The organism is Streptomyces sp. NBC_00005, assembly GCF_045160215.1.
Classification (GTDB): domain Bacteria; phylum Actinomycetota; class Actinomycetes; order Streptomycetales; family Streptomycetaceae; genus Streptomyces.
Window position 1 is genome coordinate 9651083 of record NZ_CP108316.1, and the last position, 113795, is coordinate 9764877.

Sequence of the window (113795 nt, forward strand, 5' to 3'; positions counted from 1 at the left end):
CCGCGGCCACGACAACGCGCTGTGCATGGTGGTCTCCACGGGCGTCGGAGGCGGCCTGGTCCTGAACGGTCAGCTGCACCCCGGCCCCACCGGTAACGCGGGCCACATCGGCCACATCAGCGTGGACCTCGACGGCGACCCGTGCCCGTGCGGTTCGCGCGGCTGCGTGGAGCGCATCGCGAGCGGTCCGAACATCGCCCGCCGCGCCCTGGAGAACGGCTGGCAGCCCGGCCCCGACGGCGACACCTCGGCCGCCGCGGTGGCCGCCGCCGCCCGCACGGGCGACCCGGTGGCCGTGGCCTCCTTCGAGCGCGCCGCCCAGGCCCTGGCCGCCGGCATCGCGGCCACCGCCACGCTCGTCGAGATCGACATCGCGGTGGTCGGCGGGGGAGTGGGCAAGGCGGGCGACGTTCTGTTCACGCCGCTGCGCAAGGCCCTGGGCGACTACGCGACCCTGTCCTTCGTGCAGCGTCTGGAGATCACGCCGGCCCAGATGGGCACGGACGCCGGACTGGTCGGGGCGGCCGCGGCCGCGCTCGCCAAGCGGGCGGACGCGGCCGCGGTCTGACAGCCCTCAGCAGGAACGTTCCCCTGCTGGGCCCTTGGCGGGCTCAGCAGGTCAACTGCGCGTTCGCCCAGTCCGCGTGGTCCGAGTCGATGCCGTCGCCGCCGTCGGTGACGACGAGGCGGACCACCTGGGCGCCGGTCACGTCCGCGGTGAGTGGCTGGGCCGGCATCGCATTGGTGAGGACGCCGGTCGAGGCGACCTTGGTGCCGTCGGCCCAGACCTCGAAGGCGACGGTCCCGTTGGCGCCCTTCTCGTCGTCGACGCCGACGTCCGCGGTGACCGTCTCGCACTCCTTGCCGGTGTAGTACTCGACGGCGCTCTCCGCATGGACACCGAGCCCCTTGGCGTACACCACGCCACCGAGAGTGATCGGATGGCCGTCGCCCGCGGCGCTCTCCCCGTTGCTGGTGTTGCGCTCGACCGGCCCGTAGCCGTTGGCCGCCGACAGCCAGGGAAGGTCACCGAGTCCTGACGTACCCGACGGCGGTGGTGCGACCACGGACATGGTCAGCGGGACCGCGCTGTCCACGCGGACACCGGTCGGCGACCGGTAACTCGCCTTCAAGGTCAGGTCGTAGGACCCCGTCGGCGTGCCCGCCGGTGCCGTGACCGACCACTTGGTGCGCAGGGAGCGGCCTGTCGGTACGACGGCGGAGGTGGTCCGCGAAGTCGCCTTCACCGTCCATCCCTCGGGCCCTGTCAGCTTCGCCGAGACGTGCAGGGCGGGCGTACGGCCCAGATCGGTGACGGTCGAGGTCGGCGTGGCCGGTTTGCCCGCCTCGATCAACGGGCTGCCGTCCAGGCCGAGTTCGACGGCGGGCGGGTGCGTGGCCCACTTGCGGTCGGCGGTGACCCGTACGAGCACCGTTCCGTGTGCCGGGACGGTCGCCGAGATGGTGCCGGCGGTGTTGTAGCTCTTGTGCTGCCACAGGTCGCGCTGGGTGTAGGCGGGTGCGTGGGGCAGGCCCACGGCCTTGGCGGTCGTGGCGATGCGCTGGGCGCTGCCGGACTCGTTGAAGAGGGCCACCGCGCGGCTGCCGTCCTTCATCTCCTTGGCGACGACCCAGCGTCCGCCCTCGGACGAGACGACTGTGCCCTGCTTGCCCAGCGGGTCCTGGTCGACGGCCACGACCTCCTTGTTGTCGAGGATGTCGAAGGTCGCCTGGGAGGCCTTGCGCAGGTCGGAGCCGATGAGGAGCGGGGCGGCCATGATCGACCACATCGAGAAGTGGGAGCGGTACTCGGTGTCGGTCATCCCGCCGTTGCCGACCTCCAGCATGTCGGGGTCGTTCCAGTGCCCGGGGCCGGCGTACGGCGCGAGCGGCAGGTTCTTCTTCAGGATGCCCAGCATCGAGCCCCAGTTGTCGCTGATGTCTCCGGTCGTGCGCCACAAGTGGCCCACGTCGGCCGCCCATTCCCAGGGTTTGTTCTGGCCCCATTCGCAGATGCTGTAGACGATCGGCCGACCGGTCGCTTTGAGGGCGTCGCGCATGGTCGTGTAACGCAACTTGGCGTCCACGCCTTGGTTATTGCAGTTGTCGTACTTGACGTAGTCCACACCCCAGTCCGCGAACTGCTGGGCGTCGCTGTACTCGTGACCGAGCCCGCCCGGGAATCCGGCGCTGTTGCACGTCTTGGTGCCCGCGCTGGTGTAGATGCCGAGCTTGAGACCCTTGGAGTGCACATAGTCGGCGACCGCTTTGATCCCGTTGGGAAAGCGGGCCGGATCCGGTACGAGTTTGCCCTCCGCGTCCCGGGTCGGCAGGGCCCAGCAGTCGTCGAGGTTGACGTACTGGTATCCGGCGTCCTTGAGGCCTTTCTCGACGAAGATGTCCGCGATTCCCTTGACCATGGACTCGTTGAACTCGGCACGGCAGTGCGTGGAGTTCCAGTTGTTGAAGCCCATCGGAGGGGTGAGGGCGAGGCCGTCGGCCAGGGTGGGCGCGGCGGGTTCGGCGGCGGGCGCCGCCACGGCCGGCACGGCGAGTCCCGCCGCGCACAGGAGTCCTGCGGTGAGCGCTCCGACCACTCTTCGGCGGGTTGTGCGGGTGTGAAGGTGACGCATCGTTACGTTCCTCCGAACACGCGAAAGGTGGGATGACGTCATGTCCCCGTCATGGGTGCGCGTTTACGGTAGTTCGTGTCGGACCGTGGTGGAAGAGAAGTGGTAACGGTTGTTCGATATCTCGTCAGAACCCTTGACTGCATGGCCAGACGGAGGTGAGATCCAAGCCTCGCGTTCGGTTGTGTTGGGTGGCGCCTCGAGGAGGGGCACATGGCACAGTCATCGTTCCACCGCTCCGCACTGCCCGGGGATGGGGCAGGACATCGGATGACCCGGCGAAATCTACTGCGCGGTGCGGCCGTTGGAGTCGGCGCGGTCACGCTGCCCGCCCTGCTGTCCGGGTGCGGCGAAGGACCCGGCGGCAACAAGAAGGAAGTCAGCGTCGGCTCCAACGCCTCGGACCCCGTACCGAAGAAGGCGTACGCCGCCGCCTTCCAGGCGTACGAGAAGAAGTCCGGAAAGAAGGTGAAGGTCAACACCAAGGACCACAACGACTTCCAGGAGAACATCAACCGCTATCTGCAGGGCACCCCCGACGACGTCTTCATGTGGTTCGCGGGATACCGCATGCAGTACTTCGCGGAGAAAGGCCTGCTGACCGAGATCAGCGATGTCTGGAACACCTACTCGGGTTTCTCGGACGCCCTGAAGGAACAGTCCACGCACGACGGCAAGCAGTACTTCGTGCCGTACTACTACTATCCGTGGGCGGTCTTCCACCGTAAGAGCCTCTTCCAGCAGAAGGGCTATCAACAGCCCACGAAGTGGGACGACTTCATCGCGCTCGCCAAGCAGATGCAGAAGGACGGCAACCCGGTCGCGTTCTGCGACAAGGACGGCTGGCCCGCGATGGGTACTTTCGATTACATCAATCTGCGCCTGAACGGATACGACTTCCACAAGTCCCTGATGGCGGGCGAGGAGTCGTGGACCGACACCAAGGTGAAGAACGTGTTCGACACCTGGCGCGAACTCATGCCGTACTACCAGAAGGGCGCCCTCGGCCGGACCTGGGAGGAGGCCGGGCAGAGCCTGCAACAGCGCAAGACGGGCATGGCCGTGTTCGGCATGCCGCACCCCGGCACGCAGTTCCCGGCCAAGGAACGCGACGACATCGACTTCTTCGCCTTCCCGGAGATCGACCCGCAGTGGGGCCAGGACGCTGTGGAGGCGCCCATCGACGGATTCCTCGTCGCGAAGAAGTCGAAGAACCTCACCGGTGCGAAAGACCTGCTCAAGTGGCTCGGCAAGCCCGAGGCCGAGGACGTCTACCTCAGATACGACCCCAACAACGTGGCGGTCAACGACGGCGCCGACACCTCCAAGTACAGCGCCCTGCAGAAGAAGTCCGCAACGCTCGTCTCGGGCGCCAAGCAGATCTCGCAGTTCCTGGACCGTGACACCCGGCCCGACTTCGCGTCGACCGTGATGATCCAGTCGATCCAGGACTTCATCGGCAACCCGAAGGACGTCGACGGGCTGTGCAACAGCATCGAGCGGCAGAAGAAGACCATCTTCTCGCAGCCCGTCGGCTGATCACTGTCGGCTGATCACTGGGGGAATTGTTCCGTGGCGCTCACCTTCCCGCGACGCGCCGGACGACGGCGGCTGAGGCGGTTCACCCGCCGAGACGTCGCCGTCCTCGGCGTGCTGCTCGGCATACCGATCCTGCTCGACATCGCCGTCGTCTGGGGCCCGACGCTCGCGTCGATCGGCCTGTCCTTCACCGCCTGGGACGGCATCGGCGACATCCACTGGGTAGGCCTGGACAACTACAAGAACCTCGTCGACAACTACCCGCCGTTCTGGCCGGCCGTCCGCCACAACGTCATGTGGCTGTTGTTCCTCGGCCTGATCGCCACGCCCTTCGGCCTCTTCCTGGCCGTCCTCATCGACCGGGGCGTCCGCTTCAGCCGCTTCTACCAGTCCGTCCTCTACATGCCGGTCGTGCTCTCGCTCGCCATCGTCGGCTTCATCTCCCAGCTGATCCTCGGCACCGACCAGGGCGTGGTCAACACGATCCTCAACAACCCAGAGGACCCCATCGACTGGCTCGGCGACGCCCACCTCAACATCTGGATGATGATGATCGCGGCGAGCTGGCGGCACGTCGGCTACGTGATGATCCTTTACCTGGCCGGACTCAAGTCCGTCGATCCCCAGCTCAAGGAAGCGGCGGCGATCGACGGGGCCAACGAACGCCAGACCTTCTTCCGCGTGGTCTTCCCGACCATGCGCCCGGTGAACGTCATCGTCGGCGTCATCACCGTCATCGAGGCCCTGCGCGCCTTCGACATCGTCTACGCCGTCAACAAGGGCCGCAACGGCCTCGAACTCCTCTCCGTCCTCATCACCGACAACATCATCGGCGAGGCCAGCCGCATCGGCTTCGGCTCGGCGATCGCGGTCGTTCTGCTCGTGGTGTCCCTCGGATTCATCGTGACGTTCCTGGCTCAAGAGCTGCGAGGTGCGCGCGACCGATGACGGCAGACATCCACACCACCGCTCCCGTGCGCCGCCCGGCGACCACACCCGCCCATCCCCCGAAGTCCCGCGCACGGCGCGGCCGTTGGGGCGTGCACATCTTCCTGACGGCGGTCTCCCTGGCATTCATCGCGCCACTGCTGCTCGCCGTCTACGCCAGTCTGCGGCCGTACGAGGAAACCGCGCAGCACGGCTACCTCTCCTGGCCGAAGCACCTGTCCTTCGACTACTACCGCCGGGCCTACACCGAGTCCGGCATGGGCAAGTACTTCACCAACACCCTGCTGATCGCAGTACCGGCCGTCATCGTCACGCTCTTCCTGGCGGCGTTCGTCGCCTTCGCGGTCTCACGGTTGAAGCTGCGCGGCGGCATCGTGCTGCTGATGTTCTTCACGGCGGGCAACCTGCTCCCGCAGCAGGTGATCGTGACGCCCCTGTACGTCCTGTTCAACAAGATCCCGCTGCCCTGGTGGATGTCCGACTCGCTGACGATGTACGACTCCTACTGGGCCGTGATCATCGTCAACATCGGCTTCCAGACGGGCTTCTGCGTCTTCGTCCTGTCCAACTTCATGCGCACCCTGCCGCAGGAGATCCTGGAGGCGGCGATCGTCGACGGCGCGGGCGTGTGGACCCAGTTCTGGCGCATCACCCTGCCCCTGTGCCGCCCCGCCCTGGCGGCCCTGGCCACCCTTGAATTCACCTGGATCTACAACGACTTCCTCTGGGCCCTGATCTTCATCTCGAACCCCGACAAACTGCCGATCACGTCGTCGCTGAACAACCTCCGCGGGCAGTTCTTCACCGATTACAACCTGCTCGCCGCGGGGTCGGTACTGGTCGCACTCCCGACGATCCTCGTGTTCCTCCTGCTGCAGCGTCATTTCATCGCCGGGTTGACGCTGGGGTCGACGAAGGGCTGATGACGTATTTCCGCGCCCCGCCAGTCGGCCGGTTCCCAAGGCTCACAGGCGCCACGCCGGCCCGTCGGCGGCGCAGTACGGTCTGCGGGCGGACCAGGACCTCGACGACAAGCCGGCCGAACTCACCGAGCAGTACTCGACCATGCTGGGCGGCGGCTGTGCGATACAACCGGCCGCGGAGACCGTCGCGGAGAAGAAGGCGCTGATCCGCAACATCGCTCGGGCAGCGGTGTTCCTGCGGGCCCAGGACCTGGCGGACCGCCGAAGCGACCCGGACAAGGTACGCCTCTCACCTTTGGACGATCCCGGCCCGAGCGGGCCGTCCTTCGGGCTGTAACCGTCGCCGACACCGTGACCGACCTCCCGTTCCCGCAGTTGAGCGGGGCATGAAGAAGCGCAGCATGCTCGCCATCGCCTCCCTCGCCACCGGATTCGTCGTCGCGGCCGTCTCGCCGTCCCATGCCCTCGGGGGTGACCCGACCGTCACGCCGTCGTCCGCCCCGGGGAAGGATGCGGCTCCCAAGTCGTCCCACTCCATGGGGCACGGTCCGGCGGCTCTCGAAGCCAACGTCGAGGGAGCGCTCGGCGCCCTCGACCCGACCATCGCGAAGGAGTACCGCATGGCCATGAACAACGCTCCCCATGGGAAGAACGGCGTGGTCGGCTGACGAGCCGGACCGCCTGGGCGTGACGCCGGTGACCCCTGTTGGCGGGGTCACCGGCGTCCGGAGTTTCTGCGCCCTCAACGAGGGCTGGTTTTGGTGGCAGGGTTGAGCGGGCAAGCCACAGGGGGCCAACAGAAGAGGGGGAACCGTGATCGTCTGGATCAACGGTGCGTTCGGTGCGGGGAAGACCACCACCGCACGGGAACTGATCGACCTGATCCCGAACAGCACGCTCTTCGACCCCGAGGTCATCGGCGGAGCGCTCACGCACCTGCTGCCGCCCAAGCACCTCGCCGAGGTCGGCGACTTCCAGGACCTGCCGATCTGGCGGCGACTCGTGATCGACACGGCGGCCGCGATGCTCGCCGAGCTCGGCGGGACCCTCGTGGTCCCCATGACCCTGCTGCGCCAGGAGTACCGCGACGAGATCTTCGGCGGCCTCGCAGCGCGCCGGATCTCGGTCCGGCATGTCCTCCTCGCTCCGGCGGAAACGATCCTGCGGGAGCGAATAGCCGGACGGGAGGTGCCGCCGGACCTGCCGGACGGCGAGATGCGGGTACGTCAGTGGTCGCGCGACCACATCGAGCCGTACCGGGCCGCCCTCGCCTCCTGGCTCACCGCTGACGCCTATCCCGTCGACACCAGTGCGCTGACGGCCTACCAGGCTGCGGTCCGTATCGCCGAGGCGGTCGGCACGGGGGAGGGTGTGGTATGTGACATAGTACAAACCCCCGAGCCCACCTCGGAGACCCTCGCAGCGGGTGTCCTCCTCTTCGACGAACAGGACCGCGTCCTCCTCGTCGACCCCACCTACAAGGCCGGCTGGGAGTTCCCCGGCGGCGTCGTCGAACCCGGCGAGGCCCCCGCCCGCGCCGGAATGCGCGAGGTCGCCGAGGAGACCGGCATCCAGCTCGCCGACGTACCGCACCTCCTGGTCGTCGACTGGGAGGCACCCGCACCTCCCGGCTACGGCGGTCTGCGCCTTCTCTTCGACGGAGGCCATCTCGACTCCACTGAAGCGGCACGGGTCCTGCTGCCCGGCCCCGAACTGCGCGGCTGGCGGTTCGCCAGCGAGCAGGAGGCCGCCGATCTGCTGCCGCCGGTCCGCTACGAGCGGCTGCGGTGGGCGTTGCGGGCGCGCGAGCGCGGGGCGGCGCTGTACCTGGAAGCCGGCATCCCGGTCGGCTGATCCTGCGGCGCGCCCTCGCGCGCACTGTGCCGCCGGGCGGCCTGCCCCTACGCGGGGAGCGCGGAGCTGTTGAAGGCCAACCGCAGATCCTCGTACGGGTAAGGGGTCCGCCTGCTGTCCTGTCGCAGTCGGCTGAAGAAGCCGTTCAGGACGGCGGTGAGAGGTGCGTCGCGGGTGATGATCGCCGCGGCGTTCTTGGGGATGCCGTCGGGGTTCGCCCCGATCGCGCAGCCCCGTACGAAGGCCTCCCGCTCCTGCCTGTCGTACCCGTACAGAGCGGTGACGAGCCAGTTCACCAGGTGGGCCCGGGTGTAGACGAGGTCGTAGTCGCGGTGCCGGTCGAAGAAGGCGTGCTCCTGCCGGGCGAGCCGGAAGCGAGGGGTGAACGCGAGGCCGTAGTCGGCGAGGTAGAAGTCGTCGCCGTCGGTGAGGACGTTCTGGAAGTGGGCGTCGAAGTGCAGGAGTTGGCGGTCGTGGAGAAAGGTGGTCAGTGTCCCCAGCCACTCGTCCACCCGCGTGCAGGTCCGATCCGCGTCGTCGGTGCGCACCTGCGTGTCGAACCAGTCGTGGAGGGTGTGCGGAAAGTACTCCAGGAACAGCGTCAGGCTCGCGGTCGCCGTCCGCAGGGCCTCGATGCGCTCGCGTACCTGCGAGGCGCCGCCCCAGTAGGCAACTGTCCTTTCCACGTCGGCCAGTTCCTCGGGAAGGGGCTGCACGGCATCCGGGATGACCCGCCAGTGATGCATCAGCGGAAAGCCCGGGAAACGGTCGGCCAGCACCCAGTTCGTCGTCATCGTGTGCACGGCCAGCTCGCGCCAGGCGCCGAAGGTCGGACTGCTGCCGGTGCCGTAGTGGCAGATGGAGGGGAGTTCGAAGAAGTTCGCCGTGGATCTGGTGTTCTCGGGCAGCAGCTCGATGTCCGACAGCGGCACCCGTTTCACGAAGACCTGATGGCCGTCCACCTCGACCAGCGTCGAACGTCCCCCGATGCCGGTCCCGGCGGGCGTCCCCGTCGCCACGAGGTCCGCCAGTTCGCGGTCGCTGAGCAGGGCCAGCGAGGTGGCGAGGTCGGAGTGTGCGGCACGGCGCGCGGCGGAGGACATGACCTCCATGGTCAGGGTGACACCGGGTACCTGTCTGCCGATCGGCGAAGTACCGAGCCGGCCCGGCCGATCACAGGATTGCCGTGACCGAAGCAGGCCATGTACGAGTCGAGCGCCGCGAGCCGGCGGAACGAGGCGAGCAGTTGCGCCCGGTCCAGATTGAACACGCCCGGCATCACGCTGCCGTCCACCGGTGACGCCGCCACCGTGTCACCCGTGAACAGCACGCCGTGGTGCGGGAGATGGAGGGCGATGCTGCCCGGCGTGTGGCCGGGGGTGTGGATCACCTGCGCTCCGTCTCCGAAGTCGAGGACGTCGCCTTCCGAGACGTCGGTGACCTGCGGAGGACGTACGAAGTCGCCCTCGGGGAGGTGCCGGACGGCCTCGGCGTGGAGGGGAAGCTCCCAGTCCTCGAACACCGGGGACGGGCCCGGGACTTCGCCCCGGACGGCGGGGGCGTCCAGGGGGTGGGCCAGTACCTCGGCACCGGTCAGCGCGGCGAGCTCACCCGCCCCGCCCGCATGGTCCTCGTGGAAGTGGGTGAGCACGATGCGCCGGACATTCCCGAGCGACTTCGCCACGGCCGAGACGGGCGCGCCAGAGCCTCCGGGGCCCGCGTCGATCAGCGTCAACTCGTCGTCGTCGCACCAGAGATAGGCCTGGCCGACCGGGAAGCGGAGGAGGTGGAGGCGGGGGAGGAGTTCGACGACGTCCATGGGACGACCGTAGAAGGGCCCCCGTCCGAGGACGAGGGCCCTCTGCTTACGGCAGAGCGGGCCGGGGTGTGGGTCAGCTCGCCGCGTAGTTGCGCAGGAACAGGGCCTCCGTCACGGAGAGGCGCTCGAGTTCGTCGGGGGAGACGCTCTCGTTCACGGCGTGGATCTGGGCCTCCGGCTCGCTGAGGCCGATCAGGAGGATCTCCGCGCGCGGGTAGAGGGCGGCGAGGGTGTTGCACAGCGGGATGGAGCCGCCCTGGCCGGCGTACTGCATCTCCTGACCGGGGTAGGCGACCGCCATCGCCTCGGCCATCGCCGCGTACGCCGGGCTGGTGGTGTCGGCGCTGAACGCCTGGCCCTGGCCGACCTGCTCGGTGCGCACCCGGGCACCCCAGGGCGTGTGCGCCTCCAGGTGGGCCTGCAGCAGCTTGGTCGCCTCGACGGCGTGGACGCCCGGCGGCACCCGCAGGCTGACCAGGGCGCGGGCACCCGCCTGCACGGATGGCGTGGCGCCGACGACGGGCGGGCAGTCGATGCCGAGGACCGTGACGGCCGGGCGCGCCCAGATGCGGTCGGCGACCGAACCGGAGCCGATCAGCTGCACGCCCTCCAGCACCTTGGCGTCCTGGCGGAACTGCTCCTCGTCGTACTGCAGGCCCTCCCACCGGGTCTCGGGTGTCAGCCCGTCGACGGTCGTCGAGCCGTCCTCGGCTCGCAGCGAGTCCAGTACGCGGATCAGCGCGCCCAGCGCGTCGGGGGCGGCGCCGCCGAACTGGCCGGAGTGGAGGTTGCCCTGGAGGGTGTCGATCTGTACGCGGACGAGGGTCATGCCGCGCAGGGTGGAGGTGACCGTCGGGAGGCCGACCCGGAAGTTGCCCGCGTCGCCGATGACGATGGTGTCGGCGGTGAGCAGGTCCGGGTGCTCCTCGGCGTACCGCTCGAGACCTCCCGTGCCCATCTCCTCCGAGCCCTCGGCGACGACCTTGATGTGCACGGGCACGCCGCCGTTCGCCTTGAGGGCGCGCAGCGCGAGCAGGTGCATGATCACGCCGCCCTTGCAGTCGGCGGCCCCGCGCCCGAACCAGCGGCCGTCGCGCTCGGTCAGCTCGAAGGGCGGGGTGGTCCAGGCGGCCTCGTCGAGCGGGGGCTGCACGTCGTAGTGGGCGTAGAGCAGGACGGTCTTGGCGCCCTGGGGTCCGGGCAGGTAGCCGTACACCGACTGTGTGCCGTCGGGGGTGTCGAGGAGGGCCACGTCCTGGAAACCCTCGGCGCGCAGGGCGTCGGCGACCCAGTTCGCGGCGCCCTCGCTCTCGCTCTTCGGGAACTGGTCGAAGTCCGCCACCGACTTGAAGGCCACCAGTTCGGCGAGCTCCGCCTTCGCCCTCGGCATCAGCGAGGCGACGGTCTCGGCGACCGGATTCGACGACATGGGCACGCTCCTTGTGGGTGCGACGTTGTACGTATGAGTGCTGCAGATCCTCCCACAGCGGTCTGTGGCGACACCCGCCGTAGGATGCGGGAGACAGGTGCGGCAGCGGCTTGATCGGGAGCAGTAGACCATCGTGAGCAGCGAGAACTCTTCGGCGGACGACGTGCAGCGGGTGTGGGACGTCGTCGTGGTGGGAGCAGGACCGGCGGGGGCCTCGGCCGCCTATGCGGCGGCCGTCGCGGGACGCAGCGTGCTGATCCTGGAGAAGGCGGAACTGCCGCGCTACAAGACGTGCGGTGGCGGGATCATCGGCCCCTCGCGAGACTCCCTGCCGCCCGGCTTCGAACTGCCGCTGCGGGACCGGGTGCACGCGGTGACGTTCTCGAACAACGGCCGCTTCAACCGCACCCGGCGCTCCAAGCAGATGCTGTTCGGGCTGATCAACCGGCCCGAGTTCGACCAGCAGCTCGTCGAGCACGCGCAGAAGGCGGGCGCCGAACTGCGTACGGGTGTCACCGTGCAGCGCGTCGAGCAGCACGGTTCGGCGGTGCCGGACCGGCGCACGGTCGCCGTGTTCCTGCAGGGCGGCGAGACGCTGCTCGCCCGGGCGGTGGTCGGCGCGGACGGCAGCGCCAGCCGCATAGGAGCACACGTCGGGGTGAAGCTCGACCAGGTGGACCTCGGCCTTGAGGCGGAGATCCCGGTGCCGGAGACCGTCGCCGAGGACTGGCGGGGACGGGTGCTCATCGACTGGGGCCCGATGCCCGGCAGTTACGGCTGGGTGTTCCCCAAGGGCGACACGCTCACGGTCGGCGTGATCTCGGCACGCGGCGAAGGCGCGGCCACCAAGCGGTACTTGGAGGACTTCGTCGCCCGCCTGGGCCTCGCCGGCTTCGAACCGAGCATCTCCTCCGGGCACTTGACCCGCTGCCGGGCCGGCGACTCGCCGCTCTCGCGCGGGCGGGTCCTGGTGTGCGGGGACGCGGCGGGCCTGCTGGAGCCGTGGACCCGCGAGGGCATCTCGTTCGCGCTGCGTTCGGGGCGGCTGGCGGGGGAGTGGGCGGTGCGGATCGCCGAGGCGCACGACGCCGTGGACGCCCGGCGCCAGGCCCTGAACTACGCGTTCGCGATCAAGGCGGGGCTCGGCGTCGAGATGAGCGTCGGCAAGGCTCTGCTGACGGTGTTCGAGCGCCGTCCCGGTCTGTTCCACGCGGCGCTGACCGGCTTCCGGCCCGCGTGGAACGCGTTCAGGGACATCACGCGGGGCTCGACGTCCCTCGGTGAGATCGTGCGCACCCACCCGATGGCCCAGCGCGCGCTGACCGTGCTCGACCGGCGTCCGGTCGGGGGCGGGTCTCCCATGGACCGCGAGTCCGCGGAGGGCGGCGAGGTCAGCTCGTGACGCTGATCCGGAAGACCGGGTGGTCGGGGGCGATGCGGCGCAGCTCGGACTCGGAGGAGTCGGGGCCGACGCCGTTGAAGAAGACCCCGACCTCCGCCTTCCAGCGCTTGAGGTAGGCCCGCAGCAGCGGGACCTTGTCGTCGTCGGTGACCTCGGTCGCGGTGAACACGTCCACCTTCTTGCCGAGGTGCAGTTCGCCGCCGCCCGCCGCGCGCATGTTGTGCGTCCACTGGACGTGACCGCGCGGGGCGACCAGGTACTGCTGTCCGTCCACGGTCAGCAGGTTCACGGGGGTGGTCCGCCACTCGCCGCTCTTGCGGCCGCGGACCGCCAGGACCCGGGAGCCCCAGACGCTGATGCCGCGGCGGGTCATCCACGCCACCGTGCGGTTGAAGACGTTGACGGTGAACCAGCCGGGCTTCTGAACGTGCGTGGACATGATGATCCCCATCGATTGAAAGAGCGCCGCTCCCTTGTGTGAGCACTGCTCTCGCTTGATGAACAGTCTGCAGGGGATCGGTGATCCAATGCAAGAGCGGTGCTCTCTTTTTTGTTCACCGCTCTTCTTTGTGTGCACCGCTCTCGATTCATGCGAGACTGCTCCCCATGAGTACCGCACGAGGCGCCCGCGAACGAGCCAGGATCGAGGTCACGGCGGCCATCAAGGACGAGGCCCGCAGACAGCTCGCCGCCGAAGGCGCGGCCAAGCTCTCGCTGCGGGCCGTGGCGCGCGAGCTGGGCATGGTCTCCTCCGCGCTCTACCGCTACTTCCCGAGCCGCGACGACCTGCTGACCTCCCTCATCATCGACGCGTACGACTCCGTGGGCGAGGCGGCCGAGGCAGCGCACGCCGCCGCGGCCGACGCCGGCCCCGTGCAGCTCTGGACCAACGTGTGCGAGGCCGTACGAGAGTGGGCGCTCGCGCACCCCCACGAGTACGCGCTGATCTACGGATCGCCGGTCCCCGGCTACAAGGCCCCCGACACCACCGTCCGGGCCGCCTCCCGTATCGGCCTCGTCCTGATCGGCATCGTCCGCGACGCCCGCCTGGGTCCGGGCCTGACCCTGCCCGCGCTCCCCGCCGAACTGCGCCCCGAGGCCGAGCGCATGGCGGCCGACTTCGCCTCCGACCTCCCGCCCGACGTCGCACCGGCCCTCGTCGCGGCCTGGGCCCAGCTGTTCGGGCTGATCGGGTTCGAGCTGTTCGGCCAGTTCAACCGGGTTGTGGAGGACCGGGCGACGTTCTTCCGGAATGCGGCGGGGCAACTCGCCCGTGGGGTCGGGCTGACGTAAGTCCCGGCAGGGCGGCGTACTTCCCGGGGAGTACGCCTGATCACCACGCCCGGCGGACGCCCTGCCCGCCCGGTGGCGTCTAGCGTGGCGGACATGGATGAGCAGCGTGTGCGCGGGGGCGGGCCGCCGCAGTGGTGGCGGCAGGGGCCGCCGTGGATGAACCGCTGGGCCGAGGGTCGTCAGGGGACCCGGTGGCCGTGGCGTTCCACCGCGCTGCTCACCTTCGTCGTGCTCGTCGGCTCCAACTACGCGGCGCACCAACAGGCGGGCGACCGGGCCGCCTTGGATCCCTTCGCGCGCGTGCTGCTGTTCGTGGGTTCGGCCCTGCTGCTGTGGCGGCAGCGGTATCCGGCGTTCGTCGTGTTCGGTACGGCGGCGGCAGCGATGCTCTACCTGGGCGCCGGCTATCCGTACGGACCGGTCTTCTTCACCGTCGCGGTGGCCTGCTTCAGTGCCGTGGTCAGGGGGCATCGGCGGGCCGCCTGGGGCGCGGTGGCCATGCTGTGGGCCGGGCACGTGCTGGTGGCCCACTGGCTGTACCGCTGGCTGCCGCCGTCCGGGGACCCGGAGGCGTCCTGGGGCCAGGAGATCGTGGTCGCCACCTGGGTGGTGGCGATCATCGCGCTCGCGGAGCTCGCCCGGACCCGGCGCGAGCAGTGGTCCCGCGACCGCGCCGAGCGCGCGCAGGCGGCGCGGCGGCGGGCCGACGAGGAGCGGCTGCGGATCGCCCGCGAGCTGCACGACGTCCTCGCGCACAGCATCTCGGTGATCAATGTCCAGGCGGGCGTCGGCCTCGCCCTCCTCGACACCGACCCCGAGCAGGCACGCACCGCGCTGACCACCATCAAGGCCGCCAGCAAGGAGGCGCTCGGCGAGGTCCGCCAGGTCCTCGACACGCTCCGCACACCGGGAGACGCGCCGCGCGCCCCGGCCCCCGGCCTCGACCGGCTGCCCGAACTGGTGGAGCAGGCGGCGAGCGCCGGCCTGACGGTGGACGTCGAGGGTGAGCCGCCGACCCTCGCGCCCGGCACCGACCTCGCCGCCTTCCGCATCGTGCAGGAGGCCCTCACCAACGTCGTACGACACTCGGGCTCGCGCCACGCGCGCGTGCACCTCGACCACGACCCTCAAGCGCTACGGCTGCGTATCGACGACGACGGGCCCGCGACCGGCGCCGACGCGGGCGGCAGCGGCAACGGTCTGGCCGGAATGCGGGAGCGGGCCGCCGCGCTGGGTGGCACGATCGAGGCGGGCCCGCGCACGGACGGCGGCTTCCGGGTGCTCGCCGTACTGCCGTTGAAGGTCAAGGCCAAGGAGGACGACCGGTGATCCGCGTACTGCTCGCCGACGACCAGTCACTGGTGCGGGCCGGCTTCAAGGCGCTGCTCGACGCTCAGCCGGACATCGAGGTGGCCGGCGAGGCCGCCGACGGCGAGGAGGCGCTGCGCAAGGTGCGCGAACTGCGCCCCGACATCGTCCTGATGGACATCCGCATGCCGTCGCTGGACGGCCTCGCGGCGACCCGCCGGATCACCGACGACGAGGCCCTGCACGGCGTCAAGGTGGTCATGCTCACCACCTTCGAACTCGACGAGTACGTCTTCGAGGCGATCCGCTCCGGCGCCTCCGGGTTTCTGGTCAAGGACACCGAACCGGAGGAACTCCTGCGCGCCGTAAGGGCGGTGGTCGAGGGTGACGCACTGCTCTCGCCCGGGGTGACCCGCCGCCTGATCGCCGAGTTCGCGGCCCGCTCCAAGGAACCCGCGGCCGAAGGCACTCTCGCCGAACTCACCGAGCGGGAACGGGAGGTGATGGCCCTGGTCGGCATCGGCCTGTCCAACGAGGAGATCGCCCGCCGCCTGGTCGTCAGCCCCCTCACCGCGAAGACCCACGTCAGCCGCACGATGGTCAAGCTGGGCGCCCGGGACAGGGCCCAACTGGTCGTCCTGGCCTACGAGTCGGGGCTCGTGCGGCCGGGCTGGCTGGGCTGAGCCGCCCGCCGGAAACGGACCAGCACGCTGACGACCCGGGCGAGGAACAGCACGGGTGCGAGGACGAGGCCCGTACGCAGCAGCACGGTCTCGACACCGCGCGGCAGGTCGAAGACCAGCGCCGGACCGGCGACCGCCCCGAAGACGACCGCCGCCGCGAACGCCGCGCTGAACAGCGCGTATCCGATCTCGACGGTGATCGCGTCCCGCGCGGCCTGATCGCGCCGTCCCCCGTGCTCAGTCATACGGGGAGTTTCACAGCCGTGCGCCCGGCGGAGCAAGCAGGCTCCGCCGGGCGCACTGAGGGGAGGCGTCCCCCTAGTCGCGTACGGGTACGCGCTCCGCCTCCGCCTCCAGGGAGGTGGACTTGGCGACCACCACGGACGGCTGGGTACGACGAGTGCGCAGTCCCGTCAGCGTGATCAGCAACCCTGCGACCGCGATGCCCGTCACCACCACCAGACCGGGCCGGTAGCTGTCCAACACGGCCTGCGGGGTGGCGTGTTCGGGTGCGCCGGCGGTCACCACCGCCGTCACGACGGCCAGGAAGATCGCGCCGCCCACCTGCACCGAGGTGTTGAGCAGTCCGGAGACCATGCCCTGCTCGTGGTCCTCGACCCCGTTGGTGGCCTGGATGTTGAGCGAGGGGAAGACCAGCGCGCAGGCCGCGCCGATCAGCAGCATCGACGGCAGGATGACGGCGGCGTACGTGGGATCGAGGTTCACGCGCAGGAACAGCGCGTACCCGACGACCATCAGCGCGAAGCCCGCCGCGATCAGCCGCTGGGTGCCGAACCGGTCGACGATCGAGCCGACCTTCGTCGAGGACACCGCCACCAGCGCGCCGGCCGGCAGGAAGGCGAGCGCCGTGTGCAGCGCCGACCAGCCCAGCAGGGACTGCATGTACAGCGTGACCAGGAACTGGAAGCCGACGTAGGACCCGAAGAAGGCCATCGCGCCGAGCTGGGCGCGGATCTGGCTGCCGGAGCGCAGCACGCCGAGCCGGATCAGCGGGCCCGCCGAGCGCCGCTCGACGCGGACGAACACGGTCAGCAGGATGGCGACGGCGAGGAAGGACAGCAGGGTGCGGGCCGACGTCCAGCCCACTTCCGGCGCCTGTACGACGGTGAAGACGAGCAGCAGCATCGACGCGGTGCCGAGGACGGCGCCGGGTATGTCGTAGCCGTTGTGGTCCTTCTCGCGCTCGCTGCGCGGCAGCAGCTTGAGGCCCGCCACCAGGGCGATCAGGGCGATGGGCGCGGGCAGCAGCATGGTCAGGCGCCAACTGGCCTCGGTGAGCAGGCCGGAGAGCACCAGGCCCATCGAGAAGCCGGTGGCCGCGCAGGTGGTGTAGATGGACAGGGCGCGGTTGCGCAGCGGGCCCTCGGCGAAGGTCGTGGTGATGATGGACAGGCCGGCGGGCGCGGTGAAGGCCGCGCTCAGGCCCTTGATGAAGCGGCTGGCGATCAGCAGCGGACCCGAGTCGACGAGCCCGCCGAGCAGTGAGGCGAGCGCGAACACACCCAGGGCGATCAGGAAGACCTGGCGCCTGCCGAGCAGGTCGGCGGTGCGTCCGCCGAGCAGGAGCAGACCGCCGTAGCCCAGGATGTAGCCGCTGACGATCCATTGCAGGGTCGAGGTGGACAGGCCGAGGTCGGTGCCGATGGACGGCAGGGCGACGCCGACCATCGACACGTCGAGCGCGTCCAGGAACATCGCGGCGCAGAGCACCAGCAGGGTGCCCCACAGCCGGGGAGTCCAGCGGACCGCGGCGGACGGGGCCGCGGGGGTGGTGAGCGGAGAGGTCATGCCGGAGACACTACATGCGCATGCATCGAATGCAAACGCATTTAATTCCGATGCAATAAATTCACTTCTCTGCTACGGTGCGGCCATGGCGGCGAAGAAGGCCGAGCAGGCGCTCGTGGACCAGTGGCGGGACATCCTCGCGCTGCATGCCCGCACCCAGTGCGAACTGGACCGCGCGTTGCACCAACACGGCCTGTGCGCCAGCGACTTCGAGGTCCTGGAGGTGCTCGCCGGGAGCTCCGCGGGGGACGGTTCCTGCGCCTACCGAGTGCAGGAGGTCTCGGAGCGGGTCCACCTCAGCCAGAGCGCGCTGTCGCGGCTGATCGCCCGGCTGGAGAAGGACGACCTCGTCGAGCGGACCATGTGCCCGGAGGACCGGCGAGGCGTCCGCGTGGCCCTCACGGCGAAGGGGCGCGGACTGCACCGCGATGTGCTGCCGTTGCAACGGGCGGTGCTGACGCGGATGCTGACCGCTGACCTCAGCTCCAGGTAACGGCGGACTTGTCGCGCCACAGCGCGGCGACACCGGCATCACCCGTCACGGCGGGCAGCGGCAGCCGGTTCCACAGCGCCAGGTACAACTGCCCGGCGGCTGCGGCCACTTCGCAGTCGGCGTCACCCGCATCGTCCCGGACGGCCGCGGGAGGCTCCTGGGAAAGGCGTACGGTCCACACCGCGCCGTCGACGTCCGTCGCCCTTACCCGCAGCACCCGCGGCTGCTCGCTGCGCACCTTGCTCCTGCCGCGGGCGTGGAAGCCGCGCAGCAGTTCGTCGATGCCGTCGACCGCGAAGGCAGGGGCGATCCCGGTGGGCGTGCCACCCCTCGCCGACTCCGCGTCGACCCGGTGCACGGTGGTCTCGTGCGCCTGCCGCCGGGCCCAGAACGCGAGCGGCGAGGGCGCGGGCAGGAAGTGCCAGCACTCCACGTCGGGCGGGGCGGCGGCGAGCGTGTCGACGAGATGCCGGTGCCCTGCGCGGAACCAGGTCACCAGTTCGGCGCCGTCGAGGTCGGGCAGCCCGCCGTCGCGTTGGTAGGAGGTCTGCTGCTCGGCGACGAAGGCGGCTGCCCAGCGGTGCACCATCCCCGTGTGCCGCAGCAGGTCCCGCACCTGCCAGTCCGGACAGGTCGGCACCTTGGCCCCAATGCCGGCCTCCTCGGCCGCCGAGGCGAGCAGCAGGCCCTCCCGGTCCAGGACTTCCAAGAACTCGGCTGTCTCCATGGGGTGAGTGTGCCGGATCGAGTTCGGTCCAAGGGAAGAGCACGACGCGAACTACCGGGGTGGCCCACGCCGATCCGCGCCGGACACGGGGACGGCCCTGCCGCAGCGGGGTCACCTCTGCGTCGTCCACGGGGTCACAGTCACGCGCAGGGTGAAGGCGCCGCGTGCCGCGCCCGCCACGTCCGGTGCCTTCGCCAGCGCGGTGATCTCGGCCCTGCCGCCCCGGGTGCCCGCGCACCGCAGCGAGGCGTGGGCCGTCCCGTCGGCGTCGAGCCGCCATCCGGAAGGCAGGACGAGGGCCGGCGCGGAACTGTGCACGGCCGTCCACCGCCTGTCGTCCGTGCGGGGCCGCAGGACGAGGGACACCACAGTCCCCGGCCGCACGCACAGCCGCTGCTCGACCGCGTCACCGGGGACGACATTGACTTCCGCATGCCCGGCGGCACAGCTGCCCGCCGAAGCCGAGGGCGTCGTAACCGACTTGCTGGGGTTTCCCCGGGTCGGGCTCGCGGACGCGTGGGTCGGTGCAGCGGACGACGGCCGCGCCGAGCCGCTCCCGGACACCTCTCCCGCGGCTCCGCCGCCCGTCGACGTGCCGCACGCCGCCAGGACGACCGTCCCGGCGATCAGCCACGCTCCGGCCCACCACCGCATGCCAGCACCTCCCGGCCCGCTCGTAACGACCGATACCAGCATGCCGCCCCGGTGCCGGTATGTGGCCACTGGGTTCGCGGTCCTGTGCCTGGCCTCGGGGACAACGAGCGACGAGAACTGTTCGCCGAGGTCACCTGGAGCGCAGTGCACGGCATTGCTGTCCTGGCCGACAGCGGCCGCATCCCCGCGGCCGGCCAGGAGCAACGGCTCGACGTCCTCGTCACGCAGGTCGCCGGCACCTCAGCGAGCTGACCACGCGGCGAGGGGCACTTGAGGGGTCGCAGCGAGGGGCACTTGAAGGGCCATGGATCTGAGCGGAGCCACTAGCTCAGTGCGCTGCCCTGCTTCCACGTGGCCCAGTCGACGTTCCAGTCGCCGTAGCCGTTGTTGGTCGCCACGGTGTCGACGGAGTGGAGGACGGTGACCGGGTCGCCGAGGTGGACCTGGTCGTAGAACCACTCGGCGTCGCTCGTGCTCATGCCGATGCAGCCGTGACTGCCGTTGACCACGCCGAACTTGCCCTCGTTCCAGGGCGCGGCATGCACATACGTTCCGGACGGCGTGAGCTGGACGTCCCACTTGACCTTGCCCAGGTCGTACGCCTCCTGACCGAAGATACGGACGCTCGAGGAGTTCATGCGGATGGTCGGCACCTTGCTCAGGACGACCATCGTGCCGTTCCAGGTCTCGAAGCCCTCCTTGCCGCTGGAGACCTTCAGGGTCCGCAGCGCCTTCCCGTTCCTCGCCACGACCATCGTCTTCTTCCTGACGTCCATCGTGCTCGTGACGGCGTCCCCGATACGGAAGTTCACGACGCGCTGCTGGGTGCCGTAGGCCCCGCCGCCCGCGTTCACGCCCGCCAGATCCATGCGCAGCGTGACGTCGGTGCCCGGCTTCCAGTACCTCTCGGGGCGGTAGTCGACACGGTCCTTGCCGTTGCGGTCCTTCATCCAGTTCCAGGCGCCCTCGACCGCGGGGGAGGCGGTGACCCGGAGCTTCCGTTCGATCGCTGCCCTGTCCTGGATCGGCTTGTTGAAGGTGATCGAGACCGGCATCGCGACGCCGACCTTCGTGCCCTTGTCGGGGTAGTACTCGCCGACGACGGCGTTCTTCGGCGCCTCGGTGGTGAAGGAAGCGGTCCTGTCGAGGGCTGGTCCGGCGGACGCCTTGCCGTTCGCCCTCACCGTGTAGGTGGCGCCCGGGGCCAGCGGTGTGGTCGAGGTCCACATGGACCTGTCCTTGGACCAGTTGCCGGAGACCTTGCCCGGGCCGGGGGAAGTGACCTCGACGGACGTCAGGGATCCGCCTCGGGCGCGCACCGTCACCTTCCGGCTGACCGGCACCTTCCCGCTGTCGGCGCCGGGCTGCACGACTATCGCGGGCGGACCGCCCTTGTTGCCGTCATCGGCTCCGCCGTCACCCTTGCCACCGGCGCTGCACGCCGCGAGAAGGACGGCCGCGGCCGACGCGAGCGCGAGCGGACGTCCCGCCCGGCGGCCCAACTGTGCTGTCGGGCGCTGGCGTTGTCGCATGAGACTTTCCCCTTTCCCAGGGGCCGAGTGGCTTCGCGGGAGGTAGTGGGGCGTAACCGTCGTGTGCCCGGTACTCCCGGTTCTCCCGGTTCCCGTTTCGTGGTCAGGTCTACGAGTTGGCGGCGCTCGCCGACTTCGCTCCTTCCCGGGTACCCCAGGAAGGCCGCCGACCCGCCCGGGCAGCGGCCATCGGCACGCGGCATCCTCATCCCGCGCCGACGGCGCTGTGCGCAGGCGCGACCTCGCCATCCGGCCGACCAGCCCTTTGGGCGACGCATATGGTCGGCGCCGGTTGGGATCGGTTGCGATTGCTGCTACGCCCGCCCCGCTGCACGACGTGTCCGTCTGCGACGTTGGGATGGTGCTCCGTTGGGGAGTGGGATCAGCGTTCTGCCGTACGACGAGTGACGAATCCGATGACGGCTGCCGTGGCGGCGAGAACGGCCACGCTGGTGAGGGCTGCGGGAAGGGAGAACCAGTCCGCCATGAAGCCGATCGCGGGCGGGCCCAGGAGCATGCCGCCGTAGCCGAGCGTGGATGCGATCGCGACTCCGTCGGAGCCGGCCAACGCGCCGGCGCGCTCAACAGCGACCGGGAAGAGGTTGGCGAGCCCCAGCCCGGTGATGACAAAGCCAAGGAGTGCTGCCCACAGGCTGGGAGCAAGCGCGCCGAGAAGCATGCCCACGGCCGCGGTGGTGCCGCCGTATACGAGGGTGCGGGTGCGGCCCAGGCGCTCGAGCAGCCGGGTGCCGGTGAGCCGGCCGATGGTCATGGCGAGCGCGAAGCAGGAGTAGCCGACGGCCGCTGCGCCCGGTGTGGCGTCGAGGTCCTGTTCCAGGTGCAGGGCGCTCCAGTCGGCCAGGGCTCCTTCGCCGTATGCCGTGCACAGGGCGATCAGACCGAAGGTGATGACGAGACCGCGGGTGCGGGAGTTCAGGCGGCGTGGCCGGGTCCCCTCCTTCGGCGAGCTCGCGGGTGAGTTCTCGGGCGGGCCCGGGGGCCGGAGGCGGAGCAGGGTACGGCCCGTCAGAGCGGTGACGACCAGGCCGATGACCGTGAGGCCGAGCAGGTGCCGCGTGGGGGACAGCGCCCCGGCGACGAGCCCGCCGAGTCCGGCGCCGATCATGCCGCCGAGACTGAACGCGGCGTGGAAGCTGGGCATGATCGGCCGCTGCAGGGCTCGTACGAGGTCGACTGCCGCGCTGTTGAACGCGACGTTGATCCCTCCGTATGCGCTGCCGAAGAGGAGGAGGACGGCGCCGAGCGTCAGCGCGGAGTGGGTGAGTGGGGGGAGGGCGACGCTGAGGGAGAGCAGGACCGCGCAGACGACGGTGACCTGGTGGTTGCCGTATCGGCGGCAGAGGCGGCCGGTGAGGATCATGGTGATGACGGCGCCGGCGGAGACGCCGAGCAGGGCGAGGCCGAGGGCGGAGGCCGAGGCGCCGGTCTGCTGCTTGATGGCGGGGATGCGGACGACCCAGCCCGCGAAGATGAAGCCGTCGAGGGCGAAGAAGACGGTGAGGGCGGTGCGCAGCCGGGTGAGGTCGGTGGTGGTACCCGGCACGACGTTGTGCGTTCGGGGTTTGTTTATTTGCGGCACAAAATCAGGCTAGGTGGGGTGCCGTGATGAGGCAAGGCCGTTGTCTCGTCTCGGGTCTCGGTCGGTGAGCGCCTTACGGACCCGAGGGCGGGAAGTTGCGGATGGCTTGCAGGTTCGATCCGTGACAAGGGGCTATGGCCCATTGCCCGTCGAGCCGCCGTCGAACCGCGTCTAACCGTGCTGTCGGCGCACCATCTCGGTGATCCAGACGGGGGCGAACGGAGACGTGCAGCCCGGGGAAGTCGGGTAGTCCTTGAGCACTTCCAGGCGCTCACCGATGCCGATGGCACGGGTGCGGTACTCCGCGTGGTCGATCCCGATCTGAGCCAGGCAGTGGTTCATCGCCCACTGCAGGCGATCCGGGGCGTCTTTCATCTCCGCCTCGATGACGTCGAGCAGTCCTGCGAGGTCGAGGCTGTCGGGCTTCCTCGTCACGCGTTCGGTGGTCAGCGCCCAGCCGGCACTCGCGACCACCGGATCCGGATCGGCGAACCAGGCCAGGCGCAGTTCTTCGGAGTGCGGGTTCTTTTTCACGACGTAGTTCACGAGCCAGTCGTGCACCTTGGGCCTGAGTGCCTCACGCAACATGACGTCCAACTCGTCACGCTCGAACGCCTTCGGGCGGCAGATCAGGATCGCCAGCAGTCTCGCCGCGGTGTCATCCGTCTCCCAGAGCCCGCGCGCGAGTTCCTGCTGCGTCTTGAGTCGCTTCGCGAGGGCGCGCAGTTTGCTGAGGTTCACACCGTGATCGTCACCGTGTCTCTCGTTCACCGCGCGTGCTTTCGGGTCCTCGAGCGCGGCCAGCTCGGCCATCACCTCGGCGACCGTCGTCGCTGCCTGCGTCGTCTCGGCCACCTCGGCCTCCTGTCCGTAGCCTCCTTGTCAGTCACGTACGAGATTCACCCTACGACGGAGGTCGGGACTCCTGTGGTGCACACCGGTTCCACGGGACGTCGAGCGTGACAGGATGGGCAGTGCGATACGGGCGTTACGCCCGACCCCTGAACTCTGTGAGGAAATGGCCAGGCAGCGGCAGGAAGGGGACGGAGTTGTCGGAGCGATCAGGAAACCTCGCCGGCGATCCGTTCGATGGTCGGCATCCAACCAGCCACGAGCGGATGACGGGACTGCCCTGGGATGCGTCGTACCACGACGGCCCCGCGCCTTGGGACATTGGCCGGCCGCAGCCGGCAATAGCGCGTTTGGCATCCGAAGGCGGATTCGCCGGATCGGTGCTCGATGCGGGATGCGGGACCGGCGAGAACACTCTTCACGTCGCCTCGCTGGGATGGTCGGTTCTGGGCGTTGACGTGGCTGAGACGGCACTGACGATCGCCCGCGAGAAGGCCGATCGGCGTGGAGTCGAGGTTGAGTTCGCTGCGGCTGACGCGCTCCGGCTGGACCGCTTGGGGCGCAGTTTCGAGACGGTGTTGGACTGCGGACTGTTCCACACCTTCGACGATGACGAACGACCGGAATACGTGGCGAGTCTGGCGTCGGTGACCAAGCACGATGGAACCCTTTATGTGTTGTGCTTCAGTGACGATGGTCCCGACACCGGCCCGCACCCCGTCAGTCGGGAAAAGCTGAAAGCGGCGTTCGACCCCGGCAGTGGATGGAATGTCGCAGCCATCGAACCGGACCGGATTCAGACCAGATTCCACGACGACGGCGCACCGGCCTGGTTCGCGACCATCAAACGGATCTAGAAATCTGTGACGGTGCGGTTTACGTCGAGTCGTGACGGCCGTCGTGGACCGCGCCGTGCCGGGAGGGCCGTGATTGTGCCGTGGACGACCCGGTTCATCGCGTCGGTGAGCGGCGCCCGATTTGCCCAGCCCGCGCCCCCGCCCCCTCGGCCCGGTCATCAGCGTTGTACGCGTCCACGGGCCGCGAGGACGGCCAGACCGAACAGGACGGGTTCACATAGCCGGCTGCCCATTTCGATCCACACGCCCTGCTGCGTCAGGTCCTGGCCACTGCTGCGGAACACGACCGAGTTGACCACCACACGTCCGGCCCGCTCCATGCGCGCCGTGCTGAAGCGGTGCAGGCTCTTGGGTGGCTTCTTCGCCGCGGTGTCGGGTGTCAGCACGACTTCCCCGCCTCCGGCAGGGATCCGGCCCGTCATGCGCGGCGTCGGAGGCGCTCCGGGCAGTCCGTAGAGCAGCAGGAGCAACACGGTCACGGCCATGGCGCACAGCAGGGCGGCGACTGCCCTTGAAGCGCGCAGCCCGTAGCCGGACAGCAGCCAGTAGGCGTGCAGGAGGGCGCGCTCGCCGCGTGGGGTGGCCTTGTTGTGCCGGCGCATCTCCATCTCGCCGTAGTAGAAGTCGGCCGCGCCGGGCTCGTTCTTGGTGTCTTCCAGTGCCTTGCGCAACTGGCGGTAGACGATGGCGACATCGTCGGCGGTGGGGCTCTGCGCGGGGTCGGGATGACCGAGTCCGGTGAGCCAACCGTCGGTGTCCGCATCGGTGCGGTTCTCGCCGGGCAGCGCTCGCCAGTACTGCTCCTCGACGACCACCCGCCGAGGGCTCCACCAGCAGATCGAGAACCACGTACTGCCGTGCCGCAGGCCGAGTGGGGGAGTGCCGTACCCGCACCGCCCTGACAGGCTGATCTGGTCCAGGTGGTACGCGCCCGAGAACTCGCACCGCGAGAGGTCGACGTCGGTCAGGACCAGGTGCGCCGCATTGACGCCGGACAGGCGTAACAGGTGGACGGCCACACTGCCTTCGTCCCGGGGCATCTCCTGCTCCAGCGGACGGGTGCCCGCCATGAAGGGCATCGGCTCGTACGACAGGGTGATCGGCTCGGCGAGTACCGCGTCCCGTAACGACACGGCGGCGTAGCGCAGGTGGAACGCCGCGGTGGAGTCGCACCGCACACGGTTCATGTCCACCCGTTGCGCCGCGATGCCGATGCGCAGGGGAGCCTTGAAGACGGCTCCACGCATCCACAGTTCGTCCGTGCACACCACAGGCCCTCTCCACTCGTGCTCGAATATCGCCTGTGCGAACACCGCCCGGCCCTGGAACCGCGCCCCGTAGAAGCCGGCCGACTTCGCGAAGTGCGCGTCCGAGAAATCGGCGCTGGTGTCGGACGGCCGCAGGAACCGGGCCTCGGTGAAGTGCACGCTGCCCTGAAACCCCGCGGAGGTGAAGGCGGCCGCTCCTTCGAACCAGGCGTGCGCGAACCGGGCCGTGGACGCGCACGACACGCCGTCGAAGAACGCACCCGACCCGAACCGCACGGCCACGAAGCGGGCCTCCCCGTGGAAGCGCACCTCACGGAAGTAGGCGCCTCCGGTGAACCGTGCGGCCTCGAACCCCGCGTAGTCGGCGAACTCGGCACCGGTGAAGAGCGCTTCGCCCTCGAAGAACGCGCCTTCGAAATACGCAGGTCCGGCAAACCGCACTCCCGAGCAGCGCATCCCGTTGGGAAAGTGAGCCGTGTCGAACCGCGCCTGGCCGAACCGCGTGCCCACCGCGGCCGTCAGCGCCTGCCACAACGCTGCGGTGAAACGCACTCCGCGAAAGTCCACATCCGCGCCCGGAGCCAAGGTGGCCAAGAAGTCCCGTTGCTCCGACTCCTCCAGGTGGCGCAGGCAGCCCCGACGCCCAGGGACAGCGACGGCGGTACACCCCGCATGGCCGCACTGCGACCGGACTTGACTCATTGTCCAGCCGTACAGCGGAGGTTGGGCTTCGGCAAGGGCAGGTCACGAAGGATCCGGTGCCGTCCGCTTCGAAGGGCGCTTGGTCGACGAGGTCATGGCCGCCACGTCCCCTGCTGCAGAAGCCCCCCACCGTCCTCGCCGCTCAGGAAACGTCGGCCACCGAGAAGATTCCCGGGCCGCTGACCCCGTACAGCACTTCGCCCACCAGCAGCGGTGGCTGCGCGCTCGGCGACAGTTCCTCGAAGGAGCGGCCCTCCGTGTCGAAGGCCGGGGTGGTGCGTCCGATCTCCTTGCCCGTGCGCGGGTCGAGGGCGAGGATGCTGGTGTCCGGCATGTTGACGTACAACCGGCCGTCATGGATGGCGGGTTCGCTGAAGATGCGCAGGTCGCGCGAGCTGGTCCACAGCGGTTTGCCGCGTTTGAGGTCGAGCGCGAGCAGGGTCTCGTTGCCGTAGTCGAAGATGTACATGGTGTCGCCGTGCACGAGCGGCGGTGCCTCCGGCTCGACGCTCCAGGGGAAGTCGATACGGCGGGTCTTCCCGCTGTCGAGGTCCTGGATGAAGAAGGCGGCGGAGACTCCGGTGTCGTTCTCCCAGCGTGCGTAGTACGCCGTGCCGTCGTGGACCGTGGCGAGCCACAGATCGCCCTTGGGCGCCTTGACCGAGTCCAACGTTCGTCCCGTGCGTGCGTCGAGGCGGGCGATCCCGCCGGAGCCGCCGCGCAGGTCCGCGTAGAGCGTCCCCTCGGGTCCCGCGTGGAACGGGCTGGGTGAGGTGGACGTCAGCTCGCGCCGCCACAACTCCTCACCTGTGCGCGGCTCGTAGGCCGCATAGCGCGCGGTGTCGGAGGGCCCGAGCGGGTCCAGCCGAACGAGCAGAACACCGCTCAGATACGTGAACTCCCCGAGCGGGCCGTCCAGATGCCACAGCCGCTTCCCGGTGCTGCCGTCGAAGGCGTCCAGCCCCTCGGAGCGATCGGCGCTGTTGACGTACACCACACCGTCGTGGACGAGGGGTGCGCGCAGCGAGAAGCTGCTGACCTGCTTCTTGCTCATGGCCTTCGTCCACTCCACGCGGCCCGTCGCGGGGTTCAGCCGCATCAGCGCGATCTGCGGGGAGGAGCAGAAGAAGCCGAGGGCGTCCGGTGCGCACGACGGGGCCATGGCCATCGGATCGTCCTTGTCCGGTTCCAGCGCGTTGTGCCACGGCTTCCAGCCCGGCGGCAGCGAACTGTGGGACGTCGCGCGTGCGTTCGTGCTGTCGGCCGCGTCGACCGTGCTTGCCGGATCGTCACTCATCATGACTGCCGTCGCCGCGCCCGCCAGGCAAAGGAGGGTGGTGGTGGCCACGAGGGCGGCCCAGCGCCGCTTCCTGCGCTGCTTGCCTTCGGTCGGCCCGGTCGTTCCGGTTGGCAAGGTCGTTTGGGTCGGCTGCGTCGTCGTAACCGACACCGGGCTCCGCGGGATCCGGGACGACTCCGCAACGGGCTCCTGGTCGGGCGTTTCCTCCGGTAGCGCGGCCAGCGCGTCCAGTACCTCGCCCGAGGTCGGGCGGTCCGCCGGCTCCTTCGCCAGGCAGGCCGCCACCAACGGGCGTAGCGGATCCGGCAGTTCACCGAGTTCGGGCTCGCTGTGCACGGTGTTGTACGCGGCGAGGTATGCGTTCTCCGCCTCGAAGGGGCTGCGCCCGGTGGCCGCGTACACGAGCACCGCGCCCAGGGAGAAGACGTCCACGGCGGGGCCGACCTCGCGCGGGCGGTTGAACTGCTCCGGTGCCATGAAGGGCGGCGAGCCCATCACCATGCCGGTCTGGGTCCGGACATCGCTGCTGGCCGCGCGCGAGATGCCGAAGTCGATGACCCGTACGGCTCCGTCGTCGCCCTCGCCCTCCAGCAGCAGCACATTGCTGGGCTTGAGATCCCGGTGCACGACCTCCGCACGGTGGATCTCCCGCAGTGCCTCGGCGAGTTCGGTGCCGAGGCGGCGAAGTGCGGGCCAGTCCAACGGACCGGTCTCCGCGACCCGCTCCGCGAGGGTGCGTCCGGGAACGAACGCCGTGGCCATCCACGGCCGTTCGGCGTCCGGGTCGGCGTCCACGACCGGCGCGGTGAACGCGCCGCTGACCCGGCGTGCGGCCGCGATCTCCTGCCGGAACCTGGCCCGGAACTCGGCGTTGTCCGCGTAGCGCGTATGGACGACCTTGACGGCGACGGTCCGCCCCGACGGCGATCTGCCGAGGTAGACGACGCCCATGCCGCCGGTGCCGATCCGCGATTCGATCCGGTAGCCGCCGACAGACCGCGGGTCCCCCTCGCCCAAAGTCACCGCATCTCCTCCGCCGGCCCTGGTCCGGGACCCTTCTGGCATGGACCGTTCACTCTAGCGGCCCTGTCCGGCTCCACTCCCTGGAACGGACGGCATTGGGGTGGCAGAGGTCCGAGTGGGTCGGTGGGGGCCCGACCCCGGTCGTCGCAGGGAAACTGTGTGGTCCGGTGTCGGGCGCTGTGTGCGGGCGCTGGGTGCAGGCGTTGCGTCAGGTGCGATCGGACACTGTCCGGCCCTTGTCGGGCACACCGGGGCCCGCGGGGCGGATCTCGCCCGATCCCCGTGCGATGAGCCGGGTCGGCACCGTGACCGTATGGGCCGGTGTCCGGTCGCCGTCCAGGCGTCGGAAGAGGATCTCGGCCGCCGTCCTGCCCATGGTCTCGATCTCCTGGGCGATGACGGAGATTCCCGGCCGGAGCATGTCCGCCATGGGGAAGTCGTCGAAGCCGACATGGGCCACGCTCTCGTGCAGGCCGAGCGTCCGCAGTGCCCGGCTGGCTCCGATGGTGACCAGGTTCTGGCTGGTGAAGAGCGCGGTCGGCGGATCCGGGAGCGACAGCACCTGCTCGGTGGTCTCCAGGACCGTCTCCAGCGTGCCCCCTTCCTGCCGCACGATCTCGGCGTCGTACTCGATGTGCGCGACCTCAAGGGCGTGCCGGTATCCGGCCAGGCGCTGTGCGGCGGTGGGGATGGTCTCGCGGTCCCCGATGTAGGCGATACGGCGGTGGCCGGCATCGAGGAGATGACTGACCGCGTTGATCGCGCCCTGCCGGTTGTCCGAGATGACGGCGTCTGCCTCCAGCAGACTCGGCTCGCGGTCGAGGAACACCAGGCAGGTGCCCGCGCGCTGCTCCCTCATGAGGTAGCTGTGGTCACGGCCGGCGGGCACGATGATCAGCCCGTCCACGCGTCGGTCGATGAGCGCCGAGGCCAGTTCCCGCTCTCGGACGGGGTCCTCGTCCAGGCTGCCGATCAGCACCAGCACGCCGCGCTCGCGCGCCACGTTCTCGACCGTGCGGGTCAGGGCCGCCGAGAAGGGGTTCGCCGCGTCCTCGACGAGCATCCCGATCGTGGCGGTACGGCCGTCCCCGCGGCGCAGGCTACTGGCCGTCAGGTTCGGCCGGTAGCCCAGTTGGTCGGCGGCCTCGCGCACCCGGGTGGCGATGGCGGGGTCGACGGTACTGACCCCGTTGACGACTCGGGAGACCGTCTTGATGGCGACTCCGGCCAGTGCGGCCACTTCCCGCATGGTGGGGCGGCTCTTGCGCGCAGGTGGGGGTGGCTCGTCCTGAGTCATCGTTGTCTCCATGGTGATCCACGTTACCAAGTCGTTGCCCGTGTATGTCTACCAGTGGCTTGACGCACTGTCCCACGGCGCCCAATATCTCGTCGAGTCAACGTTGTCTCGGCGTCGATGAACGATGGTCTTGGGAAAGGCATTTACGTGGACAGTGCAATCAGCCAGCCATCCGGCCGCAGGAGTCGCCGCACCCGGGCCGCCGCGATCAGCCTCACCGCATGCCTCGCAGCCACCCTCGTGGCTTGCGGTTCCTCGAACGGAGACTCGTCCTCGGCGTCCGGCGACAGCGGGAAGTCCGTCGGTGTCTCCTTGATCCTCAAGACGCTGACCAACCCGTACTTCGTCAGCATGGAGAAGGACGCCAAGACCCAGGCCGCCAAGGACAAGGTGAAGCTCACCGTGGCGGCGGGTACCAAGGACGGAGACACCCAGACCCAGATCACCGCGATCGACAACGCGATATCGCGCGGCGACAAGGGCATCCTGATCACCACCAACGGCGACGCGGTGAACGCCGCGCTGAACCGCGCCAAGCAGGCCGGCCTCTTCGTGATCGCCCTGGACACGGCGCTGAACCCGGCCAGTACCGCGGACATCACGTACGCCACGGACAACACCGCCGCGGGCAAGCTCGACGGCCAGTACGCGGCAGCGGCGTTGAAGGGCAAGCCGGCGGTCATCGCCATGCTCGACCTGTTCAACGACCAGGTCGTCTCGGTGGACATCAACCGCGACCACGGCTTCCTGCAGGGCATGGGCATCGACCCGGGCAGCACCACGGAGAACGGCAAGGAAGCCAAGACGGGCAAGTACTCCGGCGGTACGTACACCGTCGCCTGCCACCAGCCCACCCAGGGTGCCGTCGACGGCGGACGTACGGCGATGGAGAACTGCCTCTCGGCCAACCCGAACATCAACGTGGTCTACGCGATCAACGAACCCGCCGCGGAGGGCGCCTACAACGCGCTCAAGGCCGCGGGCAAGGAGAAGCAGGCGATGATCTTCGCGATCGACGGCAGCTGCTCCGGACTGAAGAACGTCACCAGTGGCATGTTCACCGCGGACGCGGTGCAGTACCCGGGCAAGATGGCCGCCCTCGGCGTCAGTTCGATCGCGAAGCTGGCCCGCGGCGGCGACAAGCCGACCGTGACCAAGGGCAAGTCGTTCTTCGACACCGGCACGGGGCTGGTCGCCACGAAGGCGGTCTCCGGTGTCACCATCCAGTCGCCGACCGATGCCGCGAAGGCCTGCTGGGGCAGCTGAACCAGCAGGCGCCGTGCCCGCAACCGGGTGCGCCGTCGGGTGGCCGTGACGGTCGCCCGTCCGTCGGTGCACCCGGTGCGGCACGGCGAGAGCCGGCCGCACGCCTGAGCAACACCTCGGGCCGACAGGACAGTTACGGAAGGACCCCCCTGTGACCACCCAAGTGGGCAGCGAAGCCACACCGGCAGCGGCGGCGGAGTTGCTCAACCGACCCGCCACCGTGAGCCAGCGCATTCATTCGGTGCTGCACCGCCAGCCGGCTCTCAGCCCGGCCATCGTCCTGGTGCTCGCATCCCTGGTGTTCGCGCTGTTCAACGACCGCTTCTACCAGCCGCAGAACCTCTCGCTCGTCGCCCAGCAGGCCGCGGTCGTCGGATCGCTCGCCGTCGGACAGACGCTCATCATCCTGACCGCCGGCATCGACCTGTCCATCGGCGCGGTCATGGTGCTGTCCTCCCTGATGATGTCGAAGCTCGTCGCCGACCAAGGGCTGCCGGGAGGACTCGCGCTGCTGGTCGGGGCGGTCGTCGCGGTCGCGGCACAGGCCGTCAACGGGCTTCTGGTGACGCGCATCAAACTGCCCCCGTTCATCGTCACGCTGGGCACCCTCAGCATTTTCACCGCCGTCACCCTCATCTACGCCAAGGGCCAGACCATCACCCTGGCGCCGGGGACCTTCCTGCTGTGGAGCGCGAACACGGTCTCCCTCGGCTCCCTGAACCTGACCACCGGCGTCCTGCTGATGATCGCGCTGTACGTGGTGATCGGGTTCGCGCTGCGCTACACCGCGTGGGGCCGGCACCTGTACGCCGTGGGCGACGACATCGAGGCGGCGCGCCTGTCCGGTATCCGGGTCAACCGGGTACTGCTGAGCGCCTACATGGTGGCGGGTGTGACCATCGCGGTGGCCGCCTGGATCCTGGTCGGCCGTGTCGGCGGCGGTGACCCCAACAGCGGTCTGAACGCCAACCTGCAGTCGATCACCGCCGTCGTCATCGGCGGCACGAGCCTGTTCGGCGGACGGGGTGTGGTGCTCGGCTCCCTGATCGGTGCGCTGATCGTCCAGGTCTTCGTCAACGGCCTCGCCCTCGCCGGGTTCGACCCGAACTACCAAGTCCTCGCAGTCGGCGTCCTGGTGATCGCGGCTGTCTCCGTCGACCAGTGGATCCGGAGTGTGAAGGCGTGAGCACAGTGACCGCACCGGTACTCGAGGCCAAGGGCCTGACCAAACTCTTCGGCAGGGTCGTGGGCCTCAGCAATGTCGACCTCACCCTCCACCCCGGCGAGGTCCTGGCCGTCATAGGCGACAACGGCGCCGGCAAGTCCACCCTCATCAAGTGCCTCTCCGGAGCCCTGACTCCCGACGAGGGCGGCATCTACGTCAACGGTTCCGAGGTCCACTTCAAGCGACCGCAGGACGCCCGTGAAGCAGGCATCGAGACGGTCTACCAGAATCTGGCCGTATCCCCGGCCCTGGACATCGCCAGCAACCTGTTCCTCGCCCGGGAGATCCGGCGCAAGGGTTTCCTCGGTTCCGTACTGCGGATGCTCGACACGGGCGAGATGAAGCGCCAGGCCTCCGAGCACATCAAGCGGCTGGGCATCACCACCCTGCAGAACATCAATCAGGCGGTGGAGACGCTGTCCGGCGGACAGCGGCAGTCCGTCGCCGTGGCCAGGGCAGCCGCCTTCGGTGGCAGTGTCGTCATCCTCGACGAGCCGACCGCCGCCCTCGGGGTCCGCGAGACCGGCCAGGTCCTCAAACTGGTCCGCGACCTGCGCGACCAGGGCCTGGGCGTCATCCTGATCAGTCACAACATGCCCAATGTCTTCGAGGTCGCCGACCGGATCCACATCCAGCGGCTCGGCAGCGGCGTGGGTGTCATCACGCCGAAGTCGCACTCGATGGAGGACGCGGTCGCGATCATGACCGGAGCCAAGCAGCTCACCGCGAAGACCGACTGAGGCATGACCCGATACCGGATCGGCGAGGGGCGACTGGGCGCCGAGCGCACCGTCGTCGTCACCTCGCCCGACGAGGCGACGCGCGTCGTCCTGGCGCTCCGCGGTGCGACGCTGCTGAGCTGGCGGACGCTCCTGGGGGGCCGGTCGACGGAACTGACCGACGGCTACCGCGACGAGGCCGAACTGCTGTCCCAGGAGGGGGTGCGCAACGGCCTGTTGGCGCCGTTCCCCAACCGCGTGGCCGACGGCCGCTACCGCTTCCTGGGCCGGGAGCACGACCTGCTGCCGGGCCGGCACGGGAGCCGTACGGTCTACCACGGGTTCGTCCGCGAGGCGCCCTTCGAACTCGTCGACACCACGACGGGACCCGGATCCGCCCGCCTGCGGCTGCGCACCACCCGGATCAGGCCGGGCGCGTATCCCGGCTATCCGTTCTCGATCGACGTCGAGGTCACCTACCTCATCAGCGCCAACGAGATCGACATCGAGATCCGGGCGACGAACCTGGGCACCGGGCCCGCCCCCTACGCCGCGGGCTGGCATCCCTACTTCAGCCTCTCGAAGCCGATCGACGACCTGGTCCTGCGGATCCCGGCGGACACGGTCGTCCGCACCGACGACGACCTGATCCCGCTGGCGGGGGAGAGCGGCTTCCTGCCTCTCGACCAGTGCCCGGAGATGGACTTCCGCAAGCCCAGACGCGTGGGTGGGGCGGTCATCGACGCCTGCTTCACCGGACTGGAAACCGGCCCCGACGGCCGGGCCGAGACCGTACTGAGCGACCCCGCGACCGGAGCCGAACTCCGGGTGTGGCAGCTCGGCGGCTTCCTGCACCTCTTCACCGGCGACACCCTGAACAGAAACCGAAGGGATTCCATCGCGCTCGAACCCGTCGAGGCGATCACCAACGCCTTCAACCGCGCCGAGTTCGCCGAGGCCCTGCGCATCGAGCCCGGCCGAGAGCGCCGGTTCCGGTTCGGTGTCAGCTACGGATGCCAGGTGGACGACGGGTAGGTCCGTCCCGTCGGGCGGGCAGGGGTGACGCGTCAAGCCCGTCCGTGGGCCTCCTGCGAGCGTCGTGACAGCGCGTCGATGACCACCGCGGCGAACAGCACCCCGCCCGTGATGACGAACTGGATGGCCGTGGGGGTGTCCGTGATCGCCATGCCCGAGGCGATCGACTGGATGACCAGCATGCCGAGCACCGCGGACCAGGTCGTACCCCGCCCTCCGAACAGGCTGGTGCCGCCGATGACGGCTGCCGCGATGGCGTTGAGCAGCAGGACGCCCGATCCCGAACTCTGGCTCACCGAGGTGATGCGCGAGGCCAGGAACAGGCCGCCGACCGCGGCCATCGTCCCCGACACCGCGAGTACCGCGGTCTGTATGCCGGTCACGTTGAGGCTGGCGCGACGCGCCGCCTCGACGCCGCCGCCCAGGGCGTAGACCTGCCGGCCGTAGTGCGTGTGGCGCAGAACGATGTCGAGGCCGGCCACCACCACGAGGAAGATCAGGAGGGCGAGCGGCAGTCCCTGGAAGCGGTTGAGCAGATAGGCCGTGGTGAACGCGATCACCGCGAGTCCCCCTGTGCGCACCGCGATGTCCCGCAGCGAGCGGTGCGGCATGCCGGCGGCCCTGCGGCGGCGCCGGTCCAGGTACAAGATCAGGAAGACCGTGCCCGCGCAGAGCGCCGCCAGGCCGTAGGCGACACCGTCGTTGGTGAAGTAGTAGCTGGTCAGCTTGGCGACGAGGCCGTTCTCGTCGAGGTTGACCGTGCCGCTCGTGCCGAGGATGTAGAGCATGAGGCCGTTCCAGGTGAGCAGCCCCGCGAGGGTGACGACGAAGGCCGGTACCCGCGTCTTGGCGCAGGAGAAGCCCTGAACGGCTCCCGCCACCATGCCGGCGAGCACCGCGATAATGAGGGCGAGCCATTCGGGCACGCCATGGTTCACGTTCAGAACGGCGAAAATGGCCGCGGCGAAGCCGCTGATCGAGCCGACCGACAGGTCGAGCTCGCCGATCAACAGCACGAACACGATGCCGACCGCGATCAGCCCCGTGCCCACGATGTCCACGCTCAGGTTGGACAGGTTCCGCGGGGAGAGGAAGTTGTCGTTGAGGGACTGGAAGATGATCCAGACCGTTGCGAGCACGAGGACCACGGGGAACGAGCCCAGTTCACCGGCGCGGAACTTGCGCTGTAGAGCCGCGCCCCAGCTCTTCAGGGCGGAGGAGACGGCGTTCCCGCGGTGTGTCCGCTGGGCCTCGGCGACGGGTGCGTCGTCTTCGGCCCGTGTGTTGTCCGCTGTGCGGCGCATCCCCCTCACCACCCCGCGTCGTGGGCGGTCGTCCGGCGCGGCACGTTCTCCGTGGCGCCGGTGATGGAGGAGATGATCTGCTCCTGGGACGCGGTGTTCACGTTGAAGAAGCCGTTGTTGCGACCGAGCCGCAGCACGGCGGCCCGGTCCGCGAGAGCCTTGACGTCTCCCATGTTGTGGCTGATGAGCAGTACCCCCATTCCGCGGTCGCGCAGCGCGTCGACGAGGTCCAGGACCTCGGTGGTCTGCTCGAAACCCAGCGCCGCGGTCGGTTCGTCCAGGAGAAGGACCCGTGGGTCGCCGAGCAGGGAACGCGCGATGGCGACCGTCTGCCGCTGACCGCTGGACAGGGAGGCGACGGGGGCGCGCAGATCGGGAATGCTCCTGGTCAGGCGCTTCAACATGCCGATCGTGCGGCTCTCCATCTCCATCTCGTCGAGGAACCCGAACCGGCGGATCTCCCGGCCGAGGAACAGATTGCCGACGACATCGAGGTTCCCGCACAGCGAGAGATCCTGGTAGACGCTGGCGATGCCGAGGTCCCGGGCGTCGTGCGGGCGCCTGATGTGAACCGTCCGGCCGTCCCACTCGATGACGCCCCTGTCCGCGGGGGCGACGCCGGAGATCACTTTGACGAGGGTGGACTTGCCGGCCCCGTTGTCGCCGAGGAGAGCGACCACCTGGCCCGCGTGGATCTCCAACTCGACGTCCTTGAGGACCTCGACGGCGCCGTAGCGCTTGCACACACCGCGCAGCGCCAGCAAGGGGGGAGCCGGCACGGCAACCATCTCCTTCCCGGGGCCGGGGCTCGGTCGAAGCCGGTTCGTCAGGTCAGTCCGGCCCTGCTGCAGGCGGCCTCGAGTCGGGGGATGCAGATCTCCCGCGTCGTGTAGAAGCCGTCCTTCACCAAGGTGTCCTTGATGTTGGCGACGGTCACGGACACGGGGGTGAGCAGGACCGCGGGAACCGTCTTCCCGCTGCTGGTTCTCACCTTGTCCTTGGCGATCTCCTGGAGGCTGGTCCGATTGGCGGCGGCCACGGCCATGGCGGCGCCGGCGGAGGCCTCCGGGCCGAAGGGCTTGTAGACGGTCATGTACTGATCGCCGGCGACGATGCGGTGCACGGCTCCGAGTTCGGCGTCCTGCCCGGTGACGGGGGGCAGCGGGTCGACCTTATTGGCCTTGAGGGCGGAGATGCTGCCGGCCGCGAGGCCGTCGTTGGCGGCGTAGACCCCTTGGATGTTGCCGACACCGAGGGCGGCGAGGGCGCCGGACATGTTCATGTTCGCGTTCTCCGGCCGCCACTGAATCGTGTCGTACTCCTTGCCGATCTTCACTCTCCCGGAGAGCACGGACAGCGCGCCCTCCTTGAAGGACACCGCGTTGGGGTCGGTGGGATCGCCGTTCATCATGACGATCTGGCGGCTGGCCCCGTTGTCGCCCATGGCCTTCAGCAGTGCCCTGCCCTGGAGTTTGCCGACCTCCACGCCGTCGAAGGAGACGTAACCCGAGATCGGGCCCTGGGAGAGCCGGTCGTAGGCGATCACCGGGATGTTCGCCTCGGTCGCACTCGTGACCGAGGGACCGAGCGTTCTGGCGTCCACCGCCACCAGCACGATGGCGTCGACGCCCTTGGTGATCATGGAGTCCATCTGTTCCTGCTGGAGCGCGACATCGTTCTTGGCGTTGGCGTGCTGGATCGTGCAGTCCGCGCACAGCTCCATGATCTTCTTCTCGAGCAGGGGCCTGTCCTCCGTCTCCCATCGAGCTGTGGTGGAGTCCGGCAGCAGCAGAGCGATCTGCGGCCCGTTGCCTCCCTCGGAGTCGTTCGCGGTGCCCGAATCGCAGGACGACAGGGCAAAGGCCGTCGAGAGCGCGGTCAGGGCGACGGCCGCACCCCGTATGCAGGCCTTCATGTCAGCGACCTCCCTCCGGGATGGGGATGGAGATCCGGAAGAGCACCGGTCCCTGCACGCGCCCGCGGCTCCCGCGGTTTCGGGGCGGCAGCGTCCGCCCGGCGAGGTGGGCCCTCGGCCCGACCAGGCCGGAACCGGAGGCTCCCTCATGGACCATGGCGACACCCGGCCTCCTCACGCCACGCGTACGGAGATCCGCCTCGGATGTGCCGCGCGGGAGTGGCAAGACGACCTGTCGTCAGTGTGGCACCGGCCACGTCGATCTGCGAACGCGGCGGCGGTCGTCCATGGGATGTGCGCCGTAGGCCGTTCGACCCGATTGCGGGCCTGTCGACGACGGCCTTCGCGCGGTACGGTGCGGTTCGCCCGCATATGCGATTCTGGTGGGGGAGTGCCCGATCTCAGCCGCATCTGCGGCATGGACGGGAGGTAGGTTGCGGACATGCCTCATGACGGCCGTGCCCGGGCCGGAGTCTCTCAGCTGCGGGCATCAGAGGCCGACGCCGCGGACGCCGGTGCACTGCCTCCGGTGCCGCAGGCGGCCGCGAGCGAGCCCGCTCTGGCCTTCGCCGGAGCGGCCATGGCAGCCGTCTACGTGCCCGGCGTCGACGAGGAACTTCGGCTGGCGGAGACCGCCCGATGGGCCACGTCCGAAAACCGGCCGCCCGAGCGTCTGGCGCTGTCCGGAGGCTCACCCGCGGCACGCGCATTCCGCACCGACCGGCCACTGTGGCTGAATCCGGCAGTAGAACAGGCCTCCCGCCCCGACGAGTTCGAGGGCGAGCCGACACCGCCGCAAGCCGAGGCGTCGATCGGTGCCCTGCCCCTCGGGACGGAGGGCAGGCGCCTGGGCTGCCTCGTCGTCGTGGGGACCTCCGCGGACGGCTTCGGGACCGAGCAACGCCGCTTCCTGGAGCGGTACGCCGACGCCGTCACCGGCCTACTCCTGGCCGATGCCGACCGGTCCGCACCGGAGCCGCTGCTCGGTCCCGCGCTGCGGAGTCTGCGGGTCGGTTCGTTCGTCCTGGTGCCGGACACCGGCCTGGTCGAGGCGGACGCGACCCTGCTCGAGCTCGTCGGCATCACGCCGTCCGACTTCGACGGCAAGGCGGACACCCTGCTCGCCCATGCCCTGCCCGAGGACATGCACGCGGTGGTGTCGGTCCTGGAGCCGGCCACCCAGACGTTCGGCCGGCGGGAGTTGGAGTTCCGGGTCCGCGGCCCCACGGGGGAGATGCGCTGGCTGAGCCTGAGCTGCCGGGTCGTGGCGAGCACCGACGACCGGCCGGAACAGGTCCTCGGCGTGATGACGGCGACCTCGGTCCTGCGCCGGAGCCCCGACGACGTCTCCAGGATCCAGTGGCTGACCGCCGCGCTCGACGATGCGACGACGGTCAGTGACGTCAGCCGCGTGGTGGTCACCGCGCTGCGCGAGCCGCTGGGCGCCGACCGGGTGGCGCTCGCCGAACTGCAGGGCGACCGCCTCATGGTCACCGTGCTCGACCCGCCACAGCCCACCGCCTGGCCGGAGACATGGCGTGCCGAGTGGCGCACGGAGTGGCCCGACGCACCGGTCAGTTCCCTGCCCACCCTTCAACTCGCCCTGCGCGACGGACGTCTGGATCTGTGGCCCGCAGGCACGGCCCTCGAACCCGGACTCGCCGGCATCGGCACCGGAGGCCTGGCGGTCCTGCCGCTCCCGGCCAGGGGACGGGTCGCCGGCCTGTGCCTGGTCGGCTGGGACCGGCCGCACGAGTTCGTCCCCGACGAACGCTCCCTGCTGACCGCCACCGCGGCGATCGTCGGACAGGCCCTCAAGCGTGCGCACGAACACGACGCCGAGCAGGAACTCGCCACGATGCTGCAACGCAGCCTGCTGCCCAGACGCCTGCCCAAGCTGCCCGGAGGCACGGCCGTGGCCCGGTACCTGCCCGCGCGGCGGGGCCTGCAGGTGGGCGGCGACTGGTACGACGTCATCGCCCTGTCCGAGGAGCGGGTGGCGCTGGTGATCGGTGACGTGCAGGGGCACAGCGCGGGAGCGGCGACCATCATGGGCCAGATGCGTACGGCGGTCAGGGCGTACGCAGTGGAGGGTCACCCGCCCGACGTGGTCATCTCGCACGCCAACCGCCTCCTCGTCGGCATGGAGACCGATCTCTTCGCCACCTGCTGCTATGCCGAACTGGACATCGAGCAGGGCCACATCCTCTTTGTCCGGGCCGGGCATCTCGCACCGCTGGTGCGCCATCCCGACGGCAGCACGGAGGAGATAGAGGTCGAGGGCGGACTCCCCTTGGGCATCCTCGCGGAGGCGGAGTTCCCCATGACCTCCGTCGAACTCACCCCCGGCACGGTCCTCGCCCTGGTCACCGACGGCCTCGTCGAGGCCTCCGGCCTGCCCCTCGACGAGGGCATGCACCGGACGCGCACGACGCTCGCCGCGGCCGATCCGGCGGATCTGGGTCGCATGGCCGACCAACTGCTCGGCGACGTCGGCCGCCGCGAGGACGACGTGGCGCTGCTGCTGATGCGCTACGACGGACTGCGGACCCGGCCGATACGGGCCGGCTGGGTGGTGTGGCGGTTGCCCGACGCCGTCATGCACGCCCGCCGCTTCACCGCGCGCACGCTGCGTCGGTGGAAGGCCGAGGAAGTCGCCGACGCGGTGCTGCTGGTCGTGTCGGAACTGGTCACCAACGCCCTGGTGCACACGCAGGGTCCGGTCCGCCTCGATCTCATGCTCCGAGGCGGCCGGGTGCGCGTCTGCGTGAGCGACTCCTCGCCCCGTGCGCCCGCCAAGCCGGTGATCGTGGACTGGGAGTCGACAGGCGGCCGGGGCCTGGTCCTGGTCGAAGCGATGTCGGAGTCGTTCGGCTCGGTGCCGGTGGCCGGCGGTAAGCAGGTGTACAGCGAGATCGTCGTGCCGCAGCGAGAGCCGACGCCTGCCGACCCGGGGCCCCCGACGACAGAGGGGAGCGCGCGATGAGGCCCCGTGTGTGGCAAGTTCTCGCGGCCCTCGTCGCGGGGCTCATGACGATGTCCCAGGCAGCCTGCGGAGGAGGCGAGGAGGCGGACGCGGAAGGCTTCCCCGTCGGCCTGCTGCTCCCCAGCCGCTCGGTCCCCCGCTGGGAGCACTCCGACAGACCGCTGATCGAGAAGCGGCTGAAGGACCTGTGTCCCCGCTGCACCGTGGAGTACGCCAACGCCGAGAACGACGCGGACAGACAGCGGCAACAGGTCACCACCATGATCACCAAAGGGGTCAAGGTCCTGATCCTCGACGCCGCCGACACGAGGGCCCTGCGTTCCTCGATCCGTGAGGCCCACCAGGCGGGTGTGCCGGTCGTGGCATACGACCGGCTCGCCGAAGGTCCGATCTCGGGCTTCGTCAGCTTCGACGGCGAGCAGGTCGGCAGACTCCAGGGCGAGGCGCTCGTGAAGGCCATGGGCGAGCGGGCGAAGAGCAAGCAGGTCGTCATGCTGAACGGCGACCCGACCAGCCCCAACGCGGCGTGGTACCGCAAGGGCGCGCTGTCCGCCATGGCGGGCAAGGTGAAGATCGGCAGGTCGTACGACACCCTGGGCTGGAGCGCGGGGAACGCCCACGCCCACATGTCCGCCGCCATCGCGGCCCTGGGTCCGGCCCGGATCGGCGGGGTCCTGGCGGCCAACGACGAGATGGCCGCGGGTGCCATCGCCGCTCTCAAGAGCGCCGGCGTCACGAAACTGCCCCCGATCACCGGTCAGGACGCCGAACTCGACGCCGTACGGCGCATCATCGACGGCGAGCAGTACATGACGGTGTACAAACCGTTCGGGAAGGAGGCCGCCGCGGCCGCTGCCATGGCAGTCGCGCTGGGCCGTGGTGAAGATGCGGACACGGTCGCCACGACGACGACCGACAGTCCCACCACCAGGGGCATCCCGTCCGTGCTGCTCACCCCGAGCACAGTGACGGCCCGCACCATCGAGCAGACCCTCGTCAAGGACGACTTGTACACCGTCGACGAGATCTGCACCCGGAACCTGCGGCCCGCCTGCCAGAAGGCGGGACTTACGCAGTAGAAGGACCCGGTCTCCGGTACGTCGTCATGGCGGTCACGGTGTCCACTTGATGTTCGGGTTCACCTGGCCGGTCCAGTTGAAGGTGGCCATGTTGTCCCAGCCGTCGCCGCTGTTGTTGATGTCTGCGGGATCCCAGCCGTTGCCGGGCACCGCGTACCAGGTGGGCTCCCAGTAGAAGACACCGATCGCGCCGGCGCTTCGGGCGGTGTTCTGCACGGCGGTGAAGTTGTCCGCCTGGCCCTGCCAGGTGAGCGGGTAGCCCGAGCAGCCGGAGGTGACCGAGTTGCCGGTGCTGTCCGCGTTCCCCGAGGTGAACGGGTACGCCGTTTCGGCGATGACCACGTCCTTGCCGTACCGGGACTTCACGTCGGACACCACGCTGCCCATGTTGGCCAGCGTGCCGTGCCACATGCAGTAGTACGACAGCCCGGTGATGTCCCAGTTGACGCCCTTGGCCTTGATGCCGTCGTAGAACCAGCGGGCGTGCGCGTCGCTGTCCGCGTCCGCGGTGTGAATGATCACCTCGGTGCCGCTGTTGCACGCCTTGGTCGCGTTGTAGCCGGACTTGAGGAGCAGGCTGAGGTTGGTGAAGTCGTTGTTGATCACCTTGCCGTCGTCCCACAGCATGCCGACGTTGATCTCGTTGCCGATCTGCACGCTGTCCGGAGTCGTGCCCTGGGCCTTGAGGCTGTTGCAGACGTCGTACGTGTAGTTGTAGACGTCCGTCTGCAGCCGGCTGATGCCGTGGCCGGCCCAGGCCGCGGGCTTGTACTGCTTGCCCGGGTCCGCCCAGGTGTCCGAGTAGTGGAAGTCGACCAGCAGCTTGAGGCCCTTCGCCTTGACCGTCTTCGCATAGGCCAGGACCTTGGCCTTGTTGTTGTAGCCACTTGCCGGGTTGTTCCAGATCCGCAGGCGGACGTAGTTCACGCCGGCGCCCTTGAGGATGTCGAGGGGGTCCTTGGCGGTGCCGTTCGCGTCGTAGTACTTGGCGCCCAGGTCGAGAGCGCGCTGTGCTGTCGAGACGTCGGCGCCGAGCATGCTGAGCGAGGTGGCCGCGGAGGCGGTCGTCGGTGTGGTGAGCATGGCCGCCGGCAGCGCGGCGGCCGCCACGAGCAGGGCGACCCTCGTCGTGCGGCTGGAGCCGTGCACGGTCATCCCGACCTCCCTTGGGCTGACAAGACGCATCTGCTGAGAACGTGCACAGTAGAGGAGCTCTTTGTCATGGGCAATACAAGTTGCATCGCAGCAGGAGAGAACCCACGAGAGTGGGAGCGTGCACACCTCGCTTGCGTAGCACGCGGACCGTGCAGGAGCGGGTGGCGGAGATGCCGGAGGGGCCAGACATGGCCCGACCTTCGCGCGGCGAGCTGTGGGAAAGGTGTGCGTGAGCTGAGGGCTGCCCATGTGGGAGGGCCGGGAGGGAGCGTCCGTATGAGGCGCCCTCTGAGGCGTCCCATGAGGTGTCTTCTGAGGCGTCCTTTTGGGGTGTCCCTCGGGGCGTTCTACGGGGCTGTGCTCGCCCGACCCCGCCCGGGATCCACATGGATCTTGGGGCCGGGCCCGGCGCCGGACGGGCGTTCGCCGGCGAGTACGGGGCCGACCTCGTCGAGGCTCACGATTGCGGCGACAAGCGGCCGAGGGTCGACCGTTCCGTCGGCGTACGCGCGGATCGTGGCGTCGAGGCCGGGGGAGCCGGACAGGATGCCCACCGCGGTCACGTCCTTCAGGGCGAGCGTGCGGGTGTCGACGCGGCTGGGTTCGCCGGCCAGTCCGATGTACACGAGGCGGCCGGCCGGTTCGACCAACTCCAGTGCCCTGTGGGGCAGATGGGCGGCGTTCGAGGCGTCGACGACCGCGTCGAACGGCAGGTCCGGCAGGGCCTCCTCCGACCAGACGTGTGCGAAGCCCAGATCGCGGGCGAAGGCGAGGGAGGTGTCGGTGCGGCCCATCAGATGGACCTCCGCACCGGCGGCGCGGAGGAACATGGCGACCAGCATCCCGATCGTCCCCGGCCCCAGGACCAGAGCGCGGTCCCCGCGTCGCGGAGCGGCGGCCTGTGCGGCGCGCAGTGCGTTGCCGCCCGGCTCCACGAGGGCGCCGAGAGTGGCGTCCACGGAATCGGGCAGGGTGTGCAACGAGGAGGCGGGCACGGCGAGTTGCTCGGCCAGGGCGCCGGCCTGGGCCCCGCGTATGCCGACCTCCCGCCGCTTCTCGCACACATGCTGGTGTCCCCTGAGACAGCGGCGGCAGCTGCCGCAGCCGAGCATCGTGTCGCCCATGACGCGGCGACCGAGCAGGCCGGGTCCGACACCCTCGCCGACCGCCGACACACGGCCGGACCACTCGTGACCCGGCCGCATCGGATAGGCGGAGTGCCCCTGGTGGAGATAGGCCATCTCGCCGGTGAAGAACTCCACGTCGGTGCCGCACACGCCGACCCGCTCGACGTCGACGACGACCTCGCCGGGGCCGGCCACCGGCGCCGGGACGTCCTGGACCGCGTACGCGCCGGGCGCGGTCAGGACGAACGCGCGCATGGAGGGACGATTCACCGGGGCCCGAGCACCTGCTGGCGCTGCGTGCCGAGCCGCCCGATGCCCAGCTCCATCACGTCACTCGGCTGGAGATACACGGGCGGGGTGAGGCCCATGCCGACGCCGGGCGGGGTGCCCGTGTTGATCAGGTCGCCGGGCTCCAGGACCAGGAACTGGCTGAGGTGGTGCACGATGAAGTACGGGTCGAAGATCATCGTCTTGGTGCTGCCGGTCTGCCGCCGGACCCCGTTGACGTCCAGCCACATGTCCAGCGCGAGGACGTCGTCGATCTCGTCGGTGGTGGCGAGCCATGGACCCGCGGGGTTGAAGGTCTCGGCGGACTTGCCCTTGGCCCACTGCCCGCCGCGTTCCAACTGGAAGGCGCGTTCGCTGACATCGTTGACGACCACGTATCCGGCGATGGCGTCACGTGCCTGAGCCGCCGAGTCCAGGTAGCTGGTGCGCCGGCCGATCACGATGCCGAGCTCCACCTCCCAGTCGGTCTTGGTGGAGCCCCGCGGGATGCGCACGTCGTCGTTCGGGCCGACCAGGGTGTTGGGCGACTTGGTGAAGAGGATCGGCTCGTCGGGCACGGCCATGCCGCTCTCGGCCGCGTGGTCACGGTAGTTGAGCCCGATGCACAGGATCTGGTGCGGCCGCGCGATGGGCGCGCCGACGCGCTCCCCGGCGAAGCGCGACACCCGGCCCGCCTCCGCCCGCTCGGTCACGACAGGGCGTACGCGGTCGATGCCGCCCGACCCGAAGAACGCCTCGTCGAAGTCCGTGACGACGTCGGACAGATCGACGTAGGTCTCCTCGTCGATGCGGGCGACGGGCTTCTCGGCGCCGGGGGCACCGATGCGCATGAGGTACACGAGGTCTGTCTCCAGGGTTCGGTCGGCGGGGGAGTGGAGTCGAAAAGGCGGAGGAAGGTCGGTGTGTCAGAGGAAAGTCGGTGTGTCGGAGAGGAGTTGGTGTGTCAGACGGGAGTGCCCAGAGGGCCGAGCAGAGCGCGGATCTCGTCGACGGCGTCGACCAGGGCACTCACGGGCGTCCGGTACGTCAGCGCGCTGACGCTCACGGCGCCGGAAGGTGTCGTCGGGGAGGTCAAGTACACGGGCAGAGCAAGGCAGTTGACCCCGTTCTCGTTCTCCTGGTCGTCGACGCCGTAGCCTCGTTCGCGGGTGGCTCCGAGCTCGCGGTGCAGGTCGGCGGCGGAGCACAGGGTCCCTGGCGTACGACGTTCCAGAGGCGAGTCGCCGATCCAGGCCTCGACCTCTTCCAGGGAGCCCAACTGCCTTGTGAGCAGCAGCTTTCCGACGGCGGTGGTGTGGGCGGGGTTGCGCCCGCCGATCGCCGACGTCAGCCGGACGGCACCAGTGGGCGGATCGACCTTGGCGCGGTAGACGACCTCATGTCCGTCGAGAACCGCGTAGTGCGCGGTCTCGCCGAACCGGTGCGCCAGTGCCTCGAGCACCGGGCGGACCCGGACGTGATCGGGCCGGGCCTCGTGGTGGGCGAAGGCCATGCGCAGGAACTCGTCCCCGAGCACATAGCGGCCACGCACGTCCTGGTCGGCCAGACCGGCGCGGCGCAGGGCACCCAGCGCCCGGTGCACGGTCGGCTTGGGACTGCCGATCGCACGGGTCAGCTCCTCCAGCCCCACCCCGTCGGGATGGCGCGCGAGCTCCTTGAGCACCGCGAGCACCCGGTCGGAGCCCACAAGTCGGCTGCCGTCGGCGTCTGTTGGGCCGTCCGTCCCGAGGGCTGTCGATCCGTCGTACGTCTGCGTATGCTCCATGGCGTTCCAGACTGTAGACCGCTGTACCGATTACCGGAAGGGACTCCATGGGTCGGCTCCGCAGCGCGCAGTGGTACGAGGGTCAGGACCGCAACGCCTACATCCACCGGGCGTGGATGCGGCGGGGCGTGCCGGACGACGCCTTCACCGGCCGGCCGCAGATCGCCATCGCCAACACCGCATCGGACCTGACCCCTTGCAACGCGCATCTCGACGAGGTCGCGGCCTCGGTCCGCAACGGCGTGTACGAGGCGGGCGGCATCCCGCTCGACCTGCCCGTGGTGTCGCTGGGCGAGACACAGGTGCGGCCCACCGCCATGCTCTGGCGCAACATGGCCGCGATGGCGACGGAGGAGATGCTGCGGGCCAATCCCCTCGACGGCGTTGTCCTGTTGGGCGGCTGTGACAAGACCATCCCGTCCCTTCTCATGGCCGCCGCCTCGGTGGATCTGCCCGCCGTCGTCGTGCCCGGCGGCCCGATGCTCACCGGGACCTTCCGCGGCACACCGCTGGGCTGCGGCACTGACGTGTGGCGGCTGTCGGAGGAGGTCCGGGCCGGCACCCTCTCCCAGGAGCAGTTCACCCGCTCCGAGTCGGCGATGATCCGCAGCCGCGGGCACTGCAACACCATGGGCACGGCCTCGACGATGGCCCTGGTCGCCGAGGCCCTGGGCACGGTCGTGCCCGGTACGGCCGGAACTCCCGCCCCCGACAGCCGACTTCTGGAGGCCGCGCAGCGCACCGGACGGCTGGCCGTGGACATGGTCGCCGCCGACCGACGACCGGCGACGTTCCTCACCAAGGCCTCCTTCCACAACGCGATCGTCGCGCTGGCCGCCGTCGGCGGCTCCACCAACGCGGTCGTCCACCTCCTGGCCATCGCGGGCAGACTGGGCATCGACCTGTCGCTCGACGACTTCGACCGCATCGGCTCCCGCGTGCCCGTCCTGGTCGACCTGCAGCCGGCCGGCCGCTTCCTCATGGAGGACTTCCACCGCGCCGGCGGCCTGCTCGCCGTCCTGCGCGAGGTACGCGACCTGCTCGACCCCGACGCGCTGACGGTCACCGGCAGCCCCCTGGTCGACTCGCTCGACGAGGCCGAGATCTGGGACGGCGAGGTCATTCGAACCCGCGCCGAACCGCTGGTCGCCGAGGGCGGCATCGCCGTCCTGCGAGGCAATCTGGCCCCCGACGGCGCGCTGATCAAACCGGCCGCCGCCTCCCCGCACCTCCTGCGCCACCGCGGCCGGGCCGTCGTCTTCGACTCGATCGAGGACTTCCACGCCCGCGTCGACGACCCCGAACTCGATGTCGACGCCGAGTCCGTCCTCGTCCTGCGCGGCTGCGGCCCCAAGGGCTACCCGGGCATGCCCGAGGTGTCCAACATGCCGCTCCCGAAGAAGCTGCTCGAACAGGGCGTGCGCGACATGGTCCGCGTCTGCGACGGCCGGATGAGCGGCACCGCGTACGGCACCGTCGTCCTGCACGTGGCCCCGGAGGCCGCGGCCGGCGGCCCCCTCGCGCTGGTGCGGACCGGCGACTTCATCACCCTCGACGTCGAGGCCCGCCGCATCGACGTCGACGTACCCGCCGACGAACTCGCCCGCAGAACCCCCGACAAGGCCACCGTCACCGGCTTCGCCAGCCCCCGCCGCGGCTGGGAACGCCTCTACGTCGACCACGTCCTCCAGGCCGACACGGGCGCCGACCTGGACTTCCTCGTCGGCTCCAGCGGTTCCGAGGTGAGCCGGGAGTCCCACTGACGGCGGCGGGCCCGTGCGGTGACCTGGAATACCTGCAGATCGGACCCGGCGGCGGAGCCGAGATGTGATGGCCGACGTCACCGGTGCGAACCTGGTGGTCGACGCGGGCTGGACCGTCATGGACGGCCGCTTCGACCCCGGCCGCTGACCGGTCAGGAAGGCGTGGAACAGGCCCACTTCGGGGCCCCAGGGTTCACCGCGTACTGCATACCGTCCGCGGTGCCGGGGCCCCGGCGTGCTGTTCCTTCCAGGCATCCTGGACATTCTGGATGTTCTTGAGGAGCTCCGGAATGTCGGGGTCCTGCTTGGCGGAGACCTTCGCGATGGTCAGGAGGGCGGCCTCGTAGAAGGCGTCCCGCACCGACGGCGGCATGACGTCCGAGGCGTCCAGGCAAAGGGGGACCGCACCCGTGAGCCGTCTGGCGATCTCGCGTTCGACCGTGCCGTGCTGGGACTGGACCTGGCGATTCGCCGAGAAGACGTCCGCGGTGTCGGCCCATGTCTGCTGGCCCGCCTTGGACGCCAGTCGTTCGATCAGTTCACGGGCCTGCGGGCGGTTGCTGAACAGCGCCGCGAAGTCGCCGGTCACCTCGTGGGCCCGGACCCGCTCCGGGCCTGCGGGCAGCAGCGGAGCGGAGTCCATCAGGCCCGTGTGTTGCGTGTCCTTCTTGCCGTAGAAGGAACGGGCGAAGGAGCCCTGGTGCTCCAGGGTGCATCCGCCCCAGCCGGTGAACAGCAGCCCGTGGCCTTCAGGGGCGCCGCGGTGGTCGGTGAGGAGAGCGTGCTCGGCCGCGCCCCTGTCCTTCTTGAGCAGATCGGCCCATGCCTGCCAGGCATCGCGCACCGGATCACTCGTCCACCACTTCGTCTTGCCCTTGGCCAGCGCCCACTTCTCGTAGATGCCCGGGCCCTCCCGCTGCAGCACCAGGTCCTCGATCCAGTCGCTGCCGGGCCAGCCGGAGGCGCCGTCGTCACCCATGCCCATGCACCAACTCTTCATCGACGCAGGTGAGTCGGCGGGCCTGTGGCCCTGGCGGTACCAGACGATGCTCTTCAGGTCCGCCTTGACCGGGACCCCGTAGAGGTGTCCGCCGATCGTGCCTGCCGAGTTCCACGGCGATCCGTACTGCCGAGGGTCGTAGAGACCCTTCAGCGACTGGAGGCGGTTCTGGTCCGCGTATTCGGCGAGTTCGCCGATACCCGGCATGATCACGATGTCCGGGGGCTCCCCCGACTGCACCTTGGAGAGCAGCACCTCGCGCTGGGCCGCGGTGCCCTGGTAGCGGAAGGGGATGCCGAAGCCTCGTAGCACGTCTGTGAACTGCTGTTCCTGGGTGGAGGTCCACGTCCCGAGAATGGTCACCGGCTCCTCGTCGTCCCGCTGCGCCCAGACCACCACCATGCTGCCGACAGTGATCAGCAGCATCACGACGAGAAGGACCAGTACCTTGAACCGCCGGGTCACCGTCGCCTCCAGTAGTCACTGTCCAGCCGCAGAACGAGCCCCATCGCGGGCAGGACCACGATCAACAGGCCGCCGATCAAGCTGCCTTGGTACACCCTGTCGGTCCAGGCGTCGTCGGCCAGTTTCCGCCGGACCTCCTCGGACCTCTCTGTGACCGTCCCCTGCGCGCTAGCCAGCTTCTCAGCCGCCGCCAGCACTGCCGCGCGCCCCGGGGGATGGTCGCAACAGGACTGCTGGGACACATCGGTGATGTACCGCAGGTGCCCGACCGCGCTGTCGAGGTCGTCCCTGGTGGAGGACGCCGTCAGCAGCGGGACGATCGAGAGCACCACGGTGATGACGAACGCCGCGATCAGGAACGGGTTCCAGTCGCGGCCGCAGCGGTCGCGCAGCACGAACAAGGCCGAGAACAGGGTCAACGCAAAGGCCGCCAGGGCGAGTTCGGCGAGCCACCAGCCGGTGCGCTGCACCCATCCCAGGCCGGCGGTGGCTTCGGCGTGCCTCATCTGGACCTGCTGCAGTGCGTTCAGACGGGGCGCGAGTCCTACGCCCGTGCGGGTGAGCAGGGAACTCGCCTCGTCGAGTTTCTGCTCCCGCATGAGGGCCTGGTCACGGTACTTGGACGTGCCGAGGCTGAGCGAGTTGCCGTAGGTGGCGAGCAGACCGTTGACGGTGCCGAGGTCCTGGTCCGTGCGGTCCGCGATCCGGGACAGGCCCTGGTCGGCGGCGGAGAGTTGGGCGCGGTAGGTCTCGCCCGAGCCTGCGACGTCGACGAGGTTCAGTTCCACCAGGACCTGGACCTCCCAGTCGGCCCGCAGGGCTGCGAGCCGGGCGGCGGCGAGCCCCTGCACGGCCGGCGCCTCCCGGGACGCCAGTGCATCGGCGTCGCGCTGGGTCTGACGGTAGGAGACGAGCAGGGCGGTCACCGCCACGACCCCGCACATCAGCAGGACCAGCAGGTGCACCTCCAGCAGCCGGCGCGTCCGGTAACGGCTCAGGCGCTTGCGCCAGAAAGCGGCGGGGGAGTAGCTGCGCCACGCGGCCGCGCGTCCGGTCGTCACAGCAGCTTCTCCCCGCAGGCGATGCAGTAGCGGGCCTCGCTCCCGGCCGGGGCGTCGCAGCGACCGCAGCGCGGGCCAGGCCGTCGGCCGACGGCCTCGGTCAGGGGTCCGCCGGGACGGGACCCGGCGCGCAGGATCATCGGGCCGAGGGTGCCGGCGTCGACGGCGGTGCGCAGCCGGACCCGACCCGCGGGCGCGTCCTCGATGTCGGCGACCGCGAGGATCTCGTCCAGCACCCAGTCCGTGCCGAACTCCGACGCCAGGCGTGCGGCCCGCCCCAAGTTGTCCTCGGCGGTGTCCCGTTGGTGTTCTCGCAGAGCGACGAGTCCCCGGCGCAGGGCATTGCGCATCACGGTGGTGGCGTTCAGGTCGCGCACGCTGTCGGCGCCCGCCGAGGCGTGCGGTGGGGGCTGCTCGGGGCGGTGCCAGCGGGCGGTGACGGGCGCATGGACATCGCCGATGGAGACCATGGCGAACTGCAGCTCGGTCTCCAGCGGGTCGGCGTCGGCGTCGACGACGAGGGTCAGCAGGTAGTCGCGTCTGCCCTGTTCCCATTGGAACGTCGGGAAGGTCCAGCGGAGCGGTCGGCCGGGCTGGGGCAGCCCGCCCAGGCGGCGCGGCCGGGGCGCCTTCTCGTTGAGCGAGACCTGGCGCACCGAGGGCCGTACGGTCACCTCGATCGGCAGCCGGGGAGTCTCCACCCGGCGCAGGCGCTGGATGGCGGCCGTGATCTTCTGACCGAGGCCGTCGTCCACGAACTCGGCGGTGCCGTGCAGCCGTTCGGCGAGGGTCAGCAGCGGATCGGGCGTCCAGTCCGCGCCCACGGCGAACACATCGCAGGTGAACTGCCCTGCGCAGGCGTCCAGTTCCTCCTCGAGACGGGTCTCGCCCGGAGCGCTGCTGCCATCGGTGATCAGCACCAGATGGCGTACGGACAGCGGGCGGCCGTCGAGGAGGGCGCGCGACCTCGCGGCCCAACTGGCGTACCCCGCCGGACGCGGACCGTCCCGGTGCAGCGGAAGCGAGCCCGCGGCGAAGACGGCCCGGCGCTTCTCGGGGTGGTCGGCGACGGCCCACTCGTCATCGCCCCGCGGATAGCAGCGCACCGGCTCGGGGCCGCTGCCCAGCACGGTGAAGGAGATGCCGTCGGGCAGGGCGCGCAATGCGCTCTGCAGGGCGCCGCGGACGGCCTTCCGATGGGGCTCGGCGACGTCCAGCGCGATGATCACGGCGAGTTCGACCGCGGGCAGGTCGGTGGGAGCGCCGTCGGCGGACACGTCGACCCGCAGATGCGCCTCGATCTTCGCGCTGCGGTGCGGGCGCAGATCGCCGTCGAGGTCGACCTCCAGTTGGATGCCCGGCTGCGGCGGCCGGGTGCGGCTGCTCATGTCGTACGTCACCGCTCCTTCCCCTTCGTCGCCGTTCGGGCCGCGAGGGGCGCCGTCCGGTCGGTCGTTGCCGTGCGGTCAGATCACGGTCTGAGGTCGTACCGCGTGCAGGAGGTCCACGAGGTGCTCGTGGGCGGCGGCCGACTCCCGGTGGCGCGCGGCCAGTTGTCGATAGAGCGACTCCATCTCCTTGCGCAGCTCACGCTCCTGCGCGCTCAGGCGTCGCAGGCTGCGGGCGTCGAGCCGGCCGGCCCCCTCTCCCGGAAGGCCGTGCCGGTCGCTGCTGCGGCTGTGCAGCGCGTCCAGTTTCCATTCGTGCAGTTCGGTGCGCAGGCGCAGCGCCTCGTCGTCGGACAGGCCCGGCTCGCCGGCGCCCAGTGAACGGCGCTCGATACCGGGCAGTTCGGCCAGCGCGTCGTCGACCTCGGTGGGCGCGGGCAGCGGATCACCCTCTCCGGGCAGCCGGGCCGCGCGGATGCGCAGGGAGGCGATCCGGGCGACGGTGTGGTCCAGGGTGCCGGGGCGGACCCGGCCGAGGACGTCGAGGGCCGCCCGGCGGTCACCCTCCGCCAGCGCGAGCCGCGCCAGGCCGAGAGCGGCGCCGCCGTGCGCGGGGTTGCGGGCGAACACGGCCTCGTACAGTTCCTTGGCGGTGGGCCCGGCCGCGTCGTCGCCGAGCCGCTCCCCGCAGTAGGCGAGGGCCAGTTTGGGCGCGTACTCGCCGGGCAGTTCGAGATGGACCCTGGTGAAGTGGGTCTTGGCCTCGGCGACTTGGCGCGGGTCGGCGTCGAGGCCGGCGATGCGCAGCGCGACCAGGGCGCGGTGCCACTCGAGCCGCCACCGGCGCACGGCGGACGGTCCGGGGATGGAGTCGGCGGTGTCGAGCTCCTCCTGGGCCCGCCCCAGGTCCTCCCAGGTGTTCCGGCCCAGCAGGACACGCACGTTGTGCAGGCAGATCTCCACCGAGCGCGGCTTCTCGTCCTCCTGGCCGAGGAGTTGCCCCGGGTCGTAGCCGCTGCTCACCTCGAACCGCGCGGTCTGCGGATCGCCCGGATAGCGCCTCGGCAACGGCAGACAGCGGGCGATCTCGGTGGGAGTGGGGGCGCCGAGGTCGAGGGCGGGGGCCAGCGGTGGTGCGTACCGGTCGCGGCGGGGGCGCTCCAGCCAGTGCTCGATGCCCGGTACCGTGCCGAGCCGCGCGCCGAGCAGCTGCGGGGACGGCCGGAAGTAGTCGGAGGGCTCGGGCGGGTCGCTCTTGCCGCGCAGGGCACGGATCTCCCGTAATGCGCCCCGGAGTTGGCCCGCCATCTCCCGGGCGTCGGCGAAGCGCAGGCCCGGGTCGGTCCGGACGGCGCGCTCCACGACCTTCCAGAAGGAGGCGGTGCCGAGGCCGGGCACCTGGTCCACGGCCCATCGGGCCAGCTCCCGCAGGGTGACGCCCACCGTGTGCAGGTCGTGGGCGACGGTGGGCACCGGCGAGGACCCGGTCTCGGGTGCCATGTAGTCGATCGTGACATGGGCGGGCGGCTGGTTCTGGCCCTGTTCGCGCATGCCGCCGAGATCGATGACCTTGACGCCGTCCCCGTGGTGCACGACGTTCGAGGGCTTCATGTCCCCGTACACGAAGACCCGTTCGCTGCCCGCGTGCAGATGGACGAAGGCTTCGAGGATCTGGCAGCCGTACGCGGCGACGTGCTCGATGTCGAGGACCGACTCGGCCCGCCGGGTCTCCTCGACGACCTTCTCGAGGGTGCCGTCGCCGACGTCGTCCATGACGATGTAGCCGCCGGTGACCTGACCGGTGTCGTCGCGCCGGGCGACGAAGTCACGGATCTGGACGATGCGGGGGTGGCGGATCGCGACGAGGTTGCGGCGCTCGAGGTCGGAGAGCCGGGCGCCGTCGTGCTCGTAGCGGTTGAGCAGTCCCTTCACGGCGACGACGTCACCGAGATGGGTGTCCTCGGCGAGGTAGACCCAGCCCTGACCGCCGTGCGCGATGGCTCCCATGATCCGGTACTGGTCGCGCAGCACGTTGCCCTCGGCGAGTTCGGGCCGGTACGAGTAGGGCTCGCCGCAGGCCGGGCAGTGCCCCTCGACCGGCACCGGGCCCTCGGTGTAGGGCGGGGCGAAAGTGATGCCGCATTCGGCGGCGGAGCAGCCCATGCGGATGCGCAGCGGGGCCTCGGGACGGACGAGGCGTTCCTGTGCGGGGCGCGGCGCGCGCTCGGGCAGCGCGAGGAGCTCGTGGGGGCCGAGGTCCCGTGGGCTCGCGGGCAGTCCGGGCAGTTCGGGGCCGTTCTCCGCGCGGCCGCACTCGGCGCAGTAGCCGGTGGGTAACACCGTGCCGCCGCAGGGGGCTCCGGTGAAGCGCCGGTGCGGGCAGGTCGTCATCCTCTCGGTGTCCTCCTCACCGGCTCGGGCCGGGCGGAGCACCTCATACCCGGCCTCCGGTGCTCCGCAGGTCGGCGCGCAGGGTCCTGATCAGCCTGCGCAGCCGGGTGAGTTGATGTTGCGGGTCCGCCAGGTCGTCGATCAGGCGGCGTTCGCCCCGGCGCCGGTCGGCCGTCTCCGTCATGGTGTCGAGGGAGGCGCTGTCGACGACGCCCAGGCGGACCGCGCGGCTGAACTCCGCGCGCTGCAGCCGGTCGAGCAGCGCGTCCGCGTGGCCGAAAAGCGCGGGCCGCAGGAGTTGGTCGCGGGCCACGGTCCAGCCGGTGCCGCCCTCGTGGCGGAAGACGAGCAGCAGCCGGAAGCCCAACACCCGCAACCGGGTGAGGAGTTGGATCAGGGGGCCAGAATCGGGTTCCTCGTCGAGACCGTCGACGAGGACCGTGGCCTGACGGCCGGGCGTGAGGGAGGCCGGGCGCGCGGGCCGGGGCTTGGTACCGAGCAGCCAGTCCCAGTTCGCCAGGTACTCGCCGGACGAGAACGTGGTGAGGCTCAGGGCATGGTCGGCGAGGCCCGGCCTGCTGGAGTCGCCGCCGGGGTAGAGGAGGTCGGCGCGGTGCAGCAGATGGCGCAGCGAGCGGTCCTTGCCGCTGCCCGGGGGCACCACGGTGATCTTCACCGGGTCCTCGTCCGGGTCCTCGAACCACTGGGTCAACCGCTGCTCGAAGGTGCGGTCCCATGCGGACGGGCTGCTCAACTCCTGGATGATCGGCGAGAGTTCGGCGATGCGGTCGACGGGGATCAGATACGAGAACGCGAGCCGGTTGTCCTCGGGCAGCAGCTGCTCGCCCAGGTCGCCGCGCCAGCTGACGACGAGGCCGACCACGCGGGCGGGGCTTCCTTCCTGCGGCCGGGTGCACACGGCGGCGCCGCTGAAGCCCCGGCGCACCACTTCCGCCTTGGTCACGGCGTCCAGCTGCACCCACTCGCCGCTGGATCCGCCGATGCGGCCCCACAGGCTCATGCCGTCGTCGAAGCCCTCCGCGTAGCCGGTCGCGTACACCTCCATGCCACCCCACAGCGTGGATTCCAGTGGGGCGGGGCGGGCTTGCGGGCGCGGGCTGTCGAGGCGCAGCACGGCGATGTCCTGGTAGTTCTCGTCCTCCGGCAGCCAGCCGCCGGGCAGGACGCGGGCGCTCACCGGTTCGATCTCGCTGTTCTCGGCGAACTCCAGCCACATGACGGCATTTTGATCAGGCATCACGTGCGCGCAGGTCAGCGCGGTGTGCTGGTCGACGAGCACACCGGCGCCACAGATGTGGCCGTGCGCGTCCTCGTACCGCAGCCTGAGTCTCCAGTCCGCACGCAGTTCCCCCATCTGTCTCAGACTACGCGCGGAGCATGGTGCGTCCCTAGACTTGTGACCAGCTTGGATCGGTCAATCTACGGAATTCGGCGGTGTGTTGACATGGGGGATACGGAACCGGTCGGTCTCGCGGAGGCCATCGGCACGGTTCGTGCGGAGTTGGCGCGGGCCCAGGCCGAAGGCGCGGAGAGCGACTGGCGGTTCAGTGTGGAGCAGGTCAGCCTGGAGTTCTCGGTGCAGTTCCACCGGGCCGGCGAGGGCGGTGCGGGTCTGCGCCTGGGCGTGGTCGAGGCGCGTCTCGGCGGCTCGGTGAGCCACGACTCCACCCACCGCATCCAGGTCGACCTCAAGCCGCTTCCCCGCCCCGACGGCCGCCACCACGAGGTGAGCCGCGAAGACCCGGCCGCCCAGCGCCGACCGGGCCCGCACGGCGGCAACCTGTCCCGCGGCTAGGCCGTCTTCGGCAGGAGTCCGAACGCACCTGCTGTGTCGCCCGTCGTCGGTCGTGGGCGACAATGCCCGCACGATGACGAGGGGGGCGGCGTGGATCGGGACATCATGAGGTCGTACGGGAGAGGACTCGCCGCGTTCCTGGCACGCGCCGTGCTGGGGACGGCAGCTCTCTCGATCGTCACCTCGATGTATCTCATCGCCCTGCCGCACGGCTGGGACACCGCGACCTCCTGGGACGACATTTGGCTGCGCACTTCATGGATTGCACGTGTCGTCGTCCCTGCTGCCGTCTGCACACACTTCGTGGCCTACCTCTCCGACCGCGCCCGGAACCGAAGGCGTGCTGCCGGGCCACCTCCGCTCCGGCCCCAGTGGCGGCCTCGAGCGAGCGGCGACGACCGATCCCGAACCGCCAAGCGTGGAGGGCAGCACCGTTGACCCTGCCGACCAGCACGGACACCACGGCGGAGTTGCAGCTCCTGCGTCCGGACCATGCCTCTGCGCTCCTCGCCTTCGAGCGGGAGAACCGGGCCTACTTCGCCGTGACAATCCCTGACCGCGGCGACGACTACTTCGCCAGGTTCGACGAGCAACTCCATGCCCGGCTCGCCGAGCAGGAGGCGGGTACGTGCTTCTTCCATGTGCTGGTCGGTGCTGACGGCGAGGTGCTGGGGCGCGTCAACCTGGTGGACCTCGCGGACGGCGGCGCCGACCTCGGGTACCGGATCGCGGAGCGCGCCGCGGGCCGGGGACTGGCCACCTGGGCCGTGCGGGAGCTGTTCGGCCGTGCCGTCGACGGGTACGGGCTGACCTTCCTGAAAGCCGCGACCACCCTCGACAACGCGGCGTCGCGGGCCGTTCTGGCCCGCACGGGGTTCACCGTCGTCGGCACGACGAAACTCTCCGGCCGCCCGGGCCTGACGTACCGTCGCGAACTCTTGCCGCCGGGGTGACAGGCGCCCCTCAACGGCAGAGCGCCGAGTCGTGCCCGCGCCGAACGCGGGCCCGGCGTCACGGTCGTAGACGATCACCTCGGAGAGCGTCGTGCTGTCCGTGCCCCCGTCGTCGTCGGCCACGGTGATCACCGGACGGTGGATGCCCGCCCTGGCGTAGGCGTGTTCGGCGCGGCACCCGTCGCCGGAGCCGGTGATCCTGCCGGTCGTCGGGTGAGTGCCGTCCTTCCAGTCGGAACAGGCGTCAGCTGAGAGCGACTTCGCCCGTGTGGACGGCACGCATGGCGCGCTCGACGGTCTCCTCGTTCTCGCCGACCGGAGCCACGTAGTCGACGACGTCGCGTGCGGCGTCCTCCCCGAGCGTGCGGCTGATCACCCACGCGCCGAGATACTGCGACGCCAGGCAGCCGCCCGCGGTGGCGATGTTCCCCTCGGCGTGGAACGGCACGTCCAGCACGGTGACGCCGGCGGCTTCGACGAAGGGGCGGCTCTTCCTGTCCGTGCAGGCGGGCATGCCCTTCAGCAGGCCGAGCCGGGCGAGCACCAGCGCGCCGGAGCACTGCGCACCGATCAGCTGTCGCGCGGGGTCGAGCGGCAGCCGGGAGATCAGCCGGTCGTCGGCGACCACGTCCCGCGTCTTCACCCCGCTGCCGATCAGCACGACGTCGGCCTCGGTCACGAACTCCATCGGTCGCTGCCCGGCCACCTCGACGCCGTTCATGGACGTGACCACCGGCGTCGGCGTCGTGATGAAGGCCTCCAGGCCGTCCCTTCGACACCGGTTGATCAGCGCGGAGGCGATGAAGCTGTCGAGCTCGTTGAATCCGTCAAAGGTGACGACGGCCACCTGCATGGCATCTCCTCCAGGTAGGACGGGAGACGCAGTGTCGCAGGCGCGCTGTGCCCGGGTCGCGGGCCAATGGGGGATCGGTGGCTCGGGTATCGGTGCCGTGGCCGCACCCGGACCGGTCAAGGAGACGTCAGCCGGTAGCGGAGTGTGCCGCCCCTGGTCAGGAAGGTGTCGGGCAGGAACGGGGTGCGGACCGGGTGTCCGTCGAGTTGCATGGACTGCACGCGCGGGTTCGTCGCCGACGCGTCCGGGGCGAGGACCGTGAGATCGACGCCATTGCCGCGGTGCACGGTGGCGGATGGGAAGAGGGGGCTTGCCAGGGCGAGTTGGGGGCTCCCCGGAACCTGTGGATACATGCCGAGGAAGGCCCAGACGGCCCAGGACGACATGGCGCCCAGGTCGTCGTTGCCGACGAGACCGTCGGGGCGGTCGGCGAACAGGGTGGTGAGTGCGCGCCTCACGGTGTCCTGGGTGCGGTCGGGGCGGCCCGCGTAGTCGTAGGTCCAGGGGGTGTTGAAGGACGGTTCGTTGCCGAGATAGGCGTACGGCTGCTCGGCGCCCGCGTTGAGCTGGGTGAAGAAGGTGTCCAGACGGGACGTGACCGCGGCGTCGCCGCCCATGGCGGTGAACAGGGCGGGCATGTCGTGCGGGACCATCCAGGTGTACTGCGCCGCGTTGCCCTCGACGTAGTCGGTGCGCTGGGTGGGGGTGAAGGCCGGCCAGGTCCCGTCGGCGGCGCGGGGCTGGAGATAGCCGCTGGCCGGGTTGAACAGGTTGCGCCAGTTGCCGGAGGCGCGGGTGAGCGCCGCCTGGGCGTCCGTGTCGCCGAGGCGTCCGGCCAGATGGGCGAGCGCGGCGTCGGCGACGGCGTACTCCAGCGTGGTGGCCGCACTGCCCCAGACGCCCTTGGCCCCGGCCGGGATGTAGCCCAGGGTGTCGTACTGCTTGTGTCCCGGGCGCTGCCTCTCGTCCTCCCGGCCCGCCACGGCCGTGCGCAGCAGCGCCTCCGCGTCGAAGTCCGTGCCGCCGAAGGCGTGGATCGCGGCGGCCATGGCCGGCAGCGGGTCGCCGACCATGACGCGGGTGCCGCCGTTCGCCAGCGTCCATCGATCGAAGTACCCGGCCTGGCGGCCCTGGTCGAGGATCGACTGGGCGACGTCGGACGCCTCGCGCGGCGCGACCAGGGCGAGCAGCTGGACCTGGGAACGGTAGACGTCCCAGCCGGAGTAGTTCGCGTACTGCACGTGCCCGGGCCGGGTGCGGTGGACCAGGCCGTCCATCCCGCGGTAGCGGCCGTCGGCGTCGCTGAAGGCGCTGGGGTGCAGCAGCGAGTGGTAGAGCGCGGTGTAGAACACCCGGCGCTGGGCCTCGGTGCCTCCGCGGACGGCGATCCTGCCGAGCCACTCGTTCCAGCGGTTACGGGCGGCACGCTGCAGGAGGTCGTACGAGCGGCCCCCCTGCTCCACGTCGGCATTGCGTCGGGCGGCGTCGACGTCGACGAAGGACACGCCCACCCGCGCGGTCACCGTACGGGTTCCGGGTGCGAAGGAGACGTACGCGCCGGAGGTCTTTCCGTCCAGGGGCTCGGTGTGGGCGAAGGGGTGGTCGAAGACGGCGTGGAAGTAGAGCCGGTAGCGGTTCGTGGAGCGGCAGAAGCCGCCGCTGTCGGTGTAGCCGGACAGGGTGCGCGACCCGATGGTGATGTTCCCGGTGGCCTTGTTGAACGCCCGTCCCGCGTCCACCGTCAGCGCGGCAGGCTTCGCGTCGTTTGACGGATAGGTGAAGCGGGCGACGCCCGAGCGCCGGGTGACGGAGATCTGCGTACGGATGCCGTTGTCGAACTTGACGCCGTAACTGCCCGGCGACGCTTCCTCGTTGGCGTGGGAGAAGGTGGCGTGGCGAAGGGCGGGTTCCGGGTCGGGGCGGCCGGTGAGTGGCATGAACGGCACGTTGCCGTAGTCGTCGCAGCCCGCGCCGGAGATGTGGGTGAGGCTGAAGCCCTGGATCCGGTTGTCCTCGTACGCGTACCCGCCGTGCTGGTGCGTGACCGTGTCGGGGCTCCACTGGATCCCGCCCAAGGCCGCCGAGGCACCGGGGAAGGTGTTCCCCGCCCCTCCGCCATGGCCGAAGTCGGTGCCGCCCGGAGCCGTGCCCACGAACGGATTGACGTAGCCGGCGGGATCGGCCGCGGCAGGTGAGGGCTCGGCGGTGGAGGGTGTGGAGGGCGCCGCCTGGACCGGCGAGGCCAGCAGGACGGCCGAGGCAAGGGCAGCCGCGACGGGGTGCAGGCGCACGAAGCTCTCCTCGAGACGGTGGACGTCGCGGTGGCGTACGGCGACGGACTGCCCACCTTCCCGACCGGACCGCGTGCCGGAGCGGAGCCTTGCCGTGGGACAGGCCACGGATCAGGCTCACGGCGCAACGCAGGGGAACGAAGGAGCAGAGTTCAGTGACGCCGGGCGAGGGTGGCGCCGGGGCTGATCACCATGCCGAAGCCATCCCGCTCACACCTCCCGGTGGTCGATGCCGAGCAGGCTCGCCGCGGCCCGGAAGTCGGCGGTGTGGTGGCCGACCGCGAGGGACCAGTGGTGGCCGACGCCCGTGGCGCTCCACGCGTCGACCCATTCGCCGGGGTCACGGCCGAAGTCGACACGGCTGGTGGTGTTGCCGATCTCCAGCAGGGGACCGGGGACGACGGTGCCCTCGGAGGTGATGAAGGCGAGGCTGCCATCGGCGTCCTGGCCGAGTCCGAGGAGGGTGACCGGGCCGTGCCGCACGTCGAGCTCCACGCTGACGCCCCAGCCGCGCTTGCCGTGGTAGACGCCCAGCCCGCGCAGCAGCGGTCCGCGGGCGCCGACGGCGAGGTGGGCGGGCCCGTCGTGGCCCATCTCCACGACGCCGTCCTCGAAGTTCAGGGCCTGGATCTCGGTGAAGGAACCCCCGGCGCCGACGCTCTGCGAGGCCAACTGGGCGACGCTGGTGCGCAGTTCGTACTCGCCGGCCGCGGGTACGCCCCGCGCGGTGAGCAGGGAGGCACCCAGGATCATGCCGGCGCCGAGCCGCTCGTGCAGTTCGCCGTCGAGACCGCGGTGGTAGTAGGCGAGCGTGTCGAGACCGAAGTCCTCGACGAGCCGGTCGAGCGCGACGGACACGGTCGCTCCCCACGCGAAGTCCTCGTCCACCACGCTGTCGTCGAGGGTGAAGACCTTGCGGGCCAGCGCCATCCGGTCGCGGGTCTCCGCCTCCGTCACCCTCTCCACCCGGTGCCGCAGGTCGTCGAACTCCAGCACCTCGACGTGCGAGCCGAACGTCGTGGGCAGCAGGGTCGGATCCGTCGACACGTCCAGCATGCCCGGATAGAGGTGACCCATCAGGCCGTGCCGGGCGTGCCTCAGCGCGGCGCGGACGTGTGCGGCGCGGATCCACTGCCCGATGCGCTCCCAGGCGGACTCCTGGCGCAGCCAGCCCGAGACCGACCGGAAGGGGATGCCGGCCCGCCGGAAGACATTGCCGACCTCGGGCACGGAGCACTGCGCGCAGTAGGCCAGCCAGGCACCCGTGTCGAAGCCGGCGTGGTCCATCCGCTCCGACGGCTGGAGGTCGACGACCAGCACGGGGGTGTGCGAGCGCCGGGCGATCGGCAGCACCATCGACGAGGTCAGATACGTCGTCAGGAACAGCACGATCAGATCGCAGTCCGTGCGGCGCAGCTGCTCGGCCGCGGCAGCGCCCTCCTCGGCGTCGGAGACGAAACCGACGTCGGTCACCTCGGCATCCATGTCCTGCAGGCGTTCGGTGACGTACGCGGCCGACTCCTTCAACTGGGGCAGGAGACCCGGGAATTGGGGCCAGTACGTGCCGAGCCCGCCGGCGACCAGGCCGATGCGAGTACGGCGGCGGCGCACCGGAGGGAGCAACTCCCGCAGGGACATGGAGTGTTCGGCAGCTGTCATGACTGTGGGTGCTCCTTCGGAGGTCCGCTTCGGATTCACGCCCGGGCCACTCCCAGATCCGCCGGGGCGGCAGCGGCACCGGGGGAACGCCGGATGAGGACACGGATGACGTACACGCCCGCGACCGCCGACGCCGCCATGCAGAACGTGATCGACCAGAGCAGGACGGACGCGCTGTACTCCATCAGGGCGGGCGTGACGAAGGCGACGCCCGCGAAGACTCCGCGCGACAGGGCGTAGGTGAGGCCCTGGGTGGTGCCGCGGGTGTCCGGAGGCAGCGTGAGCTGTGACCACACCTTGTAACTGGCCTCTCCCGCAAAGGGGTTGGAGATCTGGTAGAGCACGAAGAAGACGAGCATGCCGACGAGGGCGCCGGCCGTGAGGGAGGCGATGCAGAAGGCGACGATCTGCACGACCGTGAACACGTAGAACAACCGGTCGCGCCAGGGGGTGTCGGCGATCCGGACGAAGACGAAGGTCAGCACCAGCGCGATCGGGAGGAAGGCCAGGTTGATCCCGGTGGCCAGGCTCTGCGAGGCGCCGCTGACCGTGACCAGCAGATAGGTGCCGAACTGGCCGAAGGTGTTGGCGCCGATGCCCCAGGTGACGTAGTAGACGAAGGTCGCGGCCATCGGCAGCAGCGCGGCACGGTTCCACACGTTCTTCAGCTCGGTGCCGCGGGGGGCGGCCAGCGCGGCCGCCTCCTCGGTCACCTCGGTGTCCGACGGCTCGTCGGCCAGGTTGAGTCGGGAGCGGAGCTGCCAGGTGACCAGCGACGCGAGGGCCAGATGGCCGGTGATGAGCCGCGCCCCGGTCATGCCCGTGTCCGACAGCAGGTAGCCGAGGAAGATGACGACGACGATGCCCGCCACCCACATGACCTGGGTGAAGGACACCAGACGTGCCCGGCCTTCCGGAGGCGCGGCGTCCGAGACCACGGCCAGGGACGTCGGCAGATCGGCACCGGCCGCAAGGCCCGCCACCAGCACGCCGACGAAGAGCACGATGTCGTTCGGCGCCAGCGTGATGACGACCGCGCCCAGCGCGAAGCAGAAGATGTCCCAGTTGTAGACACGGCGGCGCCCGAACATGTCGGCCAGCCGCCCGCCGACGAGGGAGCCGACGGCGATGCAGCCGGTGACGATCGCGCTGATCGCACCCGCCATCCACACGCCCATGTCGTAACTGTCCCGGTAGATGGCCAGGTTGACGGCGATGCTGACGATGAGTGCGGCGTCGAGGTAGGAGGCCATGCCCGACAGGGCCGCGACCTTCCAGAGGTGTTGGGGGATGGGCTGTTCGGCGTGCTCGGGAGCGGTGCGGGTTCGGACCATGATGCGACTCCGTCGTCTGGGGAATGGCCGAGCGGAGGAGGACGTCGCGGCTTGGGGCCGGGTCGCAGTGAATATAGGTTTCAAAAAACGTTCCAACAACCCCTCTTGCGCAGATCCGGCGGAAACGGCAGCCGATCGGAAGAGCGCTCCACGTCTGGCGCGTGCGCAGCAGCTCGCCTACCGTGAAACTGGTGTAAAACGTTTTCCAGATCCGTGAAGGTGTCCGAGCCGCACTCGGAAGGACCGCAGTCGTGATCTCCCCCGCGCTGCACCAACTGTTCGACGACCCGCCCCGGGACTTCGGCCCCACCCCGCTGTGGTGGTGGTCGGGCGCGAGGGTCACCCGCGAGCGCCTCGCCTGGCAGATGCGCAGGTTCGCCGACGGCGGCATCCACAATCTCGTGGTGATCAACCTGGCGCCGGCCGGACCGAGTTTCGGCGCCCGCGCCGACGAACCGGCGTGGTTCGGCGAGGAGTGGTGGGCACGCTTCACCGAGGCCTGCGAGATCGCCCGGGAGCTGGGCACACGCCTGTGGTTCTACGACCAGATCGGGTTCTCCGGCGCCAACGTCCAGGGCGGCGTGACCCGTTGGCATCCCGAGGCGGCAGGCCTCGCCCTGCGCTCGCGAAGGGCGAACATCTCCAACGGTGCCGTCTCCCTGGGGAGTTCGGAAGTCCTGGTGGGCGCGTACTCCGCGAAGGGCCGGCGCCTGCCCGTCACCGGCACCGTCTCCGGCACCGCGCGGATCGCGGCCGCCGAGGGCAGCGAGGTGGAGCTCGTCACCGCCGTCCCCACGGCGTTCGACTACCTGGACCCGCAGGCCGTCGGCCTGTTGATGGACGCAGTCCACCACGAGTTCGACCGCCGGGTCCCCGAGTACCTGGGCAACGTCATCGCCGGAAGCTTCCAGGACGAACTGCCCGGCACCAACTCCTGGAGCCGCGGCTTCCCCGAGGAGTTCCTCGCCCGCCGCGGCTACGACCTGCTCGACCACCTACCGGCCCTGTTCAGCGACACCACGGAGAGCACGGAGACGACGGAGGCCAGTGACGGCGCCGTCACCACTGACGGCACTGACACCGCTCAGGCGGCGAAGATCCGCGCCGACTACTACGCGGTCCGCGCCGAACTCACCGAAGAGGCCCTGTTCAAACCCCTCGCCGCCTGGCACGACGAACGCGGCATGCTCCTGGGCTGCGACCAGAGCCACCCCGCGCGCTCCGGCTTCCCGGCCCAGTCCACACAGATCTACACGGACTACTTCCGCACGCATCGCTGGTTCGGCGCCGCCGGCAGCGACCACCACGGTGACTCCAAGGTCCACTCCTCCATGGCCCACCTCTACGGCCACGAGCGCGTCTGGATCGAGGCGTTCCACTCCTCCGGCTGGGGCGGCACCCTCGAGGACACCTACGACTGGCTCCTGCCGTTCCTGCGCAGCGGCGCCAACCTGTACAACCCGCACGCCAGTTACTTCGGCACCGCGGGCGGCTGGTTCGAATGGGCGCCGCCGTCCACCGACTGGCGCCAGCCCTACTGGCAGCAGTACCCGGCCTTCGCCCGGGCCGTCGCCCGGATCTGCTCCCTCATGTCCTGGGGCACCTACAGCGCCGACGTCGCGGTCCTGCACCCCACCGCCACCATGCAGGCCCTCATCCCGCTGGACGCGCCCGTCAAGCACTTCGGCGACGGCCGTCTCGGCGCCGCCTACGCCGACGTCGACGAGACCCAGCGGCACTACCTGGACCTGTGCGGCACCAACAACTGGCTGCGCCCCCGGATCGGTGCCCTGGACCGGCACCGCGTCTCCTTCGACGTCATCGACGACGCCTCGGTGCAGCGCGCCACGGCCACCGAAGGCGCCCTGCGGATCGGGGAGTTGACGTACACCGCGGTTCTGCTGCCCTCGGCGAGCGTCCTGGAGGAGGGCACGGCGCGCAGGCTGACCGAACTGCTCGACGCCGGGGGCAGGGTAGTGGTCGTGGGCCGCCCGCCGAGGGCCGCGGCCGGCCTCGCCGGTGACGACTCCGTCGTAGCGACGCTGGATGCTCATCCGAGGCTGGAGCGGGTGCGTGACGCCGAGGCAGGCGGGGCGGCCGTGGCCGACGCCGCCGGGTACGCGACGGGTGACGTACCGCTGCTCGTCAGGCGGAAGGGCGACGAAGCGGTCGCCCTGGTGACCGGGGCCTTTCCCGATGCGCGTACGCATCCGCCCAGGGGCAACCATGCCATCGACCCCGCGCGCTACGCCCCCACCACGTCCGTCACCGTGCATGCCCCGGTCGCCGAGGCCGAGGTCTGGAACCCGGCGACGGGCGCCCGACACCCCGCGTGCGTCACCGTTTCCGACGGTGTCTCGACCCTCGACGTGCCGCTGGCAGGCGCCCCCGCTGCCCTCGTCGTATGGCGCGAAGGCACCCCGACGCCTCCGACGCCCGCACCACCGCTCGAACCGGCTCGGACCATCGACGTGTCGACCGGTTGGGAGGGCCGCCTGGTTCCGACCATGGACAACACCTGGGGCGACCTTGCGCTGCCCGCGGGTTCGTCGGTCGACGAGCCGCAGATCTGGACCATGCGGTGGACCGAGTCCGATGCCCCCGACGCGCGTGGGGAGCAGACGCGGGCGACATACGGCAACCGGGCACGCGTCCTGCCTCCCGTGCCCGCCCAGAAGGCCCCCGCCCCGCTGGACCGCGCGTCCGTCGCACGGGTCCTGGCCGGAGGGCTGCCCCTTGTGCCGTGGGACGAGAGCTGGCCCGTGACGCTGTTCTCGTCGAGCCGCGGGATCCCGGATCCGGACGGGTTGTTGGGCAACAAGGGGCTGGTGGCCGAGGAGTTCGTACGTGTCCCCGTGCCGGGCGGCGGAACCGTCGCCCGCGTCCGCGCGATCGTCGAGACCGACCACCGCGGACCGGCCGATCTGCACGTCGGCGCGGCGGCCACCAAGCGCGTGTGGTGGAACGGCGAGAGGCTGGCCACGGGCAGCGGATATCTCGCCTCCGCCCGGCTGGAGGTGGCGCAGGACCGCAACGTCCTGGAGTACGAACTGTCCGACGCCCAGGACCGCCCGGCACAGATTTCGGCCAACGCCCATGCCCCGCTGGGCAGTTACTTCTGCCTGTCGCGCCCGGACGGGTTCGCGCCGCGCCCCCGGTTCATGTGTCTGCCCGAAGGTGTACGGCCGGACGGCGGCGTCACCTATCGCGGGCACCTGCGTGTTCCTGACGGCGAAGCGCGGGCGGTGCTGGTGGTGGGTGCCGCGGCCGGGGTCACCGTGCTGCTCGACGGCGCCGTGGTGGCGCGGCAGGAGAAGGTCGAGTACTACGAGTCCGACTGGGGCGCGGTGCCGATGTTCTTCCGCCACGAACCGACCCTCGGGGCGGGCGATCACGTGCTCGACGTCGTGGCCGACAGCGTCCGCGCACGGGACGCGGTGTTCGTGGACTTCGTGGCCTGCGCGGGATCCGAGGTGACCGCGCTGGTCAGCGGAGTCGGCTGGGATGTCGGCACGGGGGAGTGGCGCGGCCGTACCGTCGAACACGAGGGCAGGTGGGGCGAGTTGCAGCACTGCCACGCCGCCGTACGTCCGCACCCGTTGCCGGACACCGCGTGGCTCACCGGTGAACCGGCACTGGGTACCGCCGTACTGCCGCTGCGCTCCACCGACGACGTCCGCGAGAGCGCACAGCGCTTCCGCTTCACCGTGCCGTCGGGCACCGTGTCGCTCGACCTGCCGCTGGAGCTGCCCGCGCGGGTGAGGATCGGGAAGGGGCCCCAACGACCGCTTGACGGACAGAAACTGACGCTGGATCACCCACTCCAACAACCCACCGAGATTGAGGTCGTCACAGTCCCCACGACCGTGTTGCGGGGTGGCTCCGCCTGGCGCGGGCCGGTGCGCGTCCGTACCGTTGCGGCGCCGCTGTCGCTGGGGGACTGGCGGTCGGTGGGGCTGGGCAGTTGGAGCGGCGGTGTGACGTACTCGCGTGAGGTGGAGGTGCCCGCCGGGCCGGATCCGGTGCTCGACCTGGGGCGGGTGCGGGGGAGCGTCGCGGTTCTCATGGACGGTGAACCCGTCGGCGAGGCGTTCTGCGCTCCGTACCGCTTCGAACTGCGCGGGGCCGCCGGGCGCACCGTGCGGATCGACGTGACCGTCCACAACACACTGGCCCCGTACCTCGCCGAAGCCACGCCGACCGCCTGGGCCTTCCCCTCCCAGCTCGCCTCCGGGCTGCTGGGACCGGTGGAGCTCCGTATCCAGGACTCAGGCGCCGGAAAATGACAGGGTCGAGTCCCGCACGATCAGTCCGGGCGCGAACACCCTTGTCTCATGGGCGTGTTCGGCGCGCGCCTCCACCTCGTCGAGCAGCATCTCCACGGCCGCCCTGCCGAGATCCTCGACCGGCTGGCGGACCGTGGTCAGGGTCGTCCCGACGAAGCTCGCGATGTCGAGATCGCCGTAACCGACCACCTGCACGTCCTCGGGAACCTTCACACCCCGTTCGGCCAGTCCACGGCAGAGCCCGGCGGCGAGGAAGTCGTTCGTGCAGAACACCCCGTCGGGCAGGTCGTCGAGCCCACGCGCGATCTCCGTGCCGTACGCCACCGTCATCTCCTCGGCGACCACCTGCCCCAGGCGCGCCTCACGCCGGCTGCGCACGGCCTGCCGGGCGCCCTGGTACCGGTCGGCGCACTGCCGTATGGCGCGTTCCCCGTTCACGACGAGGATGTCGCGCGCTCCGCAGGCCAGTAGATGCTGCACGGCGATACGGCCGCCGGCGATGTCGTCGACGGAGACGGAACAGCCGTCCTGGGCCGGCATCGCACGGTCCGCCAGCACCAGCGGGATGCCGCGTTCGCGCAGTCGTGTGAGGCGGGTGGGGTCGGCGCTGAGCGGGACGACCACGGCGCCGACGGCCCGCTGTTCGACGAGCATGGTGAAGTAGCCCTGCTCGCGCGCCGGTTCGTCGGCGCTGTGGCAGAGCGCGAGGGAATAGCCGTGGTCGTAGGCCGCGTCGGCGGCACCTCGTGCGATGCGCGAGTAGAACGAGTTGGTCACGTCGGGCAGGACCAGGCCGATCGAGGACGAGTGTCCCGTCCGCAGTCCGGCGGCTCCGGGATGGGGAACGTAGTCGAGCGCCGCGACCGCGTCGCGGACCCGCTCGGCGGTACGGGCGTTGACGCGCTCGGGGCGGTTCAGCACGTTCGACACCGTCGACACCGAGACTCCGGCGGCTGCTGCGACGTCCTGGATGCGGGCGGGGCGAACCGGCATGGCGTCCACCCCCTCGCTGTGGCAGCCGTGCGACCAGGCACGACGCGGTCCTCATGGGCGCCGTCAGTCTACCCCGGCCGCGGCTAAAACGTTTTTAGTGCTCGCGGGGCGGCCAACTCAGCGAGCGAGCAGTTTCCTGAGTTCCTCGGTGACCTGCTCGGGGGCTTCCTCCGCCATGAAGTGACCGACTTCGACGGTGCGGTGAGCCAGATCCGGTGCCCAGGCCGACCACAGGGCGCGGGCGTCGAAGCCGAGCGCCGCGCCCCAGTCCTGCTGGAGCACGGTCACCGGCATGGCCAGCAGGTTGCCCGCGTCCCGGTCGGCCTGGTCGTGCTCGACGTCGATGCCCGCGGAGGCCCGGTAGTCGGCCACGATCGAAGGCACCGCTTCCCGGCACGCGGTCAGGTAAGCGGCGCGAACGGGCGCGGGAATGGCCTCGGGGTCAAGGGCCCAGAGGTCGAGGAAGTGACCGAAGAAGGCGTCCGCATCGGCGGCGATCATCCGTTCCGGCAGGCCCGGAGGCTGTGCCATCAGGTAGAGGTGGAAACCCACGGCGGCGGTGGTGCCACGCATCACCTGCCACATGTCCAGCGTCGGGAGCACGTCCAGACTGGCCAGGTGGGTGACGGCGGCAGGGTGGTCGAGCCCGGCGCGGAAGGCGACCAGGGCACCGCGGTCGTGCCCGGCCAGCGCGAACCGTTCGTGGCCGAGCGCGCGGGCCAGGGCGACGGTGTCGGCGGCCATGGTGCGTTTGGCGTACGTGGCCCCGTCGGTGTCGGAGGGCTTGTCGCTGGCGCCGTAGCCGCGCAGGTCGGGGCAGATCACGGTGTGGTCGGCCGCCAGGTCGGCGGCGACGTGCCGCCACATCAGGTGGGTCTGCGGGAAGCCGTGCAGGAGCACGATCGGGCTGCCCGAGCCGCCGACGGCGGTGTTGAGGGCGACGCCGTCGGCGACCTGGACGCGCTGGAGGTCGAAGCCCGGAATGGTCGGTGTCACGGTGTGCTGCTTTCGTGAGTGCGGAGGAAGGACGCCTGCCGATGGGCGGACACGAGTGCAGTGCCGGTGGGCGGACACGACCGAGCCTCCCGCGCGCGAATCAGCATCCGATCAGCACGTACTGTGGCGGGCGGGGCAGGCGCGGGAGGTGAGGATGGAACCGATCACCTTCGGTGTGCTCGGGCCGGTGGTGGCCTGGGACGGCGCCGGCGGCGTTCTCGCGCTGAAGGGCCCACGGCACCGGGCGGTGCTGGCCCGGCTCATCACGGCGCGCCGGCGGGTGGTTCCGGTCGCCCGCCTGGTGGAGGACCTGTGGGACGAGCCCGGTCCGGGCGCGGTGGGGGCCGTGCAGACCTTCGTCGCCGCACTGCGCCGGGTCCTGGAACCGGACCGCCCGGCCCGCGCACCGGCCCGGTTGCTGGTGACGGAGGGCCCCGGGTACGCGCTGCGGGCAGCACCGGAGACCGTGGACGCCTGGCGGTTCGAGGCGTCCGTCGTGGCCGCCGCGAAACTGCCGCCCGCGCAGGCGCTGCAACAGCTCGCGGGAGCACAGGAGTTGTGGCGCGGCCCCGCCTACGCCGAGTTCGCCGACCAGGACTGGGCCCGTGGCGAGCGTTCGCGCCTGGTCGAGCTGCGGCTGCGGGCGGTGGAGCAACGGGCCCAGGCCCAGCTGGACTTGGGCTCGGCGGCCGAGGCCGTACCCGACCTCGATGCCCACGTGACGGACCACCCCTGGCGCGAGAACGGCTGGCGGCTGCTGGCCCTCGCGCTGTACCGCACGGGCCGCCAGGCGGATGCGCTCGCCGTGCTGCGCCGGGCCCGGGCCATGCTGGCCGAGCAGTTGGGCGTGGACCCCGGTCCCGAACTGCGCCGTCTGGAGACGGACATCCTCACGCACGACCCACGCCTCGGCCTCCCGGCCGAACCGTCCAGCGCGGCGGCCCGGCTCTGGACCCAGGTGGCCACGGACTTCGACCGTACGGTCGCTGCGGGCGCCCGGGCCCGGCTGGAGTCGACGATCGCGCTGGTCCGCAATCTCGCGGTGACCGGAGGCGGCGGGCTGCGCGCGGCCCAGGAGCACCGGCTCGCGGCCATCACCGCGGCCGAGGAGTTCGGTGATCCGGACCTGACCGCCCGGGTGATCGGTGCCTACGACGTCCCCGCGATCTGGACCCGCAGCGACCACCCCGAGCAGGCACGGCAGATCGTCGAGGCCGCCGAGCGCACCCTGGCGGCGCTGCCGGACGACGACGCCCACGAAGCGGAACGCTGCCGGCTGCTGGCCACGGTCGCCCTGGAGATGCGCGGCACCCGTTCCCCGCGCGGTCCGCGAGCCGCACGCGAGGCGGAGGAGCTCGCCCGTCGGATGGACGATCCCACGCTGCTGGCGTTCGCCCTCAACGGGGCGTTCATGCAGTCCTGCACCCGGGCAGGTCTCGCGGCGCGGCGGGACGCGATCGGCGCGCAGCTGGTCGAACTGGCCGCACGGCACGGCCTGGAGAACTTCGAGGTGCTCGGCCACCTGATCCGGATGCAGGCGCGCGGCGCGCTCGGCGACTTCCCGGCGGCGGACGGGCACGCCGCCGCGGCGGATCGTCTGGCCGAGCGCCACGAACGGCCGCTGGTGAGCGTCTTCACCCAGTGGTACGGCGCGCTGCGGCTGACCGCCGCCGGACGGACGCCACAGGCGAAGGCCGCCTACGACGCCGCCGCGGCACGGCTGCCGGGCGCGGGCATGCCCGGCTTCGAGAACGGTCTGCGGCCCCTCACCGGGCTGTGCCTGCGCCTGGCCGACGGCACGACATCCGCAGGTCAGGCCGCCGAGCACATCGACCAGGACGCGGACTGGGGCCCGTACCGGACTTGGATCGAGCCCTACGTCCACCTGCGCACCGGCGCCCGCACCGACGCCCTCGATGCACTGCACGCGCTCCCGGAACCACCCGCGGACCTCCTCTACGAGGCGCTGTGCTGCCTGCAGGCCGCGGTCGCACTGGAACTCGGCGACCGCACGGTACTGGCGCGACTGCACACCCGTCTGTCGCCGGCCGCGGGTGAACTCGCGGGCGCGGGCAGCGGGTTGATCAGCCTCGGCCCGGTGGACCGCTGGCTCACCGCCATCGGCGAAGCCCTCGCCTGACGGACGCCGTCACGACTGCCGTGCGTGGCCGTGGACACGGATCACGAGCATCCGTACGCCTTCCGTGCTCGTCCACGGCCCGTGCTCCATCCCCGGATGCCGGTAGGCGTACATCCCTGCCGTGAACGTCTCGCCGAGGCGCAGGTCGGTGAGGGAGCCTTCGAGGACGTACACCTCCTCGAAGTAGTCGTGCCGGACCGAGCCCTGCCCGCTGGTGTCCGTCCCCGGTTCGTACCGCTGCAGCACCGTCGCGTCCCCGGTCTCCGGGTCCACGGCCAGCACCTGCTCCCACACGCCGTCGGAGGCCCCGGGCGGTCGCTGCCAGGGCGCTTCGGGGTGGTGGAACTCGGACTGCGGTCTGCTCATCGGCACATGCCCCTTCATGGTGTTGACCGGGTTCAGCCACGATAGTCACCGAGTTCAGCACGGACGCCGCGCTCTTCACCCTCTGTCGTTGCGTCGACCACGTTCTGTGAGTGACAGGTCGATGTGTGTGCGGGATCCCGTCAAGGTGGGACTCTGGGACGAGAGGTATCCGCCGAGGGCACTCGGGAGGGCCCGATGGGACGTGACGTACCCGCCCTGGTGTTCACGCGGGAGGACCGCCGGCAGTACCGGGACAAGATGCACACCTGCCTCGACGTGCTGGAGCAGATGCTGCGCGAGTCGGGTTTCGAGAGCGAGCGCCCCCAGGTCGGGCTGGAGATCGAGCTCAACCTGGTGGACGGCGACGGCCTGCCCGTGATGCGGAGCACCGAGGTTCTCCAGGCGATCGCCGACCCCGCCTGGGCGAGCGAGCTCGGCCGCTTCAACCTGGAGATCAACATTCCGCCCCGGCAGCTGACGACCGGCGGCCCCGGCTCCTGGGAGCGGGAGATCCGCGACGCGCTCAACCACGCCGAGGAACGCGCCTCGGCCGTCGGCGCGCACCTGATCATGATCGGGATTCTGCCGACCCTGGGGGAGTCGGACGTCGGCGAAAACGCCCTGTCCGGCGATCCGCGCTACCAGTTGCTCAACGAGCAGATCTTCGCGGCACGCGGCGAGGACCTGCGGATCCGGGTGGACGGCGTGGAGCGCCTGTCGATGTACGCCGACGCCATCACCCCGGAGGCCGCCTGCACCAGCACCCAGTTCCATCTGCAGGTCGCCCCCAAGGAGTTCGCGGACTACTGGAACGCGGCCCAGGCCGTCGCGGGCGTACAGATCGCCCTGGCGGCCAACTCGCCCTTCCTCTTCGGCAAGGAGCTGTGGCGCGAGACCCGTATCCCCCTCTTCGAGCAGGCCACCGACACCCGTCCCCAGGAGATCAAGGCCCAGGGAGTACGGCCTCGCGTGTGGTTCGGGGAGCGGTGGATCACCAGCGTCTTCGACCTCTTCGAGGAGAACGTGCGCTACTTCCCGGCGCTCCTGCCGCTGTGCGACGAGGAGGACCCGCAGGAGGCACTCGACGGCGGCGGCGTCCCGCAACTCGGTGAACTCACGCTGCACAACGGCACGATCTACCGATGGAACCGCCCCGTCTACGCCGTCACCGACAGCGGCCCGCACCTGCGCATCGAGAACCGGGTCCTGCCCGCGGGCCCCACCGTGGCCGACATCATCGCCAACGGCGCCTTCTACTACGGCCTGACGCGCGCCCTCGTCGACGAGGACCGGCCGGTGTGGACGCGGATGTCCTTCGCGGTCGCCGAGGAGAACCTGCACGCCGCGGCCCGCGACGGCATCGACGCCCGCCTGTACTGGCCCGGCAGTGGTGAAGTGCCCGTCACGGAACTGGTGTTGCGGCGCCTGCTGCCCCTGGCCCACCGGGGCCTCGAACTGGCCGGCATGGACGCGGCATGGCGCGAACCCCTGCTCGGCGTCATCGAGCAGCGCTGCGTCACCGCCCGCAACGGCGCCCTGTGGCAGGCGGAGATGGTGCACCACCTGGAGAAGGCCGGCACCTCCGACCGCCACGAGGCGCTGCGGCAGATGACCACCACGTACATGGACTACATGCATCTGAACGCGCCCGCACACACGTGGCCCGTGGACTGACCGGCGACCGAGCACCCGACTGACCAGTGGCCGAGCGGCCACGACGGCGTCATGCCGTGCCCGAGGCGGGATGTAACCCGGATCACAGGGGCGAAGTGCATCGCAGTGAGGTGCCCACCGTCTTTCCCTAGGTGTAGGGGGCTGGTCGGAACGGGGACGGTGCGTGTGGAGCAGAGTCGAGCCGAGGGGTTCGACGGGTTCGTGGCAGCCCGCTGGTCGGCGCTGTTCCACCTCGCCCGTCTGCTCGTGGGAGGCGATCGGCACCGGGCCGAGGACCTGCTCCAGGAAGCCCTGGTCAAGCTCTGGTTCGTCTGGCCCAAGATCGCGGAGGAGGCCCCCGAGGCATACGTACGCAAGGTGTTGGCGCGGGCGGCGGCACGCTCGGCGCGGCGGCGCTGGTGGGGTGAGCGCCCGGTCGAGCAGCTGCCGGACCTGGCGGAGGTGGGCGATGTGTCCGCCACCGTGGCGGAGCGCTCCCGGCTGGAGTCCGCACTGGCCCAGTTGCCGCCCCGGCAGCGGGCCGCGGTGGTGCTGCGCTACTACCAGGACCTGTCCGAGAAACAGGTCGCGGAGGTACTGGGGTGCCCGGTGGGCACCGCGCGATCCCACGCCTCGCGCGGCATCGCGCGACTGCGTCGCATCCTGTCCGACGTCATCGAGCCGGTGGGGTGAAGGGGAACCGATGGATCACTTCGAGCAGGAGCTGGCGCGGATGATGCGCGACTCCCAGGAGCACACCCCCTTCGAGGCCGGGCACCAGGCACGTCTGCGGTCCGGAGTGCGGGCCCGCCGCCGTGCCCGCGCGGTACAGAAGGCCGCCGGGTCCGTCCTGGCCGTCGCCGGACTCGGCATCGGCTTCTTCATGCTGCCGCACGACCCGGGCGAGAACAGGCCGCAGGCTCCCCTTCCGCGGCCCGCGACGATCCCGGCGTCCCCCAGTCCGACTCCGACCCGCACGCCGGACGCGTCCCCGAGCGGCACCTCGACCGTGAGCCCCACCGGGACCACGGGGGAGCCGTCCGCTCCCACCACGGCGCCTGCCACGACCGGGAGTTCGGCCACGGTGTCCTCGGACCCGACCGCGACCAGGACCCAGGCGCCACCCTCCGACACCGGGACGCCGACCGCACCGGCGACACCGTCGAGCACGCCTTCCACGGCGGAGGCGTCGGTGTCGGGCGCCTCGGTGGACTCCGGATAGCGGGGGGCCACGCCCTCTCCCCGCCCCCTCATCCACAAGCCCTGATCGCAGCACTGCCGCGAGTGACTTCGGCATGCCCTGCGACGGAACTCGAACCTGGACAGATCGTGACAAATTTGATGGACCAACTGCCGCTCCGTACGCCCGTGTCGGCGCACCAACGGGAGCCCGTCCTGGACGTGGTCGTGCCGGTGTTCAACGAGCAGAGAGACCTGGAGCGGAGCGTACGGCGGCTGCACGCGCATCTGCGCGAGACCTTCCCGTACCCGTTCCGGATCACCGTCGCGGACAACGCCAGTACCGACGCCACCCCGCGGATCGCGGCCCGGCTGGCCGCCGAACTGCCCGAGGCGGAGTGGCTGCGGCTGGCCGAGAAGGGGCGGGGCCGGGCGCTGCACACCGCGTGGTCGGGTTCGCGGGCGCCGGTGCTCGCGTATCTGGACGTGGACCTGTCGACCGACCTGACCGCGCTGCTGCCGCTGGTCGCCCCGCTGATCTCCGGGCACTCCGACATCGCCATCGGCACCCGCCTGGCCCGCGGCTCCCGGGTGGTGCGCGGCCCCAAGAGGGAGGTCATCTCCCGTTGCTACAACGCCCTGTTGCGCTCCACCCTCGCGGTGGGCTTCACCGACGCGCAGTGCGGATTCAAGGCCGTGCGGCGCGATGTCGCCGAACGGCTGCTGCCCCTGGTGAAGGACCCCGAGTGGTTCTTCGACACCGAGTTGCTGGTGATCGCGGAGCGCGCCGGACTGCGCATCCACGAGGTGCCGGTCGACTGGGTCGACGACCCCGACAGCCGGGTCGAGATCCTGGCCACCGCGCTGGCCGACCTGCGCGGCATCGCCAGGATCGGCCGGGACCTGGCCCGCGGCACGCTCCCGACGGCGGGACTGCGCCGAAGCACCTGCGAGCCGCCGAGCGGCCTGACCGGCCAGTTGCTGCGCTTCGGCGCGGTGGGAGCCGTCAGCACCCTCGGATACGTACTGCTGTATGCGCTGTTGCGCCCCGCAGCGGGCCCGCAGGCCGCCAACGCGCTGGCGCTGCTGCTCTGCGCTCTCGCCAACACGGCCGCGAACCGGCGGCTCACCTTCGGGCTGCGCGGCCGCGGCGGGGCACTGCGCCACCAGGCCAAGGGCCTGCTGGTCTTCGTGGTCGGCCTGGCCCTCACCAGCGGATCACTCGCCGCGCTGCACCACCTGGCGCCCGGCGCGGCCCGCGCCACGGAGGTCGGGGTGCTCGTCGCCGCCAACCTGGCCGCGACCCTCCTTCGCTTCCTGCTCCTACGGGCCTGGGTGTTCCCCACCCGCCGCCGCGGGACGGGATCCACGGCCGTATGAACCGGACCATGACCCCGATCGACCGCCCCGACGTCGGCTCCTTCGTGCGCGCAGAGGTGGTCCGCGGCGCCAACCTGCGCCGTGCGGCCCGGCATTACGTCCCCGTACTGGCCATGTACGGCGCCCTGAAGCTCATCGGCTTCTCCGTCTTCATGTACCTGCTGGACTCCGCCGGGGACTTCCGGAAGAAGGACCCGCGCTTCGGCGGCGGCGCCCACGCCTGGGACGTACTGGCCAGCTGGGACGGCTGGTGGTACCAGCAGATCGCCGCCCACGGGTACGACCCCGCGCTCGTCCGGGTCCCCGGCGCCACCGGACTGATCACCCTGGAAGGCAACTCGGCCGCGTTCTTCCCGCTCTACCCGGCGATGATGCGACTCGTCTCCAACGGCACGGGCCTCGGTCTCTACGGCTCCGGCCTGCTGGTCTCGGTCCTCGCCTCGTTCGTCGCCGCACTGGGCATCTACGCCGTCACCGCCCGGTTCGGCGGTCGGCGCGCCGGGCTGGCCGCGGCCGGACTGTGGGCCGTCTGGCCCGGATCCGGCACCGAGTGGTCGGGGTACTCGGAGTCCCTCTACATCGCCCTCGCCGTCTGGACCTGCCACGCCGTCATGAGCGACCGCTGGCTCACCGCAGGCGTTCTCACCTTCGCCGCGGGCCTGGGCCGACCCACCGCCGTAGCGCTCATCGCCGCCCTCACGGTCGCCGCGCTGCGAGCGCTCCACCACCGCCAGGAAGACGTCGCACGTCCCATCGCCGCGATACTGATCGCGCCGCTCGGACTCTTCGGCTACCTGCTCTGGGTCGGCGACCGGATGGGCGACCTCGGCGGCTACTTCAAGCTGCAGAAGGGCGCCTGGGCCCACACCTTCGACTTCGGCAAGCAGACGCTCGACGTCTTCACCTCCCTCGCCGTGGGCCGCTCCGACTACCTCTTCCCGTGCCCCGTCGAGGACTTGATCGGTGCGATGACCGTCCTGCTGGGTCTGCTCCTGATCCCTCTCCTGATCCGACTGCGCCCGCCGGCCGTCCTGACCGTCTACACGGTCCTCACCTTCGCCCTGGTCCTGGGCAGCCAGCAGATCTTCGGCAACGTCTCCCGCTACCTGCTCCCCGCCTTCCCCCTGTTCATCCCCCTCGCCGTCCGACTGCGCACCCTCGGCCTGCCGTTGCTGTGCGCACTGCTGGGCATCACGGCGGTGGCGTCGGGCTCGTACGCGGGGTACGTGCTCTTCGAACTGGGGGTGCCTTAGAGGCGGAGGGTGCCTCGCAGAGAGAGCCGGATGGCCACCTCTGCCTGGGAGTTCACCAGGTCGCCCGCTCGTCGAGGACGTCGGCCGCCCACGCGGTCGCGACTGGCATGAACCGGTGCTCGGCCGCGTGCGCCGCCATGCGGGCGTTCCGCGCCCGGGCCTCGGCCCCGTCCGGCAGGTGGAAGTCCTCGCCCGCGCGCGCCGAACGGGCCTGCATGTTCGTGGCGGTCGCCAGGCGCCTGCGCACGTACCGGTCGAGGGCGTCCGGCACTTGGGCCGGCGTCGCACCCGCGAGGCAGTCGCCGAGCACCGCCGCGTCCAGAATCGCCTGCGCCGCGCCCTGGGCCTGGAACGGCACCATCGCGTGGGCACTGTCGCCCAGCAGCGTCACCCGTCCGACGTTCCACCGGGCGAGCGGGGCACGCGTGTAGATGCCCCAGCGGAACACCTGCCCCGTGCGTTCCAGGGCGCCGCGCACCCGGGGGTCCCAGCCGTCGAACGTGCGCAGTTGCTCGCCCGGCTCCGCCTCGGCGGTCCACGACTCCGTCGCCGTGTCCGTCCCGAACACGGCGACGATGTTGAGCAGTTCGCGACGGCGCACCCAGTAGTGGACGAAGTGCCGCCCCGGCCCGAGCCAGACCCCGGTGTCCGGCAGGTCGAGATCGGCCACGTCGTCGGCCGTGAGCAGGGCCCGGTAGGCGGCGGTCCTCGAGAAGACCGCCTCGTCCGCACCGAAGAGCCACTGGCGGGCCGCGGACCGGATCCCGTCGGCGGCCACGACCAGATCCGCGGCGAGACGCTCACCGCTCGCCGTGGTCACATAGGCGGCCCCGTCGTCCTGGTCGATTCCCACGGCAGGGGTGTCCAGACGCACCGACTCGGGTGGCACCGCAGCGGCCAGTGCCTGTTGCAGATCGGCGCGGTGGACCTGCAAATACGGCGCCCCGAACTCGTCCTCGACCTCATGTCCCAGCGCGTAACGGCAGATCTCGGCCCCGTCGGACCAGGTACGGAAACTCACGTGGGAGGGACGGGCGGCCTGTGCGGCGACGGCGCCGAGCAGGTCCAGTCGACGCAGTACGCGCGTGGCGTTGGGCGCGAGCTGGATCCCGGCACCGGCCTCGGTGAACCGCGGCGTCTGCTCGACGAGCGTGACCTCATGGCCGGCGCGGTTCAGGTTCAGCGTCGCGGCGAGTCCCCCGATGCCCGCCCCCACGACGATCGCTCTCATGGCACGACCTCACTTCGGCAGACCTCGGACAGAGTACGAACGGAACTCCACCGCTGTACAAGCTGTTTCCGGCCAGGAGAGGAGCGCGCCGCCGCTGCTCCTTCGGGCCGAGCGGGCCGGGGGCGCGCGGTCCACCGGTGCGGGCGCCGCCCGTGGCGTGCCCATGCTTCAACTACCCGTGTGCAACGGCAATTTGACCGTGACTTCGTACTCGGTCGTGAGGTAATGTTCAAGCAAAGAAGCGTTCGCGGTCGCCAAGTGGATCGCGACAGAGCACAGTTCGAAGGAGGCAAGGTTGTTCGATCTCCGGACAGAGGCAGAGATGAGGCTGCACTCCGAGAAGACGGCCAGGGAACTCGCCCTGAAGAAGCAGCGTGACGAGGCCGACAAGGGGCGCACGACCACCGAAGCGACCGTCGTCACCACAGACGAAAAGACGCCGGAGGAGTAACGCCCTTCGTGGTACGTTCGGCCCGCCGCGTACCGCTGCGAATTCGAGGAGGTGAGACCGATCAACGCTGTGACAGGTTGGGGCTCCCTCCTCTCTTGCGTGGGCTAGGGAGCGCCCGCAAAAGGCATCCCGAAAGGCTTGAAACGCCATGCGCTTCGCCTCCCAGACGTCGTCGGACGGCGTCACCGAACAACCCTTCACTCTCGGCGAGATCCCCGGCGTGCTGTGGACGCCGGAAGACGCCCGTGGCACTCGCCCCCTGATCCTGATGGGACACGGCGGCGGGCAGCACAAGAAGGCCCCCGGCATCGTCGGCCGTGCACACCACTTCGTCGCCGAAGGCGGCTTCGCGGTCGCCGCGATCGATGCGCCCCACCACGGTGAGCGGCCCAAGGGCGAGGAGTTCGACCGGATCGCGACCGAGATGCGGGCAGGTATGGCCGCCGGCGGGAATCCGGCCGAGCTGGTCGCCACCATGCACGCCTTCCTGGCCGGACAGGCCGTGTCCGAATGGCAGGCGGTTCTGACCGCGGTCCAACAACTCGACCACGTCGGCAGCGGTCCGGTGGGCTATTGGGGTGCGTCGATGGGCTGCGGGCTCGGTGTCCCGTTCATCGCCGAAGAACCCCGAGTCCGCGCCGCGGTGCTGGGCCTGCTCGGCGCGGCCACGCTGACCGGCGTCGCCGCGCGGATCACCGTGCCGGTGCGGTTTCTGGTCCAGTGGGACGACCAGATGGTGCCGCGGGCCCAGAGCCTGGCGTTGTTCGACGCCATCGGCTCGGCCGAGAAGACACTGCACGCCAACCCCGGCAAGCACGGAGATCTGCCGCGCTTCGAGACGGACAGCGCACTGCGGTTCTTCGCCCGGCATCTGAGCTGACAGAGGTCCGTCATCCTCGACGCGCCGACCGGAATCCGTTCCCGGCCGGCGCGTTCGGCCCATCCGGCACAAGAGCAGACCCCACTCACCGGGGTCGCGTTTCGGGCGATGCGGCTCCCCGGAGGAGTAGCGGCATCGGGGCAGGGGAAACACTCGCCTCGCCGCGTCCGGGGGCCACTACGACCACGGAACGGCTCGGCGCGCCAAAGGCATGGCGGCGGGGGGAGTGGACGGATGGAGCTGGAGCTGCGGCATCTACGCGTCCTGTGCGCGATCGACGATGCGGGAAGCGTGGGCCGGGCCGCCTCGGACCTGGGCTACTCGCAACCCGCCATGAGCACCCAACTCCGGCGGATCGAGCGGCACTTCGGAGAGCCGCTCTTCGAGCGGGGGGCCACGGGGGTGAGGCCGACACGGTACGGCACCGAGGTCGTCGCCCAGGCACGCGACGTCCTGGCCCGGGCCGCCGCGATCGGGCACCGTCCGGCCGCCGAGGTCGCGAGCAGCCGTAGGACCCTGCGCGTGGCGGCGACCAATTCCCCGGTGCTGTCCGGCATGGTTTCGCGGGTCCGGGCCCGGCTGCCGGACGTCTCCCTCGCCGTGAGCAGCGTGTACGCCTCCTCGCGGATCGTCGAACTCCTCGAGGACGGCGCGGTGGACGCGGCCGTCGCCGCGGACTACCCCGGGATGGAACTGAAGCATTCGGACGCGGTGACGCACCGCGGGATCGTCACCGAGCCCACGTTCGTGGCGCTGCCCACCCGCCATCACCTCCGGCACCGCGCTCAGGTCTCGCTCGCCGAACTGGCCGAGGACGCCTGGTTCCTGACACCGGACGACGGAGCGGGCTGGCCGGGCGTCTTCTACACGGCTTGCGCGGCGGCCGGGTTCTCGCCGGTCGCCGTACACGAATTCCTGGGCGACCAGCTGCAGTTGCAGGGCATGATCGCCGACGGCCTCGGAGTGTCCGTCGTACAGGCGACACTGCGACCGATCCCCGATGTGGTGATCAAACCGTTGATCGGTACACCGTTGTGGTGCCGTTATGTGCTGGCCTGGCGCCCTGACGCGGTCGCCGGGGAGGTGACGGAGACGCTGTTCCACTCCGCCGCCTCCGCGTATCGCGAACTCGCCGGACAGTCTCCGCACTTGAGGGCGTGGGCGGCGCGGACTTGGCGGGTGAGCGGGGCGTAGGTGGGTGCCGGATGTTATGGCTTGGCGTTGGACAGTGCTATGTCACATTCCATTGTCGGCGCGGGCCGGCGTTGAGACGGTGCCTCACACGCCTCAACACCCCTATCGAGGCGCATCCACCCGTGAAGGAGCCCAGAGATGCGCTACCGCTTCACGCTGCCCAGACGCGTGGCCGGCGCCCTCGCCGTCTGCGTCACCCTCGCCGGCCTGCTGTCGACGCCGGCGCTCGCGGCACCCCCGGCCAGGCACGGCACCACCCCCCTGACCGTGTCCCGGAAAGCGACGCCACCCCCACCCCCGACCGGCTCGACGGTCATCGCCACCGACCACCCAGCCGTACAGCACCGCCCGCTCACCACGGCCCAGTTGCTCCCCTTGAAGCCGACGCCCTCCCGCGCCCGGCCGAACGCGGACACAGGACGGAAGGTCACACCGAAGTCCACACCGAAGTCCATGCAGAACTCCGCACCGCGAACCGCCTCGTGCGGCCCGGCCGACTTCACCGGCAAGACCGGTTCCATCCTCGTCGCCTTCGTCGAAGCCTCGACCTCGGACTGCATCAACACCCTGTTCGCCGTGACGGGCACCGACGCCCGCGACATCTTCCGCCAGGCCCAGATGGTCACCGTGGCGAAGGCCTTCGCGCGAGAGGCGCAACGCTACCGAGGCGACAACTCGTCCGGGGTGTGGCAGCTCGTCCTGTTCCTGCGGGCCGGCTACTACGTGCAGTTCAACCACCCGGCCGACGTCGGCCCCTACGGCGCGCCCCTGGCCCGGGCCACCACACGCGGCCTCGACGCCTTCTTCGCCAACCGGCACTCCCGGGACGTCACCGCGGCGAACGGCGACGTGCTCGGCGAAGCCGTCATCCTCACCGACAGCGCCGACCAGCAGGCCCGCTACCTGACGGTCTATCAGCGGATACTCGGCGGCTACGACAGCTCCTACGACGCCGTCGACAGCATGGTCGCGGCCGTCAACGACGTCTACACCCCGCTCTGGCGCGGCAATTGGAACCCGGACTACGTCAACGCGGTCGCCGCCACCCCGGGCGTCGTCCGGACCCTTCACGCGTTCGCGCTCACGCACCGGGACCTGCTCGGGACCGACCGCGCCTACCTGGACTCCAACGCCGGGATGAACCTGGCCCGCTACGTCGAACACACCTCGCTGCGTGCCACGGTCCGGCCCCTGACCAAGGACCTGCTGAACGCATCGAAGATCACCGGTCCCACGGCCGGACTGTGGGTCGCGGTGGCGACGCAGGCCGACTACTACGACGGCCCCAACTGCTCGTACTACGACGTCTGCGACCTGCCCGGCCGGCTGACCGCCGCGGCCCTGCCGATCACCCACACCTGCGATACGACCCACACGATCCGGGCCCAGGCGCTCACCTCCGCCGACCTCGACGCCGTATGCGCCAGCCTGCGGGCCCAGGACCCGTACTTCGACAACCTCGTCAAGGACGACGGCCCCATACCGGGGCAGTACCTGTCGACCGTCCAACTCGTCGTCTTCGCCGGCCGCGCGGACTACCAGACCTATGCCGGGGCGATCTTCGGGGTCAGTACGGACAACGGCGGTATCACCATGACGGGAGACCCGTCCGACCCCGCGAACCAACCACTCTCGATCATGTACCAGAAGGACTCCGACGACGGCTTCCCGGCCCGGATCTGGAACCTCAACCACGAGTACACGCACTTCCTCGATGCCCGCTACGACATGAAGGGCGACTTCACCCAGCAGACGTCGGTGCCGGACATCTGGTGGATCGAGGGCCTGGCCGAATACGTCTCCTACGGTTACCGCGGCATCACCGACGAGCAGGCGGCCGGGGAGGCGGGCAAGCACACGTATCGACTGAGCACGCTGTTCCAGAGCACCTACGCCAACAGCGACGTGACCCGCACCTACCCCTGGGGCTATCTCGCGGTCCGCTACATGTTCGAGAAGCACCCGGCGGACATCCAGCGCATGCTCGCCCGCTTCCGTGTCGGCGACTACACGGGCGGATACGCCGTCTACAACTCCGACATCGCCACCCGCTACGACGCCGATTTCGACCAGTGGCTCACGGCGTGCGCGGCAGGCGCCTGCTCCACACCCGGCCGCGCCGGAGCAAGCACGTCGTGAACCACCGCTCCCTCCGGAGGCGACGCCCGGAAGGTGACCTCGCGACAAGGTGACATGGCGACATGGCGCATTGGCGAGGCCAAGATCCCAAATTGCTACCAAATGCGCATATATGCTGACATTAAGTAGTCATCAAGGGCTTCGAGCCCAGGTGAGAAAGGGTCAATCATGCGCAAGTTCCAGCGCGCTGCCGTCGTCGCCGCAGCAGTTGCGGGTCTGTCCGTTCTCGGTGTCGGTGTCGGCTTCGCCGACGACTCCGACACTCCGCGGCAGGGCACTGAAATGACGTTCCCGGTGTACTCGTTCCCGGCGGACAGCACCAAGAAGGACGCGTCGGAGGAGGCTCCCAAGTACGTCGTGCCGCAGTTCGATCTGAACCAGTTCCTCCCTTCGTTCGCCACCGCCAAGTAACGAAGCTCGCGGTCCGCTGGTCAATACCTCCAGCGCCAAACGCAGCCCGGACGCGCAGAAGACCCATCAGGGTGCGCGCCCGGGCTGCGGCACGTCGAATGCAGGACCTCGCTCAAGGTGAACCGAACTCAAGCCGCCTCACTCCCATTCATGGGGCGAGATCGGCGAATGCCGGAACGGATATTTCCCCGTTCCGGCATTCCGGCTTTCCCGGGCGGCGGTCGACCAGGGTCCGCAGGATTTCCGGCGACATGAAAGCCGCGGCGACATGAAAGCCGCGGCGACATGAAAGCCGCGGCGCCCCGGCGTGTGGCCGGGGCGCCGCGGTGAGGTTTTGTCTTGTCTACCTGCTTACTTGCCCACGGCGTTGTTGCAGCCCATGTCCGAGCCCAGACCCGTGTCCTGCGCGCCTGGGTTGCCCTCGCCGTTCAGCGCACCGCCCAGGACACCGTCGAGCAGTCCGACCTGGCCGAGGACGTCGAGGTTCAGGTCGTGCGACCTGCAGGTGGTGCTCTGCGTGACGCTGAACTGACTGCCGTCTCCGCCCGAACCGCGGCCACCCTGACCCCAGTCGGCGTGGGCAGCGCCGGCGCCGGCCAGTCCGACGGTCCCGAGGACGGCGACCAGGACGGCAGCGTTGCGAAGCTTGTGCATGTCATCTCCGGTGGAGTGAAGTGGATGCGACCTGAGACAGATCGACTTCGTTCAGTTGTGGAGGTTAGTGACGAATATCCCCAAAACGCCCCGCGGCGCGCCGAATTCCGGGAACCCTCATTGCCGTGGTCGAAAGCCCGGTTTGCGTTTTGGTGATTACCCGACTGCAGTCGAATTGGCGGGGTGGTCGGCGTCGTCTCAGGGAAGTCACCCGGGACGCCAGGTCCTGCGGCGCCCTGGCCCGGTCTCGCGTCGCCGCTCACGTTGCCCGCCCCGCGCACCTGGCGCACGCTGTTCCTATGGGTGTGCAAGACGGCCCAACGCTGATCACGTCCGTCCAGCGGGCCTTCCGGCTGCTGGAGGCGGTGAGCGCGTACGAGAACGGCGCGCCGGCGAAGCAGCTGGCGCGGGAGACGGGCCTGCCCCTGGCGACGGCGTATCACCTGCTGCGGACGCTGGTCCACGACGGATACGTGCGGAAGCTGGGCGACGGCAGGTTCATCCTGGGGGACAAGCTGCAGACGCTGCAGTCCACGGGCCGCGGGCAGGCGCTCCTCAGTCGTGTCCGTCCCACGCTCGCCGCGCTGCGCGACGAGCTCGTGACCGCCACCTACCTCACCTTCTACGAGGACGGCGAGATCCGGGTCGCCGAGATCGTCGACAGTCCCCGGGCGCCCCGCGTCGACCTCTGGGTGGGATTCGAGGACGCGGGACACGCCACCGCGCTGGGCAAGTCCGTACTGCGGGAAATGGACGAGGAGGCCCGCAAGGACTACCTCTCCCGGCACCACCTCGTCGACCTCACGCCACGGACGATCACCAGTCGGCCCGAACTGCTCCGGCGACTGGACTCCTCGCCCGTGGCCCCGGCCGTCACGGACCTGGAGGAGTACTCGCTCGGTACGGTCTGTGTCGCCGTGCCCGTCTATTGCGGGGACGTGCTCGGCTCGCTCGGCGTCTCGCTGCCGGTGGAGCGGCTGTCCCGGCTGCCGGAGATCCGGTCCCGGCTGCTTCCGACCGCCAGCCGCGTGACCAGGGGCCTGTCGCTCACTATCTGAAAATCCTCTCCTTGTGGCGCCCGCGTTGAACCCGTTTCATGGATGAAACAGACATTTCGGGAGTCTGTCCCGTACACAGGTGAGGACTGCAGGCGAAATATGAGTCAGGCCCGAGACCATGGTGGCGACCGCTCGCCGATATGGGCGTTGAGGAACCGAGTGGCCGGTCCCGGGCCTTCGGCCCGCAGGCGCGCCGCCGCGCGGCTGGCCGTCGGGGCACCCGTTCTGCCCGTACTGATCGTCTCCGTCATCGTGCTCGCCGACCTCGTCGGCGGAGCGGGGATGGTCTGGCTGCCGATGCTCGCGGCCGGGCCCGCCCTGGCCGCCACCACGAACGCGCCTCGAGGTGTCCTGTGCGTCGGTCTCCTCGCCACGGTGCTGGGCGCCACGCTCGGTGTCGCGGACGGTGTTCCGGGCCGCGAACTGGCGGCCGTCCTGTCCGCCCTCGTGGCCGTCGCCCTGGCGAGCGGCCTGGCCAGCGCGCTGCGCGGGCGGCGCGAACGAGTTCTCGCGGCCGTCCGCTCGGTCGCGGAGACCGCCCAGCATGCGCTGCTCAAGCCCGTTCCGGCGACCGTCGGCCCGTTCCAGGTGGCCGTCCGCTACAGCGCCGCGGCGGCCGAGGCCCGTATCGGCGGAGATCTCTACGCGCTGATACCCACCCCGTACGGAGTGCGGCTGATCGTCGGCGACGTGCGCGGCAAGGGTCTGCCGGCCGTGGGAACCGCAGCGCTGGTGCTCGGAATCTTCCGCGAGGCCGCCTATGACGAGCCCGATCTTCTCGCCGTCGTCGACAGGATCGAGCGGAGCCTGGCGCGCAATCTCGGCAGCGACGACTTCGTCACCGCCGTGGTCGCCGGTTATCCGAGGGCAGGGCAGCTGGAGGTGGTGAACTGCGGACACGCGCCACCGCTGCTGGTCCGCGCGTCCGGGGGCGTCGAGGAGGTGGAGCCCGTGCACCCGGCCCCGCCCCTCGGGTTGCGCGCCCTCACGAATCACGCCCCCGGCCTCCACGTTCTGCCCTTCGCCGACGGCGATCAGCTGCTGCTCTACACCGACGGGGTCACCGAGGCCCGCGACGGCGGCCGCGAGTTCTATCCGCTCGACGAGGGGCTGGAGCGCCACGTGTCCGACGACCCGGCCCGCACCCTCGATGCCCTCCACGACGAACTGCTGGCCCATGTGGGCGGTCGGCTGCACGACGACGCGGCGCTGCTCCTGATCCGGAAACCGGCCCTTTCCGAGCGGGCCTCCGAGGCTGCGCCCGGCGGTAGAGATCTGGCTGCCGAAGCCGTGTGACTCCTGTTGTGGATGTTGCAGACTGGCCCCCATGAAGCGCATGAGCATGACATGCAGGAGGAAGGTCGCGGCCGGGCTGTCGGCCGCCGCGGCCGTGCTGCTCGCGACACCGCCCGCCGCCTCGGCCGCCCCGGTCCCGCACGGACCGTTCGTACGGGAGAACTTCGACCGCCTGCCTCTGGGACCGGTCACCGCGGGCCGCGGCTGGACCACCGACGCCTCTGACGGTTCGCTGACCGTCGAGCCCAGCGCCACCGGCCACGGTCGCGAACTGCGGCTGCGTACCGAAGGCAACGGCCGTGCCTTCCTCGTGCTGTCCGACCTCGCACCCGCAGGCAACAGTTTCTGGGCCCGTCTGCGGCTGCGCGTGGACCAGTTCCCCACGGCTCCCGACTGGGCGCACTGGACCGTCGCGGAGGCTTCCGGCTCCAATGTCCCCACGCTGGTACGGCCGTTGGGCGGCCAGTACGTCCCGACCTCGGGTGCCGACTTCTGGGGGGTCGGCTCCGATCTAGGGCCCACGGGGGACTGGACCGACTGGAAGACCTCGGCTCCCGCCACGGCCGGGACGTGGCAGTGCGTCGAGTTCCACCTCGACGCGACCGACAACCGCGTCACCGTCTATCTGGACGGAGTGGAGCAGCCCGAGCTGACGGTCTCCACCAACCAACACGGCGGCACGGCCGACGACTTCCTCTTCCCGCGCTTCGACAAGCTCAAGCTGGGCTGGCAGTTGTACCAGTCCGCCCCGACTCCCTCGGCGTACGACGTCCGCATGGACGATGTGGCGCTGAGCAGCCATCGCGTGGGCGGTTGCGTTGACCAAGTCCCGTGAGCACGCGGCGAGTTGACGGCCGTGCGCCGGTTCACCCTGTTGACGGCCTCACCGCGATGAGGCCTGCCCCTTCCACTGCTCGGCGGCCGTGAGCGGAACCGGGACGGGCGGCGGCGTCGAGGTCGTCAGCTCGATCCGTCGCCCCTCGGCCGACGAGCGGAGCAGGGCGGTCATCGTCTCCAGCACGTGCAGGGCGAGTTCGCCGCTCGCGCGAGGCTCCCGCCGACCGTCCGCGGCGATGAAGTCGAGCAGGCCGATGCCGCGCGCGCCGTCGACGTATCCCGCCGACGGCCCCAGCGTGAGCCACTGCGTGTCGCCGAGTGCGAAGAGCCGCACCTCGCCGTCGAAGTTGTTCGGATCCGGAACGGAGAGCGTCCCCGTCTCGCCGTGGACCTCGATCGGCGCGGCCGTGGTGGCCACGCCGTCGAAGCTCGTCGTGATCGTCGTCAGGGCCCCGCTCACGTGCTCGAGTACACCGGAGACATGGCTGTCCACCTCGACCGGAATCCGCTCGCCCGCGCGCGGGCCGGAACCGATGACGCGCTCAGCACGCAGCCGGCCGGCCGCCCCGATCACGGCACGCACCGGACCCAACAGGTGGACCAGGGACGCGAGATAGTACGGCCCCATGTCGAGCAGCGGCCCGCCGCCGGCGGTGTAGTAGAAGTCGGGGTTCGGATGCCAGCGTTCGTGTCCCGGGGTGACCATGACGGCCGAGGCGGACAGGGGGCGTCCGATGGTCCCCGCTTCCACGGCCGCCCGCGCCGTCTGTATTCCGGTGCCCAGGACGGTGTCCGGCGCGCAACCCACACCGGCTCCCGCCTTCGCGGCGGCCTCCATGACGGCGTGGGCATCGACGAGGGTGGCTGCGAGGGGCTTCTCGCCGTAGACGTTCTTTCCCCGGCCGATGGCGCCGAGGGCGATCTCGGCGTGGGCCGCGGGGACGGTGAGGTTCAGCACAGTGTCGACGTCCGGGCTGCTCAGCAACTCCTCGACGGTCAGGGCCTGGACGCCGGGCAGCTCGGCGGCGACCGCGGCCGACCGTGCGGCGTCGAGGTCGGCGACCGCGGTGACGCGTAGGGCTGGATGACCGAGAAGTGTGTCCAGGTACGCGCGCGAGATGACTCCCAGACCTACGACGCCGACGCGGTGCGCGTCGCCCACAGCATGCCCCTCTCGATGACGGTGCGGACGTGCGGGTTCTCCAGCACGTCGAGGCTGTGCCCCGGTGTCGTCACCACGATCCGTCCGGTGCCCCACTGCCGGGTCCAGATCGCCGGTGAGGTGACCGGCCGGTGCCAGGGCTGCCACGGGCGGGCGGGATGCGCGGTGGTGGCGAGGACGTCGATCAGGTCGTCGTGGAGCACCCAGTACTGCTCGGTGCACAGCTCGAAGTCCTCGATGCCCGCGGTGACGGGGTGCTCGCGGCCGAGCTCGGTGATGTTGACGGCGTGCGGCAGGAAGTTGTCCTCCGCCTCCCCGCGGCGCTCGCACGGCTCCTTGCCCGGGTGGGTGGCGAACTGGCCGCCCACCAGCTGGAGATAGTCGGAGGAGGCGCGGAACGAGTCGCAGATACCGCCGTGCCAGCCGGTGAAGCCGGTGCCGGCCTCGACCGCCGTGCGCAGTCCCGACAGCTGCTCGGCGGTGATCTCCGACATCGAGACGCACTGCACCACCAGGTCGGTCCCGGCCATCTCGGCGGCATCGGCGTACACGTCGGTCGACTCCTCGATCCGGACGGTGTATCCGCTGCTCTCGAGAAACGGCAGGAACAACTCCGTGGCCTGGACCGGCCGGTGTCCCTCCCATCCGCCGCGAACGATCAGGGCCCTCTTCCGCGTCATCCTGTTCCTCACCCCGTAGAACTCAGCCATCACTATGCGCCTGTCGCCCGCGTTCGGGAAAGGGCGGCCGGAACGGCGAAAGTTTCGCGGCGGGACGCCGGAGCTGCGGGACCTTGCCCGGCGCCGCCAGGCCCGGAATTCGGCCTTGTCGCCGTGCGGCCGGGTCTGGCACGATCGCTGCTTCTGTCACTCGGGCAACGGGTGGCGGCCCTCAAGGAGGTCCGGTGCACAGACGGTGGCTGTTCCTGTCGGTGGCCGCGGCGCTCACCGTCGTCTCCCTGATCGTGGTGCTCCTCACCGACCACAAGGCCGATGCCGGGCGCGCCGCCGCCACACCCGCCGTCGGCGCCCGGGCGAACGTTCCGTCGGCGAAGGGATCTCCGAGCGCCTCCCGTAGTGCCGCCGACACATCGGCGAAGCCCTCGGGCAAGGCGACCCCGTCGACGTCGTCTCCCGCCAAGGGCACCGCGTCGGCGAAGCCGTCGGCCACGGCCACCAAGCAACAGGCGTCCGGCGCCGTGCTGTTGGCGGGACGCATACGACCCGGCGTCACCTACCGAGGCGTGGCCACCTTCTACGACGCGGACGGCGGCGGGGCCTGCCTGTACGACCCCAGCGATGACGTGATGACCGGGGCGATGAACCACACCGACTACGAGACGGCCAAGGCGTGCGGGGCGTACGTGAGCGTCCGCGCGGCGAACGGGACGTCCATCACGGTCCGCATCACCAACGAGTGCCCGGGGGACTGCGCACCCGGTCAGATCGACCTCAGCGCGCAGGCGTTCGCCAAACTCGCCGCCCCCTCGGCCGGCCGGATCCCGATCACGTGGAAGCTGGCGAGCCCCAGCGCCTCCGGCACGATCTCGATCCGGTACAAGACGGGATCCACCCAGTACTGGTGCGGTATCCAGGCGATCGGTCACCGCAATCCGCTGGCCCGGCTCGAGGTCCGCACCGGCAGCGGCTGGCGTCAACTGCCGCGTACCGACTACAACTACTTCCTCTCCGAGGACGGCAGCGGATGCGGTGGCGCGATCAGGATCACCGACATCTACGGAGAACGACTCACCGTGAACGGGATCGCGATCCGGCCGAACGTCGCGCAGCCGACCCGGGTGCAGTTCGCCAGGCACTGATCCGGCCGGTCGCGGGCCCGGACGGTCAGGGGGCGCCTGCTGCCGACGACGCGCGGGCGCCGACCGTCCAACAGGCCGCGGTGAAGCGGACGTCCGTGCCCTGCACGAACGTGTCGAACGCGGCGCGGACCGCGTCGACGACCCGCGCGCGGGTCTTCTCGTCCGCCTTGCCCAGGACCTGACTCAGCGGACCAAGTCGGGTGAAATAACGGACCAGTTCACCCTCGGGAAGGGCACAGGCCACGTCGATCGGCTGGATGTCGATCCCGGTCCAGCCGCTCTCGGCCAGGATGTCGCGGATCCTGTCCGGGTCCGCGAAGGCGAACTGCCCCGGCCCGTCCGTGGGGCGGGCGGGGAGGTCCGGCAGCAGCGGTGCCGCGGCGCGTTCGGCCGTCGTCATGTACGGGTTCTCCGCAGGGCCGCGCCAGGTGATGAACCGGAGTTGGGCCCCGTCCTTCGCGGCACGCCGGAGATTCGCGAACGCCCGGACGGAGTCGCTGAAGAACATGACGCCGAAGCGCGAAACGATGGCGTCGAAGGTGGCCGGCTCGAACGCGTGATCCTGGGCGTCGGCCCGGACGAAGGACGCCCGCGCGCCCTCCTGCTCGGCGCGCGCCCGGGCGGCGTTGAGCACCGGTTCGGAGATGTCGACGCCGACCGAGCGGCCCGCCGGACCGAGCCGCCGTGCGACGGCAAGCGTGACGGCGCCGGTGCCGCAGCCGACGTCGAGCACATGGCCCGCGTCCTCGGCTGACACGGCATCCACGAGCAGGTCCTCGAAGGGCTTGAACATCGCATCCAGCACCGGTTGCAACTCGACCCAGGCGTTGCCGCCGGGCCCGTTCCACCGGGCCGCCTGTTCGTCATCCGTCCTGCGCGTGACGTCCATGATCGCCTCCTCTGCTTGCCTTCATCCGGCCGAGGTGACACCGTGCCACTTCAAGTCGACTTGAGGTAAAGAGGATGACAGACCTGGACATCGCCGAGGTGGCACAGCGCGCCGGGGTTCCCGCCTCGACCCTGCGGTTCTACGAGGAGAAGGGGCTGATCGCCTCGAGCGGCAGACGGGGCCTGCGCCGTCAGTACGACCCCGGCGTACTGGAGCGCCTGGCGTTGATCGCGCTCGGGCGCACCGCCGGTTTCTCGCTCGACGAGATCGCGCGCATGTTCGCGCCCGACGGGCAGCCGCGCATCGACCGGCAGATGCTCGCGGCCAGGGCGGAGGAGCTGGACCGGACGATCCGCGAACTCGGCGTCCTGCGTGACTCCCTGCGGCACGCCGCCGCCTGCCCGGCGCCGAGCCATATGGAGTGCTCCACCTTCCGTCGCCTCCTCGAGGCAGCCGCGTCCGGCGCTGTCGGAGTGCCACGAAAGCGGGCTCCGCGACCATCGTGAAACCCCTCGCGGAGTCCGGCCGAAGGGGCTTCGCCGGTCGGTGCCCGGCGAAGCCCGCTCGTCCACGGTGGTGAGGGGTCAGGCGGTGTGCAGCGTCAGCCCGTACCGGTTGAGGATCTCGTTGATCGGCTGGTACCAGGTCTCGCCACCGGAGCTGCAGTTGCCCCAGCCTCCGGAGGTGACGCCCTGGGCCTGGTCGCCGCTGATGAAGGAGCCGCCGGAGTCACCGGGTTCGGCGCACACGCTCGTCTTCGTCATCTGATGGACGGCCCCCTGGCTGTAGTTGACCGTCTCGTCCTTGGCCAGGACGGTGCCGCAGTGCCAGTGCGAGGTGGAGCCGGAGCGGCAGATGGACGCACCGACGGGGGCTTCGGCCGAGCCGCGGACGAGCTGGTCGGAGACCGTGCCCCAGCCGAGTACCACCGGCACGGTCCACCAGCCGCTGCCGACGTTCACCCAGGCGTAGTCGTTGTCCGGGAACGACGACCCCTGGAAGTTGCCGACGTACGAGCCGTCCCAGCCGTACACCGCGCCGGTGTGCTGGTCGCAGTGCCCGGCGGTGACGAACCCGCCGTACACCGAAAAGCCTATGGAGCAGCGGACGTTGCCGGTGTAGTAGGGGTCGCCGCCCACGGTGCCGGCCGCGAAGGTCTGTGGTGCGTCGGCGGTCTGCTCGACCGTGACCGGGCCGGCCTGGCGGGCTTGCGCCAGGAAGGTCTGGACATCGTTGTCATTCCGGTGCGCGGTGACGACGTTCACGACGACCTTGTTGGCCTTGGTGTCGACGTACCAACTGCCGACGCCGGTGGGCGCGGACAGCGCGTCGATGCGCTTCTTCGCCGCGTCGAGCTGCCGTGCGCTGTGCCGCACGAGGCGTACGGTCGCACCGGTCGCCCGTACGGCTTCGGTGTTCGCGTCACGGGTGACGGCGACGGTCAGCTTGCCGCTTGCGGCGTCGAACCAGGAGCCGCCGTACGACGATCCGGCGGCGTGCTTGGCCTTCCGTTCCACGGTCGTGGCCGTCTTCTCGGCTGCCAGGCGCGCCTCGGCCTGGCTCTTCGTCAGGCCCAGGTCGTGCCGCATCGCGGACAGGAGTGGGGCGGAGGCGGGTGCTTCGGTGGAGCGTACGGGGGAGTCCGAGGCGGAGGCCGGCAGGGTGCTCGCGGTGGCCCAGGTGCCCAGGAGGAGGAGTGCGGACAGGCCCGTACGCATGGCTGTTGTGCGTCTCAAGACAGTAGCCCTTCGTTGTTCCAGCAAGGTGGGGTGGAACAGCAGAACTTTGAGAGCGCTCTCATGCATGCGCGGCAGAGCATAGTCGGGGATCATGAACAGGTCCATGCCAATCCCGCGCGGCTTCTGACGGCGATGGACGGGCCGTCGTCCGCGACCGCCGATCACCCGGAGCCGGTTGGCCAGTGCTGGATCGGTCGCTGCTGCCAGGAACGCAGCGCGCAACGGGACGCCGGCCCGGGACTTCACCGCGTGATGGCCGAGCCCACCGCGGATGGTCTCGGCTATCAGGGCGGACTCGTCGAAAGCATCGAAGTCGGTGAAGTCCACCCGGCCCGTCCACGCAACTCGCGCGCTCGCATCATCGGCTATGCGCCGGAGGTTCAGCGTGACGGCCAGCCCGTGCCCAAGCAGGCACTCCAGCTCATGATCGAGCAGCTTCCCAGGAGCCGCATCCAGCAGCAGAACTCGCATTCGCCCACGAATCCCTTTCCCCGAATGCGAACCTTATGTGATCCAGAAGTCGTCGGTGAAACACCCCGGTGCTACCCCTCCGACCCCGCGCCTACTGGCGAAGGCTCCAAGAGCGGCTGCTGTGTGGTGAGCATGGAGACAGGCCGAACTCGGTCTTCGTGCTCACGCCGTGATGCGCGTCTTCGTACAACTTGCAGCGACCGCGTCGGCGAAGCTCCGAGCGAGCGGGGAGAGGGCGTCCCAGCGGCGTACGGCCCAGCCGACCGACAGCGGCGGCAGCGCCGGAATGGGGATGAGACGCAGGGGGCTGCCGTCACCAGGTGTGGGGAGACCCGATATGGCGGGGACGACGGCGTGACCCAGGCCGAGTTCGGCAAGGAGCAGGGCTGTGTCCCAGTCGGCGACGCTGGTGTCCGAACCGGTCAGGATCCCCAGTTCGGCGAAGACGGTGTCCAAATGGGCGCCGGAGGTGGAGTTCGGCGGCAGCCGGATGAGGCGGATGCCCCTGAGGTCGGGGGCGTCGATGCGCGTCCGGGCCGCGAGCGGATCGTCGGACCGCATGGCGAGCACCCAGGGCAGATCGGTGACGGGGCGCTGCTCGATGCCGCGCACTGGGCCGCCGACGGTGATCCAGGCAAGGTCGAGGTTGCCGGCCAGGAGAGCGTCGAAGCATCCGCGGCTGGAGGTCTCGGTCTGGAACTCCAGACTCACCTTCGGGTAGCGCCGGCGGAAGGAGACGATCGCTTCGGCCATGAAGTGCCGGACGGTCGTTCCGCCGGTCGTGATCCGCACGGAACCGCTTTCGCCGTTCACGAGGTCTCCCAGGCGGCGCAGCGCAAGATCGAGCCCGGCGATCCCGTCGGCGGCGGCATCGCACAGGATGCGCCCCGCCGTTGTGGGAACAACCCCGCGCGGCTGGCGTTCCAACAGGCTCATGCCCGTTTCCCGCTCCAGGCGCTTGACGTGCTGGCTCACTGCGGACTGGGTACAGGACAGGTCCCGGGACACGGCGCTGAGGCTTCCTGCCCGACACACGGCTACGAACACGCGCAGGTCATCCAGGGTCATGGCACCCAAGCTATACCTGGGGTGAGCGGAGTAATCCCCAGGATTGACTGGGGTGTTGGGGTGTCAGAAGATCGTTGCAGGGCCCAGGCGGCAACCCGTCCGGTGCCTTCGTACGCATCCGGACCGGCGAAGGCGCTGTACGGGTGCCGACCAACCCGTTACCGAAGGGATACGGACACCGTGCCTGCTCTCCCTGCCACGACTGACCGGGCTGTCACCCTGCTGCGTGAGTTCGGTGCAGAAAGCATCGCCCACCCCGGCGGCACTCTCCTTACCCACCTCCAGCGCGTACAGGCGCGGCTGGCGACGTGGAAGGCCCGCCCGGCTCTCCAACTCGCCGGTCTGTGTCACGCGTTCTACAGCACGGACGGCTTCCCCACAGCACTGCTGCCACTGGACCGTCGCAATGACCTTGCAGCGGTGATTGGAGCCGAGGCCGAGGCCATCGTGTACCTGTACGCCTCATGCGACCGGAAGGCAACGTACCCGGCTCTCAACCAGGCCGATGCTGCCTTTCACGACAGGTTCACCGGCCGTTCCCACGTTCCAGGGTCACAGTTGCGCCAGGACTTCACCGAACTGTCGGCGGCCAACGAACTCGATCTCGCCATCGTCGATTTCGCCTTCCGCGACAAGTGGGGCCCTCAGCTGCTCGCCCTGTTCAGCAGACTCCAGTATTTGCTGAGTGCTGACGCCTGGCTTGAGTGCCGCACGACGCTTGCTACTCCTGCCTCCCAGCCGACGAACCAACACGCCAGTTCTGGCTTGTCAGCGTGGAAAGCTGACCAGCGCTGAGATGGTGGACAACCGGCCGCTGTGGTGTCAGGAACCCTCGCTGCCGCCCCCAGCTGCTGGAAGAGGCTCGCTCAAGTCATCATTCGGGGACATGGTCCTGTTGACCCATCGCGGTGACGAGGGTGGAGGAGATGTGGGCCAGGGTGGGGTCTGCAGCGATGAAGAACGTTTCGACTCCGGCCAGTTCGTGGTTCATGCGGGCCATCGGCATTTCGTAGTCCAGGTCGGCAACGCCGCGGACTCCGCGGATGACGACGTCGATTCCGGCTTGGCGGCAGTAGTCGACCAGCAGGCCGCCGGTGTGGGAGTCGACCGTGACGTTGCTCAAGTCAGTTGCTGCCGCGCGGAGCCGGTCCAGCCGTTCCGTGATGGGGAAGCGGCCGGTCTTGTTCGAATTGAACATCACGCACACGACGACCTCGTCGAACAGGAGGGCAGCGCGCCGGAGTACGTCCTGGTGCCCTTGAGTGACCGGGTCGAAGGATCCTGGGAAGAGGGCTCGCATGATCGGAAAGAGTAACAAGCGGCCGCCCCCGGTAGTGAAGTGCCAGGGCAGGCAAACCACCAAGATCAAGCGTGACAGGGAGAACGTCTAGGGGGACGGGACAACCGCAACGTCACACGTAGATCACGGCCACGTGGGACACGCTCTTACTGGTGGGGGGTCCCTGGCCGTAGTTGGTAGGGCAGGGCGCGGACTACTGCATGCTGCTCTGCGAGGTACCAATGCGCCTCGCTGGTCTCGATGCTGTCCCAGCCTCCGCCCGGCGCGCACTTGGCCGCATACAGGGCGGCCAACGACCGCCCAAACGCCTTCGGGACCGGCAGCGCGCCGAAGGCGTAGCTACGCACCCGGCCCTGTGCGTCCCGGTGCCGTACGACCAGGCCGTTCTCCTCAAGGACCGCCGGACGCTGATGCGGAAGTTCGGGCAAAGCGGCCGCGCGGCCGCGGCGGCTCATTGGGCCACCAGCTTCTCGTCCAGGTCCTGGATGCCCTCGCTCTCCCGGGCCAGCCGCGTGAACAGCCCCGCGAGCTCCTGCTCCGACACCGGTCCGCCAGCGGGCGCGAAGTCGGCCAGCAGCGACCGCAGTTGAAGATCCGCGACCGGGGCGAGGTAGATCGCCTTCGTGGTCTCCAGTTGGGCATGACCGAGCAGCTCCTGCACCATCCGCCACGGATCGCCCTAAAGCAGACGGAAGTCCCGGCCGCTCCTCCGGCGCCAGCCCCATACGCCGGTCCATGACGTGGTTGAGGACCACGAGCATCAACAACGCGAAGCTGTGCCTGCACATGTGCGGCGTGCAGAACGGCCGGTTGCTCATCACCGATGACAGCACCACCTCGCACCGCTCGTTCGCGGCCCGGAACACGTTCTCCACGAGGCCGGGTGGAACGGCAGACCGGACTCGTTCAGCCACAGCCACAGCGGCTCCGGACCGGCCGGACTCTCGGCGAAGAAGCTCAGCCGCTCCTCCACCGTCGCCTCGGTCAGTGGGGTCTGCCCGACCACGCCGTCCCAGTGCAGTACACGCCGGTGTCGACCGGTCTCGTGGGTCACCAGCCGAGTCGGCAGATCGTCGTAGCGGCCCAAGGCCTGCGCGCGTCGAACCACCCGGGCGCCGCACAGAGCCCGTGGCTGGCCTTCACCACCGAGCACGACGACGTCGACGCGCACTCCACGCTCGTCTTCGCCCACGCACCCGAGAACCTCGACGAGCGGACCGCGATCCACGAGTCGCACTGGTTCGTGCGCTCCGAACCGATCCCCACGGTCGCGTTCTCCTGGGCGTTCTTCGAGGAGTTCGAGCTGCCGCCCGGCGAGTCCTTCGCCTACCGCTACCGCCTCGTCGCCGACGGCGCCTGGGACCGCGACCGCGTCGGCACGTACGTGGAGGGTCTGCCCTGGTGAACGACCGGTCCGCGGACTGAGCCCTACGCTGTGTGCAGCTGAGCCGGGATGGAGTTGCGGGGTGCCGGGCGGGTGATGCCGGACAGGTCGCGGACCGTCATGCTGTTGCGGTCGGCGACCGAGCGGCCGAGGGCGTGGTGCGGCCACAGGCCGGCCGCCACGCGCCGGCTGCGCTCGCCCCACTCGCGGGCCGCGAGACCGCCGGCCTTGTAGTGGTTCACGGCGAACCCGCCCGAGTGGATCCGGACCAGGCAGAAGCCGCCCGGATACTCCTTGACCGCGCTGACCTCCTGCATCGTGACGTGCGGGGCCTGCGGCAGCACGGTGCGCTTGTTGCGGTGGGTGTGGCCGGCGTGATGGAGGAAGACGCCGGGTGAACTTGCGTAGGCGTCGAGGATGGAGCGGGCCTGGCGACGGCCGAGGCGCTGCCCGGCGCTCACCGGGAACACGGAGTCCCGCACCGCCAGCGGATGATGCCCGAACACCACGGTCGGCTGGTCCTTGTTCTCCCTCAACCGGCTCCGGAACCACGACAGTTGCTCGGCGCCGAGGCCACCCGAGTCGGCGCCGTTGCCGTCCTTCTCGTACGTGTCGAGCCCGACGATCCGCAGCCCGCCGAGGTCGCGCGCGAAGTACGAGGGTCCCTCGCCGTCGAGGAACCCGTCGCGGAAGGAGTCCCCGCAACCGCCGTCACAGGAGCGGCAGTTGCCGTGTCCGGGCCGGTCGTGGTTGCCGCGTACGACGAAGTAGTCCTGCCCGTGACTGCCGAAACCGTCCAGGATCCGCCTGGCCTCGGCCAGGTCGTGCGCCCCGCCGCCTGCCGAGATGTCCCCGGCGGCCAGCAGCACGTCCGCCCCGCGCCGCCGGGCCTCGGCGACCACGGCCCGGCTCATGATCTCCGGATACGGTGCGTGGCCCTGCGCCTGCCGCACCCCGCGCAGCAGCGGGACGCCGGTCACCAGACCGGCGGTGGTCTCACCCAGGTGCAGGTCGTTGCAGAGCGCGATCGACAGCAGGTGCCGCCCCGGCGGAGGCTGCGGCGTCGTGAAGGAGTACGGGCCTCCGCCCGATCCGAGGCCGTGCAGATTGGTGCCGACGGCGTTGCCGCGGACGAGATGCAGTGGCGTCGGTGTCGCGGCCACACCCCGTGCCCGGGCCTGGTAGTAGTACGTCTGCCCGGGCTCCAGGTCGGTGAGCTCCACGTAGTGGTGCGCCACCGGCCCGTCCTCCGCCGCGACGCGGTTGAGGCGGCCGGGATGGGTGCCGTAGACGACCTCGCCCTCGGTGACCGCGGGGAGCATGTGGCCTGTTCCGTCGTTGGTGCCGGGCAGGCCGGTGTACCAGGTGATGACGGCGCGGTCCTCGGCCAGGGTGACGAGTTCCAGATGGACGGCCGCCACGCCGTCCCGGTGACGGTGCCCGCTCCTGCCCGCCGGGCCGCGGAGGGCGTCGGCGGCGGCCCGCAGCAGGGCGGGGGTGAGGAGAGCGCCGGATCGCAGGACTTGGCAGGGATCCGGCAGGGCCGACAGGGCCGAGAGGGGAGCGGTCAGGCAGCAGCGCATGCCCAAGTGTGCCCGCATGCGGTGAACGACGGCTGTGGTGTCGAGGGTCACGCCGGGTACGGCGGGCGACAACTCCCTGGTCGGACCACCCGGGACACCGGGCAGGGTGTGCAAAATCACCCCAAAAGGATCACCGCGGCTCGCCGGGATAGGTACCGAAGTTCCACCTGTTGCCCTCGGGATCGCGGGCGGCGAAGTCGCGGGAGCCGTAGTCGGTGACGTTCAGGTCCGCGGTGATCTCGGCGCCTGCGGCCTTGGCCCGGGCGTGGACGGCGTCCGGGTCGGCGGTGACGACGTAGGCACTGAAGGCACCCGGCGGTGTCGGGCCGGTGCCGGGCTCCTGTCCCTCGCGCACGGAGCCCAGCATGATGCCGCCGCCTTCGGGCCAGCTGAGCTGGGCGTGCTCGACCAGGTCGCCGTCGCCGTAGACCACGGTCTCCTCGAAGCCGAAGGCGTCGACCAGGAAGCGGATCAGCGCCCGGGCGTCGTGGGCGCGCAGGGTGGGCCAGACCTGTGGGGCGGGCGGCTGCTTGGCGGTGTCGGGCGTGGTGTTCATGGTGCTGTGCCTCCGTCTCGCGGGAGCCTGCCGGGATCGGCCTGCTGACACCACCAGCGTCACGCGGGCGGATGGTGCCCGGCTTGGACGTTTCGGAACTCCTGCGCCAGCCAGGTGCTCGGTGTGCAGGACGCCAGGGCGGCGAACTCGCGGTCGAGGTGGGACTGGTCCGCGTAACCGCAGTCGGCGGCCAGGCCCGCGAGGTCCGGGAGGCCGGGGCGGCGGGCCAGGTGGCGTCGTGCCAGGTCGAAGCGGATGACCCGGGCGGCCGCCTTGGGGGTGAGGCCGATCTCGGCGCGGAAGCGGTTGCGCAGGTGCCGCTCGCCGAAGCCGGTCTGTGCGGCGAGTTCGTCGACGCGCAGACGACCGCCGGTGGACAGCAGCCGCTGCCAGGCGCCCGCCACCGGCGTGGCGAAGGCCGTCCCCACGCCGTCGTGGTGGGACATGCGGTGCAGCAGCCAGTCGTCGACGGCGTCGAAGCGGGCGGCCCAGTCCGGTGCCTCGCGCACCTTGTCGTGGACCTCGCGCATGCCCGGGCCCAGCACGTCGTCGGCGTGGACGTCAGTCCCGGCCAGCTCTCCGGCGGGCAGTCCCAGCAGGACGCGGGCGCCGAGCGGGCTGATCGCGACCTGGATGCCGGACTGCCTTCCGGGGACGTCGATGAGCGCGGGCGTGAGGTGCAGGCCGCCCAGCAGGGTGAGGTAGTCGCCGGGAGCGGCGCCCGGATCGGGATGCGCGGCCATGCTGAGCGGTTCGTCGAGAGTGATGATCAGGGTCAGCCACGGCGACGGCAGACCCCGGTGCCGGCCGTGCGGGATACCGCGCTGGCGGTACCCGGAGTACCAGCCGACCAGCCCCCGCAGAGGCGGCGCCGGCACCGCCCGCACCGCCTCGTCCACCGTCTCACCGCCCATACGGCCATTCTCCCGCGCCGGGCGCGGCCGCTCCAGCCGCACCGGTCGGCGCCCGCCGGACTACGGCAGCCCCCACGGCTGACCGGGCTCGCTCACCCCCACGGGAGCGATGACGAGATCGGGCCGTTCGCCCGTGTACACCAGGACCTCGCGCCCCTTGGGGAGGTCGATCGCGAGGGTGCCCTCGGAGGTCGTGCGGGTGTGTGCCGGGCGGCCGTCGTCGAGGACGGCGGTCAGCCGGCCGGCGGGCAGACCGTGGCGGAGTTCGAGCAGCGCGCCCGCCAGACTCCGCACGCGGACGAAGCGGGTGACCCCCTTGCTGCGGACCGCGCTGACCAGGAAGGCTCCCTGAGTGCGGAAGTCGTGGAGCGTGACGTCGGACCAGGACGACGGGACGGCCGGGAAGACCCGGACGACACCGCCCCAGCTCTGGCACAGCATGTCGTGCAGGGACTGCGAGGCCGACAACGGCGTCTCGATGACCGGACCCGCCTCCGTGTAGTGGGTGTTGGCCCGGCACGGGTAGCGCGTGGTGGGGTCGAAGAACTTCTCCAGATACGTCAGCGCCGTGTCGCCGCGGCCCATCATCGCGTACATGGACGCGGCGCCCGTATAGCTGTAGCCGCGGTGCGCACCCGTGAGCGCGTGCCAGCGCACGATCGTCTTCTCGATCAACTCCCGCTGCTCCGGCTGGTCCCAGTTCACGAGGTACAGCGGATAGACCATCAGCAGGTGCGAGTAGTGACGGTGGGACTGGGCGTACGGAGTGTCCCCGCCGATCATGAAGCCGTTCGCGTCGACCGGATACGGCGTCAGCCTGGCCAGCACCTCCTGCCAGCGCTGCTTCAGCGGATCGTCGACTCCGAGGTGCGCGGCCACCTCCAGGAGCGTGGTGCAGCCCCAACGGATCAGCGCCAGGTCGTAGTTGGTGTCCCGGGGCGGGACCACCGGGTACTCCGGCGAGAGTGTCGACGGCAGGTGCAGCCTGCCGTCGTCCCCGGGCTGGAGGAAGTGCCAGTAGTAGTTGATCGCGCGGCGCAGCAGCGGGAACACGGTGTCGCGCAGCAGCGCCTCGTCCATGGTGTGCCGGTAGCTCAGCCAGGCGTTGTGCAACGCCCAGGTCAGGTCGCCCACTTCGGCACCGGTGCCGGGCATGCCGACCTCGCGGTCGGCGAACATGTCGGAGCTGCGGCCGATTCCGGCGCTGTCCGAGCGGTACGCGGCGGGCACGTTGGCGACCAGCTGCTCCTGGTTCTGCCTCAACGTGCTGACGAGCGAGTCGAGTTCCAGGTGGTTGGAGCCGTGGATGAGCCAGTACTCCAGCTGGACGTTGAGGTTCCACCACACGGCGGGCCAGGGGGTCGGTTCCAGCCACGGCCCGGAGGTCGCCATCACGGGGCCGCCCGCGCGGCTCGCCGACGCGACCTTGTACAGCTGGATCCAGTGGAAGCTCTGCAGGCGCTGGTCGGGGAACGACACGAAGCTCTTGCGGTAGAAGGCGTGCCACCAACGGGTGTGCTGCGAGCGGAGAGCGGCGTACGAACCGGCGCGCTGGATCTTCCCGAGCGAGAGCTCCCCGGCCCGGGTGTCGGACGGGTGGCTGTGGGCGACGCTGAGCAGGAGCGTGTCGCGGGAGTGGCGGTAGGCCGTCGCGGTCTGGCCGCCGCCGGTCAGTGGCTGGAGGACCTGCTCGACGTCGCCGGTCCACCGGGTGGTCCAGGGCGGGTTGGCGACGTATCCGGCCGGTGGCGCCTCCTGGATCTTCCGGGGGCTGATGGCCTCCTCGGGGTGGAAGGTCCAGTGGACCTCCTCGTCGCCCTCTGCCGTCACGCGTGCGGCGAGGATCCCGTCGTGGATGAGGGCGGAGAGCGTCAGGACGCCCTTGTCCGTGGTGACCGTGCCGGTGAGCTCGGCGTTCCACAGGCTCAGCCGCCAGTCGACGGCCGTGATGGTGCCGAGCGGGTCGAGGGTCAGATGTCCCACGGGCAGCCGGGCGGTGCCCCAGCCGCTGCCGAACTCGGGCCGGTGGTCCTGCACTTCGCCGTGCTGAACGGTGAACCGGACGCTGTTCGCGTCCGGTTCCCGGTACACCATGCTGCCCAGGCGCCCGTCGCCCAGGAACGGACCCTCGGTCCAGACCGTGGGCAGCCGGTGCCACACCAGATCCTGCCCACGCAGGAAGTCGGCCCACGAGCCGTCGGAGTCCATCCGGTTACGGAGCTGCCAGCGACCGCCGGGCGCGGCGTTCTCTGCGGCAGCGGCAACCGCCGTGCCGGGTAAGGCGGCGGCGGTCGTACCGGCCAGCGCTGAGCCGAGCACGGTTCGTCTAGAGGTCATTGCGGGGTGCCTCCACGATGCGAGGGGACAGTTCCTGACGCTCAATTCATCGGATCTATTGTTTGACGGAGCGTAGGGGTGGCCCACAGAAGGCGTCAACGGTCCCTACGTCACGGAGATTGATCCGATGTACTCACGTTGCCCGCTGGTTCTGCGATGCCGATGAAATTCCCGGCCACCGTCCGGATCCGGGCCGACCACCCGAGCGCGGTGAGATCGTCCGTGAGGGTCCGGGCATCGTGGAACACCTTCACGATGCGGTACTTGCTGCCGTCGTCGAGCCGGCGTACGGCGGCCGGGACGGGGTGATCGGCGACGACCTCCTCCTCCGCGGCCATGGCAGGCCCGTCGTCGACGAAGACCGCCCTACCGCCCGGCGCGAGCGCGCCGGCGACGGTGTTCCAGAAGGCGGGCAGCCGCGCCGGCGGGACGTGCGAGAGCCAGAAGGCGAAGAACACGGTGTCGTAGCGTCGCGGCGGCTGCCAGGCGAACAGGTCGGCCTGAAGGAACTCGACGGTGGAGGATGCGGTGCGCGCACGAGCGAGGGCCAGCACTTCGGATGCCGCGTCGACGGCCGTCACCGAGTGCGCCCGCGCGGCCAGCAGCCGGGTCCACTGACCGGTTCCGCAGGCCAGCTCCAGCACATGCCCGGCGATCGGGAGATCGTCGACGGCCGTCAGCAACTCACGCAGGCCCTGGTACTCCGTGTACGGCCGGTCGTACTCGGCCGCGCCCGCCCGGTAGTAGGCCAACTGCTCGGCCAGGAGCGCGTCGTCGGCCATGTCGTCATGCAGGTCGTCGTCCATGCGGACACGGTCGGCCTTGACCCTCGGGCAGGGTCAAGGCCGACCGGACAGGTGTCGCCTCTTCAGGCGCCGACGTAGTCCGCGAGGTGCTCACCGGTGAGGGTGGAGCGGGCGGCGACGAGGTCGGCGGGGGTGCCCTCGAAGACGACCCGGCCGCCGTCGTGGCCTGCGCCGGGGCCGAGGTCGATGATCCAGTCGGCGTGGGCCATGACCGCCGGGTGGTGCTCGACGACGATGACGGACTTGCCGGAGTCGACGAGCCCGTCGAGCAGGCCGAGCAGTTGCTCGACGTCGGCGAGGTGGAGGCCGTTGGTCGGCTCGTCGAGGACGTAGACGCCGCCCTTGTCGGCCATGTGCGTGGCCAGCTTCAGCCGCTGCCGCTCGCCGCCGGACAACGTGGTGAGCGGCTGGCCGAGGCTGAGGTAGCCGAGGCCGACGTCCTCGAGCCGTTGCAGGACGCGGTGCGCGGCCGGTGTGGCCGCCTCACCGGCGCCGAAGAACTCTGCGGCCTCGGTCACCGGCATCTCCAGCACCTCGCTGATGTCCCGGCCGCCGAGGTGGTACTCCAGCACCGAGGCCTGGAACCGCTTGCCCTCGCACTCCTCGCAGGTGGTGGCGACGCCGGCCATCATCGCCAGGTCGGTGTAGATCACGCCGGCGCCGTTGCAGGTGGGGCAGGCGCCCTCGGAGTTGGCGCTGAACAGCGCGGGCTTCACGCCGTTGACCTTGGCGAACGCCTTGCGGATCGGTTCGAGCAGTCCGGTGTACGTCGCCGGATTGCTGCGCCGCGAGCCGCGGATCGGGCTCTGGTCCACCGACACCACGCCCTCGCCGGCCGGGATCGACCCGTGCACCAGCGAGCTCTTCCCGGAGCCCGCCACACCGGTGATCACGCAGAGCACCCCGAGCGGGATGTCGACGTCGACCGACTGCAGGTTGTGCTCCGTCGCGCCGCGGATCTCCAACGCGCCGGCGGCCTTGCGCACCGTCTCCTTGACGGCGGCCCGGTCGTCGAGATGGCGGCCGGTGACGGTGGAACCGGCCCGCAGCCCCTCGACGGTGCCCTCGAAGCAGACGGTGCCGCCCGCGGTGCCGGCGCCGGGGCCGAGGTCGACGACGTGGTCGGCGATGGCGATGGCCTGCGGCTTGTGCTCCACGACGAGCACCGTGTTGCCCTTGTCCCGCAGCCGCAGCAGCAGGTCGTTCATCCGCTGGATGTCATGGGGGTGCAGACCCGAGGTGGGCTCGTCGAAGACGTAGGTGACGTCGGTGAGCGAGGAGCCGAGGTGGCGGATCATCTTGACGCGCTGCGCCTCGCCGCCCGACAGCGTGCCCGAGGGCCGGTCGAGCGCGAGGTAGCCGAGGCCGATCTCCACGAACGAGTCCAGGGTCTGCTGGAGAGCGGTGAGCAGCGGCCCCACCGACGGCTCGTCGAGGCCGCGGACCCAGTCGGCCAGATCGCTGATCTGCATCGCGCAGGCGTCCGCGATGCTGATCTTCTTGATCTTCGACGACCGGGCCGCCTCGGTGAGCCGGGTGCCCTCGCAGTCGGGGCAGGTGGTGAAGGTGATCGCCCGGTCCACGAACTCCCGGATGTGCGGCTGCATCGCCTCCCGGTCCTTGGAGAGCATCGACTTCTGGATCCGCGGGATCAGCCCCTCGTAGGTCATGTTGATGCCCGCGATCTTCATCCGGGTCGGTTCCAGGTGGAGGAAGTCGTACAGCTCCTTCTTGGTGTATCTGCGGATCGGCTTGTCCGGGTCGACGAGGCCGGACTCGGTGTAGAGCCGGTAGTTCCAGCCGCCCGACTTGTAGCCGGGGATGGTGAGCGCGCCCTCGTTGAGCGACTTGGAGTCGTCGTAGAGCTGGCCGAGGTCGACGTCGGTGACCGCACCCCGGCCCTCGCAGCGCGGACACATGCCGCCGGTGATGCTGAAGGAGCGACGCTCCTTCACCTTCTGCCCGGCGCGCTCCACGGTGACCGCGCCCGCCCCGCTGATCGAGGCGACGTTGAAGGAGAACGCCTTGGGCGAGCCGATGTGCGGCTTGCCGAGCCGGCTGAAGAGGATGCGCAGCATCGCGTTGGCGTCCGTGGCGGTGCCGACCGTGGAGCGGGGGTCGGACCCCATCCGCTGCTGGTCGACGATGATCGCGGTCGTCAGCCCGTCGAGTACGTCGACCTCGGGCCGCGCCAGCGTCGGCATGAAGCCCTGCACGAAGGCGCTGTAGGTCTCGTTGATCAGACGCTGCGACTCCGCGGCGATCGTGTCGAACACCAGCGAGCTCTTGCCCGAACCGGAGACTCCGGTGAACACAGTCAGCCGGCGCTTCGGGATCTCGATGCTGACGTCCTTGAGGTTGTTCTCGCGCGCGCCGTGCACGCGGATCAGATCGTGGCTGTCGGCGGCGTGCGGCGCGGGCGACTGCGAGTGCGTCCTCTTGGCCGTGGTCATCGTCTCTCCATGTATCGGGCTGGGGCGGGCGCGGTGGTTCGGTGCTCAGCGGTCCTGGAGCAGCCCGAGGACGTTGCCGTCGGGGTCGGTGAAGGTGGCCACCAGGCGGCCGCCGCCGACGTCGCGCGCGGGCTCCTTGACGGTGGCACCCGCGGCGCTCACCTCGGCGAGCTTCGCCTCGATGTCGGCCACGTGCCAGTAGGTCACCGGCGAGGTCATGCCCTGCTGTCCGCCGCCCGGTACCAGCCCGATGTGCTGGCCCGCGGCCTCGAAGCCGACGTAGTAGGACTCGTCGGCCGTCGGGGCCACGCCGAGCAGGGCCGTGTACACCTCCTTGGCCGCCGCCAGGTCGGAGACGGGGTGCAGCACGGTCTTGATTCCCTGAGTGGATGAGCCGGTCATGGTCACTCCCGAGGTCGTCGTTCTGCGGTCACGTTAGCCGCGGCCCGCGGACCGGCGCTTCTTCAATCCTGACCGGTTCCGCCCGGGTTCCCGCGCCGTGCCAGGAGCAGGAGGCAGGCGACGGCGCCGAGGACCACGGTGGCCAGTCCCGAGCCGCCGAGCGTCGCCCGCGGGCCCAGCGCCGTGGTGAGCGGTCCGCCGAGCGCCGTGCCGAGCGGTGACGCGGTGAGCAGCACCGCGCTGCGGGCGGCGAGCATCGCGGCCAGGTGCTGGGGCGGCGACTTCGCCTGCATGAGGGTCACCGAGAGCGCCACGAACGGTCCGTAGATGGCGCCGCCGAATGTGAAGCACGCGACCGTGACGGCCGTCGACGCGTCGAGCCCGAACGGCAGCAGCGCGAGCCCCCAGGCGATCACGATGCCGACCGTCACGGGCCACAGCGGCAGCTGCCGCAGCGCTCCGATCGCCAGCGAGCCGAGTACCGCGCCGCAGCCGAACAGCCCCCAGTACAGGCCCAGCACGGTGCCCGGTGCGTGCAGGTCGTCGGTCACGTGGAGCGGCAGGGCGACCTCGACCGGGCCGTACAGCAGGTTGAAGAACCAGGTGAGCGTCAGCAGGCCGAGCAGCTCGGGGCGGGACCGCAGCAGCGAGAGCCCGCCGCGGGCGGCCGCCCGGTCGACGGGGGAGACGTGCCCCGACTCCGGCAGCCGGGTGCGCACGACGAGCACGGCGAGGAACGCATAGGTGAGAGCGTCCAGACCGAGTACGAGCGCGGAGCTCGCGTACGTCACCAGCACACCGGCGATCGCGGGCCCGGCGATCGTGGCGGCGAACTCGAGCGAGCCGACGAGGGTGTTCGCGGCGAGCCGCTGCTCGCCCGGCAGCAGCTCGGCGAGCAGCGTGTACTTGCCCGCGCTGCCCCACGCGTGCAGCAGCGACGAGACCGCGAGCAGTACGACGTACAGCGGCAGGGTCAGCAGCCCGGCGAACCAGGCGAGCGGTACGGCGCCGAGGAACACACCGCGCACCACGTTGTCGGCGATCAGCAGCCGCCTGGCGGACAACCGGCGCAGCCGGCGGCCGAACACCAGCGCGCCCAGCACGCCGGGCAAGGTGTACGCGGCGACCGCGCCGCCCACCCACAGTCCCGCGGTCGCCTGCGGCGCGAGTTCGATGGCGAGCCACGCCACCGCCACGAAGCTCATGCCGTCCCCGAGGTAGGAGACCCCGAAGCCGAGGAGCAGCCGCCGGAACACCCGGTCCGCGAGGACCGGCCGGTAGGCGGAGGGGACGAGACGTCGGATCACCGGGGTCACGCTAGGCGTGGCCGACGGTCGGGCGCTTCTCGATTTCTGATCGTGATGCTTCGGTGGCCACGGCCCCCACGTCGACATGCGGCGGGTGACCAGCCGCCGGTGCTCGCCCGCACCACTGTGGCAGGCCTGTCCGTCCGGGGTAACGGCAGTTCTGGAGGCCGGAGTTGTGGCACCGGCGAAGGTCGAGGTCATCGCCGACCTGGCCGGCCGCAAGGAGATGCTGGAACAGTTCCGGCCCAAGCTCGGCGGGACCATCGAGCGGCTGGGCATCACGGGCCCGTCGGCGGACCCGAGCGCCTCGTGGCGTCGGCTCCCGTGTCTGCTACCGGCTGGGGACCAGGGACGGCTCCAGCGTGGACGGCTTCCCGAACCGGACCGAGACCCCCGGCGAGTAGAGCACGCTCACCGGCGCGTCCGTCATGTGCGGCAGGCCGGCCGCGGTGATCAATTCGTCCTCCAGGCCGAGCAGTTCGGCCCGGTGCAGCGGCCAGGGCGTGTGCTCGTTCGGCAGGTGCACGGTGCGGCTGTGCCACAGGACGTGCAGGCCCCACCGGGCGGTGAGGAACAGTTCCAACTGCGTGGGCCGCGCTATGGGCGCGCCGGGTCTCACCACGACACGGCTCGTGGGCCCCGGACCCGCGGAGCGTCCCCGTCGGGTGGTGTAGGTGAGCACGTCGTTCTCGCGGCGCAGGCGCATCGCCGACCACGTATAGGGAAGCCGTACGCCGAGCCGCCCCACCAGCGCGGGCAGGAGACGGGCCGCGTCCAGGGACCGGAACACCACACCGCGGCGGCCCTGCTCGTCCACCGAGTACAGCCGTACGTTCGTCTCGCAGAACGTGCCGAGATACGGCAGACCGGGCCCCGGGCCGAGGCCCGCGCCGCGCATCATGAACGGCACCAGCCCGACGTAGGTGACCCCGTCGAGGGTGTCCGGGCGGGTCCCGGCGGGCAGCAGCCCGGCCACCCGCTCCGGCTCCACCGGCCAGTGCAGGAAGGTCAGTTCATGCCAGCCCTGCACCAGCATCGGCCGGCGCACGGGCCGCGGCGTGGACAGGGTGATCGGCTCGATCTCCATGCCCAGCCTTGTAGCACGCGAGCAGCCGCCGACCGCTCGAACGGGCCCGGGTTTCCCGGGGTTGTGCGCAAGAGCACAGTCGCGGAGGAGCGCACCGTCAGGGAAGAGCACCGTCACTTGCGTCGGTCGGGCGGCGCCGCTGTGCTGTGTCTGATCACCAGGCTGGTCGGGACGAGATCGGTGCCGGCCTGCGAACCGCCACGGGTGCGGATCTGTTCGAGGGCGCCCTGGACGCAGCGGCGGCCGACCTCCGCGAAGTCCTGGTGGACGGTGGTGAGGGGCGGGACGAAGAACGCGGCGTCGGGGATGTCGTCGAAGCCGACGACGCTGACGTCCGCGGGCACGGTCAGACCGCGCTCGTGGAAGGCGCGCAGCAGCCCCAGCGCCATCTGGTCGTTGGAGGCGAACACGGCGGTGCAGTCGGGCAGTTCGGCGAGCGCGAGGCCGGCCGTATAGCCGGACTCGGCGGACCAGTCGCCGTGCAGGGGCGGCGGCACCGGGCGTCCCGCCTCCTCCAGGACCGCGCGCCAGGCCTGGGTGCGGCGCTGCCCGGCGAAGGACGTCTCGGGGCCGGTCAGGTGCCAGACGGTGCGGTGGCCCAGGTCGAGCAGATGGCTCACGGCCTTGCGGGCGCCGTCGGCCTGATCGGTGTCCACCACGCTGTAGCGGTCGCCGGCGTCGGAGTCCACGACGACGACGTGCACGCCGGGCGGCAGCTGCACCGTGGCGGTGTCCAGCAGATGGATCTCCATGATGACGATGACCGCGTCGACGGCCAGCTCGCCCATGCGCGTGAAGGCCCCCAGCACGTTGTCCTGGGTCGGGACGTCGATGGGGATCAGCGTGATCGCGTACCCCTCGTCCGCGGCATGCGTGGCGATCGCCTCCACGGTGCGGCTGTTGCCCGTCGAGGACAGGCTGAAGAGGATCACGCCGATGGTGTTGAACTGGCCGTAACGCAGGGCGCGCGCCGCGCTGTTGGGCCGGTAGCCCAGCTCCCGCATCGCCGCGAGCACCTGCTCCCGGGTCGAACTGATCACCCCGGCATGGCCGTTGGAGACGCGCGAGACCGTCTGCGACGAGACCCCCGCGAGTTTGGCGACATCGGCCATCGAGACCCGCTGCTTGCGGCGCCCACCGGGCACACCGGAGCCGCCCCGCTGCGCCCCGCCCCCGGGGACGGAGACCCGTTGCTCCGGCTCGTTCAGCTCCATATCCGCACCACTCCCTGCTCCCTCGACGCACGGGATGTTACGCGTGGGACATCTTGACGGCCGCTGGAGCGGATGCCACGATTCCGACGCCTTCGAGTTTACGTAAACATCGCCGCGTGACCAGACCTGTCGGAGATCCCGCCAGCCCTTGCCGCGAAAGGGATGGTTACGTAAACACGCTGCCGAGTACGCCGACGGTGAGCCGAAACTCCTGCACAACCGCCCGGCACGTCTCTCGGTGGCCGCTCATGCAGCCCCAGGTGCCGAGCCGCCATCTCCTGAAAGGGCACGTTGATGCGCAAGACCCCCACCAGAACCCGGTTCACCCCCCGCCTGCGCGGCGCCTTCGTGTCGGTCGCGCTCACCGCGATCAGCGGTACGACCCTCGCCGCCACCCCCGCCTCCGCCGCGGCCCCGGGCACGGGCACGAACACGACCCAGTTCAAGGGCGTCAACTGGGCCGACCCCCGCGACAACTACGCCGACGACCCCGTCGTCCTGTCCGGCCTGTCGCTCTCCGACACCTACGCCCAGACCTACGCCAAGGCGAGCCGGGTCATCGCCGCGTTCCGCGCCAATCTCGGTGCCAACACCGTCCGGCTGCCCATCAACCCGTACACGGTCAACGGCTCCTACTGGAAGTCGTATCGCGGTGTCATCGACGCGGCCTCGGACCAGGGCTTCAAGGTCATCGTCTCCTACTGGGAGGGCACGGGCACCCAGAAGGACGGCTTCATCGACGACGAGGCCACCTACTGGCCGATGTGGAACACCGTCGTCAAGGCGTACAAGCACGACCAGCACGTCTACTTCGAGCCGATGAACGAGCCGCACGGCTACACCGACACCGAGTGGGCCGACCTCGCCGCCAAGTGGCTCGCGACCTACCCGTCGGTCCCGCGCAACCGGGTCTTCGTCAGCGGCGCCGGCTACAACGACCACGTCACCTCGGTCTGCGCCGACCCGCGCCTGAAGGGCACCTACCTGTCGCTGCACCACTACGGCTTCTGGAAGGACTACGCCACCTACGACCAGTGGGTGGCCGACCTCAAGGAGCGCATCGGCACCTGCGCGAGCCGCACCGTCGCCGACGAGTTCGGTGCCCCGATGACCACCGGCCTCGACTACAACAAGCCGGACGCCACCAACAACTCGATCAACTTCATCCAGGCCGACACCGACACCTTCCGCAAGCTCGGCATGGGGTCCGTCTACTGGCCCGGTCTGCGCACCGACGACACCTACTCGATCCAGAAGCTGATCGGCGACGCCGCCCGCCCCTGGCTGGCCACCACCAACCAGTCCGGAGCCGACCGCCTCGCCTGGGCCTGGGGACGCGGCAAGCCCGTCCAGCCCTGACCCGTCCGCCGCGCAACCGCCCAAAGGCCCCGGACCCGCTCGGGCCCGGGGCCTTCCGACACCCCCGAAAAAGCCTCGCCGGCTACGGCTTGATGCCCACCCCGGTCCACAGGCTGACCTCGGCGTCCGTGTCGGTGACCTCACCGTCCGGGCGCCAGCGGTGGCCGACCGAGATGCCGGGCTCGAGCAGGTCGAGCCCGCTGAAGAAGCGGGCGACGTCCTTCTGCGAGCGGAACTGCACCGGTGTGCCGGCACTGTTGTAGATGTCGGTGACCTTCTGCCAGGTGGCCGGGTCGAAGTCGGGCGTGCAGTGACTCAGGGCCAGCGCGCTGCCCGAGGGAAGGACGGCCAGCAGACGCTCCACGATGCCGTACGGGTCCTGCGCGTCCGTCACGAAGTGCATCAGGGCGTTGAGCGACAGGGCCACGGGCCGGTTCATGTCCAGGACCTCGGCCAGCGCGGGGGCGTTCAGCAGCGCGGCCGGGTCGTTGACGTCCGCCTCGATGTACGTCGTGCGGCCCTGGGCCGTGCTGCGCATCAGGCGCTCGGCGTACTTGAGGACGAGGGGGTCGTTGTCGGCGTAGACCACCCGCGCCTCGGGGACCACGGACTGGGCCACCTGGTGCAGGTTCGGCTCGGTGGGGATGCCGGTCCCGATGTCCAGCCACTGGCGGATGCCGTGCTCCTGGGCGAGGACGCGGGTGGCGCGGTGCATGAAGGCCCGGTTCTCGCGGGCGCACACGAAGATGCCGGGGTAGGCCCCGGCGACGGTCTCGGCCGCCTGCTTGTCGACCTCGAAGTGGTCCTTGCCGCCGAGGTAGTAGTCGTACATCCGGGCGGAGTGGGGCCTGCTGGTGTCGATCTCCCGCGCGGCGTGCGAGTTGGTCATCCTGTCCCTTTCAACGGTGTGCGTGGGGGTGTGTCGGGCAGGTCGCGGCCGGCGGGCCCGGGTCCTTCCCGCTGGTCCTGGTGGGTCAGCCGGCCGTCAGATGATCGGCGAGACCCCGTTTGACCCCCGCGACGAACGCGGTGATCTCCTCCGGGGTGTAGATCAGCGCGGGGCCGGCGGGATCGGTCGACTGCCGCAGCGCCACGCGGCCGTCGGCGAGTTGCTTCGTCTGGACGCACTGGCCCCCGTTGGGACCGCTCCACGGAGACTCCCAGCCCTGCTCACCGAGGTCGGTCGCCGGCATTCCGTTGTAGATGTCGCAGACACTGCCGTCGATGGTGGTCATGAGTACTCCTTTCGCATGCGGTTCAGGAGCGCCTTGCTGTCCGCGTCCGAGGTCAGCAGGGACATGCGGTTGTGCGCCTCCAGATGGGCCGCCACGTCCGAGCGCTGGTCCAGGTACATGGCACCGGAGAGGATCTCGCTGTAGACGATGTCGGGCAGCTCCGGCTCCTCGAACCGGAAGTACGTGAAGGGGGCACACGCGCCGACATGGGCGCCCGCGGTGAACGGCACGACGTCGACGCTGACGTGCTCCAGCTCCGAGACCTCCAGGAGCCGGTCGATCTGCTCCCGCATCACCTCGGAGCCGCCCACCACCCGGTGCAGCACGGCCTCTTCCATCACCACCCACAGCGTGGGGGCGTCGGATCTCTCCAGCAGGCCCTGGCGGCGCAGCCGCAGATCCACCCGCCGCTGAAGGTCCTCCTCGCTGCCGTTGGGCAGGCCCCCGCGCAAGACCGCGCGCGCGTACCGGGGGGTCTGCAGCAGGCCCGTCACATAGTGGGGCTCATAGGTGCGCAGCGTCGTGGCCCCGGTCTCCAGGCTCACGTACCCGCTGAACCAACTCGGCAGCGCATCGCGGTACATGTGCCACCAGCCGGGCTCGTTGGCCCGCTCGGCCAGGTCGACGAACTCGTCGATCTCCTGCCGGTCGGCCCCGTACGTCTCGAGCAGCTTCTCCACGTAGAGCGGCTTGAGGCTGACCTCCGCCTTCTCCAGGCGGCGGATGGTCAGGGACTTCACCCGCAGGGCCCTGGCCGCGTCCTCCAGCGAGGCGCCCGCGTCCTGGCGGCGCTCCTGCAGGCGCCGGCCCAGGATCATGCGGAGAACGGTGGGTGCACTGGAGCTGTTGCCCGCGCCCGGCCGACCTTCGTTCACGCCCTTACCTCCCGATGGACCGTCACCGGACCGAGGATGACAGCGACTTGATGATGTCGCCAGACGGATACCGGCCCAATGAAATTATCAGGCAGGTGCTTGCAGCTTGAACTCCCCTGCGAGCATAGTTACTTGCGTGAATCGTTTCGACGATTCACCGCGCGCCCGCCCCTCCACGGAAGGCAACTGCCGTGTCCCCCCACACGACTTCCTCCCCACAGCTCTTAGACGTCTCGAGCCCGGACCGAACGCACTGGCTCGAACTGCCGCCCCACCGCTCCAGCATCAGGGTCGCCCGCCGCTCCATCGGCGCGCGGCTGAGCTCCTGGCGGCTGCCGGGCGACCTGTGCGCGGATGCCGTCCTGCTCGTGTCCGAGCTGGCCACCAACGCCGTACGGCACACTCTCAGCGCGCGGATCCTGTGCGGCATCGGGCTCGTCACGGACGAGTGCCTCCGTATCGAGGTGCACGACCACGACCACACGGGCCGCGGTCTGCCCCGGTGCGAGCCGGGCCCCGACGACGAGAGCGGCCGCGGGCTGCTCCTGGTGGAGGAGATCGCGGACACCTGGGGTGTCGACCGGTCCAGACTCACCGGCGGGAACGCCGTGTGGGCGAACCTGACGGCCTGAGAGCCTGCCGGGGGAAGGGCGTTCAG

101 protein-coding genes and 1 pseudogene (2 of these 102 running past the window's edge) are annotated in these 113795 nt (G+C 70.2%); 43 read left to right on the forward strand and 59 right to left on the reverse strand.

Features of this window, described 5'->3' with window-relative positions:
- A protein-coding gene (locus tag OG303_RS44045) for an ROK family protein (RefSeq protein WP_405875554.1) crosses the window boundary here: on the forward strand, positions 1-568 show its 3' portion. It extends 380 nt beyond the left edge of the window; 568 of the gene's 948 nt are visible here — the last part of the coding sequence; its start codon lies off the left edge, out of view; its stop codon occupies positions 566-568.
- A 43-nt stretch (positions 569-611) separates the two neighbouring features.
- Here the strand turns inward: OG303_RS44045 and OG303_RS44050 are convergent, their stop codons facing one another.
- The gene (locus tag OG303_RS44050) at positions 612-2633 is read right to left on the reverse strand and encodes an NPCBM/NEW2 domain-containing protein (RefSeq protein WP_405875555.1); all 2022 of its coding nucleotides are present in this window, start codon (positions 2631-2633) and stop codon (positions 612-614) included.
- A gap of 267 nt (positions 2634-2900) precedes the next feature.
- Here OG303_RS44050 and OG303_RS44055 point away from each other — a divergent pair, with 267 nt between their 5' ends.
- The 6 genes from OG303_RS44055 (at position 2901) to OG303_RS44080 (ending at position 7894) form a co-directional block, all read left to right on the forward strand.
- Complete coding sequence (locus OG303_RS44055; protein WP_405875557.1) at positions 2901-4169, forward strand: ABC transporter substrate-binding protein; 1269 nt, start codon at positions 2901-2903, stop codon at positions 4167-4169.
- A 33-nt stretch (positions 4170-4202) separates the two neighbouring features.
- Positions 4203-5117, forward strand: coding sequence for a carbohydrate ABC transporter permease (locus tag OG303_RS44060; protein WP_405875558.1), 915 nt, complete (start codon positions 4203-4205; stop codon positions 5115-5117).
- A complete protein-coding gene (locus OG303_RS44065; protein ID WP_405875559.1) occupies positions 5114-6040 on the forward strand; it encodes a carbohydrate ABC transporter permease in 927 nt (308 codons plus the stop codon). The genes OG303_RS44060 and OG303_RS44065 overlap by 4 nt, the downstream gene beginning before the upstream one ends.
- A 142-nt stretch (positions 6041-6182) precedes the next feature.
- Positions 6183-6377 carry a hypothetical protein gene (locus tag OG303_RS44070; protein WP_405875560.1) on the forward strand — a complete coding sequence of 65 codons (195 nt, stop codon included), beginning with the start codon at positions 6183-6185 and terminating at the stop codon, positions 6375-6377.
- Positions 6378-6426: 49 nt separating this feature from the next.
- A complete protein-coding gene (locus OG303_RS44075; RefSeq protein ID WP_405875561.1) occupies positions 6427-6708 on the forward strand; it encodes a hypothetical protein in 282 nt (93 codons plus the stop codon).
- A gap of 145 nt (positions 6709-6853) precedes the next feature.
- Positions 6854-7894 (forward strand): NUDIX domain-containing protein, encoded by a 1041-nt coding sequence (locus OG303_RS44080; RefSeq protein WP_405875562.1) that lies wholly within the window; start codon positions 6854-6856, stop codon positions 7892-7894.
- Positions 7895-7941: 47 nt separating this feature from the next.
- On the opposite strand, the gene OG303_RS44085 is transcribed toward OG303_RS44080, so the two are convergent.
- The 3 genes from OG303_RS44085 to OG303_RS44095 all read right to left on the reverse strand — a co-directional run bounded on the left by OG303_RS44085 (position 7942) and on the right by OG303_RS44095 (position 11142).
- Positions 7942-8997 (reverse strand): protein kinase family protein, encoded by a 1056-nt coding sequence (locus OG303_RS44085; RefSeq protein WP_405875563.1) that lies wholly within the window; start codon positions 8995-8997, stop codon positions 7942-7944.
- A gap of 11 nt (positions 8998-9008) precedes the next feature.
- Positions 9009-9713 carry an MBL fold metallo-hydrolase gene (locus OG303_RS44090; RefSeq protein ID WP_405875564.1) on the reverse strand — a complete coding sequence of 235 codons (705 nt, stop codon included), beginning with the start codon at positions 9711-9713 and terminating at the stop codon, positions 9009-9011.
- A gap of 73 nt (positions 9714-9786) precedes the next feature.
- Complete coding sequence (locus OG303_RS44095) at positions 9787-11142, reverse strand: dipeptidase (RefSeq protein WP_405875565.1); 1356 nt, start codon at positions 11140-11142, stop codon at positions 9787-9789.
- Between the two features lie 133 nt (positions 11143-11275).
- On the opposite strand from OG303_RS44095, the gene OG303_RS44100 reads away from it, so the two are divergent.
- Positions 11276-12544 (forward strand): geranylgeranyl reductase family protein, encoded by a 1269-nt coding sequence (locus OG303_RS44100; protein WP_405875566.1) that lies wholly within the window; start codon positions 11276-11278, stop codon positions 12542-12544.
- On the opposite strand, the gene OG303_RS44105 is transcribed toward OG303_RS44100, so the two are convergent.
- On the reverse strand, positions 12534-12983 hold the full coding sequence (locus OG303_RS44105) for a nitroreductase family deazaflavin-dependent oxidoreductase (protein ID WP_405875567.1): 450 nt from the start codon (positions 12981-12983) through the stop codon (positions 12534-12536). The genes OG303_RS44100 and OG303_RS44105 overlap by 11 nt on opposite strands.
- A gap of 167 nt (positions 12984-13150) precedes the next feature.
- On the opposite strand from OG303_RS44105, the gene OG303_RS44110 reads away from it, so the two are divergent.
- The 3 genes from OG303_RS44110 to OG303_RS44120 all read left to right on the forward strand — a co-directional run bounded on the left by OG303_RS44110 (position 13151) and on the right by OG303_RS44120 (position 15828).
- A complete protein-coding gene (locus OG303_RS44110) occupies positions 13151-13837 on the forward strand; it encodes a TetR/AcrR family transcriptional regulator (protein WP_405875569.1) in 687 nt (228 codons plus the stop codon).
- Between the two features lie 93 nt (positions 13838-13930).
- Entirely contained in the window at positions 13931-15166 is a 1236-nt protein-coding gene (locus OG303_RS44115; protein ID WP_405875571.1) for a sensor histidine kinase, read from the forward strand.
- A complete protein-coding gene (locus OG303_RS44120) occupies positions 15163-15828 on the forward strand; it encodes a response regulator (protein WP_405875573.1) in 666 nt (221 codons plus the stop codon). Before OG303_RS44115 ends, OG303_RS44120 begins: the two co-directional genes overlap by 4 nt.
- On the opposite strand, the gene OG303_RS44125 is transcribed toward OG303_RS44120, so the two are convergent.
- On the reverse strand, positions 15789-16073 hold the full coding sequence (locus OG303_RS44125) for a DUF6332 family protein (RefSeq protein ID WP_405875574.1): 285 nt from the start codon (positions 16071-16073) through the stop codon (positions 15789-15791). The two genes, OG303_RS44120 and OG303_RS44125, sit on opposite strands and share 40 nt — an antisense overlap.
- Before the next feature lie 73 nt (positions 16074-16146).
- Entirely contained in the window at positions 16147-17637 is a 1491-nt protein-coding gene (locus OG303_RS44130) for an MFS transporter (RefSeq protein ID WP_405875575.1), read from the reverse strand.
- Positions 17638-17722: 85 nt separating this feature from the next.
- Between OG303_RS44130 and OG303_RS44135 the strand changes: the two genes are divergently transcribed.
- Positions 17723-18130: a MarR family winged helix-turn-helix transcriptional regulator gene (locus OG303_RS44135; protein ID WP_405875577.1), complete on the forward strand. Its 408-nt coding sequence runs from the start codon at positions 17723-17725 to the stop codon at positions 18128-18130.
- Here the strand turns inward: OG303_RS44135 and OG303_RS44140 are convergent.
- Both OG303_RS44140 and OG303_RS44145 read right to left on the reverse strand, forming a co-directional pair.
- Positions 18117-18857: a maleylpyruvate isomerase family mycothiol-dependent enzyme gene (locus OG303_RS44140; protein ID WP_405875579.1), complete on the reverse strand. Its 741-nt coding sequence runs from the start codon at positions 18855-18857 to the stop codon at positions 18117-18119. The genes OG303_RS44135 and OG303_RS44140 overlap by 14 nt on opposite strands.
- 111 nt (positions 18858-18968) lie before the next feature.
- Positions 18969-19511, reverse strand: a complete 543-nt coding sequence (locus OG303_RS44145; protein WP_405875580.1) for a hypothetical protein — start codon at positions 19509-19511, stop codon at positions 18969-18971.
- 84 nt (positions 19512-19595) lie between these two features.
- On the opposite strand from OG303_RS44145, the gene OG303_RS44150 reads away from it, so the two are divergent.
- Complete coding sequence (locus OG303_RS44150) at positions 19596-19763, forward strand: hypothetical protein (RefSeq protein WP_405875582.1); 168 nt, start codon at positions 19596-19598, stop codon at positions 19761-19763.
- A gap of 71 nt (positions 19764-19834) precedes the next feature.
- On the opposite strand, the gene OG303_RS44155 is transcribed toward OG303_RS44150, so the two are convergent.
- The 3 genes from OG303_RS44155 to OG303_RS44165 all read right to left on the reverse strand — a co-directional run bounded on the left by OG303_RS44155 (position 19835) and on the right by OG303_RS44165 (position 23456).
- Positions 19835-21043, reverse strand: a complete 1209-nt coding sequence (locus OG303_RS44155; RefSeq protein ID WP_405875583.1) for an Ig-like domain-containing protein — start codon at positions 21041-21043, stop codon at positions 19835-19837.
- Positions 21044-21425: 382 nt separating this feature from the next.
- Entirely contained in the window at positions 21426-22607 is a 1182-nt protein-coding gene (locus OG303_RS44160) for an MFS transporter (RefSeq protein ID WP_405875584.1), read from the reverse strand.
- A gap of 207 nt (positions 22608-22814) precedes the next feature.
- Positions 22815-23456 carry a DNA alkylation repair protein gene (locus OG303_RS44165; protein WP_405877774.1) on the reverse strand — a complete coding sequence of 214 codons (642 nt, stop codon included), beginning with the start codon at positions 23454-23456 and terminating at the stop codon, positions 22815-22817.
- Positions 23457-23692: 236 nt separating this feature from the next.
- Between OG303_RS44165 and OG303_RS44170 the strand changes: the two genes are divergently transcribed.
- Entirely contained in the window at positions 23693-24352 is a 660-nt protein-coding gene (locus OG303_RS44170; RefSeq protein ID WP_405875586.1) for a class I SAM-dependent methyltransferase, read from the forward strand.
- 158 nt (positions 24353-24510) lie between these two features.
- On the opposite strand, the gene OG303_RS44175 is transcribed toward OG303_RS44170, so the two are convergent.
- The 3 genes from OG303_RS44175 to OG303_RS44185 all read right to left on the reverse strand — a co-directional run bounded on the left by OG303_RS44175 (position 24511) and on the right by OG303_RS44185 (position 29942).
- Entirely contained in the window at positions 24511-26172 is a 1662-nt protein-coding gene (locus OG303_RS44175; protein ID WP_405875587.1) for a pentapeptide repeat-containing protein, read from the reverse strand.
- A 292-nt stretch (positions 26173-26464) separates the two neighbouring features.
- Positions 26465-28645 (reverse strand): protein kinase domain-containing protein, encoded by a 2181-nt coding sequence (locus OG303_RS44180; RefSeq protein ID WP_405875589.1) that lies wholly within the window; start codon positions 28643-28645, stop codon positions 26465-26467.
- 208 nt (positions 28646-28853) lie between these two features.
- Entirely contained in the window at positions 28854-29942 is a 1089-nt protein-coding gene (locus OG303_RS44185) for a LacI family DNA-binding transcriptional regulator (protein WP_405875591.1), read from the reverse strand.
- A gap of 147 nt (positions 29943-30089) precedes the next feature.
- Between OG303_RS44185 and OG303_RS44190 the strand changes: the two genes are divergently transcribed.
- The 4 genes from OG303_RS44190 to OG303_RS44205 all read left to right on the forward strand — a co-directional run bounded on the left by OG303_RS44190 (position 30090) and on the right by OG303_RS44205 (position 34187).
- Positions 30090-31208 (forward strand): substrate-binding domain-containing protein, encoded by a 1119-nt coding sequence (locus tag OG303_RS44190; RefSeq protein WP_405875593.1) that lies wholly within the window; start codon positions 30090-30092, stop codon positions 31206-31208.
- 151 nt (positions 31209-31359) lie between these two features.
- Positions 31360-32394: an ABC transporter permease gene (locus tag OG303_RS44195; protein ID WP_405875595.1), complete on the forward strand. Its 1035-nt coding sequence runs from the start codon at positions 31360-31362 to the stop codon at positions 32392-32394.
- Positions 32391-33173, forward strand: coding sequence for an ATP-binding cassette domain-containing protein (locus OG303_RS44200; protein ID WP_405875596.1), 783 nt, complete (start codon positions 32391-32393; stop codon positions 33171-33173). The genes OG303_RS44195 and OG303_RS44200 overlap by 4 nt, the downstream gene beginning before the upstream one ends.
- Before the next feature lie 3 nt (positions 33174-33176).
- Positions 33177-34187 (forward strand): aldose 1-epimerase, encoded by a 1011-nt coding sequence (locus OG303_RS44205; protein ID WP_405875598.1) that lies wholly within the window; start codon positions 33177-33179, stop codon positions 34185-34187.
- A gap of 32 nt (positions 34188-34219) precedes the next feature.
- Here OG303_RS44205 and OG303_RS44210 read toward each other — a convergent pair whose 3' ends face one another.
- The 3 genes from OG303_RS44210 to OG303_RS44220 are packed head-to-tail and all read right to left on the reverse strand — an operon-like array spanning position 34220 to position 37406.
- Positions 34220-35491 (reverse strand): sugar ABC transporter permease, encoded by a 1272-nt coding sequence (locus OG303_RS44210; RefSeq protein WP_405875599.1) that lies wholly within the window; start codon positions 35489-35491, stop codon positions 34220-34222.
- A gap of 5 nt (positions 35492-35496) precedes the next feature.
- Complete coding sequence (locus OG303_RS44215) at positions 35497-36279, reverse strand: ATP-binding cassette domain-containing protein (RefSeq protein ID WP_405875601.1); 783 nt, start codon at positions 36277-36279, stop codon at positions 35497-35499.
- Between the two features lie 38 nt (positions 36280-36317).
- On the reverse strand, positions 36318-37406 hold the full coding sequence (locus OG303_RS44220) for a substrate-binding domain-containing protein (protein ID WP_405875603.1): 1089 nt from the start codon (positions 37404-37406) through the stop codon (positions 36318-36320).
- A 442-nt stretch (positions 37407-37848) separates the two neighbouring features.
- On the opposite strand from OG303_RS44220, the gene OG303_RS44225 reads away from it, so the two are divergent.
- Complete coding sequence (locus tag OG303_RS44225; RefSeq protein ID WP_405875604.1) at positions 37849-40392, forward strand: SpoIIE family protein phosphatase; 2544 nt, start codon at positions 37849-37851, stop codon at positions 40390-40392.
- Complete coding sequence (locus tag OG303_RS44230; RefSeq protein WP_405875606.1) at positions 40389-41471, forward strand: sugar ABC transporter substrate-binding protein; 1083 nt, start codon at positions 40389-40391, stop codon at positions 41469-41471. Before OG303_RS44225 ends, OG303_RS44230 begins: the two co-directional genes overlap by 4 nt.
- A 33-nt stretch (positions 41472-41504) precedes the next feature.
- Here the strand turns inward: OG303_RS44230 and OG303_RS44235 are convergent, their stop codons facing one another.
- The 4 genes from OG303_RS44235 to OG303_RS44250 all read right to left on the reverse strand — a co-directional run bounded on the left by OG303_RS44235 (position 41505) and on the right by OG303_RS44250 (position 45806).
- Positions 41505-42626, reverse strand: coding sequence for an arabinogalactan endo-beta-1,4-galactanase (locus OG303_RS44235; RefSeq protein ID WP_405875608.1), 1122 nt, complete (start codon positions 42624-42626; stop codon positions 41505-41507).
- A gap of 347 nt (positions 42627-42973) precedes the next feature.
- Positions 42974-44008: a zinc-binding dehydrogenase gene (locus OG303_RS44240; protein WP_405875610.1), complete on the reverse strand. Its 1035-nt coding sequence runs from the start codon at positions 44006-44008 to the stop codon at positions 42974-42976.
- Between the two features lie 11 nt (positions 44009-44019).
- Positions 44020-44880 carry a fumarylacetoacetate hydrolase family protein gene (locus tag OG303_RS44245; protein WP_405875611.1) on the reverse strand — a complete coding sequence of 287 codons (861 nt, stop codon included), beginning with the start codon at positions 44878-44880 and terminating at the stop codon, positions 44020-44022.
- A gap of 104 nt (positions 44881-44984) precedes the next feature.
- Entirely contained in the window at positions 44985-45806 is an 822-nt protein-coding gene (locus OG303_RS44250; protein ID WP_405875613.1) for an IclR family transcriptional regulator, read from the reverse strand.
- Between the two features lie 47 nt (positions 45807-45853).
- Between OG303_RS44250 and OG303_RS44255 the strand changes: the two genes are divergently transcribed.
- On the forward strand, positions 45854-47569 hold the full coding sequence (locus OG303_RS44255; protein WP_405875615.1) for an IlvD/Edd family dehydratase: 1716 nt from the start codon (positions 45854-45856) through the stop codon (positions 47567-47569).
- A 193-nt stretch (positions 47570-47762) separates the two neighbouring features.
- On the opposite strand, the gene OG303_RS44260 is transcribed toward OG303_RS44255, so the two are convergent.
- From OG303_RS44260 to OG303_RS44280, 5 genes are all read right to left on the reverse strand, one after another.
- Entirely contained in the window at positions 47763-49034 is a 1272-nt protein-coding gene (locus tag OG303_RS44260; RefSeq protein WP_405875617.1) for a carbohydrate ABC transporter substrate-binding protein, read from the reverse strand.
- Positions 49031-50095, reverse strand: coding sequence for a hypothetical protein (locus OG303_RS44265; protein ID WP_405875618.1), 1065 nt, complete (start codon positions 50093-50095; stop codon positions 49031-49033). Before OG303_RS44265 ends, OG303_RS44260 begins: the two co-directional genes overlap by 4 nt.
- Complete coding sequence (locus OG303_RS44270) at positions 50092-51483, reverse strand: vWA domain-containing protein (protein ID WP_405875620.1); 1392 nt, start codon at positions 51481-51483, stop codon at positions 50092-50094. Before OG303_RS44270 ends, OG303_RS44265 begins: the two co-directional genes overlap by 4 nt.
- 78 nt (positions 51484-51561) lie before the next feature.
- The gene (locus OG303_RS44275) at positions 51562-53874 is read right to left on the reverse strand and encodes a tetratricopeptide repeat protein (protein ID WP_405875622.1); all 2313 of its coding nucleotides are present in this window, start codon (positions 53872-53874) and stop codon (positions 51562-51564) included.
- Between the two features lie 43 nt (positions 53875-53917).
- Entirely contained in the window at positions 53918-55249 is a 1332-nt protein-coding gene (locus OG303_RS44280; RefSeq protein ID WP_405875624.1) for a serine protease, read from the reverse strand.
- Positions 55250-55339: 90 nt separating this feature from the next.
- Between OG303_RS44280 and OG303_RS44285 the strand changes: the two genes are divergently transcribed.
- Both OG303_RS44285 and OG303_RS44290 read left to right on the forward strand, forming a co-directional pair.
- The gene (locus OG303_RS44285; protein ID WP_405875625.1) at positions 55340-55690 is read left to right on the forward strand and encodes a trypco2 family protein; all 351 of its coding nucleotides are present in this window, start codon (positions 55340-55342) and stop codon (positions 55688-55690) included.
- A 434-nt stretch (positions 55691-56124) separates the two neighbouring features.
- Positions 56125-56643, forward strand: coding sequence for a GNAT family N-acetyltransferase (locus tag OG303_RS44290; protein ID WP_405875626.1), 519 nt, complete (start codon positions 56125-56127; stop codon positions 56641-56643).
- A gap of 244 nt (positions 56644-56887) precedes the next feature.
- Here OG303_RS44290 and OG303_RS44295 read toward each other — a convergent pair whose 3' ends face one another.
- The 4 genes from OG303_RS44295 to OG303_RS44310 all read right to left on the reverse strand — a co-directional run bounded on the left by OG303_RS44295 (position 56888) and on the right by OG303_RS44310 (position 62780).
- Entirely contained in the window at positions 56888-57496 is a 609-nt protein-coding gene (locus OG303_RS44295; protein ID WP_405875628.1) for a DJ-1/PfpI family protein, read from the reverse strand.
- A 116-nt stretch (positions 57497-57612) separates the two neighbouring features.
- On the reverse strand, positions 57613-59787 hold the full coding sequence (locus OG303_RS44300) for a GH92 family glycosyl hydrolase (protein WP_405875630.1): 2175 nt from the start codon (positions 59785-59787) through the stop codon (positions 57613-57615).
- Positions 59788-59997: 210 nt separating this feature from the next.
- Positions 59998-61446: an arabinose isomerase gene (locus OG303_RS44305; RefSeq protein ID WP_405875632.1), complete on the reverse strand. Its 1449-nt coding sequence runs from the start codon at positions 61444-61446 to the stop codon at positions 59998-60000.
- Positions 61447-61481: 35 nt separating this feature from the next.
- Positions 61482-62780, reverse strand: a complete 1299-nt coding sequence (locus OG303_RS44310) for an MFS transporter (protein WP_405875634.1) — start codon at positions 62778-62780, stop codon at positions 61482-61484.
- Positions 62781-63031: 251 nt separating this feature from the next.
- Here OG303_RS44310 and OG303_RS44315 point away from each other — a divergent pair, with 251 nt between their 5' ends.
- Entirely contained in the window at positions 63032-67066 is a 4035-nt protein-coding gene (locus OG303_RS44315) for a glycosyl hydrolase (RefSeq protein WP_405875636.1), read from the forward strand.
- Here OG303_RS44315 and OG303_RS44320 read toward each other — a convergent pair.
- Entirely contained in the window at positions 67049-68068 is a 1020-nt protein-coding gene (locus tag OG303_RS44320) for a LacI family DNA-binding transcriptional regulator (protein ID WP_405875638.1), read from the reverse strand. The two genes, OG303_RS44315 and OG303_RS44320, sit on opposite strands and share 18 nt — an antisense overlap.
- Before the next feature lie 108 nt (positions 68069-68176).
- A complete protein-coding gene (locus OG303_RS44325) occupies positions 68177-69055 on the reverse strand; it encodes an alpha/beta fold hydrolase (protein WP_405875640.1) in 879 nt (292 codons plus the stop codon).
- Between the two features lie 154 nt (positions 69056-69209).
- Between OG303_RS44325 and OG303_RS44330 the strand changes: the two genes are divergently transcribed.
- On the forward strand, positions 69210-71195 hold the full coding sequence (locus OG303_RS44330; protein ID WP_405875642.1) for a BTAD domain-containing putative transcriptional regulator: 1986 nt from the start codon (positions 69210-69212) through the stop codon (positions 71193-71195).
- 9 nt (positions 71196-71204) lie between these two features.
- Here the strand turns inward: OG303_RS44330 and OG303_RS44335 are convergent, their stop codons facing one another.
- Positions 71205-71561: a cupin domain-containing protein gene (locus tag OG303_RS44335; RefSeq protein ID WP_405875643.1), complete on the reverse strand. Its 357-nt coding sequence runs from the start codon at positions 71559-71561 to the stop codon at positions 71205-71207.
- Between the two features lie 195 nt (positions 71562-71756).
- On the opposite strand from OG303_RS44335, the gene OG303_RS44340 reads away from it, so the two are divergent.
- Positions 71757-73235: a glutamate--cysteine ligase gene (locus OG303_RS44340; protein WP_405875645.1), complete on the forward strand. Its 1479-nt coding sequence runs from the start codon at positions 71757-71759 to the stop codon at positions 73233-73235.
- 165 nt (positions 73236-73400) lie between these two features.
- Positions 73401-73907, forward strand: a complete 507-nt coding sequence (locus OG303_RS44345) for a SigE family RNA polymerase sigma factor (RefSeq protein ID WP_405875647.1) — start codon at positions 73401-73403, stop codon at positions 73905-73907.
- 15 nt (positions 73908-73922) lie between these two features.
- Here OG303_RS44345 and OG303_RS44350 read toward each other — a convergent pair whose 3' ends face one another.
- Positions 73923-74447 (reverse strand): hypothetical protein, encoded by a 525-nt coding sequence (locus OG303_RS44350; protein WP_405875648.1) that lies wholly within the window; start codon positions 74445-74447, stop codon positions 73923-73925.
- A gap of 108 nt (positions 74448-74555) precedes the next feature.
- On the opposite strand from OG303_RS44350, the gene OG303_RS44355 reads away from it, so the two are divergent.
- On the forward strand, positions 74556-75773 hold the full coding sequence (locus OG303_RS44355) for a glycosyltransferase (RefSeq protein WP_405877776.1): 1218 nt from the start codon (positions 74556-74558) through the stop codon (positions 75771-75773).
- Positions 75774-75781: 8 nt separating this feature from the next.
- A complete protein-coding gene (locus OG303_RS44360) occupies positions 75782-77026 on the forward strand; it encodes a hypothetical protein (RefSeq protein WP_405875650.1) in 1245 nt (414 codons plus the stop codon).
- 52 nt (positions 77027-77078) lie between these two features.
- Here the strand turns inward: OG303_RS44360 and OG303_RS44365 are convergent, their stop codons facing one another.
- Positions 77079-78257 (reverse strand): FAD-dependent monooxygenase, encoded by a 1179-nt coding sequence (locus tag OG303_RS44365; protein ID WP_405875652.1) that lies wholly within the window; start codon positions 78255-78257, stop codon positions 77079-77081.
- A 322-nt stretch (positions 78258-78579) separates the two neighbouring features.
- Between OG303_RS44365 and OG303_RS44370 the strand changes: the two genes are divergently transcribed.
- The 5 genes from OG303_RS44370 (at position 78580) to OG303_RS44390 (ending at position 83332) form a co-directional block, all read left to right on the forward strand.
- Complete coding sequence (locus OG303_RS44370) at positions 78580-78708, forward strand: hypothetical protein (protein ID WP_405875653.1); 129 nt, start codon at positions 78580-78582, stop codon at positions 78706-78708.
- A 148-nt stretch (positions 78709-78856) separates the two neighbouring features.
- Positions 78857-79588: a dienelactone hydrolase family protein gene (locus tag OG303_RS44375; protein WP_405875655.1), complete on the forward strand. Its 732-nt coding sequence runs from the start codon at positions 78857-78859 to the stop codon at positions 79586-79588.
- Between the two features lie 234 nt (positions 79589-79822).
- Positions 79823-80782 (forward strand): LysR family transcriptional regulator, encoded by a 960-nt coding sequence (locus OG303_RS44380; protein ID WP_405875657.1) that lies wholly within the window; start codon positions 79823-79825, stop codon positions 80780-80782.
- Positions 80783-80920: 138 nt separating this feature from the next.
- Complete coding sequence (locus OG303_RS44385) at positions 80921-82921, forward strand: collagenase (protein ID WP_405875659.1); 2001 nt, start codon at positions 80921-80923, stop codon at positions 82919-82921.
- A 168-nt stretch (positions 82922-83089) separates the two neighbouring features.
- The gene (locus OG303_RS44390; protein WP_405875661.1) at positions 83090-83332 is read left to right on the forward strand and encodes a hypothetical protein; all 243 of its coding nucleotides are present in this window, start codon (positions 83090-83092) and stop codon (positions 83330-83332) included.
- A gap of 351 nt (positions 83333-83683) precedes the next feature.
- On the opposite strand, the gene OG303_RS44395 is transcribed toward OG303_RS44390, so the two are convergent.
- Positions 83684-83986, reverse strand: a complete 303-nt coding sequence (locus OG303_RS44395) for a hypothetical protein (protein ID WP_405875663.1) — start codon at positions 83984-83986, stop codon at positions 83684-83686.
- A gap of 299 nt (positions 83987-84285) precedes the next feature.
- Here OG303_RS44395 and OG303_RS44400 point away from each other — a divergent pair, with 299 nt between their 5' ends.
- The 3 genes from OG303_RS44400 to OG303_RS44410 all read left to right on the forward strand — a co-directional run bounded on the left by OG303_RS44400 (position 84286) and on the right by OG303_RS44410 (position 87175).
- Complete coding sequence (locus OG303_RS44400; protein ID WP_405875665.1) at positions 84286-85044, forward strand: IclR family transcriptional regulator; 759 nt, start codon at positions 84286-84288, stop codon at positions 85042-85044.
- A gap of 99 nt (positions 85045-85143) precedes the next feature.
- Positions 85144-86340 (forward strand): PP2C family protein-serine/threonine phosphatase, encoded by a 1197-nt coding sequence (locus OG303_RS44405; RefSeq protein ID WP_405875667.1) that lies wholly within the window; start codon positions 85144-85146, stop codon positions 86338-86340.
- 46 nt (positions 86341-86386) lie between these two features.
- Entirely contained in the window at positions 86387-87175 is a 789-nt protein-coding gene (locus OG303_RS44410; protein ID WP_405877778.1) for a hypothetical protein, read from the forward strand.
- A gap of 48 nt (positions 87176-87223) precedes the next feature.
- Here OG303_RS44410 and OG303_RS44415 read toward each other — a convergent pair whose 3' ends face one another.
- Positions 87224-88339, reverse strand: coding sequence for a Gfo/Idh/MocA family protein (locus OG303_RS44415; RefSeq protein WP_405875669.1), 1116 nt, complete (start codon positions 88337-88339; stop codon positions 87224-87226).
- Positions 88309-89019 (reverse strand): ThuA domain-containing protein, encoded by a 711-nt coding sequence (locus tag OG303_RS44420; RefSeq protein ID WP_405875671.1) that lies wholly within the window; start codon positions 89017-89019, stop codon positions 88309-88311. The genes OG303_RS44415 and OG303_RS44420 overlap by 31 nt, the downstream gene beginning before the upstream one ends.
- 224 nt (positions 89020-89243) lie before the next feature.
- Between OG303_RS44420 and OG303_RS44425 the strand changes: the two genes are divergently transcribed.
- Positions 89244-90158, forward strand: coding sequence for an expansin EXLX1 family cellulose-binding protein (locus tag OG303_RS44425; protein ID WP_405875673.1), 915 nt, complete (start codon positions 89244-89246; stop codon positions 90156-90158).
- A 25-nt stretch (positions 90159-90183) separates the two neighbouring features.
- On the opposite strand, the gene OG303_RS44430 is transcribed toward OG303_RS44425, so the two are convergent.
- The gene (locus OG303_RS44430) at positions 90184-91047 is read right to left on the reverse strand and encodes a class I SAM-dependent methyltransferase (RefSeq protein WP_405875675.1); all 864 of its coding nucleotides are present in this window, start codon (positions 91045-91047) and stop codon (positions 90184-90186) included.
- Between the two features lie 74 nt (positions 91048-91121).
- Between OG303_RS44430 and OG303_RS44435 the strand changes: the two genes are divergently transcribed.
- Positions 91122-91553, forward strand: a complete 432-nt coding sequence (locus OG303_RS44435) for a helix-turn-helix domain-containing protein (RefSeq protein ID WP_405875677.1) — start codon at positions 91122-91124, stop codon at positions 91551-91553.
- Between the two features lie 78 nt (positions 91554-91631).
- Here the strand turns inward: OG303_RS44435 and OG303_RS44440 are convergent, their stop codons facing one another.
- Together OG303_RS44440 and OG303_RS44445 are read right to left on the reverse strand one after the other, a co-directional pair.
- On the reverse strand, positions 91632-92765 hold the full coding sequence (locus OG303_RS44440; protein WP_405877780.1) for a S1 family peptidase: 1134 nt from the start codon (positions 92763-92765) through the stop codon (positions 91632-91634).
- Positions 92766-93419: 654 nt separating this feature from the next.
- On the reverse strand, positions 93420-94325 hold the full coding sequence (locus tag OG303_RS44445; RefSeq protein ID WP_405875679.1) for a LysR family transcriptional regulator: 906 nt from the start codon (positions 94323-94325) through the stop codon (positions 93420-93422).
- Between the two features lie 180 nt (positions 94326-94505).
- Here OG303_RS44445 and OG303_RS44450 point away from each other — a divergent pair, with 180 nt between their 5' ends.
- Positions 94506-95120: a DUF6817 domain-containing protein gene (locus OG303_RS44450; protein WP_405875681.1), complete on the forward strand. Its 615-nt coding sequence runs from the start codon at positions 94506-94508 to the stop codon at positions 95118-95120.
- A 79-nt stretch (positions 95121-95199) separates the two neighbouring features.
- Here the strand turns inward: OG303_RS44450 and coaD are convergent, their stop codons facing one another.
- The 3 genes from coaD to OG303_RS44465 form a co-directional block, all read right to left on the reverse strand.
- Positions 95200-95625 carry a pantetheine-phosphate adenylyltransferase gene (gene coaD, locus OG303_RS44455; RefSeq protein WP_405875682.1) on the reverse strand — a complete coding sequence of 142 codons (426 nt, stop codon included), beginning with the start codon at positions 95623-95625 and terminating at the stop codon, positions 95200-95202.
- 146 nt (positions 95626-95771) lie between these two features.
- On the reverse strand, positions 95772-96080 hold the full coding sequence (locus OG303_RS44460) for a hypothetical protein (protein ID WP_405875683.1): 309 nt from the start codon (positions 96078-96080) through the stop codon (positions 95772-95774).
- Positions 96077-96289, reverse strand: coding sequence for a hypothetical protein (locus OG303_RS44465; protein ID WP_405875684.1), 213 nt, complete (start codon positions 96287-96289; stop codon positions 96077-96079). The genes OG303_RS44460 and OG303_RS44465 overlap by 4 nt, the downstream gene beginning before the upstream one ends.
- A 453-nt stretch (positions 96290-96742) precedes the next feature.
- Here OG303_RS44465 and OG303_RS44470 point away from each other — a divergent pair.
- Positions 96743-97030, forward strand: a pseudogene (locus OG303_RS44470) (DUF6807 family protein); the annotation flags it as partial.
- A 23-nt stretch (positions 97031-97053) separates the two neighbouring features.
- On the opposite strand, the gene OG303_RS44475 reads toward OG303_RS44470, so the two are convergent.
- The 10 genes from OG303_RS44475 to OG303_RS44520 all read right to left on the reverse strand — a co-directional run bounded on the left by OG303_RS44475 (position 97054) and on the right by OG303_RS44520 (position 109668).
- Complete coding sequence (locus tag OG303_RS44475; RefSeq protein ID WP_405877782.1) at positions 97054-98592, reverse strand: metallophosphoesterase; 1539 nt, start codon at positions 98590-98592, stop codon at positions 97054-97056.
- Positions 98593-98722: 130 nt separating this feature from the next.
- Complete coding sequence (locus tag OG303_RS44480) at positions 98723-99148, reverse strand: VOC family protein (protein WP_405875685.1); 426 nt, start codon at positions 99146-99148, stop codon at positions 98723-98725.
- Positions 99149-99207: 59 nt separating this feature from the next.
- Entirely contained in the window at positions 99208-100062 is an 855-nt protein-coding gene (locus OG303_RS44485) for a helix-turn-helix domain-containing protein (RefSeq protein WP_405875686.1), read from the reverse strand.
- A 60-nt stretch (positions 100063-100122) separates the two neighbouring features.
- Positions 100123-102399 (reverse strand): glycosyl hydrolase family 95 catalytic domain-containing protein, encoded by a 2277-nt coding sequence (locus tag OG303_RS44490; RefSeq protein ID WP_405875687.1) that lies wholly within the window; start codon positions 102397-102399, stop codon positions 100123-100125.
- A 110-nt stretch (positions 102400-102509) separates the two neighbouring features.
- Complete coding sequence (locus tag OG303_RS44495) at positions 102510-103181, reverse strand: class I SAM-dependent methyltransferase (protein WP_405877784.1); 672 nt, start codon at positions 103179-103181, stop codon at positions 102510-102512.
- 86 nt (positions 103182-103267) lie between these two features.
- A complete protein-coding gene (locus OG303_RS44500) occupies positions 103268-105658 on the reverse strand; it encodes an ATP-binding cassette domain-containing protein (protein WP_405875688.1) in 2391 nt (796 codons plus the stop codon).
- A gap of 45 nt (positions 105659-105703) precedes the next feature.
- Positions 105704-106060: a VOC family protein gene (locus tag OG303_RS44505; RefSeq protein ID WP_405875689.1), complete on the reverse strand. Its 357-nt coding sequence runs from the start codon at positions 106058-106060 to the stop codon at positions 105704-105706.
- A 62-nt stretch (positions 106061-106122) separates the two neighbouring features.
- Complete coding sequence (locus OG303_RS44510; protein WP_405875690.1) at positions 106123-107367, reverse strand: MFS transporter; 1245 nt, start codon at positions 107365-107367, stop codon at positions 106123-106125.
- A 331-nt stretch (positions 107368-107698) separates the two neighbouring features.
- Positions 107699-108454, reverse strand: coding sequence for a YqjF family protein (locus OG303_RS44515; RefSeq protein WP_405875691.1), 756 nt, complete (start codon positions 108452-108454; stop codon positions 107699-107701).
- 113 nt (positions 108455-108567) lie between these two features.
- Positions 108568-109668, reverse strand: coding sequence for a LacI family DNA-binding transcriptional regulator (locus OG303_RS44520; RefSeq protein WP_405875692.1), 1101 nt, complete (start codon positions 109666-109668; stop codon positions 108568-108570).
- 294 nt (positions 109669-109962) lie between these two features.
- Here OG303_RS44520 and OG303_RS44525 point away from each other — a divergent pair, with 294 nt between their 5' ends.
- Positions 109963-111027 (forward strand): glycoside hydrolase family 5 protein, encoded by a 1065-nt coding sequence (locus OG303_RS44525; RefSeq protein ID WP_405875693.1) that lies wholly within the window; start codon positions 109963-109965, stop codon positions 111025-111027.
- Positions 111028-111109: 82 nt separating this feature from the next.
- On the opposite strand, the gene OG303_RS44530 is transcribed toward OG303_RS44525, so the two are convergent.
- The 3 genes from OG303_RS44530 to OG303_RS44540 form a co-directional block, all read right to left on the reverse strand.
- Complete coding sequence (locus OG303_RS44530; protein WP_405875694.1) at positions 111110-111916, reverse strand: SAM-dependent methyltransferase; 807 nt, start codon at positions 111914-111916, stop codon at positions 111110-111112.
- A gap of 85 nt (positions 111917-112001) precedes the next feature.
- A complete protein-coding gene (locus tag OG303_RS44535; RefSeq protein WP_405875695.1) occupies positions 112002-112262 on the reverse strand; it encodes a DUF397 domain-containing protein in 261 nt (86 codons plus the stop codon).
- Positions 112259-113137, reverse strand: a complete 879-nt coding sequence (locus OG303_RS44540) for a helix-turn-helix domain-containing protein (RefSeq protein WP_405875696.1) — start codon at positions 113135-113137, stop codon at positions 112259-112261. The genes OG303_RS44535 and OG303_RS44540 overlap by 4 nt, the downstream gene beginning before the upstream one ends.
- Positions 113138-113328: 191 nt before the next feature.
- Between OG303_RS44540 and OG303_RS44545 the strand changes: the two genes are divergently transcribed.
- Positions 113329-113769, forward strand: coding sequence for an ATP-binding protein (locus OG303_RS44545; RefSeq protein WP_405875697.1), 441 nt, complete (start codon positions 113329-113331; stop codon positions 113767-113769).
- A 22-nt stretch (positions 113770-113791) separates the two neighbouring features.
- Here OG303_RS44545 and OG303_RS44550 read toward each other — a convergent pair whose 3' ends face one another.
- Positions 113792-113795, reverse strand: the final stretch of a protein-coding gene (locus tag OG303_RS44550; protein ID WP_405875698.1) for a PP2C family protein-serine/threonine phosphatase. Its footprint extends 1403 nt past the window's final position; the window shows 4 of its 1407 coding nt (coding positions 1404-1407); its start codon lies beyond the right edge, outside the window — the gene reads right to left on this strand; the stop codon is at positions 113792-113794.

What these genes read in the sequence shown, in the direction of transcription:
- OG303_RS44050 (WP_405875555.1), bottom strand. Translation starts at nt 2,633, where the DNA reads ATGCGTCACCTTCACACCCGCACAACCCGCCGAAGAGTGGTCGGAGCG.
- OG303_RS44055 (WP_405875557.1), top strand. Translation starts at nt 2,901, where the DNA reads ATGACCCGGCGAAATCTACTGCGCGGTGCGGCCGTTGGAGTCGGCGCG.
- OG303_RS44065 (WP_405875559.1), top strand. Translation starts at nt 5,114, where the DNA reads ATGACGGCAGACATCCACACCACCGCTCCCGTGCGCCGCCCGGCGACC.
- OG303_RS44070 (WP_405875560.1), top strand. Translation starts at nt 6,183, where the DNA reads ATGCTGGGCGGCGGCTGTGCGATACAACCGGCCGCGGAGACCGTCGCG.
- OG303_RS44075 (WP_405875561.1), top strand. Translation starts at nt 6,427, where the DNA reads ATGAAGAAGCGCAGCATGCTCGCCATCGCCTCCCTCGCCACCGGATTC.
- OG303_RS44085 (WP_405875563.1), bottom strand. Translation starts at nt 8,997, where the DNA reads ATGTCCTCCGCCGCGCGCCGTGCCGCACACTCCGACCTCGCCACCTCG.
- OG303_RS44090 (WP_405875564.1), bottom strand. Translation starts at nt 9,713, where the DNA reads ATGGACGTCGTCGAACTCCTCCCCCGCCTCCACCTCCTCCGCTTCCCG.
- OG303_RS44095 (WP_405875565.1), bottom strand. Translation starts at nt 11,142, where the DNA reads ATGTCGTCGAATCCGGTCGCCGAGACCGTCGCCTCGCTGATGCCGAGG.
- OG303_RS44105 (WP_405875567.1), bottom strand. Translation starts at nt 12,983, where the DNA reads ATGTCCACGCACGTTCAGAAGCCCGGCTGGTTCACCGTCAACGTCTTC.
- OG303_RS44110 (WP_405875569.1), top strand. Translation starts at nt 13,151, where the DNA reads ATGAGTACCGCACGAGGCGCCCGCGAACGAGCCAGGATCGAGGTCACG.
- OG303_RS44115 (WP_405875571.1), top strand. Translation starts at nt 13,931, where the DNA reads ATGGATGAGCAGCGTGTGCGCGGGGGCGGGCCGCCGCAGTGGTGGCGG.
- OG303_RS44125 (WP_405875574.1), bottom strand. Translation starts at nt 16,073, where the DNA reads ATGACTGAGCACGGGGGACGGCGCGATCAGGCCGCGCGGGACGCGATC.
- OG303_RS44130 (WP_405875575.1), bottom strand. Translation starts at nt 17,637, where the DNA reads ATGACCTCTCCGCTCACCACCCCCGCGGCCCCGTCCGCCGCGGTCCGC.
- OG303_RS44135 (WP_405875577.1), top strand. Translation starts at nt 17,723, where the DNA reads ATGGCGGCGAAGAAGGCCGAGCAGGCGCTCGTGGACCAGTGGCGGGAC.
- OG303_RS44140 (WP_405875579.1), bottom strand. Translation starts at nt 18,857, where the DNA reads ATGGAGACAGCCGAGTTCTTGGAAGTCCTGGACCGGGAGGGCCTGCTG.
- OG303_RS44145 (WP_405875580.1), bottom strand. Translation starts at nt 19,511, where the DNA reads ATGCGGTGGTGGGCCGGAGCGTGGCTGATCGCCGGGACGGTCGTCCTG.
- OG303_RS44155 (WP_405875583.1), bottom strand. Translation starts at nt 21,043, where the DNA reads ATGCGACAACGCCAGCGCCCGACAGCACAGTTGGGCCGCCGGGCGGGA.
- OG303_RS44165 (WP_405877774.1), bottom strand. Translation starts at nt 23,456, where the DNA reads ATGGCCGAGCTGGCCGCGCTCGAGGACCCGAAAGCACGCGCGGTGAAC.
- OG303_RS44185 (WP_405875591.1), bottom strand. Translation starts at nt 29,942, where the DNA reads ATGACTCAGGACGAGCCACCCCCACCTGCGCGCAAGAGCCGCCCCACC.
- OG303_RS44205 (WP_405875598.1), top strand. Translation starts at nt 33,177, where the DNA reads ATGACCCGATACCGGATCGGCGAGGGGCGACTGGGCGCCGAGCGCACC.
- OG303_RS44210 (WP_405875599.1), bottom strand. Translation starts at nt 35,491, where the DNA reads ATGCGCCGCACAGCGGACAACACACGGGCCGAAGACGACGCACCCGTC.
- OG303_RS44215 (WP_405875601.1), bottom strand. Translation starts at nt 36,279, where the DNA reads ATGGTTGCCGTGCCGGCTCCCCCCTTGCTGGCGCTGCGCGGTGTGTGC.
- OG303_RS44220 (WP_405875603.1), bottom strand. Translation starts at nt 37,406, where the DNA reads ATGAAGGCCTGCATACGGGGTGCGGCCGTCGCCCTGACCGCGCTCTCG.
- OG303_RS44225 (WP_405875604.1), top strand. Translation starts at nt 37,849, where the DNA reads ATGCCTCATGACGGCCGTGCCCGGGCCGGAGTCTCTCAGCTGCGGGCA.
- OG303_RS44230 (WP_405875606.1), top strand. Translation starts at nt 40,389, where the DNA reads ATGAGGCCCCGTGTGTGGCAAGTTCTCGCGGCCCTCGTCGCGGGGCTC.
- OG303_RS44235 (WP_405875608.1), bottom strand. Translation starts at nt 42,626, where the DNA reads ATGACCGTGCACGGCTCCAGCCGCACGACGAGGGTCGCCCTGCTCGTG.
- OG303_RS44240 (WP_405875610.1), bottom strand. Translation starts at nt 44,008, where the DNA reads ATGCGCGCGTTCGTCCTGACCGCGCCCGGCGCGTACGCGGTCCAGGAC.
- OG303_RS44250 (WP_405875613.1), bottom strand. Translation starts at nt 45,806, where the DNA reads ATGGAGCATACGCAGACGTACGACGGATCGACAGCCCTCGGGACGGAC.
- OG303_RS44255 (WP_405875615.1), top strand. Translation starts at nt 45,854, where the DNA reads ATGGGTCGGCTCCGCAGCGCGCAGTGGTACGAGGGTCAGGACCGCAAC.
- OG303_RS44270 (WP_405875620.1), bottom strand. Translation starts at nt 51,483, where the DNA reads ATGAGCAGCCGCACCCGGCCGCCGCAGCCGGGCATCCAACTGGAGGTC.
- OG303_RS44275 (WP_405875622.1), bottom strand. Translation starts at nt 53,874, where the DNA reads ATGACGACCTGCCCGCACCGGCGCTTCACCGGAGCCCCCTGCGGCGGC.
- OG303_RS44280 (WP_405875624.1), bottom strand. Translation starts at nt 55,249, where the DNA reads ATGGGGGAACTGCGTGCGGACTGGAGACTCAGGCTGCGGTACGAGGAC.
- OG303_RS44285 (WP_405875625.1), top strand. Translation starts at nt 55,340, where the DNA reads ATGGGGGATACGGAACCGGTCGGTCTCGCGGAGGCCATCGGCACGGTT.
- OG303_RS44295 (WP_405875628.1), bottom strand. Translation starts at nt 57,496, where the DNA reads ATGCAGGTGGCCGTCGTCACCTTTGACGGATTCAACGAGCTCGACAGC.
- OG303_RS44305 (WP_405875632.1), bottom strand. Translation starts at nt 61,446, where the DNA reads ATGACAGCTGCCGAACACTCCATGTCCCTGCGGGAGTTGCTCCCTCCG.
- OG303_RS44310 (WP_405875634.1), bottom strand. Translation starts at nt 62,780, where the DNA reads ATGGTCCGAACCCGCACCGCTCCCGAGCACGCCGAACAGCCCATCCCC.
- OG303_RS44330 (WP_405875642.1), top strand. Translation starts at nt 69,210, where the DNA reads ATGGAACCGATCACCTTCGGTGTGCTCGGGCCGGTGGTGGCCTGGGAC.
- OG303_RS44335 (WP_405875643.1), bottom strand. Translation starts at nt 71,561, where the DNA reads ATGAGCAGACCGCAGTCCGAGTTCCACCACCCCGAAGCGCCCTGGCAG.
- OG303_RS44340 (WP_405875645.1), top strand. Translation starts at nt 71,757, where the DNA reads ATGGGACGTGACGTACCCGCCCTGGTGTTCACGCGGGAGGACCGCCGG.
- OG303_RS44355 (WP_405877776.1), top strand. Translation starts at nt 74,556, where the DNA reads ATGGACCAACTGCCGCTCCGTACGCCCGTGTCGGCGCACCAACGGGAG.
- OG303_RS44360 (WP_405875650.1), top strand. Translation starts at nt 75,782, where the DNA reads ATGACCCCGATCGACCGCCCCGACGTCGGCTCCTTCGTGCGCGCAGAG.
- OG303_RS44365 (WP_405875652.1), bottom strand. Translation starts at nt 78,257, where the DNA reads ATGAGAGCGATCGTCGTGGGGGCGGGCATCGGGGGACTCGCCGCGACG.
- OG303_RS44370 (WP_405875653.1), top strand. Translation starts at nt 78,580, where the DNA reads ATGAGGCTGCACTCCGAGAAGACGGCCAGGGAACTCGCCCTGAAGAAG.
- OG303_RS44375 (WP_405875655.1), top strand. Translation starts at nt 78,857, where the DNA reads ATGCGCTTCGCCTCCCAGACGTCGTCGGACGGCGTCACCGAACAACCC.
- OG303_RS44380 (WP_405875657.1), top strand. Translation starts at nt 79,823, where the DNA reads ATGGAGCTGGAGCTGCGGCATCTACGCGTCCTGTGCGCGATCGACGAT.
- OG303_RS44385 (WP_405875659.1), top strand. Translation starts at nt 80,921, where the DNA reads ATGCGCTACCGCTTCACGCTGCCCAGACGCGTGGCCGGCGCCCTCGCC.
- OG303_RS44390 (WP_405875661.1), top strand. Translation starts at nt 83,090, where the DNA reads ATGCGCAAGTTCCAGCGCGCTGCCGTCGTCGCCGCAGCAGTTGCGGGT.
- OG303_RS44395 (WP_405875663.1), bottom strand. Translation starts at nt 83,986, where the DNA reads ATGCACAAGCTTCGCAACGCTGCCGTCCTGGTCGCCGTCCTCGGGACC.
- OG303_RS44400 (WP_405875665.1), top strand. Translation starts at nt 84,286, where the DNA reads ATGGGTGTGCAAGACGGCCCAACGCTGATCACGTCCGTCCAGCGGGCC.
- OG303_RS44405 (WP_405875667.1), top strand. Translation starts at nt 85,144, where the DNA reads ATGAGTCAGGCCCGAGACCATGGTGGCGACCGCTCGCCGATATGGGCG.
- OG303_RS44410 (WP_405877778.1), top strand. Translation starts at nt 86,387, where the DNA reads ATGACATGCAGGAGGAAGGTCGCGGCCGGGCTGTCGGCCGCCGCGGCC.
- OG303_RS44420 (WP_405875671.1), bottom strand. Translation starts at nt 89,019, where the DNA reads ATGACGCGGAAGAGGGCCCTGATCGTTCGCGGCGGATGGGAGGGACAC.
- OG303_RS44430 (WP_405875675.1), bottom strand. Translation starts at nt 91,047, where the DNA reads ATGGACGTCACGCGCAGGACGGATGACGAACAGGCGGCCCGGTGGAAC.
- OG303_RS44435 (WP_405875677.1), top strand. Translation starts at nt 91,122, where the DNA reads ATGACAGACCTGGACATCGCCGAGGTGGCACAGCGCGCCGGGGTTCCC.
- OG303_RS44440 (WP_405877780.1), bottom strand. Translation starts at nt 92,765, where the DNA reads ATGCGTACGGGCCTGTCCGCACTCCTCCTCCTGGGCACCTGGGCCACC.
- OG303_RS44445 (WP_405875679.1), bottom strand. Translation starts at nt 94,325, where the DNA reads ATGACCCTGGATGACCTGCGCGTGTTCGTAGCCGTGTGTCGGGCAGGA.
- coaD (WP_405875682.1), bottom strand. Translation starts at nt 95,625, where the DNA reads ATGCGAGCCCTCTTCCCAGGATCCTTCGACCCGGTCACTCAAGGGCAC.
- OG303_RS44460 (WP_405875683.1), bottom strand. Translation starts at nt 96,080, where the DNA reads ATGAGCCGCCGCGGCCGCGCGGCCGCTTTGCCCGAACTTCCGCATCAG.
- OG303_RS44465 (WP_405875684.1), bottom strand. Translation starts at nt 96,289, where the DNA reads ATGGTGCAGGAGCTGCTCGGTCATGCCCAACTGGAGACCACGAAGGCG.
- OG303_RS44475 (WP_405877782.1), bottom strand. Translation starts at nt 98,592, where the DNA reads ATGCGCTGCTGCCTGACCGCTCCCCTCTCGGCCCTGTCGGCCCTGCCG.
- OG303_RS44480 (WP_405875685.1), bottom strand. Translation starts at nt 99,148, where the DNA reads ATGAACACCACGCCCGACACCGCCAAGCAGCCGCCCGCCCCACAGGTC.
- OG303_RS44485 (WP_405875686.1), bottom strand. Translation starts at nt 100,062, where the DNA reads ATGGGCGGTGAGACGGTGGACGAGGCGGTGCGGGCGGTGCCGGCGCCG.
- OG303_RS44490 (WP_405875687.1), bottom strand. Translation starts at nt 102,399, where the DNA reads ATGACCTCTAGACGAACCGTGCTCGGCTCAGCGCTGGCCGGTACGACC.
- OG303_RS44495 (WP_405877784.1), bottom strand. Translation starts at nt 103,181, where the DNA reads ATGGCCGACGACGCGCTCCTGGCCGAGCAGTTGGCCTACTACCGGGCG.
- OG303_RS44500 (WP_405875688.1), bottom strand. Translation starts at nt 105,658, where the DNA reads ATGACCACGGCCAAGAGGACGCACTCGCAGTCGCCCGCGCCGCACGCC.
- OG303_RS44505 (WP_405875689.1), bottom strand. Translation starts at nt 106,060, where the DNA reads ATGACCGGCTCATCCACTCAGGGAATCAAGACCGTGCTGCACCCCGTC.
- OG303_RS44515 (WP_405875691.1), bottom strand. Translation starts at nt 108,454, where the DNA reads ATGGAGATCGAGCCGATCACCCTGTCCACGCCGCGGCCCGTGCGCCGG.
- OG303_RS44520 (WP_405875692.1), bottom strand. Translation starts at nt 109,668, where the DNA reads ATGGAGCTGAACGAGCCGGAGCAACGGGTCTCCGTCCCCGGGGGCGGG.
- OG303_RS44525 (WP_405875693.1), top strand. Translation starts at nt 109,963, where the DNA reads ATGCGCAAGACCCCCACCAGAACCCGGTTCACCCCCCGCCTGCGCGGC.
- OG303_RS44530 (WP_405875694.1), bottom strand. Translation starts at nt 111,916, where the DNA reads ATGACCAACTCGCACGCCGCGCGGGAGATCGACACCAGCAGGCCCCAC.
- OG303_RS44535 (WP_405875695.1), bottom strand. Translation starts at nt 112,262, where the DNA reads ATGACCACCATCGACGGCAGTGTCTGCGACATCTACAACGGAATGCCG.